Raw genomic sequence first — 115,343 nt, 5'->3', positions numbered from 1 at the left:
TCCACGGAGAAAAGCACACTCATGCCGGGGCGCAAGTTTTCAATTTTGGTCTTCGGGCGCAGGCGCACTTCGAAACTCTTGAGATCGAAACCGCCGCTTTCCTTGGAGCTACGCCAAGTGGCGTAATCACCCACCGAGGCAATGTAGCTGACTTCCATTTCCACATTCTGGTCGAGGGCCGGAATGTACATGTTGAAGGTCTTGCCCTTGGATACATTCTTGAGCAAGTCTTCGCGCAAATGGAATACCGCCCATGAATCGTTGAGATCGGTAATGGCGACCACAGGCATGCCAGAACCAACGACTTCGCCCTCTTCGACCAACTTCACGGAGACTTCGCCTGAGATGGGGGCGCGGATTTTCGTTTCTTCGAGGTAGGCGTCGACCTCGGCGTTGGCGCCCTTCGCTTGCATCACGAGGGCGTTTGCGGCAGCCTTGTCTTCGCTGCGGGCGCCGGCGAGGGCCTGTTCATACTGGGCCTTGGCGGCGTCGGCGGCAGACTGCGAAGCCTTCATCTGGGTTTCGGCTTCGTCGCGCTTCTGGAGCGGAAGCACGCCTTCGTTATAAAGCTTTTGCACACGATCGTAAGTATTCTTAGCAAGGTTTGCGGCATCCTGGGCACGCGAAGCCATCGCCTTGAGAGCCGTAATGTCTTCGGAGCGGGCGCCGTTCTTTGCCTTGTTCGCCTGAGCGCGGGCAGCGCCCAAAGCACCCTGGGCCTGAATCTTTTTCGCCTCGATTTCGGGGCTGCTAATGATGGCCACAATGGCATCCTTTTCAACCATGTCGCCTTCGCGGAAGAACAGCTGTTCCACGCGACCAGGGACCTTCCCCGCCACCAACACGCGGCGAGCTTCCATCTGACCCTGCAAATAGGCATCGCGGGGTTCCGTCGCAAACTTCTGCAACGTCACGATTCCAAGAACGATCAAGGCAATCAACGCCAAGATCACTAATGTTTTTCCGATTAATTTCAAGACGTTCATTATTTTTCTCCGTTTCTAAATTCAGTTTGCAGGAGCAGCAGGCGTTGCTGCTTCAGAAGCCTTGGCACTATCTGCCGGAACACTTGCCGAAATATTTGCCGGTTCTGCAGCGGGAGCAACAGCTGGTTCGACGGTCTTTGCAGAATCTGCCGACGCAGCACTCACGTCATTGCGAGCCGAAGGCGCGGCAATCTCTTCGCTAGCTTTAGCGGGTTCCTCAGCCATCGTTTCTTCCACAGGCTTCACATTCTTGAGCATCTCGCCCGCATTCGCCACTTCACCGCTGGCTTCCAAAAGTCCAAGCCATGCGACCACGGCATCGAAATGAGCCTTCAGGTCAGCCACCTGCAAACGAGAAAGGGCGAGTTCGGCATCCACCACATCCAAGCCTGTAGCAAGGCCTGCTTCGTAAGCGAGGGTCTGGCTGCGGTGGGCTTCTTCGGCCAATTCGCGAGTTTTCTTCAAACTTTCCAGGCGGCTCTTGGCATGTTCCATTTCACGCCAGCGTTTTTCCACCAGCAGGCCAATGTTATCCATGGTCTGCTCTTCCATGCTCGACAGCGAACGGTCAAGAGCCTTCGCGTTGCTTACCTTGGAGCGAGTCTCGCCGCCCTTGAACAAGTCCCACTGCATCTTGGCACCCACCGCCCAGTCGGGCTCCAAGAGCGTCAAGTCGCGAGTATAAAGTTCCTTGTAGGCAAAGAGCGCCACTGTCGGGAAATAATCGGCGCGGGCAGCGCTCACCGCATCCTGGCTGCGCTTACGCTCGGTACGCAACTGGCGCAGTCCCGGGTGCCTATCCATAGCCAGTTGCTTGAATTCTTCCATGCCGAAAGTCTGTTCCGGAGCCATCACCGGAGTGATAGCCGTAATGTTCGTGTCGGTATGCAACAAGCTTGCAAGTGCAAGTCGCGCCAGCGTCTGGTCGCGGTAAGAATCTTCCAATGCATTTTCCGCTTCGGCCAAGGCTACTTCGGCGCGCAGGCGTTCCGCCTTGCTAATCTGTCCACCTTCTTCAAGCTTCCTGGAACGGGCCAAATGTTCTTCCAAGTTCTTCTTGGTGCTTTCGCGAAGCACCGTCAATTCTTCAGCCAAGCGTAACGTAAAGTACTTGGTGGCCACATCCATGAGGATGGTGTTTTGCGCCATGTCGAAGGCAGCCTTCTTGGCGTTCACGTTTTCTTTGGCGGCATCGTAGGCAGAATAAATCTTAAGACCTGTAAAAATCGGCCAAATGGCAGTCAGGCGTGCATTAAAGAACACGTCGTCCTGCACCTTCATACGGAAATCGGCATCATCGATCTGCGACTGGGCCGCTTCGAGTTTCTGTTGCGTTTCCAGTGCATACTTGTCCGCATTCTGCTGGGCAATTTCTTGTGCGGTACCGCCCACTTTGTCAAGCGCAAAGGCACTCGCCCGTTCTGGAGTCATGCCTGCCGCAAGAGCACCATTGTATGCCTGTTCGTAACCGGCCTGCGCCTTATTGTAGGCATCGATGTATGCCTTGGAATACACCGCCGCAGGGCCAACCGTCGCAAGACCGCCTGCAAGACCGCTCATGGCCTGCTGAATTTCACCCAAGTCAATATAAATGGGGTCGTTAATCTTTGTAACACTGGCTGTCAACGACAACTGGGGCATAAAACGGGAACGGGCCTCGGTTCGTCCACTTTCGGCCATATCCACTTTTGCCCTTTCGGCCTTTATTTGCGAATTGTTCGTTTTCGCCATGGAAATCGCATCAGACAGCGAAATCGGCGCAGCAAAAACGGCAGCACTCGCTGCAATACCCAAAAACAAACTCTTTCTCATAGCATCATAAAAATAAATTTTTCCATACAAAAAAACCGCTCCAAAGGAGCGGTTTCCCTCATTTTTACAAAAAATGTATTATAAGGCGCTTACAAGCCGTTTATAAAACACTAACGGCCCGCAAGACAGCGTTTTTTACTTACCCGGAGTGGGTTCGCCAACAGTCCAAGCAGAGGCTTCGTAACCCATGGTCGTAACGTCCTTACGTTGCAAGCTGAATCCGAAACCATCGGCACGCTTGTAATCGACGCCTGCACCACGCCAGTTATCGCTATAGAGCGATGCATCGGACCAATCATAGAACCACTGGTCATTCAAAGGATTAGATGCGTCCTTGATCAAAGAGTAGGGTTTCTTGACAGCAATGGTTTCACCACGGTTCGAAAGCTTACCCTTATAGAACTTCACCAAGACATCGGCAGCAAGCTGATAACGGTTACGCAGCTTTGTCTCTCCAACGGCAGTCGAGAGCGATTCAGGGAAGAGCACCGCAAAACCACCCGCCGGAATAATATCAGTTGCCGCGAACTCGAAATTAATACCTTCAACCTTCCAGCCTCTGCTACCATTGCTAAGCGACTGGTACATGGTAATCGCTTCAGAAGAAGTGTTCTTGAGTTCCAGGAATTCCACGTCGTTCAAGTCTTCTTCATTGGGGTGATAATGAATTTCATTGATTACCACCGGACCAATGTAAAGAGCCGTATTGGGAGTACCCGGAGTAGCTTCCTTCAAGGCTCCCTGAGCGGTAGAACCATCACTCAAGTCCACCACGCCACTCGAAAGTTCACTAGAAGGCAAAAGCAAACTAGATTCATCACCTTCGGTTTCGCCATACAGATAATAAGAACCACCAATGGGGCTAACAATCAGTTCCTTCGTGACTCCAGCAGAATCAAAATCGGTCGCACCATCCAGCACGAGGTAGCCACCTGCAGGAACGGTACCGGCTTTAATCGTGAGTTTTTCTTTGCGGACCTTAGATTCAAAAGTCCAGCCTGTCACGTCCACTTCGGCAGAACCTGCATTATAGAGTTCCACCCAAGAAGCCTTACCCGTCTGATTCGGCATAATCTCGTTCAAGCGAATATTCGACGTCGTAAGCCATTCGTCATTGCCCACCCCCGGATTACCCTTAAGAATCTTGCTTGCGCCCCAAGAAGTCGCCTGGGCAGCGTTACCGCCCTTGTACACCAAGGTACGGCCCTTACCGTTTGCAAGAGACGGCCAAGGAGGTTCCATGCTGTAAGAGCAGCTCACGTCACCTTCGCCCATGACTTTCACGTCAATCACGTCGCCTTCGTTAGAAAGCTTTGCCACAGCGCCAGTAGCGGGATCATTAGCCCAGGGGCCATAGAGCCTTCCGGCATAATCCGGATACTCCTGCTTGAAGAGATCCATGTTGTTGGTCACGACAATATATTCGCCTTTCTTCAAGGGATCATTCGGGAAATCATAAGAAATAGCACCATCCAAACGCATGCCCGATGCCAACATACTGGGAATATCCGGGCCACTGGCAATGGTCACTTCAATCCATTCCAGTTCAGAACCTTCGGGGGCGTTGTACATGATTTCGGTAATGGCCATCTGGGTTACAGATTCATCGACCACAGAAGATGACGACGTATTTTTATTTCCGTTTTCGCCATTGCTGCTGGACGAACCAGTGGCGCCACCGGAAGAATTGGGGTCAGCCCCTTCTTCCGAAGAAGTCGGTGTATCCGGATTATCGGGCTCAGGTTCCGACGACGAGCTGCTGGAACAAGAAGTGGCAAGAACCATTGCAGTTACAGCCGAGCCAGCCAAAAGAATTTTTTTGATATCCATAAAGGTATCCTCGTAAAACGTACTTCTATTTTAATAATTTTCGCCAGCGCCAACAGCAAGCTTCGTCCAATAGGGAGCCTTAAAGCGACGCGGATTCTCGTAGACGCGCTTCCATTCGGCGGCGGCATTGCCAAACTTCGAAAAAGCCGCATGTTTCAGGTTCAAGAACTTGATCAGGTCGAACATCCAATAAGGCACCTGGGAGCAGGGGCACTTGAGCTCTAGAACGGCATCACATGCCGGCTGGAAAAATCTCGGAAGTCCCGTCGAATGCATGTAATGAGGATCCACCGTATAATCAAAACCGTTTTCTTCGCGGAATCGCATGCCAGTATCGATGGTCACTCGAGAATATTCTTCGCGAAGCCCAAACCAGGCGCGGCGCTTGTACTGGGTCAAAAGGCGCGGATGTGCATTATAGAGTTCCGTCTTGTACAAGAAATCCTTGACGTACATGCGGTCCTTTTCACCCTTGCACGGCCAGTCTTCAGGCTTCATGTTCCAAACTTCGCCCGGGTTAATGCCCTTGATAGTTCCACGGCTCTTGTAGCAAATATTCTTGATCTTGCGCTTGCATTCAAAGTGGAACGTTCCGTCTTGAGCCGGGTGTTCACCGTAGGTGCGGATGCGCATGTTAAAGCGATCCAATAGCTGTTTCTTTTTCCAGCCGAGGAACGTCCAGCTAGGCGAATCCAAGTAGAGGTTCGTGATCCAATAGAATCCGCCCGGGGTAATTTTAGAGTAATAGTCTTCTTCGCAGTACGGCGCAAGGAATTGGCCGATACGGTCCGCCCATTCCACAGGAATGTGGTACTTGAGTTCGAACCTTTCGAGAAGGCTAAATCCGCGGGCTTCGGCCATACTACTTGAGCCCCCCGACTAGGTGGTTCTGCACGCCTTCCTTGGAGAGCTGGCCTGCATACTGCAATACTTCAAGATAAAGATCGTAAATGTCCGTTTCGAGCTTGGCCGCATTCAGTTCGCTTTCGACAGCGGATTCGCGGGCACGCAGCAAAAGGAGCGGGTCAGAACCGGCGTCTTTAGCAAACTGTTCGAAGATATTGCCAGCCTTTACCTTGTCAGCAAAATCCTTCTGCACCTTCCACTGGGCAAGGAAACCATTAATCTGTTCCACAAGGCGGTTCACCTTCACGCTCACGTCGCGAGCCTTTTCCATATAGTCGCCTTCGGCATCAAGGTCTGCCACCTGGTTACGCAGGTCGTTATCCTTGTTGCTATCGAAGAACGGGAGCTTGATAGCCAGCGTCGCATAGAACTTGTCGCGAGTAAGGCGGCTGTCCCTGTCAGCCACTTCTTTCTGAATCGCGTAGGTATTGTCAAAGAGGCCGGTCTTTTCATCTTCGGCATTTTTCAGCCATTCCGCACAGGCGTCAGCATCGTAATACTCACCATTCTTCGTGCACAAATCAGAATAACCCATGTCCTTGTACTTTTTCATCAAGGATTCGATCTTCAAGGAGTAGCCGATACCGATGTGAGAAATGTAATCACGACGGCTAGCTACATCCTGCTTAGCGCGGGCCTTTTCGGAATCCATCTTGCCCTTAGCCATGGCAAGCTGCGGGAAGTTGTCACTCACGTCAACTCCATCTTTCAGCTGGGCTTCAATCTCTTCCATAGACGGAAGCCAGGTAGAATCCAACTCGATACTATCGAAATCGGGAATCCACACACGCAGCTTTCGTTCGGAATTCTGGAGGGAATTGGAATCGTTAATCAGCGCCGCACGGATGGAAGCTTCTTTTTCAAGAGCGGACATCAAGTCCTGCGGATTGAACGTAGCCGAGCCAGACTTGATATGCAGCACTTCGATACGGTCTGCGTTAATCTGGTAGAGTTCCTGATTCAACGCATTGATACGCTTGCGCATCAGATAATGGATGGCACGTTCGTAACGGTCATACAGAAGAACACCGCGGTCTTCAGCCAGCTGGGCGTTTGCATAAGCCATTTGCGCTTCGTAATGAGCACGATCGGCAGAGCCTTCGCCAAAAGCCTTCGGAGTCATGCGAAGTTCAAAATCGTGCTGGGCAAAGCTAAAGCCATCCAGTTTGTAACGCAGTTCAAGCTTGTCCCACAACTTAGTGCTGCGGGAAGTCGCAATATTGGCACGCTTCTTAGAGGCCTGGTAACGCACATCGTCATCAGCAGACTTGATGAGAGTCTCCCAAGTCAGAGGAGCAGCAATCAAAGGGGCTGCGACAAACAAAGATACAAGAGCAAATTTTTTCATAAATCAAATTATTCGGAGATGGTCACCATTTCGCCAAGAAGGAACGGGTTTTCGGCAGGAATCGTGATAATGACTTCACGACCGTGAATCGGCATTTCAGGCATCTTCCACATACGCATAGGGAATTCCACGATACGGCTGGAAAGACCAACCACCTTACCCTTGACCGGCTTACCCGTAGCACCCAGCGGCTTCACATTGACGGTTTCGCCAACATCCATGCGCTGGTACATTCTTTCGTGGATGTAACCGCGAACCAGCGTCGGAGACTTGTGAGTGAGAGTAACAATCGGAGCAAAGCTAGACACCTTTTCGCCGTCATGAACATTCACGGAACCCACGACCCAGCTTTCCTTGGCAATCTGGATCAATTCTTCCTGCTGCTTCTGGAGTTCTTCCAGTTCCTTCTTCAGGTTTTCCACTTCGCTCTTGCCGGCGTCCTTCTGCAAGCGGTTGCTGCTGCGCAAAAGCTTGATCTGTTCGTTGGCATTAGCGTTGGCAACAGCCAGTTCGTTCTTGAGGCTCTTGATCTGCATCGCCATGGCGTCGTTGCCATCGGCTTCAGAATTAGAATTCTTGAGGCTCTTGAGTCTGGAAGCGATTTCCTTGTTTTTCTTGTATTCCGTTTCAAGCCTGTTGATTTCGGACTTGAGGGTCAGCGTCTTTGTAGCAAGGTCAGCCTTGACAGCAGCCACCTTCTGGTCGATATCTGCGGCAGACAAGTTGCTGCGGCCTTCACTGGCATCCAGTTCACGAGTCACTTCGGCAATGCGAAGCGTCAAGTCCGGACGGTTGAGCTCCACAATTGTATCGCCCGCATTGATGGCCTGACCCGGCATCACATGCACCTTCACTACTTCGGTGGGGCTCGGCACGCTAATCGTCGTTTCAGCGGCTTCTGCAATACCCTGGAAGGTGGCAATCTTGCCCTGATACATGTAACCGAGGATAATGGCGATGATTACGCAAAGAATCCAGGCAAGGGAAAGCTTATGGCTGTATACGTAAGCAACACCGGCGTTACTCTTATGCGTGTTCCAAAAATTTTCGAGCATATCGCTAAGCTTGTTCATACCGTCTCCCTTACATTTCCGTCGTGGCGTCTTGCATCATGAACTGCACGTCCGAGATGCCTTCGATCTTCGAAAGTTCGCTCAGGATTTCAGCAGCGGGGTGAGTGGCGCGCAGGCGAATCTGGTAAGCCACATCGAGACGGGCACCGCCATCCACTTCGCGCATGGTAATCAAAATAAAGGTCTTGAGGCTGGACTTCATGATGTCTTCGATCTGGCCACGAACCTTGGGTTCGTTGGGCAAAGCAAAGCGGAGCATGCCATCAAAGAAATGCTTGGTACCGAGACCCGTACGGGAAAGGAGGAAGGCCACAGCGCTAAAGGCGATGGTTCCGCCCACGGCAGCACCCCAAGCATACACACCGCAACCGATACCGGCGCCCAGCGATGCGAACACGAACATAATGTCGCGGGGATCCTTAAAACTCGTTCTAAAGCGAACCACAGAAAGAGCACCCATCATACCCAAGCCGCGACCCACGTTATCACCGATAGCCTGCATCACAGTGGCAGCGACCACGGCACTCAGCACAATGGCCTGCACAAAGTTTCTGGAATACGACAAACCAAGGAAGGTCTTTTCGTAGGTCCAAGCAATCACCGAGGAAAGGATAAACGTGAGGATCAAGGTGTACGCCAACGTAATAAGAGTGGCATTGGCGGTGCCGGATTGGACGGCTAATAGATCGAGCATAGGGACTCCGTGGTTTACTTTTTCTTTTTCAGCCAAAATTTACTTTAATCACTCGCAAAATAGCGAATTTTTGTGTAAAAATGGATGAACAAAAACCAAACGTTCCTATAAAAATGGGGCAATTCGGGGGGAATCCACCCTATTTTTAACACCACATTGGAATAATAGCAAAAAAGGGGTAAAAATACACCTAAAAAGATTTTTGCATTCTAAAACAAGCGTGCAAATAGCGTGCAAATCACAGTAAAAATAATTTACTTTTAGCTGAATCTGCCAGCTCCAACACGACGTTTCCGGCCCCTTTCAGACACCAGGGCTTCGATCAAGAAAAGGAGTGCCGCAAGGCCCAGGAATATCTGGTAACGGTCCTGGTAATTTTCCATACGATCAGAGGCCTGTTCCTTTTTCTCGAGGCTCGCAATTTCAGAAAGCACCTTCTGCAATTGGAACTCACCGGGGCTTGCATAGAAATAAAGTCCACCGGTCACGCTTGCGATTTCTTGCAGAGTTCCATCTTCAAGACGGGTGGTCACAATGTTGCCCTGCATGTCCTTCTTGTATGCGACTTCGCCGTTCTTGGAAGGCACGGGAATAGGTACACCTTCGCGAGAGCCAATGCCGATGGTATAAATGCGGATTCCCATTTCGGCAGCTTCCTTAGCAGCGTTTACGGCGGCAGCTTCAAGTTCTTCGCCATCGCTCATCAAAATCATCACGGAGTACTGCCCGGCACTTCCAGAATTCTTGTAAAGGTCCATGCCCTTACGGATTGCCTTTTCGAGGTTTGTACCCGGCATGAGCCAGCCCGGAGTCAGTTCCTTTAGCATCATCTGCACGGTGCCATAATCAAGGGTCAGCGGCACCATCACCTGGGCTTCGCCCGAGAACGCCACAAGACCTACGCGGTCGCCTGAAAGCGATTCCAAAAAGGCCGAAATTTCATGACGGCTACGAGTCAAGCGGTTGGGCTTGATGTCTTCGGCAAGCATAGAAAGTGAAATATCCTGCAGCAGCACCAAATCGAGTCCACGGCGTTCGATATGTTCCATTTTACGGCCCCATTGCGGGCGAGCAAGAGCCACAAACAAGAAGGCAATCGCAAACAGCAGAATTGTCACCTTTGCAAGCCTACGCCAGGGCGATACCGACGTCGAAAGCTTGGGCAACATCGATAGCGAAACAAAGCGGGCTGCCAGCTTTTTGCGGCGGTGATAGGCATACACAAAAAGAAGCGCAAACAGAGGGAGCGTCAAAAGGCCCCACAAAAACATCGGTTCAGCAAATCGCATCTAAAGCCTCCAATTACGGGATGCGCACAAAGCGCGTATTCGCAAGCAACAATTCAAGCAAAATCAACAGGGCTCCCGCCAAAAGCCAGGGGTAGAACTTTTCGGCATAGCGGGCATAGGCCACCGTTTCGATTTCGGTCTTTTCCAGTTCGTCGATTTCGGAATAAATCTTTTCCAATTCTTCCTTGTTTTCGGCACGATAGAAACGGCCACCGGTCTTTTGAGCCACAGACCGAAGCACTCCTTCGTCGATTCCTTCTTCGGGAGTAATATCACGTTCGCCCCAAGAGATATCGCCCGTCCAGGGATTCTGCTGGAAGGCAAGAATCTTGCCATTCTTTTTACCCACGCCCACCGTGTAGACTTTAACGCCAAGGGACTGGGCCACATCGGCGGCGCGCATCGGCGGCACCACACTGGCGTTGTCGCGGCCATCGGTCAAGAGCACCACCACCTTGGATTTTGCTTCGGACTTTTGCAGGCGAGCCAAGGCATTCATCAGGCCATCGCCAATGGCCGTACGGCTATTCATAATGGAATCCCGGGCAAGATCATCGGTAGCCCTTAAAATTTCCAGCAAGGAGCCATAATCCAGCGTCAGCGGGCACTGGGTCACCGAACGGGAACCGAAAGCGGAAAGTCCGATTCGGTCGCTATGGCGTTTCTGGATAAAATCGGCAATCACCTGCTGGGCATAACCCAAACGGCTATACTTCCAATAATCGCCGGATTTTAGAATCCGTTCAGCATTCATCACACCCAGCTTTGCCTGTTCCATACGGGTAAGCATATCCAGCGTACCCATAGAACCCGAAACGTCCAGAGCCAGCATAATGTCGACGCCATCAGTAGAGGTATATTCCACTTCCATGGCGTTCTGCGGACGGGCAAGCGCCACCACAAAACAAGCGAGGGCGGTCAGACGCAACAGGGGCACAATATGGCGGAATTTGACACGGCGACTGGGAACAGCACGCTTGGCAATGGAAAGGGCCGGAAACTTGATGGTGCTCTTGCGGCGGTGTTCACGATAAATGTACCATCCAACCAAAACGGGAATCAAAAGTAAAAGCCAAAAGGCCTCGGGATTCTGAAAATGCAACGCACCAATATCCATAAAATCTCCGAAAAATCGCAAAAAATCTTTTTTCAACGGAGAATATACAAAAATGCGATGAGAGAAATCAAATTACGTCTTTCTGGGCAGTCACGTGAGGCAAAAACCGCTTCATAAGCGGGATAATACCAAGGTACAGCAGCATAGTCACCGCAAACACAAACGCCAAGGACACCGGACGCGGCCAATGCACATGGATATCCCGCAAAATCTTGATGATACTCCACTGCACCCACCCATGGGTTACCAAAATCATAATGGAATAGCGGCCAAAATAAGACACCAGAGGAATCTTGCCGATAGCTTTCGACAAGAACAGCACCGCCAAAGTACCTAAAAGCCCGCACAGGTAAACGCTCCAAATCGGGAGCCAATAGCGGTTGCTCACGTAGCTCACTGAATCGGGCGGAGCATTAAAGGTCAACAGGAACGACACTCCAAAACACAAAAGGGCGAAGGGAATATTCCAACGGTCCATGCGGTTCGGGGCCAGAATCGGGGTATAGCGATAGGCCACATGCCCAGCGCAAAAATAAGGGATAGATGCCAGGGACGACGCCCAGAATAGGGGTAGCTTAATGTTATAGCGGCCCAAGAAAAATCCCACCAGTCCAAGCGCAACCGAGAGCACCACCAGGGCTTTTGTCGTGTGCCGCGGAAACTTTTTGGCAGCCCATTTTTTCGTCACCAGGTACAACCCGTAGAACATCAAATTCGTCCAAAACAGGCTCAGCAAAAACCACACCGGAATATTCGGGAAGGACTGTTTCCATACAAAAGAAAACCACACGGCGGCACCGGGATTTGCACGCAAGTGAAAATAGTGCAGTATAAAGGGTAGCAAGCACGACAAGGTTACAAAAAAGAACGCGAAGGGTATCAGGAGCTTGTTGATTTTACGGCGACAGAAATCAAAGAATCCCGCGTATTCCTTAAAGAACAGTCCCGACAAAAAGAAATACAGGGGCATTCTAAATGCGGAAACCGTTTCTTTAAGTGGGTACGTTTCAAGGCCCCAGGTACTTACCACATGGTGCCACACTACCAGCATAATGCAGATGCCTTTGGCCAAATCCACAAAGGCATAGCGCGGCTTGGGTGCAACATTCACAGGTTCCATAAAATACCGTTACTGTTCCAAGAAATCAAAAATCCGTTTCTTGTAGTCGGGCAATTCATCGAACACGGCGTGCCCGCAATCTTCGTACATATAGAATTCACAGGGAATGCAGGCGTCCTTCAATTTTTCGGCAATCTTGACAGAAGCTTCCGGCGTGGTCACAAGATCCTTGCCTGCGCCAAGCACAAGCACCTGACTCCTGATTTTGCCAAGGTCATTGTAGGTGTCTACGTAATCGCAGGCATCTGCAAAAATGGCAAAACGATCCAGTTCTTCGTCCGAGATTTCTTTATACAAGGCCAGTAACGCCCTGCGGTAACGGGCTGCGAATTTTTCGCTAAAGCAGTCGTCAATAAAGCTATTTACTAGCGTCGTCGTTTCGCGGGCGCGAGCGAGGCGGGCCCAGTTACGGATTGTCTTGAGCTGTTGCGGCTCCGCCTTCGAAGTCGAAGAACCGAGTACCAATTTATTCACGATTTCAGGGTTACGAATTGCCATATACTGGGCAATCATGCCGCCCTGGGACAAGCCGTAAATGTCGGCCTTTTCTATACCCAAGGCCTTGAGGGCCGCCACCTGATCGTCGGCCATTTCGGTCAACGAATAACCGGGCTTGGCATCTTTTTTACGGTCAAAAAAATAGAGCGTATACTTTTCCTTAAAAATCTTGTAGGGACCTTCAAGCGAAGCTGCCGATTTCATGACGCTTTTTATGGAGAGGCCGGGAATCACAATCAATGGCTTGGGTCCTGAGCCAATGCGGGCATATTCCATTTCAAGGTCGCCCGCACAAACCGTATGTACAAGATTTTCGCTCATGTCCTAAATATATTAAAAGCTCATAGAACGGCCCACAAAAAAGTCCCGCATGGACTGCGGGACTTGAATTTTTCTAATAACAGCGACTTACGCGCATTAATTTCTGTGGAAGTCGTCTTCCACGCGGATGATATCGTCTTCACCGGTGTATTCGCCCACCTGCACTTCGACGATCACCAGCGGCAGCTTGCCTTCGTTCTGCAGACGGTGAACTTCGCCTACCGGGATGTAGGTGGATTCGTTGGGACGCACGTAGAACACGTTCTTGCCCACGGTCACCGTAGCGGTACCGCTCACCACCACCCAGTGTTCTGAGCGATGCAAATGTTTCTGCAGGCTGAGGCGCTTGCCCGGCTTCACCACGATACGCTTCATCTTGTAGCGTTCAGAAGATTCCAGCACGGAGTAAGTTCCCCACGGACGGCTCACGGTCTGCGGCACGTTAATGAGGTCAGAGCCACGTTCCTTCAGTTCTTCCACCACCTTCTTCACCTTCTGGCTGCTGCTAAGGGGTGCGACCAAGAGGGCATCCGGAGTATCCACGATAAGCATCTTGTCGAGGTCAATCGTCGCGATGGCGCGCTGGGAACCCATCACCAAGGAATTCTTGGAGTCCACGGCAATGTGGCGCGGGTTCACGTTGTTGCCGTTTTCGTCGTGGGGATATTCACCATAAAGGCTATCGAAGCTACCAAGGTCGCTCCAACCGATATCGCTGGGAACAACCTTCACCTTGTTGGACTTTTCCATGACGGCGTAGTCGATGGAGTTCGACGGAATGGCCATCATGTCGTCGCGATTGATACGGATGGGTTCGCCATCTTCAATCGGCGCATTGGAAAGGGCCTTTTTTGCAGCAGCGAGCATTTCCGGAGAATACTTGCCGAGTTCAGAAAGGAACGTCTTTGCCTTGAAGCAGAAAATGCCGCTGTTCCAGTAGAAGTTACCTGCCAACAGGTACTTTTCGGCAGTAGCGCGGTCGGGCTTTTCCACGAAACGCTTTACGCTGCCGCTGTTTTCGCCATCGGCTTCGATGTAGCCGTAGCCCGTTTCGGGACTGGTCGGCGTAATACCGAAGGTCACCAGGTTGCCGGCTTCGGCAAGTTCCTGGGCGCGGAGCAGCACCTTCTTGTACTCGTCTTTCTTGCGGATCACGTGATCCGAAGGAGATACCAGCACGATGGTTTCCGGGTTCATGGTAAGGCAAGCGAGAGCGATAGCCGGGGCGGTGTTACGACCCACCGGTTCCAGAAGGAACTTGCTACCGGTCATGCCTTCCATTTCAAGCTGATCCTTGGCCAAGAAGAACTGGTCGGCATTGCTCACGATAAACTGAGACTCGCAAACAGCGGAGTTTGTCACCACCGTCTTGCGGAAAAGGGACTGACCGTCAAAAAGCGGGGCAAACTGCTTGGGCATCAGGGATCGGCTCACAGGCCAAAGGCGCGTGCCCGAACCACCACAAAGAATTAAGTTAATCATTAATCCCATCCTCAACGATTACCAGAACAGTGATTTAGTAGTCGTATTATTATTGTTATTCGTACCAGTGCCAGTGCCGGTACCAGTATTTGTCTTGTCGTTACCCGTACTCTTATCGCTACTACTGCTGCTAGTACTCTTCGGCGTATAGTCATCCTTAACCACATGGACTTGATGAGCAGCCAAAGCGCCATAGTAGACGGCGTTCACCGACGGGAAGATCAAGCTCACGAGGCGGTTCCAAGTTGCGAGATCAGAAGCATCAACATAAACGATGTCGCGAGAATTCAACTTGAATCGATCAGCCATAGCCAAGGCCATTGCATTCTTCGCATTCAGCTGGAACACATCAATCTGGTTTTCAGAAGTATTGCGAATAACGTAAATTCCGCGAGCGGTAGCGTTCAAGGCCTGCAGGCCGCCAGCAGTAGCCAAAGCTTCGGCCAGGGTCAGATTGCCATTATAGATGTTGACAATACCAGGTCTACCCACTTCGCCCATCACATAGGCCTTCTGGTCTTTCTGGGTTTCAGTAAGAGCCGGCACCAAAATCTGGTCATCAGGCTTGATCATCAAACGTTCAAGAGGCAGATTTGCATTAAAGGCATTAAGGTAATTGATATTGTAAACCTTGTCGCCACGGCGAATCTGCATGGCAGAAGGGTCAGCCTTATCAGTAAAGCCGCCAGCATAGGCAATAGCGTCGGGCAAGGTCATCGGGTTTTCATTGAACGAAATAATGCCCGGTTTTTCAACAGCACCTGCCACAAAAGCCTTACGGCTATAGTAACCCGTCACGCGAACATCCACCTGCGGATCATTCAAGATCTTGTCAGAAAGACGCTTGGTAATTTCGGCACGAAGTTCCTGGGCCGTAAGACCTGCAGCCTGAAGTTCACCGGCATACGGGTAGAAGAGCTTACCATCGGTAGTCACCTTCTGACCAGCCGGCTGGTATTGCCCCATCGGAGAAGTCAATTCCGGGTGTTCCCACACCACCACCTGAACCATGTCTAGAGGTCCGATGCGGTATTCCAGTTCAGGCAAGGAATCCACCAACAGATCCTTCAAATCGCCGAATTCACTAGAATTGCTGTCGACAGAGGCCGTTACGGCGGAGCCCATATCACCAGCACCAATGTCATGGATACGCACAATCTTGCCGTTATATTCGGCTTCGTCACCCGGCACACTCATCTGCATCTGCGGTCCGAGAGCGCAACCGCTCAAAGCAGCGACGGCAACAAGTCCAAGACCCAAACTCATTTTCTTCATAAATTAACCCTTTTAGCCAGTCTATGCCTGGCCTTCGCTTTGTTTGATTTTTTCTACCCAGTACGGGGTCAGTTTAGAGATAAAATTCCACGCCAGCACGAAAGCATTTTCAGGACGGCGATACGGGTCGGGAACATCCACCCGCTGCGGTTCGCCATAACGGAAGACCTTACCTTCGAGCCACGGATAACGGTGCAACAAATCCATCTTGTGGCCGTTTTCCATCACCAGGATGAGGTCAGCCCACTTCAAAATATCCAGATTTATCTGGCGAGCGCGGTGTGCGCTCATGTCTACACCGTGTTCAAGAGCGATTTTTTGACTCAATTCATGGGCCGGGTGATCCACCAGGGCTCCAAGGCCGGCACTCATTACATCAAAACCTTCCCCCAGTTCCTTTTTCAAAAGGTATTCACCTGTGGGGCTACGGCATATATTACCAGTACATACAACGAGAATGTGTTTCATTGCTTTTAAATTAGAAAATTCTTACAATTCAAACGCAAAGCCAAGATCCTTAAGGGCAGGGTTCTTGGTATCCTTTTCCGAAAGCAACGGTTCAAAACCATTGCCCACCGGCCATTCAATGCCGATTTCGGGATCATTCCACATGAGGCCACCTTCGTCCTTGGGGTCGTAAAGGCGGGTGCACTTGTACACGAAAGTTGCAGTCTCGCTAAGGACCACGAAACCGTGGGCAAAGCCTTCGGGAATATAAAATTGCTTCTTATTTTCGGCAGAAAGCGTAACACCTTCCCACTTACCGAATGTAGGGCTACCCTTGCGCAGGTCTACGGCCACGTCAAAGACTTCGCCTTCGATGACGCGAACGAGCTTACCTTGCGGATTTTTCTTCTGGAAATGCAAACCGCGGAGCACACCCTTCTTAGAGCGGGATTCATTGTCCTGCACAAAGACCATGTCGAGGCCGGCAGCGTCAAATTCACCCTTGTTGTAGGTTTCCATAAAGTAGCCGCGCTGGTCGCCATAGACCGTCGGCTCAATAATCGTTACGCCTTCGATGGACGTCTTGATAAAGTTAAACTTACCCATTATCTATTCCCGTACATTTTTTCGTAATACTTCTCGTAGTCACCGCTGGTGATGTTGTCCAGCCATTCCTGGTTGTCCAAATACCAGCGCACCGTCTTCTCGATGCCTTCTTCGAACTGCAGGCTCGGTTCCCAGCCCAGTTCCTTCTGGAGCTTGGTGGAGTCAATGGCATAGCGGGCATCGTGGCCCAGGCGGTCGGTCACGTAAGTGATCAAGTTCATGTCTTCGCCTTCGGCGCGACCGAGGAGCTTGTCCACCGTCTTGATGACAACCTTAATGATGTCGATGTTCTTCCATTCGTTGAAGCCGCCGATGTTATAGGTTTCGGCAATCTTCCCATTATGGAAAATCACGTCAATAGCGCGGGCGTGATCTTCGACGAAAAGCCAGTCGCGGACGTTTTCGCCCTTGCCGTAAACCGGGAGCGGCTTCTTGTGGCGAATGTTGTTGATGAAGAGCGGAATCAGCTTTTCGGGGAACTGGTACGGACCGTAGTTGTTGCTGCAGTTCGTCACGATGGTCGGCATGCCGTAAGTGTCATGGAAGGCGCGAACGAAGTGGTCGGAACCGGCCTTGGATGCAGAATACGGAGAATGCGGCGTGTACTTCGTGGTCTCGTAGAAGAAGTCATCGCCGTAAGCCAAGTGATGTTCGGAGCTGGACGCCGTAGTGGTGAACGGAGGCGTAATGCCTTCCGGATGGTTCATCTTGAGGGCGCCATAAACTTCGTCGGTGGAAATATGGTAGAAGCGCTTGCCTTCGTACTTTTCGGGGAGGCTCTCCCAGTAGAGCTTGGCAGCCTGGAGCAGAGCCAGCGTACCCATGACGTTGGTCTTTGCGAAGGTGAACGGGTCCTTGATGGAACGGTCCACGTGGCTTTCGGCAGCCAGGTGAATGATGCCGTCCACCTGTTCGTCCTGCATGAGCTTGTAGAAAGCGTCAAAGTCGCAGATATCCATCTTCACGAATTTGTAGTTCGGCTTGTCTTCGATGTCCTTGAGGTTGGCAAGGTTACCCGCATAGGTCAGCTTATCCAGGTTGATAATCTTGTATTCAGGATACTTATTCACAAAAAGGCGTACCACGTGGCTTCCGATAAAGCCTGCGCCGCCAGTAATAACGATGGATCTTTTCATATTTTTCTCCGATTACGGGCTAATATAGCAATTAATCGTTTTTCCCCTAAGGAACATTTCTCTTTATGGTAGGTACGCTGGCAAGCAACTTCTGGGTGTATTCGTGCTGGGGGTTCGTCAAGACAACATCTGCTGCCCCCCGCTCCACAATACGGCCAAAATACATCACCAGCACATCGTCACTCAAGGCGCGAACGACCTGCATGTCGTGACTGATAAACACGATAGAAAGTCCAAATTCATTGCGCAGGTCATCCAGCAAATGCAAGATTTGCGCCTGCACCGAAACATCCAAGGCGCTGGTAACTTCGTCGCATAAAAGAATCTTGGGCTTGACCATCAAGCTGCGGGCAATGCAGAGTCTTTGCCGCTGGCCCCCCGAGAACTCGTGGGGGAACTTTTGGAGAGCCTCTTTCGGTAACGACACCCGCTCCAAAAGTTCTCTTGCACGCGCTTCCGCATCCGCAACCTTCACACCGCGTGCAAGCAGCGGCGCCGTCAAGATTTCAGCCACCGTCTGGCGGGGATTCAAGCTACTGAAGGGGTCCTGAAAAATCATCTGCACCAGGTCAGAAACCCGGCGCTCGCCTCCGGAATTCTTTCCGGCAATGCGTCCCTTTACAACGGGTTCGCCGAAAAGCTTGAATTCACCGGAATCCATGGGCACAAGTCCCACCAGAGACTTAACGAGAGTAGACTTACCACAGCCCGACTCCCCCACAATCGAAAGGATTTTTCCGGATTCAAGTACAAAAGAGACGTTCTCTACCGCTGTAAAATAGTTCTGGACCTTGCCCAAGACGCCACCGCGAATCGGGAACTTTACCGTAAGCCCCGAAACCTCCATTGCAGGTATGGATTCCTGAGCCATTCCTAAGCCTCAGCTTCCGTTTCACCGTCAAGGCCCGAAAGGGCTTCCTGCACGTTTTTTTCGGTAGCAAGCAAAATTTTGCGGCATTTACGCAAAAGTTCGGTAGCTTCCTGTACCGCACCGGCCAATTCGTCTATTTCCATCTCGGAATTGTCAATTCGCTCCAAGATGCCCTCTAAACGCTCCATTGCGGTTTTATATTCAAAATTTTCGGTACTCATATAAGTGAATATAGTTATCTTTAACGAAGTGAGTTCTATGAAGAAGACCAAGCGAAGTGTTTTGGACATTTGCCTTGCGCTTATGGCGGGGGGGCTCTTTTCTGCATGCCTCCACATTCCAAACGCCCCCGGCGACGATCCCAAGATTACCTCTGTCGAAGTCCTGGTAAAGCAATTCGACGAAACAAAGGAATCGCCCCTTAAAATCAATTCCGACGAAGACGCCGAACTGATTGCCCTAGTCAATCCCCACAAGTACAAGGACGATGTCAAATATTACTGGTACAAGGGCGACGATGTTCTGGGTGAGGGCATGACCTACGCCATCTCCACCGACGACATGGCATCTAGCAAGAAGATCAAGAAAAATATTCCCGACAAGCTGGTCATCAAAGACCGCGAAAAGAACAGCCTCGAGACCACGTTCCAGATCATTATCAACGTTCCTCCACAAATTTCGGCAGACACGAAACCGGCTGACGGCGACACCCTGTACGGCAATACCCACACCCCGTTCCAGTTTTCTTGGAAATCCTCCGACCGCGACGAAAACGGCCATTTGTCCCATATACTTGAAATTGACGGCATCCGGTACAACGTAGGCGAACTACAGCAGGTTTCCCAGTCCGGCTTTACCGAAGGCCGACACACCTACCGCATCCTGGTAGAAGATTCCTTGGGCGACAAGGATTCCATTCCCGAGCAGGAATTTTTTGTCATAGACACTTTGGGGGCTCCATGATTTTTCAAAATTCGAAACCGGCAGCCCTCCTTGGCATTCTCGTCCTTGCACTCCTTGCATGCACCAATTCCGACGATTACCTCTTCAACGACCAGGAAACCCAGGAAATAGAAATCTCCGCCGTCGTAACCAGATCCTTCGACAACGAAGCCAAGAAAACGAAGGCCGATACCATTCAGCCGGGCGACTCCCTCATATTCCTGACCACGGTATCCCCCTCCAAATCCATTCGAAACAAGCAATATTACTGGACCATAGACGGAGGAAACTTCGCCAGCGAGTATAGCTTTCAGAAAAGCATCAACGATCCCGGAATCCACAAGGTTGCATTCGTCTTCGTTGATTTTTTCGGAGACACCTTAAGCGACACCCTGACCATTACCGTTGCCACGCCCCCCATTATGGACACGGAGCATTTTATTCCGGCAACGGGAACCCAGAACTTGACACCGGATAGCACCATCCACTTTGCATGGAATTCCTACGACCCAGATTCCCTGTGGGACCTTTCATTCCGCTTTACGCTGCAGAACAGCGACAAGGACACCATCGTAGACACCTTGCTCCATAAGGCCTATTTCAAATACCGCAAAAAGCTTTCCCCATTGCAAAAATACACTTGGACCGTCAAGGCCTACAACGAATTCAACCAGAAGTCCAACGAAACCCTGACCGCCACTTTTTACACCAAGGGACACAAAGGGGAAAGCGCCGTTTCCGGAACCATCAAGACAAGTTCCAACCACAAGGAACAAGATTTCAGCATCATACTTCTAGATTCTCTACAAGAACCTCTCGACACGCTCCAGCTTTCCGGAAACCCTAGCGCAGACTTCAACATCCAGCCACTCGCCGAAGGCAAATACAGCTTGGTGTTTTTCGTAGACAACGCAAGCGATTTCCTATCTGAAACCATTCACTTCAAGCTAGATGCAAACCAGGTTTCCCAACTGGACACAATCACTCTTGTAGACGGGATCCTGCCCCGCATCCGGAGCGTTTCCGACAACGACTCCCTCGACATTTCGGATACGTTGCGATTTATCGTCTTTGACAAGGGTGGCCCCATTTCCACGTCCATGATTCAAGTTTCTTACGAGAACAGGAACCTTCAGGACCTAACGCTATTGAAGGACACCTTATACGTCCCTTTCAACAAGGAAGCTTCTGCACAAAACTGGACAACCAAGTTTATTACCGTTAGCGTGACCGACCCCAGCAACAACAGCTCCAAGCATATTTTCTACCTCCGTCCCAATGCAACCCTACCGGAGGTATTCAGTGAATAAGCTTTTATACATTCCGTTTTTAGCAGTCTCAATTGCCTTGACGGCCTGTGGCGATGACCACGTAATCAATCAGGACACGCCCACCCTCAAGCAGTATGTTTTCGCCGGCCCCGACGGTTTTAACGGAGACATTGCCAATTATTACGACCCCATCACCGAAATATACGTGGAGCAGGGTCAGACCATCAAGTTCTTTGCAGGCTACTCCGCCGGAGCACGCATTTACACCGACGAAACGTTGCAGCAAAACTATAATGGGCTTCTCTGGAAAATCGGCGAAAGCACTTACAACCTGAGTTCATTCCGCCATACATTCTCCACCCCCGGTGTATACGAAGGCTCCCTGGAAACCACCGACTATTTCAACGATACGTTGCGTACAACTTTTAAGATCTACGTGAATACGCCGAACAGCATCGCCCTCGAGCAGCCTTACAACGGCTACAACCAGGCAAGCCCTGACGACAACCAGGAACTCCTATTACAATGGAGCGTTTCTGGAATTGACCCCTGGGAAACCCCTCGGTGCCTGATTTACATGGCCTACGACCCCGAATCCGTTTGGGAATCTCCACTGGGTTACACGGACTGCAATTCGCCGGTCACACTTAAAGGATCTCTCATCCAGTCTTTTGATGCTATTACGCGGGAATACATTAGCGCCTACGACAGTTCCTTCACCCTGTACTGGGGCGCCAAGATGTTCACCAAGAGCCAAAGCGGACGAGAATACCGCGACTCTACAGAAATATTCCACTTCTCGACCCAGATTCTCGACGAGACGTCGACATTAAAAATTCCCCTGGTATACAACCGTTACAGGGACAATTCCATTTTGCAGACAGACATCTATCTAATTTCAAAAGATGGCGATACCCTGCAGACCCTTACCAACAGCTTGAGCTCCAACACCATTACGGCCAAGGTTGAGCCTCAAGTCGGCCTCAAGGTTCTTCTGAAAGAAACCTACCGCAAGGAATACGCCAGCGAAAGCCTTGTTGTCGACATTCCCGCCCATACGGTACTTACCACGGACACGATCGTTCTGAAAGACCAGACGCCTCCGCAGATTGCTTTCATCAGCGACCAGGTACTAAATTCCGACTCCATTGCCTTTTACATTTACGACGACGGTTCCGGCCTCAACGTTTCCAAGTTGACTGTCACCTTGGATTTCGACACCTTGAATTTCAACTACAACAACCCTACGCTGACTTTCTACAAAAACTGCTTTGGCACCTGCAGACTGTCCATTACAGGCGAAGACTATTCACAAAATAGTTTGCCAGAGGTTTATTGGACAATCCAGAATGTCCCCGGCTATCGGTTAATTTCGGGTCCTTATCCAATCGAGGGTATCTGACATGTTGCGCCTTGTAACGATAATCCTCCTTTGCGCAATGGCCTATGCATTTGCAGACCCCAAGGTTCTGCACGTGTCAACCATTCCCAGCAACGCCGACATTTACGTCGACGAGATTCGCCCCAACCACGCCAAGGCTCCGGCCTATATTTCTCCAGCAGTCATCGAAATTGCCGACGATTCCTTGGCAAGCGAAGTCCTGATATCCCTGTTCAATCCCGGTTTCATGGATACGACGCTTCGGGTAAGGTTGTCCCCCAAGGACACCTCCTACATCATTATTTCGCAGAGCCCCATTTCTGACGAAGACTTACTGGACAAGCAACAATCGGAGCTTTCGAAGCGCAAGCGGGCCAATTTCGGAAAGGGCCTTATGAAATTTTCACTTATACCCTTAGCCCTGGGCCTAGCCTCGGGAGCGGTCGCCTATTACGAAATCGAAAAGGCAAAAGACAGCAAAAAGACTCTGAAAAATTCCTCTATCGCTACAGACCGTTACCAACAGGAACTCGAAGACTTTAGGGATTACCGAGACAAGGCCAAAGTCGCCAAAGGCTTTAGCTACGCCGGAATCATTTCTGGAGCGGCACTATTTTCAATCGGTTTCATCTTATACTTCTAGGGCTTTATGAAAAAACTCATACTGACATTTGCACTCTTTTGGGTCAGCGCCGTTAGTGCCAGCGAAGGTATTCCGAGCCTTGTCGAATTGGTGACTGGCACCAAACAGGCAGCCCAGTTTTTGGGCGTCCAAAACGACACCGTAAGCCTTGGCGGAACCATCAAGGGAAAATTCACGGTTATCCGCATTCCGAAGAACCGGTTCAAGAGCATCGTAGACGAAAAGGGCAACGACCTTCTGAACGGCACAAGCGCCCCGGCAAAGGATACCATCGCACAGAATACTGTCCTGCAGGATTCCTCTGTCCAAGAAACGAATCAAGTCGAACAAGTGGCGGAACCTCACGAACCCACCTTCTTAGATTCGGTGGCCGGCAAGCACGTCTTTGTGGACTTCGAACGTCGCAATTCAGAATCTACTCTGGCAGAGCAACTGGAAAACCTGATTATCCGGTTACTTAAGGAATCCGGCACGCCCATTTGGTTTGTGAATCGCCAGAACTTCAACACCTGTACCGACGTAGCCTGCATCAAGGACTCCTTGAAGATTCACGGGGCTGCCTCTGCCTATATCGGACGCATTACCTCGGCAAGGACCCCGGACTCCATCGCAGTGCAAATGTCGCGCTACATCCTGGAAGATTCCACCAAGTCCGCCCCCAACACAGCACAGGTTAATTTATCCGCAATTCATGCCTTGACAGATGCCCTTTCCAAAGACAAGCTCCACCGTTTTGTTCTTCGTCTGCAAGGCGAAGCCATCCCTGCAGAAACATACAACAACAAGAGCTATGTACGCGTCGAAACCAACCCCGAAGGAGCAAACATTGTAACAAAGGGTAATGTCGACATCTGCAAAAGCCCCTGCACCTTTGTCCTTACCGACTCCACGAAAACCGATGTCTACGCTTACTGGGGCGTAGATCGCCAGCTATGGGGAGCCAAGTCCAGCGTCAAGCCCATTCCCGGGGACACCGCAAAAATTTCCTTGAAACTCAAGAGAGTCAAGCCGGAGCTCTTGATTCACACCAACCCCGAAGGAGCCTACATCTTTGCTGGTTCCGCCAAGGTTACTAAGAAAACCAAGCCCGTCGGAACATCACCCCGCAAATTCCAGATATACGACCCGGGCCTTTCTACGGTCCAGATCCGCATGGAAGGTTTCAAGGACACGACGCTTACCGTATTCGCCGCCCCCACCGAACTTACCGACGTAAACGTAAAGCTCACCCCCATTACCGACCAACGCGAACAACTCGCCCAACAGGAATGGCTCCGGGAACGCAAGAAGAACTTTATCGGCAAGACCCTAATAGGCTCTTCTATCGCCCCCATTCTCTTGGGAACGCTCATCATGTACCTCGGCACCATCGACTACGATGACGCCGACAGAATCAAGGAAGACCTAAACCGCCCCGCAGCCAGGGGTGAAAACTTCCAGGATCAGGCAGCCGAAAACAAGGACTTGATTGACAAAGGCGACAAGAAAATGATTGTCGGAGGGTCCCTATTGGGAGCCGGAATCATCCTATTGGGCGTCGGAATCGTTTTAAACTTCTAAAATCACCCGAAAATCGCACTAAAAAGCATATTTTATTTACACTTTATGTTCCACATTGCTAAAGAAAATTTAAATTTAGACTGATGCGTAAACTGTTACTTGTACTGACTTTATTGGCTGCAGCAACCCAAGCTGCAGATTTTGAACGAATCCACTGGCGAACCCAGCTCTATTTGCAAGGTGAGCCCGCCTTCCTGAATTTCAAGGCAGACAAAAATAAGACTCTGCTCGACGACGGTGTCGATGTGGACGTTCTTACCGTGCCGGTCTCGATCGGTTACCTGTGGTCGCCCTTGATCACCCCCTTCTGGAAGGCCGACATTCCGTTCACACTGTGGCTCGGTGCCGAAGTCAACTCCTTCCAGTTCGGAACGATTGAAGACAGCCCGAAGTACACCTTCACCGATGACGAAGGAAAGGAAAACAAGAAGAACCCGAAGGACGACGAGGAACTCTGGTTCCTTGCCTACGCACCGTCCCTCCTGGCCGGTTTCAGCTTCAACCTGGGTGGCGACTTCGACTTGCGCGTCTTGGGTGGCTACGGCTTCCAGTTCTTCACCTTCTACGATGACTTTGCCGGCAACACCAAGCAGCACACCGAAATGCTTCAGACGGGCTTTGTATCGGGCGCATTGGAATATCGCATTGGAGAATTGTTCCAGGACGTAGACTTCAAGATCGGTGTCAATGTCCGCAAGGAATTCCTGCCCTACGAAAAAGTCAAGGCTCGTGACGAAGATAAGGAAGGCAGCCCCTCGCCGTACTCCGGCCTCAAGTTCGACAAGATCGAATACAAGTGGCCCGTACGCGTCGGCCTCGAACTTTCTCTTGACTTCGGCCGCGAAAGCCGCCGCGACCGCCGCATGCGCTACAACCTGCATGACCGCGATGGCGTGCTCCGCAAGTACAGCGAAGTCAAGGACACGCTCAGCGACTGGGACTGCATGGCCATCGAACGTGACTACCGCTTCTACCTGGACGAAAACGGTGAGCTCCCCGACATGAGCGAAGCCTACACCCGTACACAGTTCGCAGACGTTCTTGAAAGCTTCCTCGCCTTCTGCCACCCGGCAGACCTGGCCACCAAGGAAAAGCTCTACGCCACCCTCGACAGCGGCAAGATCCAGCTCAAGGAATACCAGAGCGCCCAGGAAGATTCTCGTTTCGATCAGGTCATGGCAAGCAACGATCCCGAAATGCTGGAAATGTTCTTGCTGTACTACCCCGACTCTCCGCGTAGGGCCGAAGTGGAAGCCAAGCTCCGCGGTCTCGGCGAATACGACAAGTTCCGCGCCATCCAGGCACAGAACACCTTCAAGGCATACCTGACCTACTTGAACGACAATCCCAACGGAGCATTCCGCGACGAAGCCGAAACAGGAATCTTCGAACTGGTCAAGGCAGGCGGTCGTCTCAAGGATTATGAAATCTACCTGAAGCGCTTCCCGGACGGCAAGTACGTCGAAGAAGCCAAGGCCGCCATAAAGAAGGGTAATGTTTCTTCTGAAGAAACTTCGATCATCGAATACCAGACTGGCGAAAGCTACAGCGAACCGGAACAGCCGGCTGTAGAAGAACCCGCTGCTGAAGAAGTCGAAGAAGACGAAGAAGAAGTAAAGACTTCAAAGAACAAGAAAGCCAAGAAGGCCAACAAGAAGGCTAAGAAGGCCTCCAAGAAGCCGGCCAAGAAAGCCAAGAAGAAAAAGTAATCAGCAACCTTCCTAAGAATTTACGAACAGCATCCCCGGTAACCACCGGGGATTTTTTGTGCCATACCGGCAAATTCTATATTTAGCCCCATGAATAAAAAAATCTTTGTCCTTGCTCTCGTTACCTTGTTCGCAACCGTTGCCCTTGCAGAACCTGCAGTTGCCGACACCGTTTCGCAGGCCGCACCCGCTACAAAGTCCGCAGGCATTTACACTCAGATTATCGACTGGTATAACGCCCATTTGAACTATTGGTCTATCGCACTCTTGATGGCCATCGAAAGTTCCTTCATTCCCTTTCCCTCGGAACTGGTGGTGCCTCCTGCCGCCTACAAGGCCTTGCAGCCAGATTCAGGCTTGAGCATCGTACTCATCGTTATTGCCGCCAGCATGGGTGCCCTGGTAGGGGCCTACATCAACTACTTCTTGGCCAAGTTCCTGGGCCGCCCGATTGTCTACAAATTCGCCGACAGCCGTTTGGGACATTTCCTGCTGCTGGACGCAAGCAAGGTTCAAAAGGCCGAGGACTACTTCCGTGAACACGGCGCCATTTCGACTTTTGTCGGCCGGTTGATTACGGTTATCCGCCAGCTTATTTCGATTCCGGCAGGCATCGCCAACATGAAGCTTTTTCCGTTTACGCTTTACACCTTCTTGGGCGCCACCATCTGGAACTGCGTGCTGGCCGCCCTGGGCTACCTTGCTCACGGACAGAAGGACATCATCGAAAAGTACAATTCCGAGCTCGCCATCGCCTTGCTAGCCTTTGGCGCCCTATTTATCGGCTACATGGTCTGGAACGCCGTTAAGCCCCGCAAGAAATAAAATCCGAATTAAGTAGCCTCACGGATTTGGAATCACTAACGTGGTTCTTTTTGTAGGCATGAAAAAAGCTCCCTGAAGGGAGCTTTCCTTTACATCTGTTTAATTCAATTACTGTGCACCACAAGTAGCTGGACCATCCACAGTGACCGAGACTACTGCAGAACCGGAACAATCTTCCGGAGATAAGCTAACTACCGTATACCAGTCCTTTTTCATCGGCGTGCTGTTCACTGAACCTCCCACTGGGCCACTAACTCCATTGCAAAAGAAAGTTCTATTCATGCAAGCAAAGGCGATGACTACATTATAGGTTCCTTCACCCGGCAAGGAAATTTTTCCAGCATCCGTATTGTTCTTAATTACATACTCTACACCTTCGGTAACCTTAACGGCAGGACAGGCAACATCAATCACCGTATTGTCCGCATTGCCGACCTTCAATGTCGGAGCATAAGAAGCCGTTGCAGCCGTAAACGAATTGGTAAAGGTTACACCACCTTCAGTTCCATTCCAGTTATAGGTCAAAGGCGTGGATGCAGACGTACAGCCTGTCACAGACCAGGTAACATCCGGAGTCGTCATATAGTCAACCGAAGTTGCTTCCGTGGTGCACTTACACCCCGTAATCGGATCGCCATTCACCTGCAGCGGAGAACATTGAATCGTTTCGGTGCTTCCATCAGACATTGTTACAGTCAAAGATGCAGAGGCCTTGCCCGAATTGGCATAAGAAACCGCGACAGAAGTACTCGGAGTAGCATCAGTCGCAGGAGTTGCCCCGGCACCAAAATTCCAAGCATAGGTAGCCTTAGCAATGTCAATTGCCGTGTATCCAGAACTCATGTTGGGAGTGAACTTCCACTTAGCACTTGAACCCTTATCAATAGGGGTAGTCACAGGCGCGCACATACCGAGACCCGTTATTGGAACAAGCTCATCTTTCTTAGAAGAACTGGAAAAATCCACATCGATATAAACTACCGAAGAGGAACTCGGGGACGCTATATCGACCCCACTAGAAGAAGACTTTTTCGTAGAGCTAGAAGATTCCACGGTTTTCTTTTCGGGAATCCACTCCCCCTCTTCACAAGTATAAAGATTCTTTTCTTCCTTTACGTAGATTTCCTTGCCCTCGCGCTTAATGGAGCATTTAGGCAAGTCATCTTCAGTTTCCACGATATCGCTTTCAGCAGATTCTTCTACCCTCGATGACGAAGATTTTTCAGAAGATTTAGCCGAACTGGAGGAAGACTTTGAGGACTGTTTTTCACTAGAAACAGGAGTATCAGGATCGTCAGATTCCGATTCATCGTCTTCTGAAACCTGCTTGACATCATTGGAATTAATGACACTCTCGTCGCCGCAAGCCGTAAGAGTCAACAACGAAAGCGGCAGAGCCAGCAAAATACCACCGAAGAAAGGATGTTTCATAAAACCTCTAGCTAAAAATCTACACAACACAATTTATAATTTTCATTTACAATAATCAATGATCATTCTCACTATTACCGCGACGATTCCTATGGATACAAAAAAAGCTCCCCGAAGGGAGCTTTCATTAATGAATTTCAACAACTAGTTCCAACGAGCTTTACAAGAAACATCCGTACTAGCGTTCAAGTCAAAAGTACTCTTACAAAACTCAGCAGAAACCCCTTCACCAGCATAATATGAGCCAGTCAAAGTCGTTCCTGTACCAAGTTTAACAGTTAACGGACCGCCTGCAGTACATTCAAAACGACATTGTGTCAAAGAGGAGGGGCCCATAACAGTCACAGAATGTGTACCTTGAGGAATAGCAATTTCTCCAGCATCTCCGCTTTCCTTTATGGTATATTCCGGGCCTTCCGTAACCTTCACTGCCGGACAGGTGACATCGATGACCGTGTTATCGGAATTACCTACCTTCAACTTCGGTGCATACGAATCCGTGGCAGCACTAAACGAATTGGAGAAGGATTCAGAACCATCAGTTCCATTCCAATTATAGGCCAAAGGCATAGAAGCAGACGTACAACCCGTCACGGACCAGACAACATCAGGCGTTGCCGTATAGTCAACAGAGGTTGCTTCCGTGGTGCACTTGCAACCCGTAATCGGATCGCCATTCACCTGCAGCGGTTTACACTGAATCGTTTCGGAACCGCCACCAATAGTCACAGTCACAGATGCAGTGGCCGTACCCGAATTGCCGTAAGAAACCGCAGCAGACGTACTCGGAGTCCCATCAGTTGCAGGAGTTGCTCCGGCACCAAAATTCCAGGCATAGGTAGCCTTAGCAAAGTCAATTGCCGTGTATCCTGCATTCAGGTTGGGAGTAAACTTCCACTTAGTACTTCCCGTATTCTTGTCAATGGGGGTAGTCACTGGTTCGCACATACCGAGACCCGTAATAGGCACTTCTTCAGAAGAAGAAGACTGGTCTCCCAGAGGATCATCGTCCCTTCTCGTGATAGAAGAACTTGATGCATCAACAATATCGAACGGATTATTGTTCCTGACAGAAGAGGACGACTGCCCCGGGTTCGGTCCCGGATTGTTGCCGTTGTCATTCGAGCTCGGAGTCTCACCCGGGGTTTCGCCATTGAGCTCAGCAAAGTAGGGAGCGTATTCCATCTTGCAGAAATCATCCGCAAGACAATTGTCCAACCCTTCCTTTTTAAGGGCTTCTGCATCTGCCTCGCTCCCATACTGGTACTCGAGAGCCTCATCTTCAGTATTCCATTTGCTAATATTGCCTTCACCGCAAGCCCAGAAGGTTGCTCCGGCAACAACTGCTAACGAAATCCCAGCAACAAATTTCTTATTCATAATAAAACCTCTTTGGCTGAAAAATACATTATTCAAATTGAAAATGCTACAGCCGACCTAAAAATCGTGCTTAAAAGCACATATTTTTTGCATACAAAACAAGTTGCCAGCCGGCAAAGTAAACGGCAGTTTACAATGTGTTTAGACTCAACTTATATTGTATGGATTCCCGGCCACATGCGTGGCCGAATATGACATTTTAGCGGTTATTCTTCGTCTACCGATATCTTGCGCTGGCCGGTAATAAACTGGTGCACGTAGGGATTGCTGGTATTCTTGATTTCGTCAACCGTACCCACTTCGATAATACGGCCATTATACAGCATGGCAATTCGGTCAGCCACCTTGAAGGCGCTCACCATGTCATGAGTCACCACCACCGAGGTCACACCGAGCTTGCTCTGCATATCCAGAATCAAGTCGTTGATCACGTCGCTGGTAATGGGGTCCAGACCGGTAGTGGGTTCATCGTACAAAAGGATTTCAGGGTTCAAGGCAATGGCACGGGCAAGGGCCACACGCTTGCGCATACCGCCCGAAAGTTCAGAGGGCATCTTGGTACGGAATTCAGGCACCAGGTTGATCATCTTCAGCTTTTCGGTCACCACATCCTGAATTTCTTTTTCGCTCATTTCCGGATGATGTTCGCGCAAGGCAAAGGCGATATTTTCGCCGGTGTCCATGGAGTCAAAAAGAGCCCCCATCTGGAACAGCATACCCATCTTGCGGCGAATGGTATGGGTGTCAAAGAACTTGGGCGTACTGATTGTCACGCCATCCACCGTCACCTCGCCACCATCCGGTTGCAAAAGCCCAATCATGTGCTTCAGAATCACGGACTTGCCGCCACCGGACTTACCGATAATCACCATAGTCTCGCCACGGCGAATATCCAGGTTCACGTCGCAAAGAACGTCCTGCGGGCCAAAGGACTTCTTAAGCCCCTTAAGGCGAATAGCGATATCGTTTGGGTCTATTTTTACGTTAGGCATAGGCGAATGTGGAATGTGAAATGTGGAATTAAAAATTAGAAGAACAGTATAGCGTCCAGGACAAAGTCAGCGATCAAAATCATAAGGCAGCTGGAGACCACCACACTCATGGTAGCAATTCCCACGCCGCGGGCACCCGCCTTGGCATTGACGCCGTGGTAGTAACCCAACAAGAAAATCAAGGTTCCGAATACAAAAGACTTGAGCGTACCCGACCACAGATCCATGGAGTCGAACAGATACTGCATACCTGTCACGTAAGTGTAAGTCGTAATATCAAGGCCGAGCACACAAACAATCCAGCCACCGATAATACCCAAGGCGTTAGAGATAATGGTCAAGCAGGGCACCATGGTAAAGAAGGCCACAAAGCGCGGCATGGCCAAATAGCGGTAAGTATCGAGGCCCAGCACCGTGTAGGCAGCCAGTTCCTCTTTTTCTTTCATAGAGCCCAACTCCGCAGCAATAGCGGAACCCACTCGGCCCGAAAGCACAATGGCCGTAAGCAAGGGGCCAAGCTCAATCAGAATCATCTTACAGGCGGCAGTACCCACGAACTTATCGGCCACCAGGTTGTGGAATTCGAACTCGGCCTGCACCGTAGCCACCATGCCCGTAAAGATAGACGTCACGAACAACAGCGGGAGCGACGACACGCCAATAGAAATCATCTGCTTTACGATAAGCACCGGATTCTTGTGGATAAAGCGCAGCTGCTTAAGGGTATTCAACAAGATGCAAATGACTTCGCCAATAGCCGAAATACCGGTTACGAGAACCTCGCCAAACCAGATAAATGGGGCTAACAGTAACTGCATCTAAACTCCTTAATAACTTCCGAAATCGGTTGCGCCCATGTCGCCGGCATCGTCGTAGGCATAGGCTTCGCCGCCGCCTTCCCCTTCGGGAGCGGCATCGTAGAAAGTGGTGTATTCCGGAATGAAGGTCATGGGAATGTCCTTCACCGAACCGTTACGGTGCTTTGCCACAATCAGTTCTGCAGTATGCTTGTCTTCTTCGCGGTGAGTCTGCACGAACTTACGTTCCACGAACCACACCATGTCGGCGTCCTGTTCGATAGAGCCCGATTCACGCAAGTCCGAAAGCTGCGGGCGTTCGCGGCCCTTTTCTTCGACTTTACGGCTAAGCTGCGCGAGAGCAATCACCGGAATCTGCATTTCCTTGGCAAGAATCTTGAGGCCGCGGGAAATAGCACCGATGGCCACGGCGCGGTTTTCTTCCTTGCCCGTCTTCATGAGCTGCAGGTAGTCAATAATCAACAAGTCCAGCTTGCCCTTGCGCTTGAGCTGACGGGCCTTGCTCATGAGTTCCATAATGCCGAGGTCGGCGTTATCGTCTACGTAGAGCGGAGCCTTTTGAATGGGCGTCACGGCAGCAATCAGTTTTTTCTTTTCGTCGCTATTGAGGTAGCCGTTGCGGAGCTTGCTCTGGTCAATCTGGGCCTGCGAACAAAGCAGACGCTGGGCCAGCTGCACGCCATCCATTTCGAGGCTGAAGAATGCCACGTTCTGCTGGAAGTTGATGGCCGCATTCGCCGCAATGGTAAGTGCGAAAGACGTCTTACCCACACCGGGACGTGCCGCCAAAATAATCAAGTCGGACTTTTGCAGACCGTTGGTCAGTTCATCCAGTTCAGTAATACCTGTGCGAATGCCCGTGATGCCATCCTTGCGGTTATTCAGGCGTTCCAAAAGAGGATTCACAAAATCCTGGATGGGTTTCAAAGAATCACGAATCTGGTCGGTTGCAATGGCCATGATATCGCGTTCAGCCGACTGCAAAACTTCTTCAGGTGCTGCCGCCGGATCCATCGCATTCTTGATTACTGCAGACGAAGACTTGATCAGCTTGCGAAGAGTCGACTTCTTGCGCAAGATTTCAATATGCCAGTCCGCATTGGCCGAAGAAGCCACCGATTCCATGAGTTCGAACAGATATTCGCGACCGCCCACCAACTGGAGCTTGTTCATGGTCTCGAGTTCTGCAGCAAGCGTCACCAGGTCAATCGGAGTCACGTTACGGTTGAGCGAGCAAAGGGCAGTCCAGATGAGCTGATGCTTTTCCAAGTAGAAAAAGCTTTCATCCTTAATAATCATGATGGCGCTACCCATCACATCCGGATCGCGCAAAATACTTCCAAGCAGGCAACGTTCAGCATCCAGGTCCATGGGGACCTGGCGGCCTTCGTAAGAATTCTGTTGATTTTCAAAATCAGGCATCGTCGCCATCCATAATAATCTTAAGTTCTTTCAGTTTACGCCACAAAGTCGCGCGGCTAATTCCCAGGCGCTTGCAGACTTCAGTGCGGTTACCGTTGCACACGCTCAGGGCACGCAAGATGTGCCTGCGTTCCATTTCTTCGAGCGACAAAAGTTCACCATCCCCATCGCTTTCGGCGGCAGGTTTCTTTTCGGACTTACCACTTTCAAAAGAGATTCCCGGCAGTTCCACCGATTCCGCTTCGATTACCTGGGGCTCTGCATTATGTTCGCCCTTGATATGCGGAATCGCCATGGTCTGTTCCCGGGCGCAGTTCTGCACTTCTTCGGGCAAGTCTTCCAGACGAATTACCCCGCCTTCGGCCAGCACGGTGGCATGCTCGATAATGTTTTCCAGCTCGCGGATGTTGCCCGGATAAGAATACTTGGTCAGCGCATACAGGGCCGCCGGTTCAAGGTCTACAATGTCCTTGCCCTGGGCATCCTTGTTTTTCAAGATGAAATACTTGATCAGGTTCGGCAGCGCTGGCTTGCGTTCGCGGAGCGGCGGCAAAAGCAAGTGGAAGGTATTTAGGCGGTAGTAAAGGTCTTCGCGGAAACGACCTTCTTGCATGGCTTCCTGCAAGTCGCGATTCGTTGCAGCCAGAACGCGCACGTCCAAGTACTGCGGTTGGGTGTCGCCCACCCGTCTAATTTCATGGCTCTGCAAAAAGCGCAAAAGCTTGACCTGGGTGGCCGCAGAGAGCTCGCCCACTTCGTCCAAGAAGAGCGTTCCGCCATTGGCAGATTCAAACAGGCCCTTCTTGTCGGCGGTAGAACCGGTATAAGACCCCTTCTTGCTACCGAAGAGTTCACTTTCCACCAGGTTCTCGGGAATGGCACCGCAGTTTACCGCCACAAAAGGTTCGGCGGCACGCTTGCTATAGCGGTGAATCACGTTAGCCAGGAATTCCTTGCCCGAACCAGATTCGCCAGTAATAAGAACCGTACTGTTGGTAGGAGCCACCTTGTATACGGTCTTCAGAATCTTGCGCATCTCGGGAGTGTTCCCGAGAAGGCCGTCCAGCACCTGGGATTCCATGAGCTGGTTGTTGGACTTGTTTACAAGCTGGGCCCGCACCTTTTCCGCAGTCGATTCCAACTGAGAAATAGAAATAGGCTTTTTAAGGAACGTATTCGCACCGCGGGTAATAGCCGCCGCAGCGCCCTGCCAGTTGCGGTCATCGCAAAGCACAAAGATTTCGATGCCCGGGTGGCGCTCCTTCAAGAAGCTCACCATATCCATGTTGTCTTGCATCAAAAAGGGAACTTCGATAAACGCCAGGTCTATCGAATCCTTTTTGACGATGGGCATTAAATCACTCTCGCGGGTACAGGCGAACAAGGTCGTTCCTGCAACCGACCAAGAGTGCTGGATATCGTCGATAAATTTCTGATCTAAATCCGCGATCAGGATATTCATCGCGACCTACTTACGAATGGCTCTTGATGATTTCTTCGACCTTCGCACGAAGGGCTTGCAAGTCCACAGGCTTGTTGAAGGTTGCCGCGGCATCGAAGTGCTGGGCAGTCATCAGGTAGTCTTCGGCAGAGGTACGGCCACCACCGCTCACGGCGATAGTGCGGTCGCTCATGTTCAAGCGACGCAAGTCCAGAATGACTTCGTAACCATCCACATCCGGCATAATGATGTCGGTAATGATCACGTCATAGGTCTTGTTCTGGTAAAGAGTCTTGGCTTCTTTACCATTCTTTGCCGTTTCAACATTGTAGCCCTTGATTTCAAGAGCGGACTTGAGCATCAGATTGAACTGCTCATCGTCATCGATAATCAGGATAGTAGGCACTAGCCCTCCTTCGTTTCAGTTTCCATTGGCCAATATAGATAAAATGTAGTTCCTTCACCCAATGTTGTCTGCACTGTAAAATAGGCATTGCCCTCTTTTAACAGCCTTAAAGCCGAAGAAAGGCCCAATCCCAGGCCTTCACCAGGGGCCTTAGTGGTAAAGAACGGTGCAAAAATGCGTTCCAGAGTGCCAGAATCCATACCCGTACCCGTATCGGAGATTTCGAACTTGGCATAGTTACCCGCAGGTACCGGCGGAGCGTAAGGTGTCACCAGCTGGGTTTCCAGCGTTTCAGGGTACAGCTTGAAGGTCAGGGAACCGCCCGTCTGCTTCATGGCAAACAGGGCGTTGTTGGCCAGGTTACTGATAATGCGGTCAAGGGACGCCACAATACCGCGAACCTTGAGGCTCTTGTCCAGTTCTTCGCTGTGGACCTTGACGTTAGGCGGCAAGGTCAAGGAAATCTTGCGGACCACGTCCTCAATAATCATGTAGGGCGAGAACACAATGGCAGGGGTAGCCGCATTTGCATTGCCGCGGATAGCGTTCAGCAATTCGTTGAGAGAATCCTTTCCGCGCTGGGCGGCCTTCTTCGCTTCCGAAATAAAGGTGTAAACCTGCGACTGCTTGTCTTCGATAACCTCTTGTGCAATTTCCAAGAAGCCAAGCTGCGAGCCGAGAATATTGTTGTAGTCGTGGGCAAACGCACCGCAAATGGTACCCAGTTCTTCGAGGCGAGAATGGATGAACTTCTGTTCGCGCAACATGTTCCGTTCGTATTCGAGCCTGCGCTGCTCGGTCATGTCGACCTTGAGGCAAAGCGTCTTGTATGGAGCCTTGCCCTGCTGAATAATCGGGATATACATGTTGTCGAAGGTCTGCACCAGTTCGCCCAAACCCGTAAGGCGGTTCGCCTCGTCCTGGGAAATTTCCACGCCATCCTTGTCTTCGAAGGAGGTGTTGACCCTAACTTCGCCCTTTTCACGGGCTTCCTTTTCGTATATCGAAATGTCTTCGTTATTGTCGCGGGCACCTTCGCGGGAGCCACGCTTTGCAAGATCCAGCTGGTTCTGTTTCTGGTAAACGCCCAGCTCGCTCTTGTACCACACTCTAAAGGGGAGCGCGTTAATCAAGGTGTTCAGCACGTTTTCTTTTTCAGCCTTGATGGAAGCTTCCTTGTTCAATCGGTCCTGATAACGCACCAGGTCGTGGGTATATTCCACGTACTGTTCGTTCAGGGTCTTCAGGTTCTGTTGCAGCAACAGGGTCTTGGACTGGTCCGTAAAAAAGGCGATGTTGACCATTGTCAAAAGGGTCTGCCGGCACTTGAAGAAATAAATCTTCATCACGTGGGTTTCGCCGTTAATATTCATGCGGACATCGCTGTAAACCGATTCCCTGAAAAAATCCAGGTTCGGCGGCAAGACATTCTTAATGGACTTTCCGCACAAATTAATAGACGACTGACCTAAAAGCTTAGACGCACCGTGGTTCACCGCCTTGATTCGTCCAGCATCGTCGTAATAGATAACGCCGTCTTCGATCTTGGTAATCAGCTTCTGCAAAAACCAGGAGGCTCCCAAATCACGGAATCTGGCCGACGTATAATACTGGCCGCATAGCAAGGCCAGGAACAACGTCAGGAACTGGTGCCACACAAAGAACTGGAACCCTCCATGCCATGCTCCAAAATCCTTGATAACGGGAATCACAAAGTCAAACAGGACAGCAACGATCAGGCACAAGGTAAAGCTGCCGGCCATATAGGCCCCTGTATACTGCACCGTCAAGTCCAAAGAGTGAATAGTCCCGCGCAAAAGCTGGTAGATGATAATCAGGCAGGGGGGTAAAAAGAACAGCAGGTAGACAACGGTAAAGGTCTTGAAAATCGGAAGCCCATCAAAGGGATGGAAACCGAACAAGTCAAATTCAGGCACCACATTGGGACAAAAGACAAACACGCTGGTAAGTGCCAAAATGACAAAGGTTCCCACAAAGCCAGACATGGTCTTAAAAATCGTCCGGCGAGTGTACAGAACCAGTTCGCCCATGTCATAAACGGCAACACCCACGCGCACCCAGCATAAAGCCTGCAAGCCAAAAAGAAGCTGGCGGCCAATGTAGAGGTTCGACTCGTCAGGGGTCATGGGCCCACTGAAAAAGATGATGCCCAAAATGCTACAGGCGTTCCAGGCGATGTTTGCAAGCACCATGATGCGCAAGGGTTTCGGCAAACGGCGTGCCGTCATCTTGCGCTCTAGCAATACCGGGTAATAAAACGATACAATAAGGGCTAGTACCGAAAGCACCAAAAGGTATGGAGAATCGGAAAACAAGCTCTCAGACATTTTATTTTACCCGCTTGACACCAAATGTGGACGTTTTATCGTAGGAGTTCTTGTTGCTGAACTTATCCGCATTTTCAGAATTGGGGTTCGCAACGAACATCGTTTCCATTTGCAATTTATAAATATAAGCGCCCGTGGCAACAGCCCTACCCTTTTCAGACTGGATTCCGACCTGGGTATTGGCCCATTCCACGTAGAAAACAACCTTACCCGACGAAGAAAGGTACTCGGCGGAGGGCACAACGTATTTACCCGACACTCGGTTCACGAAGCTACCCAGGTTCGTGTAAATAGGCATATCGTAGTTGACCCGCAGGCTATCCCAGGCAGCAGGATCACCACCCGCAGAACCACGAGGCACGGTCATCTCAATTTTCCAGATAGCACCCTGAATGCTGGTAGTATCGATACCCTGGGCAATTACCTGACCGTCACGAATCAAGTCCAGCTTGCGGGTTACAGGGTTCAGCACGTACAGGCGCATATTATCCTGAGCCGGCACCTGAGTACGGAACTCGCCACCCGAACGAGCCACACCGCTTTGGGCAGCTTCGTTTTGCATGGTCACGACAAACTTGATCTTCGGATCGCCAGCACTCATAATCGGAATCCACGGAGCATTCGTTGACGGCATGTTGTCCAAGGCATCTCGCAGAGCGCTAAATTCCTTCGGTTGCAAGCGCACATAGTCGCCATCACTTACAGCAAGGGGACTCTTCTTGTCATAAAACGCGTTCATGCCCATCTTAGATGCCGAAATAGACAAAGTCCGGACAGAATGTTTGTAGATGGCCGTATCACTGTCAGAAATCTTTTCGCGATAGTACACCAACGAAGAATCCGTGACATTCACCGGTTCACTCAGGTCAAGATTAAGGAAATCAATCTCATCGGACCTAGACATGTCAACGGAGGCCGCCACAATCACAGGGCCCACCAAGTCTTGCCCTAATACCGAGTTCATTTCGTACGAAGCGCCGGCGCCCAAATGCTGGGCCACAAGGCCTGCACCCGAAACCAACATTCCCTTGAGCGTACCTTCGTAAGTACCTCCGGTAACGCCATAGCTAAAGGGCGAAGACAGGCTAATGGTTGCCGTCATGCCATCTGCTGCATAGACCGGAACAGATCCTGCCACCCAGAGGGTTTCGGGAATCTGAATGCCGAACACAAGGGAAAGGCTATCCGGGTAATGCTTCGGATCTATGGGACGTTCGTATTCAATGTAAATGTATTCGGCAGAGCCGTCTTCGTCCTTATCCGAGATAGAGGCATATGTCATAGGCACCGGCAGCAGCTTTAGCGTAATGGGAAGCTTGGGCTGGCCGCAAGTAGCAGAGACCTCGTTACCGCTCTTGTCCTTAATGACACCGTTTGCCAACAGCTGGGCAAACATGCCTTCGGTCACCACGGAATTGCCGTTTGCATCAAAATCCACCTCGAATTCCCACACGTTCATGGCATCATTGTATATCTGCGAGAACCTGACCGAGGGTTCATTCACCTTGGAAGTGCCATTCGTAGCGAACAGCTGCACCGGCCAATCGGTACCCGGAGCCGAAATCGGCTCACTAAACTGCATGTACACACGGTCGCTCTTCGCCGTATCTAGACGTTCCAGCACAGCCACCGCCAAAAGCGTCGGGGCGACACCGTCCTGGTAGAAGTCGGTATGGCTTTCGACCGAGCCGTTCACGTTGGAATACAGCGTAATGGAGCCGCTGGGGTCGGTATTGATAGAGGTATCCTTGATGTTGGCCTTTACCAACAGGTCCCTGCCACTAAGGCTAATGACATCGGTGGAGGTAATGGTGTCGGCACCATACACAAAGCTCACCGACTTAAAGGACTGCTTTTCCTGATACTCGTTCGAAAGAGTAATGCTGATGGCGTCAGGCACATTGTCGCAGTCCGTATCCACCATCTTGGCCACATCAATAATGGGCCAGGGCGGAAGTTCCTCGATATTCAGCTTTGCATAGGCCGCATCATAATCAAATTGAGTCGATGTCCCCGCCGCTTTCGCAAACAAGGTTGTCACCAGGACTTCTTCGGAACTGACATAGAATACGGCTTCGCCGTTCACCAACTGAATACTGGTGATAGGAATCGTTGCCGTCTTGGAACTCCAGAAATGAACGTTTCCAGAAGTCGTACCCAGTTCAAGAGAAAGACTTACCGTATCCAAAAGCTGGGCTAAAGAATCCAGCAGGTAAACATGGACTTCGACCCTCTTGGGGTTCGAAGGATCCGATGTCCGGTAAGTGGTGTAAGCGTTCTTGTCGAAAGCGAGGATCCGTTTTTCCAGCGGCGTAGTAATGGTATCGATTTCTACATTCGAACGAACCACGGCGCAAGCGCAATCGTACTGATTTTTGCCCGTATAGCCCGGCATGCCAGCCACATGATTGTGCCAGCTCACCCATTCCATGTAGTTGTTACCGTAAGCAAGGGTCGTATCTTTGCCAAAAATAAAGGAATCGGTACGGGTTCCGTTATCGTACACAAAACTCTGCGGTTTGCCGTTCATTTCCAGGTCATCCAGAATCCCGGTGGGCGTCACCTTGCTGGAACCTTCATAAGTGGTCTTGTAGTCTTCTTTTTCGATAGAATAGTACGGGCTCTTAAAGGGCTTTTCAAAATCGAGAGTAACCGTGCGGTGTACCTGAGGTCCGTTTTCCGGCGTATAGTCCGGGCCGTAGCCAAAGATATGCTTGCCATGGTAATAAACAGTCACGTAAGGGTCTCGGGTAAAGGCGGCCACTTTTTCTCCGTTCGCATCATATTCCAAGTCAGTCGTTTCGGACAACTTAAAGTACGGTCCGTTCTTGAGATTAATCCCTTCGAAGTATTCGGGATCATCACTAGCCGTATGAGGCCTAATCGACCACCCATTTTCAAAATCCTTAAATGTTCCCGATTCAAACTTAAGCTGGAAAATCATACGACCGGAAACAGTAAGCGTATCCTTAATCGTTATTGGCAAATAGTAGCTAGAGCCTTCCAATTGCGGGGTTCCATAGATAAGTCCGCCCTGCTTTATCGAAGTCATCTGGCCAGTGCCCTTCCAGTTCTGGCTCATATTAGCCCATTCAACGGTTTTAATATTGGGATTATCACCTAAATAAAGTCTTACTTCAAAATCATAGAAGTCCAGGGTGTCGCTATTCGTCAGCGTCACCCAGAATTCAAAGCAATCCTGCCAATTGGAACAATCGGCCTGGTAACTACTGGGCTTGATGAAGATGGCAAGATCCGCATAAGACGCTTCGTTTTCGGTAGTAAAGCTGTAGCCGGCACCACCATTGTCTTCTTCTGACATGCCCGAAGACACCGTAAAGTAATAAGTGGTTCCTGCCTTAAGATTCGTAAGAGTCACCTCGTGGAACAACACCGCCCCATCGCTTGACACCTGGGTTTCATTAAGCGCCGACATCGAGGTTCCGTAATTCACCACGCCATTGGAACGAATATCGGTCCACCAGTAAATCTTGGCACTACGGTTATCAACCTGGCAAATTGTCACACCGCTAATGTTGGGCTTCACATTGGTCATGGTAAATTGATACCATTGCCCATGATTGTCATCGGTAGAAATATTGCGTTTGGTATCCATTCCTTCCAAGAAGAAGTAGTAGGTCTTGCCCATTTCAAGACCTTCGAGCGTCACCTCGCCGCCCTTAGAGGCCGTTTCTTGCTGCACGGACTTGGCTCCCATCTTGTCGGGAGTCGTATTGTAGAACACCGTCACGAGTGCAACTTCATTGGCATCCCAGCTTACAATGGCAGAAGTTTCGGTAATCGGAGTTCCCTGAATGTTACTGAACAAGGGACCATCATAATCAGGCGGAAGCGACTGCGCCAAGCTCTGCGCCGGAAACAGGAACTGAGCCGAGAAATCAATACAGGTCTCGGTCGATGTATACTTTTCCCAGTCTTCAATCAAGGTCTTGTCTGGGGCACGTCCACCCATCAAGGCACCAATAGGGCACCTGTATTCATAGGGCATGGCACCGGCATTATAGCCATCGGGGTTTGCCGAACGGTTATGCGGATGCTGCGGGTTCTTGTCACCAGCACCCATCAAGAGCGAAATATCCCAAGGGTTTGCACCCAAAACATAGTACATATTGTCTAGAGCTACCTTCAGGTAACCTTCGTCTTTCGTCAACTCGTACAACAGGAACACAGCAACTGCAGACCCCATATTGTAGCGCATCACGCCCCAGTCGAAGCTTGTCCACACCAAGTTATATGGAGGGCCGACATGAAGGCTAGAAGATCCTTCGCGAGGTTCGGCATCGCCTGATCCCGGATAAAAAACAGCAACGGAGTCATAAAGTACCCCCCCCATTTCAATTCCACTTGAGTTGGTTTGAACTTGCTTACGGAAGGAAGCCATCACTCGCTTAGACAACATATCCCGTTCCTTTTGGGATATATTGAATTTTGTTTCATATTCAGGATCATTCAAAATCAATTTCTGCATAGCAAACAGGACATAGGCGAAAAGGTTCTGGTAGTCAGTGGCCCACGAGTTATTAAAACCGGATTCCATAGCCATCACCCCTCCCTCAAAGAAGGCCAAATCATACTTGGCATGGGCATTTGAATCCAAGTCCTTGTTTTTATATAAATCATAAGCATAGGACGTGTCTCCGGTGGCATACCAAAGCGATACTGCGGCAGCGGCGACATCGTCTTCGCAAAGGCCCATGCCAGAATAGTAGCCCTTTCCTTCAAATTCAGGATTCTTGTGGCGATAGGTCGTCGCCTTACCCTTTCTCGCACAACCATCAGAACCAGAATAATTTTTGTATGTCGGCATCACAATTTTCGAATAAATGGTCTTTGCCGCATTAAGAAGAGAATCTGCATAAACCGGATTATAAGGTTTGATACCAGCAGCCACATTCGCCAATGTCGCTGCATAGATACCAGCCACATTCGTACCAATTCCACTGATAACAAAACGATCCGGGCCGCCCTTCGTTCGCTTCTGTTTGTCTTGACGCTCAGGCAAATCCCAGTATTCATGATCATAATCACTCATGCCCACGGTATGGTACATATCGCCCTTTTCAATTAGGCCGTCTTCTACCGACGCATTATAGAGTTTCATAATGTAATCCGTACCGACTTTGGCTTCCCACAAAATATCCGGATAGCCATCCGGTATGGTATCGCCATAAGAATGGCCAAAGCGGTCTTCAGCCTTGTCCTGATATGTCAAGTAAACCAGGGAAAGCACATAAGAGGTATAGCCCACTGTTTCGGCGACTTTAAAGTGGTCACCGCAGTCATGCCAACCACCCGTCAAGTCCCGTCCAATTTCAGAGCCGTCTTTCAAATGGCACGGTGCATGGAAATGCGAATTGGTATTGCCGCAACGCTGAATGCCAAAGAACATCAGGGACTTTTCAAGAATTGAATTATATATAGACGGGTGAATATGGAATGTTGCCGAAGTATCGCTCCCTACTACCACAAAATATTCACCCGGCGAACTTGGAGAAAAGCCCGTAAAGTCCGCCCTATAAAGCGCTTCTTTTTCAGTACTGACAGAATCCAGATTTCCGAACGTATAAAGATTATCCAACGAATTAAAGGCACCCCTCACCCAAATGTTCGGTTTAATGACGCTGGGGGTAATCAAGCTTAAAGAACCACTCCAAGCCTCGGCACCGCTATTGGCGTCAATCAGCTTGAACTTGGTATCCGACGGATCTGCCACGTAGGCGTACTTGTAATGATCCGGCCTATAGCCAGCCTGGTTCACGCGAATGACTCGACGGTTATAGACATTCATCGAATCAAGATAGCGACGGCTATGCACCTTGTCGGTACGGTCAATGTCAGGCAATGCATCCGCCATGGCAAAGTCCACGGCAAGGAACATCAACAACAAAACTGATTTTAATACGTTCTTCATAATCTTACTTATCCTCCCACAAACAATTATAAAAAGAGAATGCGCCACCCCCTGGCACATTCCCTTTCCCATTTTTACTTCCTAGCTCTTCTGAAACCGAACGTCTTGGTAAACGTATCGTCTTCCTTGAACGTTTCAGTGCGGTCCCCTTCGTCAGGTTTCTGCGGCAAGTATTCGCTCTTCGCATCGGTCAGGAACTTCGCAATGTAAGGGCCAGTACCAATCTTCTTGCCTTTAGAGCTAACCGGATAATCCACAGGAGCACACCATTCCAGGTATACTGTCAAGACGCTACCCACAGAAATGTATTCCTGCATCTGCGATGACATAAAGGAATAGGTTGCCCTGTTCACGAAAGAGCCCATATTGTTAAAGGCATCCATTTCCAGATTCACCTTGTAGTCTCGCTTTGCCTCACCCAATTCAGTCTTGTCGAGCACATCGGGCAAAGCAATTTCGATCATGAACACCGGACCAGCATGGTGGTAATTTCTGATCGGAGCGCTAAATACATCGTGCAATTCGCTTTCACCTTCAGCCAACACAACCGTTTCACCCATTTTATCCAAAGTGGTCAAGCGGAAGTTGATATCTTCGCTAAGCGGAATGCCACCATAGTAAACGGAATCCGGGCTCCTGGACTTAGTCACGCCATCCACGGCCGTAATCGTAAACCGGATGTTCGACACAGAACCCGTTACCGGCACCCAAGGCGTTGCATATCCGGCGTACTGGCCAGCCTTATCCTTAAAGTAGCTCGTTTCGGAATCCGAAATCAGGCGCACCGAGTCCGCAATCCAGATGGCTTCATCGTATTTGTGCCTATAAGTCAGCTTAGCAGAAGTAGAATTCATGATATAATTGAGCGATACATTGGGATTCTGCTTGGGACTGAAGAACACTCCCGCCTTACCATCACGATTGCGTTCCACCACATAGGGGTGTTCCGGCATCGTATCCAGAGGTTCAGACATCGTAAGCGTCAAAATGTCCAGCGTACCATAAGTATCTTCCTTTGCATCAATATCCTGCCATATAGCGGTCAAAATGACAGGCGGGCACTTATCTACAACCGGATAGAACTTATCAAAGAATCCACCTTCGGGGCCCAGGCGCGGCGTTACGCGGCCATAAGAATCGTAAGGTCCTGTTGTCGATCCGTAGACAAAGGAATTTTCGGATGTAAACTTGATTATAATCACCGACACAGTATCGTCTACTGTGACTTCTACAATAGAAGAATCCGGGCCCAGCACATTTTCGGTATGCTGGCTATATTCATAGGTATGTTCCCATTCCGGCAGCAGGTTCCTAACTTCGCCATTCAGGCCCCATTCCACCACAAAGCTGTCCAGCATGTCCTTGGGACGGAGCTTCTTTTCGAATCGCAGATAGAGTTCATTGACATAGCCGTCACCTTCGAGGTCACGCATTTCGGCGAGGGTAACAGGCACCGGTCTCGGAGTTTCAACCACCTTGATCTGCGTACAAGCCTGAGTGGGATCCAACAAGTTGAGAGCCTTGTCGGCCACCATATTCGACTTGACCGTTACCGTCACGCCTTCCTTGACAATGTTGCCGTCGGTATTGCCAGAGATTGCATAGAGCCAGCTCTTGCCGTCGTTACTAGTTGTCGCCTTGCCCACCACGCTGATGGCAGCACCCGTGGCACCCATAATTTCCAGGGGCCAGACGCTCGGCGAATTCAGCATCACCGGTTCAGTAAAGGCAATCATCAAGGTATCCTGTTCGTACTGATGGTCAGGATTTTCAAGAATCGTCACGCTCAAGAGCTGCGGCAAGATACCATCGGTAATGGCCATCCTGCTGGCATTGGTTGCGCCTTCAGCCTTCATATACACCGTCGACATACCCGAGGGGGCCGCCGTCGCTTCGATTCCAAGCGTTGCAGGCAGGTCAATAACCACGTCGCTCTGGTCTTTAGCCTTCGCAGCGTCAACCTTAAGCGTAACCGTGTCAGCCATGCCAGGCAGGTACACACGAATACTGTCGAAGCTGTAATCGGCAATAAGCGTATTGCTAAAGGAAACCACCAACTTGTCGGCAATATTGTCGCAGTCGCTATCCTTGGCCAAGACCTTTGTCGGTTCAGGATACTTGGACTCAGAGAAGAAGCTCTGCTTCGAAACATCTTCTTCATCATCGGGGTCAATATAAACCACCTGGATCGTATCGCCCGCAAAGAACGAAATCTGGGTGCCGTTTCTTGCTCCAGGAGCCACGGACAAAGCCGTAATCGCGGCGGAGCTCTTGAAGCTGCCCGGATTCGAAGCGTCTTCCACCATCTTGACTTTCAAGGTATCGTTCTTTCTATTGTTAATCACCAGGACTTCAATCGGAGCCGAGGTACCGGCCTTATCCTTATCGTTCAAGTAAATGTAGAAGCGGGTATTCGCAGGATCAGCAGGAGACGCCACGGGGTTACCCTTTTCGTCCTTGATGGTAAGGCTAGATGCCGTAAGGTTACCGCGCGTAAACTGCACATAGTAGGTGCGGTTAATAAAGGCGCAGCCACCGTTTTCGGAACATTCTTCACATTCAGGGTCAGCACCCGCAAAGATGGTCAAGTCAATCTTGTTACTACCGATCTTCATCTTCACAGGGATATTGAGGGACCAAAGTCCGGTAGAGTCAATGACGCCACCGCCATCGGTCACGTTATAGTGTGCAATCACCTCGCTGTTATCCGAAATCAAGAAGATTTCGTTACCAATGCGGTCGACGTGAGCCTTGATTTCGTTACCATTAGCCCAAATGCGAGTAATGTAGCCTTGTTCAGAAATATGAGCATAGCCCTTCACATACACCGTGCTACTGGTCTGGTCAATCTGCACGTAAGAACCGTCAGACACATTGAACGGAGCATCCAAGGTCACATCCATTTTGTAATGAGCTCTCTTGGTAGTCATTTCCTGACGAGACGGGCTGTAGCCCCAAATGAACTCGTTCTTACGGTAAACCGTAATAAACTGATTTATCGGAATATCCGTATCGAAATCGCCATAGTCCTTGCCTTCGACCGGCATGCCATCGTAATCAGCTCCATCTACCAGGAATTCATGCGGAGCCCAAGACCAGTCGCCAGTATTTACGCCCAATTGTTTTTTCTGACGTTGGCGAAGCGTTTCACAATCTTTCCCATTATTGGTAATACCATAAGAGAAATCGAAATCAAGTCGGATTCTAGAAGCAGACTTCATTTCAGCAGGACCAAGAGGTACCGGGAAGTAGTAAGACTTCTTGCCTGTTGAGGCATCGTAGGTATCTTGCAAAGGTACCGGCTGGGCATTTCTCATAAGCATGCGGACCGTATTACCGACATCATTTCCATCTTTGTCAAGAAGCGGATGGTTAAAGCCGGATTCATCATATGCCTGTAGAATATCCGTATCCACAAGGAATGCGCAATTTTCAACCTCTTCGGGTGTAGCCGTGAAGTACAAGCGCAATTCAAGACTATCGAACGGTCTAGATTCATTATTGTAGATATTGAGGTCCAAGGCGTCGAGTCCATTATCCACATACTGATAAGCACGCACGCTAAAGTCGTACCACATCACCGGCGTCGTGAACTTGAGCATTTCACCCGTCTTGTCATCCACATTGGCAAACTGTCCATTGCTTTCGACCATGTAGTAGTAAGTTGTCTGTTCCTTAAGGCCGCCAATCCTCACGTAATGGAACTTGGTCGGAATGCCAGACACGTCTGCATTGCCGGAACCACTGTTAAAGGCATATTCAGAGGCATTCGTATGCGGAACAGTATCCCAATAAATCTTGGATTCGTATTCGCCGTTCGGTGTGTACCACATGACTTCGGCACTATCGCCAAACAGGTTACAGACGGTCACGTTGGTAATCTGGGCACTTTCTACCGAGTTGAGCGTAGTAAAGCTGAACGGAGTCTTGGTGCTATCGACCATGTACTTGAGCGTAATGTTTTCCGGATTATAGGCATTTGCACCAGACACATAGAAATAATAGGTGGTACCGTTCTGGAGTCCACGCAAGATAATTTCATGCTGTACTCCCGCCACATTACTATCGGGGACAACAGTTTCGTTCATCGCTGTTTCGCTAGTACCGTAATAAAGGTTCACCGTACCGCGATTAGAAAGCTTAACCATCACAATGGCAGAGTCCGTGCTTACATGGCGAATTTCCACGTTCACACCCGGAGCCACCGTACGGTCGAACTTTGCAGAGGCGAGCATACCCGAACTCACGAGAGTGGCGGCAGCGTCAATACAGGTTTCAGACTTATGATAGTCTTCCCAGCTCTTGTTGTCGGGAACAATGGAATTCGTCGTTCCCGGCACAACGCCACCATAAAGGGCTCCCACAGGCGGTTTATACGTGTAAGCAGCACCCGGCATATTCTTGCCTTCAGGGTTTGCCGCACGATGGTGGGGATGAGCATCGTTCTTGTCACCAATACCCAAGATGTACGACACATCCCACGGGTTCACGCCCAACAGGTAGTTCAACTGGTTAATAGCCAATTGGCGCATTTCATCGGCCTTCCAATCCACAGCACCCATATTCGGAAGTGTCAGATTCTGCTTTTCGATATCTTTTGCCACATCGGCATAGGCCAAGACTTCAAAGATATTGCCCGCCTGGTAACGGTTGTAAATCCAATCCTGGTCCGTCTGCATGGAATACCAAATCGGGTCATATTTCACTTCATTCATTTTCCAGCCGATTCCGTTCCAGCCAGTACTCTTGGGCAATACAATCGTCGCAGTACCCTTACTTACATCGCCCAAATTGAAAATCATATTCACGATACAGTCTTCAATCGCATTCAAGCGTTCGTCAGCAGTAAGCCCGTATTCGTTGATAGCCTTATTTTCGTCAGCGAGAATCAACTTGTAAAGTGCATAGGTGGCATAGGCATAAGAGTTTGCCCAACTGGTATTCTTGCCATTTTTCAAGAAGCCCTTGTCAGGCGACACGAACCAACCGCCCTTGAAATAACCAGGGCCATCCTGGTCAGGCAGCTGCTGACCGGTATACATATTGGGGTTGCGAATCATGTCATCGGCATATTCCTTTTCACCCGTCGCATAAAGGAGGGCTACAGAAGCCAAGGCCATGTCATCCACGAATTCGTTGTTACCGTTATAGGCGGGGCTAGACCATCCGGCAGCCTTCTTATTGTGCGTGAAGGTTTTTCCCTGGGCAAGGTCCTTGCCGAACTTATACATTTCCCTTGCGACCTTCAAGCAGCTATCAGCGAAGGGTTTGTCATATTCGGCATACATCTTGCTCATAATGGCAAGACCCGCAGCAGTCTCACCGCCAATATTCGCGCCGATTTCACCCAAGCGCACCGTTCTAGAAAGCGGGCCACCTCTGCGAAGTGCCGGGTCTCCCTTCTTGGGATCCAAAGGCAGCTTGTCCTGAGATTCCGGACGGCCCCACCAACCGTGGTCCGAACCAAAATCACCCACAGAAAGGGCCATGTCGTCAATAACACCCTTTGCACGTTTGTAAGCGCGCAATACAAAGTCGGCACCATGCTTCGCTTCGCGCAACATGTCCGGGATACCGTCGTTGCCGCCTTCTCCTTGGTTAAATTTGTAATGGTCTTCGTCGGCATCCGCATTGGTTGCAGCCATCACAGCCGCCACCATAAAGGCATACATCTGCGTCTGGGATTCCTTCAAATGGTCACCGCAGTCATAATAGCCACCTTCCAGAGTTCCTGCCAAAGACTGGTCAAAAGAATATACACCGGAATCAGAAGATGCGCCGCCATCCAAGGTATGGCTTGGATCGTGGAACCAGGAATCGCCATAGCCACTACGGTTAATGCCATAGAACTTCAGGGCGGCGTCCTTCACCATGGAATACACCTTATTGCTCACAATGAAGGTGCTCGAAATATCGTTGCCAACCTTGATACGCAAACGGGTTTCTGTAGGAACATTGCCCGGAATACGACCCACCTGGATAATGCCGGACTGGCCGGTAATGTCAACTTGGTAGCGTTTTTGGTCGTTGGTGGCAGCATTGGTACCAGCGATAATAGTCCAGTCAGAAGACGTCTGCTGACCGCTACTGGTAAATGAGCCCGTCACCTTCGGACTGAGGGATTTTCCATCGATATCCACCACTTCGAAAGTAGTTGCCGTACCCACGTAGTAGAACTGCTTTTCAGGATCACTTTCCAAATAACCGGCCTGGTTGATACGGATTGGCGACATGCGGTAGTTAATCGCATCCAAATAAGCCTGATTCAAGGTATCGGGAATAAGGGCATTCGGTACATAAGAGGCCGGAGTGCGGTTCTTAGGTACCATGTTGTGCTTTACAGTAACCGTCGTGTCGTAATGATCAAAGACAGTCGTATCCCAAGTCAGCGGATAGATTGGGCGAATCAGGTCGTAGGGAGTAGGTTGTTCCTGTTCGGCAGCAAACGCAACCGAAACAAGCACTGCCATGGTTAGTGCGGCAAACAGATTCTTTTTAACGGGCACAAAAGCCTCCTTTATAATACAACCAACACGGGTACTGCTGATACCCGTTTCAAAGATCCCAAATACACAAATCTAAAAATAGATTTATAAAGCCCAAAACGGACTATCTAAAAACAGAAAATGTTCCCTTTTTGCTCTCAAAAACGGCAAAAATCAATGATTTAAAGCACGCTATTTTACATAACATATTTTGGTAAGAAAAACGCCTAAATTGTTAACAGGAATTTACATAGATGAATAACCAAAAAAAAGAGCTGACGCCCGGAAGCATCAGCCCATAAAACCTATGGATTTTGAACCGCTAGATTAGTCCTTGCCGGTGAAGATAATCACGAGCACGGAAGCAACGAAGGCGGCAGACACGATCAGGAATTCCCAGGGGTTTTCCATGATGGTGGTCTTTGCAGAACCGGCAGAGCTGTTTTCGAGAGCAGCCTGTTCTTCGGCCTTGGCCTTAGCAGCAGCTTCGGCAGCCTTCTTTTCTTCTTCGGCCTTGGCGAGAGCAGCGCTATCGACCGGAGCTTCTTCAGCCTTGGCTTCGAGCACTTCGGCAGCGGCGGTGTCCTTGGCTGGTTCGGCAGCTACAGCGGCTTCGGCAGGAGCGGCAGCAGAGTCAGCCGGGGCTGCAGCGGCAGCTTCGGCAGGGGCAGCGGCTTCGGCAGGGGCAGCGGCTTCAGCAGGAGCGGCTTCGGCGGCAGGAGCAGCAGCGGCTTCGGCCTTCGGAGCTTCGGCAGCAGGCTGAGCAGCGGGAGCAGCAGCTTCAGCAGGGGCAGCAGCAGGAGCGGCTGCGGGGGCTTCGGCGGCAGGCTGTGCAGCAGGAGCAGCAGCGGCTTCAGCAGCAGGAGCGGCCTTTTCAGCCGGGGCAGCAGCCTTGGCATCCTTGGCGGCGGGGGCTGCGAAAACAACAGCAGAGGCAAGCATGGTTGCCAACATGAGAGTCTTGATCTTCATAGTATCCTCTTCAGTTTAAACTTTTACGGTGTAAAAAATAGTACATATTTAGGCCGTTCGCCAACTTTTTTATAAAAAAAGTACAAATTGTCCCCCTTTTTTGATATTTCATCGCCTTTTTGCGATATTCCTCACACTACCCCAAGCAAAAAGACTCCATTCAGTCGGAGACTTTTAGACTAAAGCCGCTAGAAATTTTAAATTACACGCATTAATTGAAGGTTCTCCGCCTTCGCGGGGAAGACTTAGTAGAACAATCAACCCAAGATTCTATATGGCATTCAAGTACGAAGCGACCGTGCAACACGGCAAAGACACTACCGAATACGTGAACCTCGGCAAGGACGGCATTTCCGTCGCCGAATTCGAAGGCAAGAAAATCCTGAAAGTGGCTCCCGAAGCCCTCACCAAGATTGCCCAGGCGGCATTCGAAGAAGTGAGCTTCAGACTCCGCCCGGCCCACACCCAGAAGGTCGCCAAAATCCTCCAGGACCCGGAGGCCAGCGACAACGACAAGTTCGTAGCCCTCACGCTCCTCAAGAATGCCTGCGTGGCCGCCAAGGGAATCCTCCCCTTCTGCCAGGACACCGGTACCGCCATTTGTATTTGCCACAAGGGCCAGCAAGTCTGGACCGGCTGCGATGACGCCGAAGCAATCTCCGAAGGTATCTACAACGCCTACACCGGCAAGAACCTTCGCTACAGCCAGATTGCCCCCCTTACCATGTACGAAGAAAAGAACACGGCTTGCAACCTTCCGGCCCAGATTGACATCCATGCCGAAGAAGGCGCCGACCTCAAGTTCCTGTTCGTGGCCAAGGGCGGTGGCTCTGCCAACAAGACTTACTACTGGCCCATGACCAAGGCACTCCTCAACCCCAAGTCCCTTGAAAAGTTTATTTCGGACAAGGTAAAGACTCTCGGTACTGCCGCATGCCCCCCGTACCACCTGGCCATCGTGATTGGCGGCACCTCCGCCGAAATGAATACCCACACCGTGAAGCTCGCTAGCTGCGGCTACCTCGATGATCTTCCGACCACCGGTTCCGAAGGCGGCCGTATGTTCCGCGACGTGGAAATGGAAGAAAAGGTTCTCCACATCTGCCAGAAGACGGGCATTGGCGCCCAGTTCGGCGGCAAGTACTTTGTGCATGACGTTCGCGTGATCCGCTGCCCGCGTCACGCTGCCAGCTGCCCGGTTTCTATCGGCGTCTCCTGCTCTGCAGACCGTAACATCAAGGCAAAGATCGACGAAAATGGTCTCTGGCTCGAAAAGATGGAACACCATCCGGAACAGTACCTGCCGAAGGGCGATGCCGTGAACATGGCTCCGGCTGTGGAAATTGATCTCGACCGCCCGATGAAGGAAGTTCTTGCCGAACTCACCAAGTACCCGGTCAAGACCCGCCTGAACTTGAAGGGCACCATGATTGTGGCCCGCGACATGGCTCACGCCAAGATCGCCGAAATCTTCGACAAGCAGGAAAAGGGCGAAGCCCTCACCGATATCGAAAAGACCGTGCTCGAAGTCGTAAGCAACCACCCGATTTACTACGCCGGCCCGGCCAAGACTCCGGAAGGCATGCCCACCGGAAGCTTCGGCCCCACGACCGCAGGCCGTATGGACCCCTACGTGATGCGCTTCCAGAGCAAGGGCACATCCATGATCATGGTGGCTAAGGGTAACCGCAGCCAGGATGTGACCGACGCTTGCCACAAGTACGGCGGTTTCTACCTGGGATCCATCGGTGGCCCGGCAGCAATCCTCGCCGAACAGAACATTCTCAGCAACGATATCGTCGCCTTCCCGGAACTGGGTATGGAAGCTATCCGCAAGATTACCATCAAGGACTTCCCCGCCTTCATTCTCGTGGATGACAAGGGCAACGACTTCTTCAAGGATCTGCTGTAATCCGATAGCCAAATACGGAGTCTCATAAGCCTTTGACATTTTTTCAAAGGCTTTTTTTATATCTATAGCCTTTTCCCAAGGGAAAAGGTTATTTTATTAATTGGAGAAATTTTTTCGAGAACTAGCCTATGCTGAACATTAACGAAATCAGTGACTACAGGGATCTGCTGAAGAATTACTATACCCAGCGCAAGCTGGACATGCCCCTGTATTCCTATAAGCTTATGGGGCAAAAGCTAGGGCTCGAAACGAGCCAGATTTTCCGCGTGCTGAACAAGGAATTGCACCTGCCGAACCACAGCATTCCCCTGGCAAAGACCCTGCTGGACTTGAAAGGGCGCAGTGGCGAAATTTTTGAAATCCTGGTAGCCGCCGCCAAGGCAAAATCCCAGGCGAAAAAAGAAAAACTCTACAAGATGGCCCTTTCGCTGCAAGACGTGGACTTGCGCAAGTTCAGCGCCAGCGAATACCTCTTCCTGAGCAAGTGGTGGATTCCCGTGGTGCGCGCCCTCATCGAGATGAACGGAGGACATGCCGAAGTTTCACGCCTGGCAAAGCAGATTTCGCCCGCGGTTTCTGAAGATCAGATTCGCGAAGCCATTACCGTACTGAAGGACTTGAAGCTGATTACGCCCCTGGCCTCGGAACGCTACGCAGCCACTACCGCCAACTTTACCTCGGCCGGTTCCGCCACAAAGACCGCCGCCATTCGCAGCTACCAGAACCAACTTTTGGCATTAGCGCAGAATGCCCTGATTGCAGTAGAACCCGCAAAGCGAAACATCTCTTCACTGCTGGTGGGTGTCGATGACGAATGTTTTGCCGACCTGAACGAGATGACCATTGAGTTCAGGCGCCAAGTACAAAAGAGAGTGGCCGAAGTGAAAGACGCGAACCGCGCCATGCAATTCGTATTCGCCTTTTACCCGGTGGCCGAAGTATCCAAGGACACGCAGACTAAAAAAGTGGGGGCCAAAAGATGAGACGATTGCTTTTATTCCTTGCTCCCCTCGCCTTCTGGGCCTGCTCCAACGAAAAAGATGTGGCCGGCATCAGCACTGTCGAAACAGAAAACGCCTTCCTGATTCAAGTCGTTCGGGAAGATTCCCTGCCTGCAGCAAACGTGGTGGCCCGCATGCGCTCCGTCGATTTCGTCCGGAGCGTTACCGAAAATTCCGTAGATTCAAAGACCGAATTCTTCAAAGAATTCACGACGGATTCCTTGGGTCAAATCCGCATCGATAGCCTCGCCGTAGATGTGGCGACACTTGAGATTGTCGACAAGGGCGAAGGCCTGTTCAAGAAGATTTCCGCCGAAGACGTTCAAGATGGAGACTCCATCCAGTACGTCATGGAAAAGACGGGAAGCCTGCGTGGCAAGGTTTACCTGCCCGACCATGTAGACTACGCCTGGGTTCAGGTATATGGCACCGACCGCTTGGTAAAAACCGACAGCGAAGGCTTTTACGAGATGGATTCCCTACCGCCATTCGATTATGAATTGCGCTACATCGTAGGCGACAGCATCGTAGAGAACACGGCAAAAGTCAGCACCGGCGAAGAAGCTTCTACCTACGCCTATACCTTCCAGCCTGATTCCGTCAAGATTCTAGATTTCGAATCGGCCAGCAAAGACCAGTTCATTGTCGACTTGGGCATTACGGTAGAAGGCTACATGGCCGCCACTGATACCGCCACCAAGACTGTTCCCGACATCAACGAAGACCTGGCAAAGTTTATTGACGAGGCAGGCGCCGATCGCAAAGGCAAGGCCCTGCACTGGGAATCATCAGCAAAATACGGCAAGTGGTCTTTCTTTGGAACCTGGATTTGCAAGGAAGAATCTCCCTGCGACTTGTCCGCCACGGACTCCATCGTATTCTACGCTCGCGGAACCGGCGTCATTTCTATTGCATTTGAAACTTTGGGCAGTTCCAATACCGAAGGCAAGACGCTCGCCTACGACACGCTGGATACAAGCGACAAATGGAAGCGGGTCAGCATAAAACCAGCGAACTTCAAGCCGCGAGACGACCTGTACGGAAACCTTGGCTGGGATGTCATCAGCAAGGCCGTGACGACAATTTCAATTGCCGCCTACGACAACACTGAATTCTGGATTGACGACATAGTTCTCTACGGAGTCAAACCCAGCGACTTTTTACGGTAAACCAACGTGTCTTTGCTTTTGCTTCTTGGGCTTGGGTTCTTCCGGGCCCTTTTCTGCTTCGGCCTTAGCGGCTTCGGCTAGCAGCATTTCTAACGACACGCGGGAGGCCTCCTGTTCGGCCTTCTTCTTGTTGCCGCCCTGTCCGCGGCCATAAACTTTTCCGTCTACGTGAACTTCGACGGTGAAAAGTTTCTGGTGTTCCGGACCAGATTCATCCACCACGATGTATTCCGGAACGGTGCGGAGCTTACCCTGCAAGTATTCCAAAAGTTCACTCTTGTGGTTGATAAAGTCTTCGGCAGAGATAATCTCCTGCACCCGCGGAAAGTGGAACTTATTCAGAATCGCGCGGACTTCTTCGAGGCCGCCATCCAGGTACACGGCTCCGAGCACAGCTTCGTAGGCGTCGGCCAAAATGCTTTCTTTACCGCGGCCGCCGAGTCTTTCTTCGGCCTTGCCCACCTTCACGTACTCGCTCAGGCTCCATTCCTTGGAAGACTGGGCGCAGGCGTGGCCCGATACGATGGCGCTCTTCCGCTTGGAAAGTTCGCCTTCCGGGTCATCGGGGTAAGTCCTGTAAAGGTATTCAGTGGTAAGCATGTTCAACACCGAGTCGCCCAGGAATTCCAGACGTTCGTTGTTACTTTCGTAGGGCAAGTCCGTTCCTGTCAAGAAGGAGCGGTGAACCAGGGCATGCGCCAGCAGTTCGGGGTCCTTGAACCGGTACCCGAGCTTCGCCTCAAGCCCGCCATCGGACTTCTGGCGAAACCAGAGTTTAAGCACTTTGTGTAGTAGTGTATTTTTTTCCATAGCGTCCTAAAAAAGAAAAGGGCAACCCTGTCCGGGCCACCCAATCCAGTTTCGTCTTCGAAGCTAGCTAATTAAGCCTTCTTTGCTTCGATGAAGGCGACCACGTCGGCAACCTTGGCGAACTTTTCAGCGTCGGAATCGAGGATTTCGACTTCAAATTCGTCTTCGAGAGCCATCACGAGTTCCACGCGGTCGAGGGAGTCGGCACCGAGGTCGTTACCGAATTCGGATTCGGGCTTCACGTCTTCAGCCTTAACGCCGAGCTTGTCAACGATAACAGCGGTGACCTTCTTGAAAATTTCTTCGTTCATTGTAATCTCCATTTGGATTGATTGTTTGAGTTCAAATTTAGTAAAAAACGCCTAGGCGTTCAACCCCCCATCAACGCCCAGAATCTGGCCGGTGATGTAGCAAGCGTCGTCAGATGCCAAAAATGCGACTGCATTGGCCACATCTTCGGGCTTACCGATGCGTCCCAGAGGAATCTGGGCGGCATATTTTTCCTTGGTGGCATCATCCATGGCAGCGGTCATATCGGTACCGATAAAACCGGGAGCAATGGCATTCACGGTAATGCCGCGAGAAGCGAATTCCATGGCATTGGACTTGGTCATGCCGATAATGCCAGCCTTGGCAGCGGCGTAGTTGGCCTGACCGGCCTGGCCGTGCAGGGCGTTAATGCTGGAAATGTTCACGATGCGGCCGGTACGCTTGCCCATCATGGTGCGGGCGACAGCGCGGGTGCAAAGGAACACGGAGCGCAGGTTGGTGGCGATGACGGCGTCGAAGTCTTCGTCCTTCATGCGCATCAGGAGACCATCGCGGGTAATACCGGCGTTATTCACCAGAATGTCCACCGTGCCCATGTCAGCAATAATCTGCTTGAACACGTTCTGCACAGTTTCGGAGTCGGCCACGTTGCAAGCATAGCTCTTGACCTGCACCCCAAGTTCGGCGGAAAGTTTGGCGGCCAAATCTTCCTTGACCGAGGTAGAGAGAATGGCAACGTCAGCACCTTCAGAAGCGAGCTTGGTTGCAATGGCAAGACCGATACCGCGAGAGGCGCCGGTGACAATTGCCTTTTTACCAGTAAGTTTACCCATAGTAGTTACCTGTGGTTAGTGTTAAAATTAACCCTTGAGAGCCTGGAAGGCTTCGATTGTTTCGACCGGAGTGACCTTCACGTCGCGGCTGATCTTGCGCATGAGGCCCATGAGCACCTTGCCGGAGCCCACTTCCACACCCTGGGTCACACCCAGAGACATGGCCTTGTTCATGCAGTCATTCCAACGGACCGGAGACACCAGCTGGCGCACCAGGAGGTCGGCAATTTCGGCACCCTTCGTGACCGGTTCGGCAATCACATTGGCGATGACCGGCTTTTCGACATCGTTAAACTTGGTCTTTGCAATGGCTTCGGCGAGACCGGCCTGAGCGAACTGCATGAGCGGGCTGTGGAAGGCACCGGACACGGCCAGCGGAATGGCCTTGATACCAGCGGCGCCGCAGTTTTCAACCAGCTTGTTCACGCCGGCGACAGCACCGGAAACCACGATCTGGCCCGGGCAGTTGATGTTGGCCGGAACCACGGTACCTGCGTCCTTCACGGCTTCGCAGAGTTCAAGAATTTTGGCTTCGTCCTGACCCATGATGGCAGCCATGGCACCCGGGTTCTTGGAACCGGCAGAAGCCATGAGTTCGCCACGGGTGCGCACCAGACGCAGGCCTTCTTCGAAGCTGAAACCGCCGGCGGCGTAGATAGCGGAGTATTCACCGAGAGAGTGACCAGCCACGTAGTCAAAGGCAAAGCCTTCGGACTTCAGGAGTTCCATGACCATAGCGGACACAGTAAAGAGAGCCGGCTGAGTATTGTCGGTGCTCTTCAGAACATCTTCGGGGCCTTCGGCCATGAGCTTGGACAGCGAGAAGCCGAGGATTTCGTCGGCCTGCTGCATGAGTTTCTTGGCGGGTTCAAAAGTAGAAGCAAGGGTCTGGCCCATGCCCACATACTGGGCACCCTGGCCAGGGAAAAGAAGAATCGTCTTAGACATTATAATCCTCTGCGGTAAACGCAAAAATTTTGTTCGCATGCTAATTTAGAAAATACAGCCCGTCATAAATGACGGGCTGCAGAAACCTGACGCGAAATCAGAATTATAATAAGTTTGAAACAAATTTTTAACAAACGGCCTTACCACGTCTGTCCGTGGTAGGTCCTGATTATCGCACCGGACTTCACCGTAACGGTACTACCCACAAAGCGGCCATAAATCGTCTTGCCAGCGGAACCAAGCTTCAGGGTTGCCTTCGGAGCAAACAGGACGCCGGCCCAATTGCTTGCAATTGTCAAGCCAGACGTATTTGACCCATGATAGACAACCTTGAAGTTCTTTGACAAATTCTTATACACTTCGCTACTACCAACCTTCAAAACCGGTTTCCAAACAAAACTGTTCTTCACATGGATTTCCGTCTTTTTGCTGGAATTGACAAAAACCACCGTAGACCCTTCTGCCAAAATAAGAGACTGCAGCTTGATAACGCCTGGCTGGATGTTCAGTTTGCCGTTGGGCTCCACCTGCAGGGACTTGAGGTTGGAACTCGGAGTCAGCGTATAGGTTTCGTTAGCCTCCACAACCTTGCTTGTCGATCCCGTAGTATAGGAATCCCAGGTGGAGTTGACTTCCCACGGCCAAAGATCTTCCGACATCGTAGCAGCCACACCCACAGAACCATTTCCTGCCACCTGATAACTCGGGGTAATCTTAGAACTAGAGAACAAGCTCAGGTTGGTAATTCTAGAATTACCACCCACAAGTACATTACCCTTTGAATACATGTTGGTCGTCAAATCCGTCTGATAAATCTTTGCCGCATAGGACGCAAGCTTACTTTCCGTCGCAAAGACGCATTTTTGCACATCTTGTGGACTATTGGTCATATTCCTACAGGAACTATTTTCTTCCAGCGTCAAGGCGTTGATTGCATAAATATCAAAATCACCGGGCACACCATTTTCCACATAGAGCGGACGATGTCCGCCATTCAGCAAGCCATCCACCGTACCATTGGCCTTTTCCGAAGCGTCGTTTTCCGCATTTTTTCCATTGTGATTAACATCTGCCCAGACCTCTTTTTGAACACCCAAAATAAAGCTATTGTCAGTTGCAGGAACTCCATGGCTCTGACTTGCATCATAGGGAGCGAAAACCGGCATTTCCAACAGCGTACGATTCAAGATTTCCACCTTATCTTCAATACCATCTCCATCAGAGTGCTTGGAATTTTTATTGGTTTTAAAACGATACATTTCATCAAAATCAACAATGCCATCATTGTCAGTATCCCTACGAACATCGTTGTCAGAATACCTCACATTGATTTTATTCTTATTGTACCACACGTACCCAATAATATCAACAGAGTTCAAAGTCCTCCACTGGAAAGAGCCGTCGTTGGTCGGGTTCAAGAGGCGAACCCACTTGACATTACGTGTAGTAATCGCATAGGCATCTATCAGCATCACGTGACCACTTTCAAAAATAATCGCCGGATAACCCTGATCAATATCATTAGTGATTCTTGTTTGAATACTTGTTTCACTGACGAATTCGTCATAATTGTTGTCAACATAAGCAATAACATCGGAGTCCGTCATCCCCAAAGCAAACCTGACGGCCTTTTCTATACGAGCCCCGCCATGTCCAGAAGAACCATCTGCCCAAAACGGAAAGTCCTTCACCGAACTTTGCCCATCCACATGGAAAACGTGATACTTGACTTCATCCTGGGTCAAGTAATGCTTAACATTCGGATCATTTGGATCGCTATTGGGATTAACCAGGCCCTCTTTTGCAGCAAAAAAACGGTTCAATTCAACAGCGGCAACCAGCCAGCATCGAGCAGCTTCTTCTTCCGTCATATACGGATCATTTACATGGCTCCTATCCCAACCGCGGTTGAGTGCATACCTTCCCCAGCCCGTAACAAGCATCTTTGTATCCTTACGAGCAGGTATTGGAGTTGCATTCAACAGCTTCTTTTTCTGCGAAACATACTGATATTCCTGGCCAATCGGCAGCGTATTTGCGTCCGCAGCCTTATAAAGAGCCTTCGGGCTATACTGTTCCGCCATGGTCGCCTTGGACAGTCCCGGCTGGACGTTCCATATCTTCGGAGCATTTACACCCTGGGCGTTGTTAAGCCTACGGCCCATAGCATCATAGCTATAGTTCACGGCTCCAGCACCGACATATGACAAAGCCAGCAAGCCAAAGGCCAACTTTGTGATTACAGATTTTTTCATATAACCTCTGCATGACCAATGATGTTAGGAAATCATTGTAAACAACGTTCAAACAACAAGTCTGAACATCAACATTGTTTAACACATTATTGATTGCATCACCTAACCGAGCATCTCTTTAGGAAGTCTTGCCCATCAAAAAGAACAAAAATTTCCTAGAGTATAATTTATTTAAAGTTCTAGACAATGTCACACGTACCACAACAAACAAATATTTCATTTATAAACAAATTTTAGTACAAATTACTTACAAACAACATTGTATTACACAAGAATACTTTCGTTAATACAATTCATTACAAAAAAAAAGAACCCGGCTAAAAAGCCGGGTTCCAAAATTTCGCACAAATTAGCGTTACTTTGCTTCGGAGGAATCGTCCTTGATTGCGAGCAAGCGTTCGTTCACATTCTTGGACACACCCTTTTCAGCGTACTTGGCGGCGACTTCGACAGCCTTCTCGATAGCGAGAGCGTCGGAGCGGCCGTGGGCGATAATGCCCGTACCGTTCAAGCCGAGGAGAAGAGCGCCACCCGTCATGCGGTAGTCCCACATTTCGTCGAAGCGGCGACCGTTCGGAGTGTCAATGACACCGAACATCTTCTTGTGCAGTTCGTAGAAGCCTTCGAGCATCTTCAGAACAACGTTACCCGTAAAGCCGGAAGTCACGACCACGTCGGCAACACCTTCGATGAGGGTTTCGCCTTCGATATTACCGATAAAGTTTACCGGAGCGGACTTGAGCAGCTGGTGTGCTTCCTGAAGCACAGCCGGGCCCTTGTGTTCTTCTTCGCCCATGTTCAAGAGACCGACCTTCGGATTCTTGTAACCGAAGTAGGTTTCGGCGAAAGCAGAACCGGCAATGGCGAAGTCTACCAAAGTAGCAGCACGTTCATCGACGTTTGCACCGGCATCGACCAAGATGATCGGGCGGTCGGCAGTCGGAATCACGCAACCGATAGGCGGACGGCTGAACTTGTCAGTCGTACGGCCAAGAAGCATAAGGCAGCTGGCCATCATGGCGCCGGAGTTACCTGCGCTCACGGAAGCATCTACCATACCCTTCTTCTGCAAGGCAACGCAGGTCACCAGGCCAGAGTGGGGCTTCTTCTTGAGGACTTCGACAGGGTGTTCATCCATGGCCACAGGATCCGGTGCATCGACCACAGAAATACCGTTGCCAGTATAACCAAGCTTAGCAAGCCCGGCCTTGACCTCGGCCTCCGGTCCGCACAAGACCACATGCAGGTTAGCATTCTTGTTGACGGCGTTAACAGCACCTTCAATCACTACAGCGGGGGCAAAATCGCCACCCAGCGCATCAAGAGCAACTTTAACCATGGACATCTCCTTACAACGAAAGAACCGTAATTAGGCTTCGGCGTCCTTCATATTGATCACTTCGACACCATTGTAGTAACCGCAAACCGGGCACACGCGGTGCGGGCGCTTCACGGAACCGCAATGATCGCAGGTAGCCATAGCGGGCACTTCCATCTTCCAGTGGGTGCGGCGCTTGTCACGACGGGCGGTCGAGGTTTTTCTTTTAGGTACTGCCATTTTTAACTCCTATTTTCCATTTTGCTCTTAAGAGCCTTGAGTTTGTCCCAACGAGGGTCGCTTAGAGGTTCCTCGTCGGCGGGTTTGTTTGATACAAAGATAAAATCTTCGTCAGGATTTTTCACGGGTGCTTGCGGTTCTTGTAGAATAACCAGCTGTCGGATGCACTCGGAAAGGTCCACGAAGTTCTGCCCCTGGGGAATTCGGTAGGCAAAGACGTCTACATCGTCTTCATCGAGTTCCTGTTGCGAAACCCCGGTGCGAGTGACTTCAGCCACGATTTCAGTCGAAAAGGGGCGGTCAAACGGTTCCAGGGTACGGGAGCAGGTCAGAGTTTGCACTCCGGAGATTGTACCAGTCACAAGACACTTGCTTTCGCCTTCGGGGCTTACCAGCACCTCGGCTACCAGATCGCCCTTGAGGTGCAGTTCGTCGAAGATTTCAGGGGCATCGGTACGGCACCAGACCACCCGGCGGTCTTCGGAATCAGTAAGTTTTTGTGCGATATCTAATCTCAAAGTAGCCCAAATTTAGTAAAAACGGGGTTTTAAGTCAACATCTACTTTTTCTTCTTTTTGCCCGGAGGAGTGGGCATAAAGGGGCTTGCGGCATCAGATTTCTTGGTGGCGGTAGTCAAGGTTTCCTGGCTGACCACCACGGAATCGCCTTCGCTAAGACCTTTGAGAATCTGAACATTCACGCCATCGCTGATGCCGATCTTGACGGGGCGAGGGGCAGCCTTGCCGTCAATACTTACCCACACGTGATTGCCCGAAAGCTTGGGACGCTGACCCTTCTTTTGACCGAAACCGCCCTTGCCCGGGGGGCCAAAGCCACCGGGACCGCCTGCGGGCGGGCCACCGGCACCCATGCCGGGGGGCGGGGGCGGGAAGTCGCCGTTTTCAGCCTTTTTCGCAAATTCCTTGAACTTGGTGCTGTCGCCGAACATGGGCGGGCGCGGAAAATCCTTGGGGTCGGCCATGGGAGTGCCTTCGGCAGGGCTGAACTTGAGGGCCTTCACCGGAATCGAGAGAGCATCCTTGACTTCCTGGGTCACGATGGTGCATGTGGCCGTCATGCCAGGGAGCAGTTTCTGGTCCGGGTTCTCGGCCGAAATCACTACGGTGTAAGTCACCACGTTGCTCGTGGTCGTCGGGCTCAGGCGAACTTCTTGCACCGTGCCGCTAAACTTTTCGTCTTGGTAGGCATCCACAGTGAATTCCACCCGCTGGCCGGCCTTCACCTGGCCAATGTCCGCTTCGTCCACATCCGCCATCACCTTCATCTGGCTTAAGTCTTTAGCGATTACAAACAACGTAGGAGTACTCATGGAGGCGGCCACCGTCTGGCCCACTTCTACGGCACGCTTCAGCACTACACCGCTAATGGGGCTCTTGATGGTGGCGTAGCTCAAGTTGAGTTTCGCCTGGTTCACCTCATTTTCGCTGCGTTCCACGGCCAGCTTGGCCGAATTCATGTTGTATTCGGCGGTTTCCAGTTCTACGGCGCTGGCAGAGTTGCTTTCGGAAAGCTTTTTCACACGGTTGTAGGTAGATTCTTTATAGTTATAATCAGCCTGGGCGCTCTTATAAGCGATTTCGGCCTGGGTAAGGGTGGCGCGAAGCTTGGACTTATCCAGTTCGGCAATCACCTGGCCCTTCTTGACCTTGGTGTTAAAGTCCACGTAAATCTTGCTGATATCCCCCGACACCTGGGTTCCCACTTCTACCTGGTCCACCGGTTCAAGGGTGCCGGTTGCAGAAATGGTGGTGGCAATCGTTGCCAGCGTGACCTTGGCACTTACCAGCGGACCGGCCGCCGTATCGGCCTTGGCATCAAAAAAGAAAGTCTTAACCCCCAAAGCAATGCCCGCAACCACAGCGAGCAAAACGACGAATTTCAGCAGTTTTTTCATACGACAGACCCAAAAATAAAAAGAATTATCAAAGTTTTCGCGTATTTAGGTGCCCGAAAGCGGGGTTTAGTTGCAGAATTTGTTGAAAATTATTTATATTTAAGGCGTATTAAACCAACCGTCTATTTATAGATAACAATAGGGAAAAAAATGAAAAAAGCGTTTTGGGGGCTTTCCATTTTGCCCATAGCTTTCATTTCTGGCTGTGGCGACGATTCATCTTCCTCTCCGGATTCTATCGCAATGCCCGATGGCGTTGTCAGAACTACCGAGAACCTCGGCACCTGCGACCGTTCCAACGAAGGCAAAAGTCTTCAGGTTATTGCTGAAGGCGCATACTTCCTGTGCACCGACGGCAAGTGGGTCAATAACGGCTGGTGGAAGGACCTGCCTACACCTTCTAGCAGCTCCATCTACGAAGAACTTTCTTCGTCTGCCAGAAGCTCCAGCTCCATAGATGACGAAGAAGAGGAAAGCTCTTCTTCTATAGCATCCAGTTCCAGCGTCGTAGACCTGTCCAGCTCCAGCGAAGAAGAAGACTTGAGTTCCTCCTCCGAAGATGAAGACCTGTCCAGCTCCAGCGAGGACGAAGAACTGAGCTCTTCCTCCGAAGAAGAAGATCTGTCCAGCTCTAGCGAAGACGAAGAAGAAAGCTCTTCCTCCGAAGAAGAGGAATTGTCCAGCTCTAGCGAAGACGAAGAAGAAAGCTCTTCCTCCGAAGAAGAAGAATTGTCCAGCTCCAGCGAAGAAGAAGAAAACTCTTCTTCTTCGGAACCTGACGATATTTAATTTTACTCGCCAATAAAAATTACCGCCGGTTGAACAGATGTGAGCCCGGCGGTTTTCTTTTTTTACAAAAAAAATCCTGGTTAAAAACCAGGATTTTTTGCTTTATAATTCCATCAAGCCTTAGTCTTCGACTTCAATATCGGCGGCGGGAATCTTGTAGGTAACAGACTTGGCTTCTTCGATGTTAGCTTCGACACCGTCCTCGCTGTAAGGCAGCACGATGAAGCTGACCTGCTTCACGGAAGAGGGGAAGTCATCCGGTTCGAAACGATAGTAGGTGTATGTCGAAGAAACAGTAGCATACTTCACGAAGTCCGGATTCACATCCGTCATGTAGTAGATGGTGTAACCGCCAATGTCACCCTTAGGAGCAGTCCAAGTCAGGCGCTGATAGTAGGTATAGTCCGGATCCTGTTCAATAGCCAAGTTCTTGACCTGGGCAGGAGCGTCACCGCTAGACTTGGCACCAACGCTGAAGGATGTCGAAACGGAGGATGCTGCGCCTTCGACAGAGTAAACAGTACCACGAACCGTGTAGCTAGTTTCGCTATTCCACTTGCCGGAGTACGGGGTAATCTTAATAGTACGCTTGTCGCTGCTCAGGGACACCGTAGAAAGCACCACAGAGCCGCTACCGTTGGTAACAGTCCAATGATCATTCGTGACAGAATCCTTCAAGAGCTCAGCTGCAAAAGTCATGGAGAAGTCGGAAGTTGCAGACATTTCTGCAGCGTTGTCCGAGACCTTCACGATAGAAGCAGAAAGCTTTTCGAGGTTGATGGTAGCAACGTTAATCTGGTCACCAGACCTGTAAGTTTCACCACCGACGGATTTCATATCACCACCGATGTACTTCTTGGAATTGATGGTTTCCTGTCCCACGTAGACAGCGATTTCGGTACCTTCGGGCAGGCTTTCGAAAGTATATTCGCCTTCGTCAGAAGTCTTGACGCTGATTTCAGACGGAACGAAATAGTTCGGGAGCTTTGCGTAAACGGTAACGCCCTTGGCGGCACCCACTTTGCCCTTGTCATCAGTGTAAAGGACGATACCCTTAGCAACGACACCAGCCTTGAACATGGGAACAGTTGCAACGACATCGCCTACGCGAGGAACGTCACCTTGGCCCTGTTCTGCAAGAGTGACCGTGGTCTGCACCGTAGCGTAGCCTTCCTTGGAGATCTGGAATGCATGGTCACCGAGAGCACTTCCTTCCCAAGTCGAATTTCCGAGATCATCGGAAATAACCGTCTCGTCATCTACGACAGAATAAACAGTCACGCTAGGCAGAGCGGCGCCAGAATGATTGTCAACAACTCTGATGGTAATAGTACCTTCAGCCTTGGCTTCATCGTTGATATTGGTTACAGTGCTATCGCATGCAGCAAGGAAAGCGCCGGATGCAAGAATCGAAATAATATGCTTGAGATGCATGTTTCCTCCATTAGTTAATATGTAAAATATAATAAAAAATCGGGCATTTTGTTATATTTTTTACAAAATGACACGTATAGCCAAAAAAGATGACAGCTCCGAAGTCCGCCGCATCACGTGGGTGGGTCTTGGCTGGAACGTTGTCTTATCTGTGGGCAAGTTTTTCGCCGGATATTTTGGCGGTTCCCAGGCCTTGATCGCAGACGCCATCCACAGTGCCTCGGACTTTACCACCGATATCGCCATTATTGTAGGGGCCCGTTTCTGGAACGCACCGCCCGACGCAGACCATCCTTACGGTCATCGTCGTTTCGAAACCCTGATTTCAGTCGGAATCGGCCTTGCAGTCTGTGCCGTGGGTCTCGGTCTCGGCTACAACGCCGTCGTGGCCCTCAAGAACGGGGAACAGTCACACCCGGAATGGATTGCCGCCATCATGGCGCTGGTTTCCATCATTATAAAAGAGGCCCTGTTCCGCTATACCCGGGCCAAGGGTCGCGCCATCCGCAGCGAGGCCGTAGAGGCCAACGCCTGGCACCACAGGAGCGACGCCTACAGTTCCATTCCGGTACTGGTGGCCGTGCTTTTCGGAATCATCGTTCCTGAACTATGGTTCGCAGACTCCGTAGGCGCCATTATCGTTTCGATTTTCATTTTGCATTCGGGCTTTGAAATCGCCTGGCCGGGCATTCACCGCGTGGCCGACGAAGGAGCTAGCGTCGAGGTTGCACAGAAGTTACGAGAAGTGGCCCTCAGCTGTCCGAACGTCATCAGCATCCACGGGTTCCGCACCCGTTACGTGGGCTCTGACTTGCACGTAGACTTGCATGTGGTGGTTCCCGCCGAAATGACTTTGCTTGCGGCCCATGACTTGGCCGAAGAAGTGGAACGCCGCATTATTGATGCCGGCGAAAATGTGGTCGATGCGCTGGTACACATCGACCCCTACGATCCGCAGAAAGATGAATCCAAAAATTAAGTAATGGATTGCTTCGGGGCGGTTCGCCCCTCGCAATGACGAAGAAGATTATTTCTTGAGCAGGAATCCTGCGATGGACTTTTCGCGGACGAAGGTCTTCTGGGCGGCGGCCTGCACGTCGGCAGCAGTCACCTTATTGAGCTGGTCAGCCCAGTTGAGGAAGATGCGGTAGTCACCGAACATTTCGTACCAAGCCAGCATGGTCGCCACGTTTTCCATATCGGTGAGGCTGCGTACCAAGCCAGCGTAGGCATGATTCTTCACCTTCTGGAAGTCGCGTTCGCTCACGGTTTCGGTCTTCAAGCGTTCCAGTTCTTCCCACACGATTTTTTCCACCTTCGCAGGGTCGGCATCCGGGCGCATGTTCACCGTCACGCCGAATTCAGACACATACTTGTTGGGTGAATTGGAAGCCTTCACACTCACGGCGAGCTTTTCTTCCTGAATCAGGCGCTTGTAAAGCCTGCCAGAACGGCCATTGAGCACGCCCTCGGCGATGTCCAAAGAATAAAGAATCTGGTCACCCACTTCGGGAGTCGTAAACACCAAGGTATAAAGATTCGGAGCATCCGGGCGCTTTACGGTCAGGCGCTTTTCGCCGGCCTGTTCGGGGTCGCGAATGGTCAGCGGCGGGAACGCCTCGCCCGTGGGAATGGGACCGAAGTACTTCTTCACCATTTCCATAGTAGCGGTAGTATCGATATCGCCCGCCAGCACCAGAATCGCATTGCGCGGCTTGTAATACTTGCGGTAATGTTCGTCGGCCATTTCGCGGGTCAAGTTCATAATGTCGCTGGGCCAGCCAATGGTCGGCACGCGATAGGGGAAGGCCTCGTAAATCATGGAATTCAGCGTTTCATAGAAACGGCCCGTAGGCTTGTCGTCGTAGCGCATGCGGCGTTCTTCGCGCACCACCATGCGTTCGGAATAGAATTCACGCAACACGGCATTCTGCATGCGGTCCGCTTCGAGCCACATGAACAGTTCCACCTTGTTCTTCGGGAGAGTCACGATGTAAGCGGTCATGAGGTCGCTGGTGAAAGCGTTCAAGCCCGTGCCGCCTGCAGCCTGGTAAGCGCTCCAAAGTTCGTCCTTCACAAAAATCTTGCGGTGTTCGTTCACCACGGAATCGTGTTCGGCAGTAAGCTTTTTCACCTTCGCGGTATCGCCAGCGAGAATCGCCGGGCGAATCAAGGCCTGCAGGCTATCTTGGGTCGCCATGAACTTGACATCGGCAATGCTATCCGAAATGCCCACCTTCTTGGTGCCCTTGAAAAGTTCATGTTCCAGAATGTGAGCGAGGCCGGACTTGCCCGGAACTTCGTGCACGGAGCCGGTCACATAAAACAGGCGGCAGCTCACCGTAGGAGCCTGCTTGTTCGGGTGCAGAAGCACCGTCAAACCATTAGGCAAAACTTCCTTGTGAACCACCAAGTTCACCTGTGCAAAAGATTGCTCCGTAAACAGGGAGGCAGCCAGGGCCATACCCCACGAAATTTTCTTGAGCCAATTCATTATGTCGACTGCTCCCCGCTACTTCTTTCTTTAGCGAACTTGACAATTTCTTCTGCGATTTCGTTTGCCTTCTGCATATCTTCATTGTAGATGGCATCGATTTTCTGGCAACCCAGTTCCAAAATGCGGCGAGCCAGCGCAGAATCTTTTTGACTGCGCAAGTCGCGAATGGCCAAGTCAATCAGCTTGACATCGGCCTGGGCCGGGTAGCCCTTCATAAAGTCGTAAAACAGCTTGATTTGTTCGTCGTACTGGGCATCGGTTTCAAGAGCCAGCAAAAACGGAATCACGCGCACGTTCAAAAGCTTGCCCAAATCGCCCACGAAGGTATTCAGCGTGAGCCCCTTCGGGAACAATTCCTCGGTATCGTTCTGCAGGTCTTCGGTATCCAGGAACTCGCCCGTCTCGATCTGTTCCAGAGCCTCGTTCAAGAAAGCCATCTCTTTCTTGCGGGCCTGTTCGCGGAAGCGTGCCTGGTAATAAATCGGCAGCGTCGTGAGGCAAAAGTGAGCCTGCCCCGCCCCGATAAATTCTCCGATGTAATAAATGTCGGCATCTTCAGCGAGAATATCTTCTTCGCGGGTAAAGTTGCCAATCTTTGCCGGAATCGGGATGACTTCCATGCTCGAAAGTTCGTGTAGGCGGTCGCGCATTTTTTCCACATCCATGTCGGGGGGCAAATCAACGCCTTCGGCTTCCATGGTTTCCAGCATATCGTTGATCTTGTCGTCCACGGCGCGGTCAATCGCCTTCTTGCTAGGCACGCGGGGCGAGAACATGCGAAAATCACCTTCCAAGGTCAAGAGTCCATTCTTGATCATATCGTCAAAGGGAGTACCGCTATCCCGCTCATCAGGGTTCGGCAAAATCTTCGCGTAGGCAATAATGCGTCCGCACAAATTCTCGTCGTTACCTTTTTTCTGCTCAATACCTAACATACAGCTTCCAATATAGAAAAAAAGAGGGGCAAGCCTGCCCCTCGTTCACACAGCGCAAGCGCGTTGTTCACTACCCCATCGAGCGGGGTTCCACCCCGCAACGCCCCGGTTATTTCACGCGGATAATCTGCTGGCGGAATATGGAACCATCGCCCCGTTGCAGCAAATACAAGCCCGGAGCAAGGTTCTCCGTTTCTAAAGTAGAACCTTCGCGCAGCAATTGTCCCGTCAGGGTAAACAGCCGTACGCGAGTAGTCATGGGCGTTATTTGCAGATGCGGTGTCACCAACCCGCGAACCGATGTGGTCTCGTCAGCCTTCACCAGCGTAAATTCCAGCTGATCCAAGTTCGGGCCATCGTTACCGCCAATCGTCGCAAAGGTAAAGTAGCCGGCGCCCTGAGACAACTTCGCAGTCATCGAAATCGTTTCCCATGTTGTCCAATTCTCCGTTGCTTCGAACGTAAGGGTTTCAGCCCCCTTGCAGCCATCAATTCCGCCAGGGCACACTCCCGGAGCAGCAGCTGCGAGACTGCGAGCCTTGCCGCTACCGTTGGCATAACGAATTTCAACCTTGTACTCGCCTGCAACATCGGCATAGATAGGCACCTGAATCATGCTCAAGTCACCTGCGCCAAAATTAACGAAGGCGGAACCCTTGAAGCCAGCGTTATTGCTTTCGGCGGCGGCATTGGTGATGATTCCATCTTCTGCCTGGAATACCGTGGTTCCCTTGGCAGTAAAACTCGGAATGAGTTCGATATCGCATTCTGCGATAATTTCGAGAGTCGCCTTACTTCCGTCGAGGCCGAGATCTGCAGTGCTCTTGCCGGTCTTGCCCTCAAAAATCCAGCCCGCGAAAGTCCAGCCTTCGTTGGGAACTGCAGTAATGATTGCCTTTTTGCCTTCGGCCACCTTATTGCTCGAAAGATTCGTTTCAACCTTGCCACCGATGGCATCGCCAATGGTTACTTTGTAATAAGTCACATTCGATTCAACTGTCATAACTTCGTTGGAATAGGCTCCGAGTCCGCCCATGCTATTGGCCGCACGCACCGTAATCTTGGAGCCTGGTGCAACATCATCGAGCGCAAAACTCGGCGTGACAACGTTCGCCTTGTACTTGCCATTTACAAATACCACCCAGGCACGGGCGTTATCGTCGTCAGCCCAGACAATCTCGCCACCATCCTGCTCAATTTTTGGAGCATTCACCTGAGCCGTCAACTTGGTCGGATCCCAGTTATCGCTACCCTTGAGCACATTCGAAAGTGTGTACTTGGCGGCATCGCTTGCATTCCACACCGTCTTGAGCGTAGTCGCCGTCGAACCATCCTTGCCACCATCAAAATACGTCTTGCGCTGGCTCGTGTTGATTGCGCCACCGCTACCATTCTTGCTGTTATATTCACCAAAGACCTGCGGTGCAGAATTCATATCGGGGCCCCAGCCTTCGGCTCTAGGTTCCGCCTGCATCTTCGTATTCAGGAAAACAGTCTTGGCATGTCCCCACGAACGCCCCAGGTAATAGTCCTTATTGTAGCTACTGACAATCGTCGCATTGTTGAAGACATAGCCCCAGTCGCCAGGGTTCTGTGAAGCCGTAATATAGCCGCTGCTTCGATTTACCACAAGCTTAGTTCCTTCGAAGAACACGTCGCCGCCACCACAGATAAAGTCGACAGTTCCGTCAATTTCGCCACCTTCCCAATAGGTGCGCCCCTTCTTGGTGTAGTAGGTATCCTGGCCACTCAACAAGCGCACATTCTTGTAGATATACTTGTCACCTTCGTTCTGTTGCAAGGCCACCTGGCGCGCCGCATTCGTCGAACTGACCGAACTCCTATTCTGCAGGGTAATATCCTGCATGTACATATTGTTGTTTTTAGGGAAATAGAGCGTTGCCGTGGTGCTGATGCCTTCGGTATCTGTCGTATTCCAAATAACAGTCTTGTCTACCGATTGCCCGACAATAGAGACATTCGATGCGGGAAAAGTCGTTTTGCCGTGTTCATCGCCAGTGAGCTTCGTGATTTCGTATTCACCATCGGGAACAAAAAGGACAAAGCGGTTGCTTGCGGATGCACCCGAAGCGCTCGCCGCAGCAATGGCAGCCTTGAAGTCACCGTCAACGCCAAGCACGAAGTCAATCTTCTTTTTTTCGACAGCGGAAGCAGTGATTGCGAGGCCCAGCGTCGCGCAAACAAGAACCTTATTCAACATATCACCTCAGCTTTCCATTTACATTAAACACTTTACCGTCAGCCTTCTTCAGGTAAACACCAGCGGAGGTGTTGCGGCCACCGAAGTCTACATAGTAGCGGTTGGTATTTTCCGGAGTTGCCTGCACCGCGCGCACGCCAATGACCGTCGTAGAATCTTCACCCAGGTCCTTTTCACCTGCGTACAAGTCAGCGTCCATCCATCCGATGTAATCGATGTTAGCCATGCCGTCTTTCGAGGTGCTCACAAACTTCAACTCGCTATAACCTTTTTCCAACGACACCGGAACAGTCTGCGTTTCCCAAGCGGTCCAGCTGCCGGTAGAGCCCATGCTCAAGCCCTCCACTAAAAGCGTATCGCCTATGTAAATATCGTAGCCGCGTGCACCAGAGCCACCGTTTGCAAAACGGACCGTCAGCGTGTACTCGCCCGCCTTTGCAGCAGTCACGCCATAAGTCACAAAAGAGCCGACGGCATTAGCCACATTCGCATAGCCCTCGCCCACAAAGCCCATATTCGTCGTTTCCTTGATGCCATCGATTTCTACAAAGTCTACGCCATCGATAAAGGTCTTGCAGGAATCGTTCCCACACATCGCCGACGGAGCCACGTAAGAACCAGCAGCCTTTTCAAGAGCCGTCAGGTAATCCTTTTCGACAGCAAGAATTGCAGAGCCGTAATCGCTTGCCCACTGGTACCCCGTGCGGCGTTCTTCGCTGATCCTGTTAAAATCCCGAGTCTTGGTGCTAATGCCTTCGCGGTCACAGAAGAAATAGTCGTCGCTATTGACTTCATAAAAACGGTACCAGAGCGACTTGCCGGCCTGTTCTTCGAAGATACCCTTCTTTTGCGAAAACACAAGTCCAGAAACCTTCGTTTTCTTGTACCAGGCAATAGCGGCTTTAACCGATTTTTGAATGGCTTCGGTCTGTTCGGGCTGATTCATCAGAACCCAGATTACGCCCACCGATTCCTTGCCCGACTTGGATTCCAGTTCATAAGCTCGAGCCGAACGCGGAGCGTAATTGGCCGTATCGTGCTGGGCGCACCACACCGTGGGTTGCCCGTTATTCACAATCTGCGCCTTGATCAGGTAATCAACCGCCTTGTCCACCGCCGTCTTCATCTTGGCGCGGGTCGCATCGTCAATTATATCGCTATCAAAGGGACTGACGGAGTTTGCAATATCCATCATCGCCACCAGCGCACGCACCATCGCATCGTCGTTGAGCGTGACATGGTCGTTATACGCATTACGCTTGGGCCACACCTGCGGGAGTCCACCCGAACGGCGCTGCATTGTCAAAAGGAAGTTGGCCGCCTTATTGAAGCTCGTCTTGAAAGTGTTCTTATAATTCGAATTGGTCGTCGCCTTGTACCGTACCGCCAAAAGGCGCATTTCTTGCACGGTCGCATTGTTGTCGATTGTCCCCACAAAGCCACCCGATGCAGCGGGCCAACCCGGAGACTTGTCGCCACCTGAATAGGGGTTCTTGTAGCTACTGGCCATGGATTTGAAAAAGCCGCCGTTGTCGATCTGCCAGGTGGTCATATTGTAGGTATACTGGTCAATATCCATTCCACTGGCCGCTTTCGTCAGCTCCGAATAACTGCGGTAATTGTCCAATCTCGATACAGCCAATTCAGGGGGAACATAGGCATCGGCAAAAACAAACGTCGAAGCCATCAACGGCGCGCCCAAAATACCGACCATCAGCGATCTAGTCCAAACACACATAGCATCCTCATTCTTGCGGAATTTACCCGCACATCCGTTTTCAAATCTACGTTATTTTCGCAAAAAGCGGTAATCCAGCAAGCTTATTTTTAGTCCACATTTATGCAAATAATAGCGTTATCAAAGAAAGAACGCTGAAAGTTTACAGAAATTAACGTCCACGTTTTCGTTTTTTAGGCACCGCCCTACAAATAGGATTTACGCGCTAATGACACGCCATGTATTATAGCTTTTATAAAAATTTATGAAAATTATAAAAACGCCAATTTTAAGCATAATTTTGAATATTCGTATTATAAAAAATACACCGCTTTATATAATTTTTATCTATTTTATGGGCATGAAACCGATTACCTCTTATCAGGATTATCGAAAGTACATGCAAGACTATTACGAAGAACGCAAGCGTAGTTCTTTATTTTCTTGGCGTGAATTTTCGCGATTGGCGGGTTTCAGTTCGCCCAACTACCTCAAGCTCGTCTGCGAAGGAAAAAGTCGAGTCAGCAAGAAAGGAGTCGAAGGAATTGCCGACGCCATGGAGCTGGAAGGTATCGACCGCGACTACTTTTGCGCAATGGTGCGTTTTGGAGACGCCAAGAAAGACGAAGAGAAAATGCAGGCATTCAACGAGATGCAAAAAATCGCGAAAGAAAATCGTCTGCGCGTTGTCGATGCCGAAGCGTTCCAGTATTTCAAATCGTGGGTGAATCCGGTGATGCGCGAACTTGCGCCAATCATGCCCGGCGCAAAGCCGTTGGAACTTGCGCGACAGTGCTACCCAGTAGTGAGCGCAGCAGATGTACGCTACGCCCTGGACTTTATGACGCATGCGGACTTCTTGAAAAAGGTGGGCGAAGACACTTACGAGCAAACCGAAAAGGTAGTGACAGGCTCTTCCGAAGCGATTCCCCTGGCACTACGTTCCATGAACCGACAAATGTCCAGATTTGCAACGTCTGCCATCGACGAGGTTCCGCCCAAAGAGCGCCATATCGCGGGCGTGACGCTAGGCTTATCCGAAACCACATACCAGTGGTTGGTCCAAAAAATAGAAACACTCCGGCAACAGGTGATCGCCATGGCCGCAAAAGAAAAAGAATACGATAAAGTCTATCGATTGAATTTGCAATTGTTTCCGCTGACCAAAGGGAAAGAGGCTTAATATGAAAAATCTATACAAAATAATTCTTGCAGGGATAGTCGCCATTTGCGTTTACTGTTCAAGCGACCCAAGTACAGCAGGAGCAACCACAGAACCGAGTTCCACACCGATAGCAAACTCCGATTCAACAGACATTGCAGACACATCATCGACAAATATGCCTATTTCCGTTCTAGTAAGGGCTGTAGAAACGTTGATTGACATTTCGCCATACTATCCACAAACATGCGACTACGATTCCCTTTCAAATTTGCCCGATACAATCTTTATGCAGTTTGTCCATTTACAATTCTCAGCAGACGCCATCCCCGGACCTAGACAAACTTACGTTAGCAGGGATCACCGCAACAAATGCACCGTTACGTCCTATCCAGAAAATGCCATTGTCACATTAAAAAATGAACTCAACCAAAGCACCTACAACACAGCTTCTAAGTTTATCCAAATTGAAGGCTTTCCCGTCATTATTAAGACAGCAGTAAGCCCGTCCGGCGACTATTGGGGATATGGAGTCAGTTGCCTTGAATATTTAGCACAGTTCAAGCAGTCCTGTGAAGAATCCAACGGCTATTTCAAAAATTTAGGATCCAACCTCTTTAACAACTATATGGACGCCGGATGCGATGTTGAACCAGCCTCTTTAGCATGTTCGATGCCTGCACCGAAAGGAATGGATGCAAATACCGCAATCGAAATATTCTTAGAAGAAGCCAAGAACGCCTGCATAGAAGATTCCCTAAGGTATGCCCCTTTTGACAACGAACAAGACACCATCATCACACGCTTTTCTGAAGGAGATACCCTTAAATAGATAGAGCAGTACGATAAATGAATAACAATGCAGCGCCGTGTATTTTTCTATTTTTGGCGTTGTATGAATACCAAGATTTACTATACCCTCACAGACGAGTCGCCGTTCTTGGCGACTCAATCCCTGCTCCCCATCGTTCGCGCTTTCGCGAAGACCGCCGATATCGATGTGGAAACCAAGAACATTTCCCTGCCGGGCCGCATTCTGGCAGCCTTCGGCAAGGCCAGCGATGACCTGGATTTTTTGGGCAAGCTGACGCTGGACCCCAGCGCAAACATCATCAAGCTTCCGAACATTTCTGCTTCGGTGCCGCAGCTCAAGGCCGCCATCGCCGAACTCCAGAAGAACGGTTTCGATGTGCCCGATTATCCGGACGCTCCGGCCAATGACGAAGAAAAGGCTATCCGCGCCAAGTACGACAAGGTGAAGGGTTCTGCCGTGAACCCGGTGCTTCGCCAGGGTAACTCCGACCGTCGCGCCCCCAAGGCTGTGAAGAACTACGCCCGCAACAATCCGCACAGCAACGGCGTGTGGAACGAATCGGTGAAGACGCACGTTTCCAGCATGGCTGCCAATGACTTCTACGGCAACGAAAAATCTATCACGCTCGCAAAGGCCGATACCTTCAAGATTGAATTTGTGGATGAAGCCGGCAACGCCACGGAACTCCGCGCCGCCAAGCCGCTCTTGGAAGGTGAAATTTTGGATGCTACGGTACTTCGCATGTCCGCCCTCGAAAAGTTCATCGCCGAACAGATGGCCGATGCCAAGGCAAAGGGAGTGCTGTTCTCGGTGCACCTGAAGGCCACCATGATGAAGGTCTCTGACCCGGTGCTCTTCGGCGCATTTGTGCGCGTGTTCTTCAAGGATGTTTTCGTAAAGTACGCCGACCTGTTCAAGGAACTTGGCATCGACGCCAACAACGGCCTCGGCGATTTGTACAAGCGTCTGGAAGGCAATGCTAAGGAAGCCGAAGTGAAGGCCGCCATTGACGCCGCCCTCGCTGCCGGCCCGGATTTGGCCATGGTAGATTCTGCCAAGGGTATCACCAACCTGCACGTGCCCAGCGACATCATCATCGACGCATCTATGCCTGCGATGATCCGCAACTCCGGCTGCATGTGGAACAAGGAAGGCAAACTGCAGGAAGTCAAGGCCTGCATCCCGGACCGTTGCTACGCCGGAATCTACGATGCCGCTATTGAATTCTGCAAGAAGAACGGCGCCTTCGACCCGAAGACCATGGGTACGGTGCCGAACGTAGGCCTCATGGCCCAAGGCGCCGAAGAATACGGCAGCCACGACAAGACTTTCATTGCCAAGGGCAAGGGCGTCATCCGCGCCGTGAATGCTAATGGCGAAGTGCTTTTGCAGCAAGACGTTGAAGCCGGCGACATCTACCGTATGTGCCAGGCGAAAGACGCCCCGATTCGCGACTGGGTGAAACTTGCCGTCACGCGCGCCCGCGTCAGCGACACCCCGGCCATCTTCTGGCTGGATCCGCAGCGCGCCCATGACCGCGAAATTCAGAAGAAGGTGGAAGTCTACCTGAAGGAACACGACCTGAACGGTCTTTCCATCAAGATTCTGAGCCCGCGCGACGCCATCGTAGAAACCATGACCCGCGCGAAGGCCGGCCTCGACACCATCAGCGTCACCGGCAACGTGATGCGCGACTACCTCACCGACCTTTTCCCGATTCTCGAAGTCGGAACCTCTGCCAAGATGCTCAGCATCGTGCCGCTCATGGCTGGCGGCGGCCTCTTCGAAACGGGTGCAGGCGGATCTGCCCCCAAACAGGTGCAACAGTTCCTCGCCGAAAACTACCTCCGCTGGGATTCCCTCGGCGAATACTTCGCGCTGGTGCCCGCCTTTGAACAAGTCGCCTCTACCACCGGCAACAAGAAGGCCAAGGTTCTCGCCGACACGCTGGACCTCGCCAACGGCAAGATTCTCGAATTCAACCGCACGCCAGCCCGCAAGATCGGTGAACTCGACAACCGAGGCTCTCACTTCTACCTGGCCATGTACTGGTCCGAAGCCCTGGCCGCCCAGAAGGATGACGCCGAACTTGCCGCCAAGTTCGCACCGGTCGCCAACGAGCTGAAATCGCAGGAAAGCGAAATCATCGCCGCCTACGCCAAGGAACAGGGACAGCCCGCCGACATCGGTGGCTATTACCTGCCGAAGGCAGAGCTGCTGAAGAAGTGGCTGCGCCCGGTTGAAGCATTCAACAAGGTGATTGATAGCATCTAGAGGCCTCAAGTAAAGACTCCGGGCTGCAGAGCCCGAGAAGATATTCAAACAAATAAGTTCGGTGCGATATTCGCACCGAATTTGTTTTTTGCCAACAAACAAATTAACGAATGCAGACAATGGCGGCTAGTTCAACCAGTCATTGCTCTATATATCTTGGCCAAAACGCCTCGATCTGGGGCCAGCAGTCCCCTCCCACTATTATATATATAGAACTAGACCCATTTAATTCCAGCTTGGAATAAAAATTTTTCAGTTTTTTTCTTAAAAAAATGTTTTTTTCCAAAAAAATTTGTATATATACTACATCAAAGTTTTAACTGAAATATGGCGATTTTGATTGGGAAACGATAGATTTTTGCAAACAAAGTAAAAATTCGTGACAAAAGTCAGACAATTTTTACACAAAAATACAAAAAATTTTGCAAAACTATTGCTTTTTTGAAAAAAATTGTTTATATTACAGACATAAACCGGTTGAACGCCCACTAACGGGCCTAAGACCAAACAAGTGTGTAACAAACAACAAGGAGTACACTATGAAAAAGCAAGGTTTTACCCTTATCGAATTGATGGTCGTGATCGTGATCATGGGCATCTTGGCCGCCGTCGCAGTACCGAAACTGTTCGGCATGATTGCTAAGTCCAAGGCTTCTGAAGTGGGCCCGGCCGCTGGCGAATACGTCAAGCTGCAGGACGCTTACATCTCCGAAACCGGTCTGTACATTGGTAAGTGGAATGCCATCGGTTATACGATGCAAAACGGGACGTCTTTCACATACACTGACAAGGTTACGGCAACCAATGGATCTAAGGCTATTCCGACCAGTGCTGAGGCAGCATGGGAAGCAGCAGCTGTTGTGGGCCTTAACGATTGTACGGCTGGTTCCACCTGGACTCTTTGGCTTAAAAAGAACGGTGATGCAAATGGTGTACAATGGGGCGCAGGTATCAAAAAGGGTTCTGCAGGCTCTGGTCCTAAGGACGCATCTGTTGAATGCACCGTGTTGACTCCGCAGTTCGGAAAGCTGGCTAACGGTCTCTAATAAACACATATTTTAATAGAAAAGACGCTCCTAATAGGGGCGTCTTTTTTATATCATAGATTTATAAATTAAGCCGACTGTCCAAAAAATTATTGTTGGCGATTAAGGTTCTTGACGTGAATAGTATGATTATGTATATTCGTAGAACTTTCAGTAAAAATACCTAAGCAAGCCTTTTAAAATGTCTTGTCCTTTGATTTCTATAATTGTTCCAGTTTATAATGCCGCACGGACTCTTGCTAAATGTGTTGATGGCTTGACTTCGCAGACGTTTAGAAATATAGAGATATTGCTAATTAATAATGGTTCTTCTGATGATAGCTGGTCAATGTGTCTGGATTTGGCTTCTAAGGATTCTCGTATTAAAGCGATAGACCATTCTGAAAAAGGAGTGTCTTCGGCGCGTAATCGAGGCATTCTGGAGGCTACCGGCGATTATGTGATGTTTGTGGATGCCGATGATTGGATTGATGACGACGTATGCGAAATTTTTGCCAATGAAAACCGTCTTCATAATTATGATCTTTTTTGCTTTTCCGCACAATATCATAAAACGAACAGAGCTTTAAAATCTTTTCTGTTTGCGGAGAACGCTCCTCTGTTTTCTAAAACGCAAAAAGAAGAGTTGCAAATAAAAGTCTTTACTCCTAACGCCCCTTGCTTTAATTACATAACTAACACTCGTTTTTTAGGAAGTGTGTGGGGAAAATTTTATAAAAGAGTTATTTTGATAAAGAACAACCTTCGTTTTTCAGTAGAGACAATTATTAGCGAAGACGTTCTATTTAACACACTGGCACTAGATTACTTTGACAGAATCGGCTATACAAGAGACTGCTTTTATCATTATATACAGCAAACTAATTCTGCGCAAAGTCACTATAGGCCAAATAGCGAAAAATATTTCGCCTTTTTAATTAAAGAAATCCAAATATGGCTACAAAGAACAAATAAAAATATGCTTTTCGCTGATTCAGCAAATTGTCTATTTGTTCATTACTTGTTTGGAATCTTGAAAGAAGATATTTTCCACAAAGACAACCCAAACCCTGTTATTGAAAAAAAACATCAGCTAGAAAAAGTGTTGTCTATGAAAGAATTTTTGAGTCCTTTAAACAATTTGAAAGAAAGCTATTTCGCGTTGTCCGAACGTATTTTAATATGGCTGTTGCGGGAAAAGCGAATTGGCCTTGTCGCTTTTTTGCTCAAATTCATTAGATAATGTCTGTTCATATTTATTATGTGATAGCCTGCTTGGTACTTGAAGTTTTATTTGTGATTGTTCACAGAAAATCTTCTAGCGCAAGGCAAATTTCCGGAATGTTTTTTATTCCATTTTTTTTGTATCTCTTTACATACCGTTATTCTATTTTACGCTTCTTGGACGATTTCCAGACTCTTGCTAATTCAACCATTAGCTTTATATTGACGCTCTTTCTTTGTTCATTGTCATTTGAGGTCAGAGAATATGAAAAAACAAAGGTGCGGTCTCTATTGTGGTTCTCTCTGTTTTCGTTTTTGTTGATTTTTCTTAGTCACGGAATTCCTTGGATGATAAAGGCTTTTCCGCTTGAGAATCCTGAGGCTGTCCTTTTTACGCTGCAACAGAATAATGTTGGGATAGAGGGCTTTGTTTGGGATATGATATGGCAGAACATTTTACGGCCATCGTTGCTCATTTATGTTCCAATATGTATTGTAATTACAATTCTTTCTTTGGTAGTACACTATTCTAAAAAAACATGGTGCTTTAAATTGTTTCAATATAGAGCGCGTTTGTACCCTGGTGTGAATTTATTGTATCCTTTAAAGCAATTATTTAAGGTGATGTTTACTTGTTCCTTAATAATCTTTTTGATAATTGCGCCCAAATTAATTTTCCCGTTAATAGACATTTGTAAGGTGTATATGGAACCTGATAAAAAACAAAATTCTCAATTATATCTAAGAGAATATGTTTTCCCCGATTCGGCTTCAATAGTATTTCCGCAAGAAAAGAAAAATCTGATTTATATTATGCTAGAATCAATGGAGGTGAATTTTAAAGACTATACTCCAGAAATTAATAGAATCACGCAAGAAAATATCTCTTTTAAACCTGGTGGAGTTGATGTCGTGATGACTGGCTGGACTATGGCCGCTCAGGTATCAAAGCTTTGCGGAATACCATTGGATTTGCCGCAAAGTATGGAAAATAGCGACTCTATTTATAGTTTCCTGCCCTATGTTAAATGCATTACGGATGTCCTTGATGAAAATGGTTATCATCAAATATATGTTCAAGGCTCCGATGGTTCATTTTCTTCTAAGAGAAATTTTTGGAATCAACACAAAGTGAAGGAATTTCACGACTACCCTTATTATAAAAAAGAAGGCGCAGTTCCCGACAAGAAAGAAATTTTTTGGGGTGTTACGGACAGGACTCTTTATGGACTAGTCCAAAAAGAGCTGGATGAACTGGGAAAAGATTCCTCTAAGCCGTTTGCTTTATATATGATGACTGTTGATACACATTTCCCAGAGGGATATATGTCGGATGGTTGTGCTGTTGCTGAATCAGAAACTTCTCAGTATCCGTCTGCGTTAAGATGTGCATCTAAACAAGTTGAGTCTTTTTTGAAATGGGCTGAAACACAAGATTGGTATAAAAATACGGTCATTGTTTTTATTGGAGACCATACCTGGAGTACATTTACGGGTTTATTGGGTTTAAATAAGGAGGCTCCTCTTTATTGGATTAACGTGTTCCTTAATACGCAGATTTCTTTGTTGGATGTTAATCGGAGTTTTTGCTCGTTTGATATGTTTCCGACTGTGCTGGAGGCCATGGGTGTAGAGATTACAGGACATCGATTGGGTTTAGGAACATCACTGTTTTCTAGCAAGAAAACGTTGCTAGAAAAAATGCCAAAATCCATGCTAGATTCTATATTGAAAGTGAAAAGTTTTCAGTATGATTATTTTTGGCATGGCGGATCATTTGTGGGAGAATAATTGATGAAAAATAAAATATTATCTTGCATCATATTGAATTACAACGATGCTCCTACAACGATAAATTTGGTGGAGCAGATAAAAGATTTTCCTCTTTTAGATTTTATTGTGGTTGTCGACAACTATTCGACAGACAATTCTTGGGGACTTTTGCAGAGTTGCAAGAGCAACAAAGTTCATTTAGTTAAATCGACTAGGAATGGAGGCTATGGCGCAGGAAACAATATTGGCCTGCGTTACTCTTCGGATGTTTTGAACGCTGATTACTCGATTGTAGCAAACCCTGATGTAATTTTTAGCGAAGACTGTATTCAAAAATTCCTCCAGACTTTTCAAAAAGATTCATCTGTGGCAGTTGTTTCGGCAAAACAATCTAACTCTGTGGACTGTGCTTGGAAAAATTGCAGTGTAATGCAACATGTGCTTGCAACAAGCATGTTCTTCGAGGTTCTGCTAAAGATCCGATCTTATCCGGCAAAATTTTTCAGAGAGAAGACGATTGTTCCTGTTTTTGCGGTTCCCGGATCTCTATTGATGGTTGACTTGAAGAAAATGTTTGAGCATGGCATGTATGATGAAGAATTCTTTCTTTATTACGAAGAATTTGTCTTGGCGCATAAATTTGCAGATGTCGGTTTGAAAACAATTTTACGACTCGATTGTTCGTATGTACACAATCATCATGTCAGTATTTCTAAAACATACAATCGATGGTCCCAGCAACATTCAATTCTTTTGAAAAGCGCAGAACTCTTTTTGAAGAAATACAAAAAAATTAATGCCTTGCAGATGACTATAGCTAAATTGTGGTTTGCATACACAAAATTGGAATTCAAATTATACGATTTTTACTGTTGGGTTCGTTCATCCCTTAATTCCAAAGAAAAGAATGCCGAAACAACGGTATAGGAATAGTTGCCAAATAGATTTCTTTGAAAATGTTATAACGTTGTAGTTCTTGATATAGAACCGAAGTGCTGACAATCTGTTTTTATTTTCAGAAAGATTGGTGTAAAATTCAAGTGCATCAGAAACAAGCTTCTGCTTATCTAGAGAGAGGTTTTCGTGATGTACCAAATTGTTCAGCAAGTTTAAGCTGTCTTGATAGAATCCTTTCCTGTCTTTTGAAAATCTATAGAGGTCCTTGATAGCATTCCAAATCGTAAATTTCTGGTACTCTGAAGCATTGTTGGAATGTCGCCTGTATTTTAAAACCACATTATCTATATACTTACTTTTTTCATTAAGGCCAGCAACAAGCGCAAACCAATAGTCATGATATTTGATATTGTCGGGAAAAGGTAGAGCCTGTTTGATCAATGAACCCCTAATTAACGAAGCTGTTCCTTGAATCACGTTTGAATACAACTCATGCTGAAAGAGTTCAGCTTCGTTTTTGGGCATTACGTGTATGGGCCAGTATTCTAAGAGTGTTTTATTTTGTGATATGCCATTCTCGTCTATAATCAGCGAGTTCGCGCCAATACAATCGTTATCGCCAATATTTTTATAGAGGACCTCTAAATGGTCCGGTTCCCAAATGTCATCTTGATCACAAAAGGCAATGAATTCACCTTTGCAAAGAGAAAGAATGTGCTCAAAATTTTTTTTGAATCCCAGGTTGATTACATTTTGACACACCTTAAAGCGCGCGTCTCTACTTGCGTATTCCTGTAGTATTTGTAACGTATTGTCCGTTGAACAGTCGTCGCACACGACAACTTCAAAATCAGTCACAGTTTGGCTTAGAATAGAATCCAACTGTTCTCGAAGAAACTTAGCGCCGTTATATGTAGCAAGGGCGATAGATATCATTTTAAATTATTCCAAATAAGTGCTTTGAGTCCATGCAGATAAATAGGAAAGAAAATATTTCTTTTAAATAAGAATAGTTCAAACTTAATCAAAGGAGCGATTTTTGTTTTATCACAGACTGCAATAGCATTTTGTATTTGGTTCGAACGAGCAATATCGCATAATTCGTGCATTCGTTTTGCGTAAGGAATGTTGTTTTCCTTATGCATATAGTATGTCGACCAACTTAGGAAAAAACACCTAAGGACTTCAAGGCTTATGTAAGAAGAAAACTCTTTTTGAATGTAGGGCGAAAAAAAAGGAATAAAGCGGACATACTCGTTATATGCGTTGTGTGTAAACTTTCTCGTTGCTGAGGAGGCGTGAATTCGATAATGGTATAAAAACTGATTGGTGTATGAAAATTCTTTACAGTGTTGATAACATTGAATATTGAATAGCCGATCCTCACTAAATTGAAGATCCGTTGAATATCTTATATCATTGTCTATTATGACATTTCTTTTTATAAGTTTGCATGCAACTAAAGGTATAGAAACATCTTTTATGGATTCGGTAAAAAGAGTTGCCCGTATTACATCATCTATGTTGCTTTTAGAAAAATGAGTGATTGAAAATGGAGAAAAGTTCCCGCGTTTTTCAATATTGTTTTCGTGGAGAATTGATTCGCAGAAAACGATGTCACTATTATTTTTTTTTGCAAAAGTATATGTTGAGTTACAGGTTCCTGGTTCAATCCAATCATCGGCATCTACAAAAGTTATGTATTCCCCTTGGGCTTTTTCAATACCATAATTTCTGGTTGCCGATACGCCGGCATGTTCACATTTGAAGAACTTAAATCTAGCATCTTTTGAAGAGTATTCTTCACAAATAGAGCTTTCCGTTTCTGGAGCACCATCCGACACCAGAATGAACTCGCATTCCTCCATATTTTGTGCAGCTAGGGAGTCTAAACAGCCGCGAAGATAAACAGGGGAAACCTTATAAATCGGAATAATGACAGACACCTTCATATGGAATACAAAACATAAAAGATTACGATAAAATTTAGACGATTTTAGCCCATTATTCTTTTCGAATTGTATAGGGAGATAACTTACGATATAACAAGTATACTTGTGGGCAAATAGCAAAGATATTCAGCATAATTTTTCTTATGCTCCACAAGTTGATTTCGTTGTAATGATGAACAAGTTCGCGGTATTTTTTAAGAATCCCTTTGGCGTTATTGAATCCTGGAATTGTTTTCCTTTGTTTTGACTGGTTGTAAGCAAAAAGTAAATCCCAACATAGGGGTTCGACGCATAAATTTGCAAGATAGCGTTCGTTGTTGTCCTTAAAGTATTGATAGCGCTCAACACGAGCATCAAGAACTCTTAAAGAGTTGCTTGTTACATTGGACATGATGCTTTGCGGTCTTTGAAGATAAAAATATAATTTTTCGTGCAAATAAGCGACGCTTGAAGACTTGTAAAGAATTTTGTATGTGGTATATTCGTCTTCGTGTATTTTACCAACAGGATATCTAATGGTGTTAAAAAGCGTTTTTTTGTACAATTTCCCGCATGCTATAACAAAATAAATTTCGTCATTGCTAAATAATCTTTTTACTGCTTCTTTATTGTCTAAAACTTCTATAGAATCAGCAGGATTATCGTTTTCATTTTTCTTATTTTCGTTGTTTAGAAAAACCTTTTGGAATTGTCCTATGGCTATGTCCACTTTTTTATTTTGAACATTGTATAATAATCTTTCTATATATTGGGGCGCAATCCAATCATCACTGTCAATGAAGGATATGTACTCACCTTTGCAAATGTCTAAACCGACGTTCCTTGCATCAGAAAGGCCTCCATTCTTTTTATGTATGACGACGATGCGTTTGTCTTTTGCTGCATATTCGTCGCATATTTGCGGACACTTGTCAGGAGAGCCGTCATCTACTAAGATTATTTCCAAATAGGAGTATGTCTGGTTTATGATGCTGTTCAAACATTTTCTAAGGTAGGACTCGACCTTGTAGATGGGAACAATTATGGAAACTAGGGGTGTAGACATGGTCTTTACTCCATAATAATATATAATTATTTGTGCGCAATTATAGAATTTCTCTGAAAAAAAGGTATATTACTTGAAATAAGTATGGAAGAAAAGAAAATCTCAATTGTTCTGCCGGTGTATAACGGCGCTGATTATTTGACAGAATCGATAGAAAGTGTAATCGCACAGACTTACGCGAATTGGGAACTTATCATAGTAAACGATTGCTCCACTGATGATTCGCTTACCATAGCTTCAAAATATGCATCCCAGGATGCTAGAATAAAAGTTTTCACTAATCCTCAAAATTTAAAATTGCCAAAAACATTAAATGCGGGTTTTGAGCATGCCACCGGGGTATATTACACATGGACGTCGGATGACAACAAATATAAACCTGATGCGTTGCGAGTCATGGTTGAAAACCTTGAAAAAAATCCCGATGCAATAATGGTTTATGCAAATTACACTTGCATTGATTCAAATGGGCGTGAAGCTGAATTGGCGAAGATGCTTGAACCGAAATATCTGTTTACTGGGAATGTAATCGGAGCATGCTTTTTGTATACTGCTGATGCAGCAAAAAAAGCTGGTGCTTACGATGCCGATTTGTTTCTTGCCGAAGATTACGACTATTGGATCAGGTTGTATAAAATTGGCAATATTTTACATATAGAAGATGATTTGTACTATTATCGCATACATGGGAAATCACTAACAGAAACAAAGAAAAAATATGTAGATGAGCAGACTTATAAGGTTCTAGACAAACATTTTCGATTTGCGTATACAAAATCAGTTGAAAATAGACTATGCAACGAGTTTTTCGACCATGTGTTAAATAGAGCTTCTGCGCATTATGATGAAACTCTTAAGATGTTGCTGTCGTTTAACAAGAAATATTGGTTTCACTTAAATCGAAAGAGAATGAAAATTCTCTGGGAACGGGTGAAAGTATTTATTTGGTATTCCCGTCTGTGGCAGATACAGAGAAGGTTAAGCGGAAAAGTGTAAATGGAACATTATACAACCCACATCAAAGCCAAAACGGGCTGGTTTGATATCAACTATCGGGAACTGTTCCAATACAGGGACCTTATCTGGCTTTTTTTTAAGAGGAACTACTCAACTCGGTATAAACAGACCATTCTCGGGCCGATGTGGCTCATTTTCAATCCGTTGATAACGGTTTCACTCTATGCCTTTATTTTTGGTAATTTGGCGGGGCTATCCGCAGAGGGTGTCCCTCAGTTCCTGTTCTATCTGTGCGGCAATGCACTGTGGGCGTTCTTTGCGACTTGCCTAACAGAGACTTCGCGTACATTTACGGCGAATGCGGCTATCATGGGCAAGGTCTATTTTCCGAGGCTTGTGATGCCCATATCATCGGTGCTGACAGGAATGCTTGATTTGCTGATCCAGCTAGCCATGCTTGTTGTCGCCTTAGTTGGGTATTGCATCGTCGGATATAATTTTGGAATAGGGACGTCGATTCTTCTTGTTCCTGTTCTGATATTGCAGGTCGGGCTTCTCGGGCTCGGCTGCGGCATCATCGTGGCATCGCTGACAACTAAGTACAGGGACCTAGTGATTCTAGTTAGCTTTGGCGTGCAGCTTTGGATGTATGCGACTCCTGTTGTTTACACGACTGGGATTATTCCGCAAAAATACTATGCGGCATACATGTTGAACCCCATGGCTCCGATTATCGAAGGTTTCAGAAGCGTCATTTTGGGGATCCCGACGGATGCTTGGCAATATTGGGGTATAAGTTGGATTACTACGATTGTCGTACTTTTCATTGGCGTTATATTGTTTAGCAAGATTGAAAAAACGTTTATGGATACGGTGTAATATGTCTGATACTGCAATCGAAATAAAAAATCTGCGAAAGCAGTATAGGCTCGGAGCCATAGGCGGGCAAACCCTGAACGCGGAGCTCCAATCCTGGTGGGCCCGAAAAAGGGGCAAAGAAGATCCGAATTTGAAAATAGGCCAGAACACGTCGCGTTATGGAGAATCTTTCTGGGCTTTAGACGGCATAGATCTGGAAATAAAGAAAGGCGAGGCCGTCGGCATCATCGGTGCAAATGGAGCGGGAAAGTCTACTCTACTCAAGATTTTGTCTAGGGTTACAGCACCAACTGAAGGCGACGTTTGGATTGATGGCAGAGTAGCCTCCATGTTGGAAGTTGGAACTGGTTTTCATGGGGAGCTTACTGGACGAGAAAACATCTACATGAATGGTGCCATTCTTGGCATGACCCGAAAAGAGGTGGATGCGAAGATAGAGTCCATCATAGACTTCTCTGAGTGTCGGCAATTTATTGACACTCCCGTGAAGCGTTATTCATCTGGCATGTATGTCAAGTTGGCCTTTGCTGTCGCCTCGCATCTTGATGCCGAGATTATGGTTATGGATGAGGTCCTTGCCGTTGGCGATATGAAATTTCAGAAGAAATGCCTTGGTAAAATGGGAGATGAAGCCAAAGGCGGCAAAACGGTCTTATATGTTAGCCACAATATGTCGACAATTAGAAAACTTTGTACGAGATGCCTTGTTCTACAAAGAGGGCGAATTGTTTTTGATGGAGATGTTGAAGAAGCCATAAACGTATATATGGATAGTGCGTCTGGAGAATTGCTGACGCATTATTGCTTTGAAGGACAAAAAAGATCTGTTCCTGAAAGAGGGCGCGAGTTATACTTGCATAGTTTTGATTTCCTAAACAAGAAAACAGCAAGATTCTCATCTCTAGAAACAATGAAATTCGGCTTTAGAGTGGAGTGTTTTAAAGATGTAGATAATATTCGAGTAAGGCTAGAAATTCGCACTACGGATGGGGCAAACGTCGGCATGTCTGAATCTGTAGATTTCTTCTGCATGAAAAAAGGCGAAATCTCGGATTTTGATCTTGAATACGACATATCTAATTTAGCAGAAGGCCATTACACATTGCGTCTTACACTATTTGAGTTAAATGATATGGGAATACATAGGGGTTTTGACGAGTCAACAGAAAAAATATATTTTGAAATTGTTGAGGATGAATCTAATAGAACAAATTGGCTTCCGCAGTATTGGGGCAGAATTAAGCTGCCAGCCTCCAAAATAATTGCTCAAAAGAGATTTTAAAATTATGAAAATAGGTGTAATGACACTTTCCGCTTCAGACAATTGCGGTTCTCTGCTGCAAGCCTATGCGTTAAAAACCGCTTTAGAAAAATATGGGCATGTAGAAGTAATAAATTTTTCGTCAAAAGAATCTCATGCTATATACGATTTACCACATTATAAAGGATTAAGGAAATTATTGTATAGAAAAAAATTGGAAGCTCTTTCAATAGCCTCCCAAGATTACAAAAATTTCAGGAAAGAATATATTGGAATCAAAGGGAAAGAGTATTTTATAGAAGATCTGAAAGATATATCCGATAAATATGATGTACTTGTTTCAGGAAGCGACCAAATTTGGAATGTTCAAATGGGGGATTATAGCGATGCTTTTTTTCTAGGCTGGTCAAAATCAAAAAAAATAGCTTATGCTCCAAGTTTGGGAGGGGCTCTTCTTAATCTTAGTAACAACTATATTTCCATAAAGGAATGGTTAAATGACTTTTCCTTTGTTTCTGTTCGTGAAGAAATTGGACGAGAATGCCTTGAGATCGTTACTGGACAAAATGTGCAAAAGGTTTTAGACCCAACGTTAATTATAGATGATGAGCGATGGCAACAACTGGTTGGAGAGCCGCTTGTTAAAGGAGATTATATTTTCTATTATTCTTGGGCATATTGCGATAAGTCAACATCTAAAATTGTATCCGAAGAGTCAAAACGATTACATTTACCCGTTTACGTGATTGATCCTAAAAAATGGATTTCTAGGAATCCTTCAAAATGGGGATTTAATCTGTATGGAAATTCAGGCCCTCTTGTTTTTTTGAATCTCATGAAATATGCAAAAAAAGTCTATGTAGAATCTTTTCATGGAATGGTTTTTGCATATATTTTCAAAAAAAATTATTGGTTGTTAGATACTCATGAAAAAAAGTCAGAGCTTGATTCTAGATTGATGGAATTTGTTAATCTATTGGGGGCACAAAACAGAATTTTAACAAAATATAACGTCAATGAAATTAATCAAGAAAATGTTATAGAATATGGTAATAACGACATATTAAAAGAACAGGTTGCTACATCATGGAAATATCTTGACATGGCTTTTGGCAAGGAGAAACAATGAAGTTCGCTTATTTAGTAATGGCGCACCATCGTTTTGATGTGTTGCAAGAGTTGATTAGTGATTTGGATGATCCGAGAAATGATATTTTTTTACATATTGACAAAAAAACAAAAGATGCGCCATTGGAAAAAATAAAAAAAAATGTAAAAAAAGCAAAATTGATTATTGTTGATTCAATGAACGTATACTGGGGCGATTCCACCCAAATTTCATGCGTTTTAAAATTGCTGAAATCCGCTTGTAAATTAGGGTATCATGATTATTATCATTTGATGGTTGGAGTTGAGTATCCTATAATAAGTCAAGATGACATACACAATTTTTTTCTCGTTCACAAAGGAAAAGAATTTATAGGCTACGATCGTGCTGATTTAAACTATTTGGATCGAATAAGGTATTACTATTTCTGGAATAAATATGCTCGTGCAAAAAACATTGTAAAAAAATGGCTTTTTTTAAAGGGAATTCAATTTGTTAGATTGCAAAAAAGGTTAGGAATCAACCGCATCAAGAACGACCCACTAGAATATAAAAAAGGGTACGCGAATTGGAGCATAACAGATGGTTTGGCAAGGTTCATTGTTGGCCAAGAAGATTTCATAAAAATAAGAATGGGAAGAACGCATTGCGCAGATGAAGTTTTTTTTCATACATTGGCATTTAATTCACCTTATGCAAAAAATATTTATGATTTCAACAATGAATACAAATCATGCATGCGGCTGACCACATGGAAGAATTCAAATAACAGGTTTGGATTAAATGATATAGATATGATACTTGATTCGGGAAAAATATTTGCAAGAAAAATCGATGGTCCTGACGCACTAGATTTAATAAACGCAATAAAAAATCGTCGAAGAAAGACAGATAAGATTCTATAATACTATCATTTATATAATTTCGAAGATATGAGGTGGTGATGAGATATGTCTTCTTAGATAATGCAAAATGGATTCTTACATTACTAATTGTATTGTATCACATACAATTAGTTGGAGACCATTCTTTTTATTCTAGTTTTATGTTTGTGAAAAATTTAGGAGACTGCGTAGTACCGGCCTTTTCAATAATTTCAGGATTTTTATTTTGGAGTACTGTAAGAACATTTTCCGACTTAAAGGAAAAATATAAAAGAAGAGTTTTTTCTCTTTTAGTTCCGTATCTATTATGGAATTTAATAAACACATTTCTCCTGAATTTGCAAAGCGGGAAAAACGGCTGCAGCTTGTTAGATTTGAATATATGGAATAATCTTGTAATGTGGAATTCGTCTCCGCATTTCTGGTATATTTTTATGTTGATGTTTTGGACGGTTCTATCCCCAATATTGTATTTTCTTTACTGTAGGAAAGCCGGGGTATTTCTTCTTTTTATTTTGTCTTTTGCATATCTGTTATATAAAGGTGAAACGATTTTACACTCACGTTTCATTTATATGATTTACACATGGGCTGGGTTGATTGGTTTTTATTATCCAGATTTGCTTAAGAAAATCCGAATAAGTAGAAAAAAAAAGAAAATTATTTTTACAGTATTGTTTCTCGTTGCGTATTTAGGTATCTACTTTGTATATTGTAATAAACCAATAGGAATGGAAATAAAAGTATGGCTTTATGGTATAAGAGCTGTTTTCCTTCTTTCGTTGTTAATCAATTTACCTTTGACGAAAATTGGTTCAAAGACTTGTTTTAGATATTCCTTTTGGATTTTTGCAATTCACTTTTGGCTTGATTATTTTTTTGGAGGATTTTTCTCTAGAATTATTTCTAATGCGCATTTATATCAATTAGTTACATGGTCGGTTGTGTCAACATTCGCTTTAGGATCTGGTTTTTTATTAAATAAAATATCTCCACAATTATTCAAACTATTTACAGGCAATAGAGAGGGAAAAACGTATGAACAATCATCAAAAAGCTTTAAATAATGATGAGTGGTCAAAACATTACAACATTAATAGTCTTAATAATGTTGTTAACGCCGTAGAGTCTTGTAAAGTTTCCGTGTGGTCAGAAGAATTAGTGAAAATATGCCCGATAGGAACCTCAACACTTGAAATTGGTTGTGGCTCTGGAGTAAGTTCTTTGTGGCTCGCAAAAAATGGAAGAAATGCTGCTGCACTTGATTATACGGAGTCTTCTGTTGAGTTGGTTAAAGCGGCTGCCGAGAGATTGGAATTGGCTAATATTGATGTTGTACGGGCTGATGCTACGAAAGATTTGCCTTTTGAAGAAAAACAGTTTGATTATATTTTTCAGGCGGGACTGTTAGAGCATTTTGAAACTGACGACCAGGTTAATCTGCTTCGTAATTGGGCTAAATATGGAAAGTACATGATTTCTATGATTCCGAACGCCTCGTCTATTCCTTATCGTGTTGGAAAACAAATGATGGAAAATGATGGAACATGGGAGTATGGACTTGAAATCCCGAAACATAGTTTCAAGGAAGAGTTTGTTAGAGCAGGTATAACTGTTGAACGAGAATACACAATCGGTTCAGAATGGGCCCAAAGATTTTTGCCTAAGAGGCATTATATTCGGAAGTTTTTTGCGAAACTTGAAAAAGACGGCTTTGATCTAGAAAATCTGATGCAAGGATATTTGTTGGTTACCATTGGCAAATGTGGCTGAGGAAAAAAAATGAAAGTTCTCGTAGTATTTGGTACAAGGCCCGAAGCCATAAAGATGTGTCCGCTAGTCTACAAGTTGAAAGAGGCTAAAGGCATCGAGTGCGTCGTTTGCCTCACCGGCCAGCACAAGGAAATGCTCCGGCAGGTCATGGACGCCTTCAACATCAAGGCGGATTTCAATCTCGAAATCATGAAAGACAGACAGACGCTCACCAGCATTACCACGACAATCCTAGAATCGATGGAACCCCTGCTCAAAGAAGTTAAGCCGGACATCGTCCTGGTGCACGGCGATACAACGACTTCATACGCGGCCGCACTTGCGGCCTTTTATCAGCAGATTCCTGTCGGCCATGTGGAGGCAGGGCTGCGCACGGGCAATATCTACTCGCCCTTCCCCGAAGAAATGAATCGCCTGATGACGGACCGGATTAGCACATATCACTTCGCCCCCACCGAGAAAAACAGGAACAATCTCTTGGCTGAGGGAATTGCGAAGAATCTCTTTGTAACCGGAAATACCGTCATAGACGCATTCCAGTACACAGTAGAAGACGATTATCAGTTCGCCTCCAAAAAGCTGCGTGACATTGATTTTAAAAGTTGCCGCGTAGTGACCGTAACTGCTCACCGTCGCGAAAACTTGGGAGAGCCGCTGCGCAATATTTGTCGCGCAATCAAGCGACTCGCGAACGAATATCCAGACGCAGCCTTCGTATATCCGGTCCATCTGAATCCGTTTGTTAGGGAAACGGTTTTTGACATTTTATCCGACGTTTCCAACGTTCATTTAATCGATCCGGTGGATGTTCTTGACATGCACAATCTCCTTGCCAGGAGCTTCATAGTCATGACGGACTCCGGCGGTCTCCAGGAAGAAGCCCCGCACTTCGGGAAACCGGTCCTGGTTCTCCGTACAGAAACTGAAAGGCCCGAGGCCGTCGAAGCGGGAACCGTCAAAGTCGTCGGCGTTGATGAAAACGCTATCTATAGCGCCGCAATGACCCTATTTGACGATTCGGGAGCGTATAGCGCCATGGCTCAAGCCGTAAACCCTTATGGCGACGGTAAGGCAAGCGAGAGAATTGTCGATGCTTTGATGGGTGTGTCAGCTACCCATTTTTATGGGGAAGCTTACAGATAAGTTTAATTACATATAACACGTTTATCACTTCTTTTTTTGAAGCAAATAGCTTTCATAAATCAAGTGATTAGCCATTTTATCAAATTCTTTATTGACGGAGTCTAGTCCAATGGTTTCTAGAAGCGTCTTTTTATCGCTAAACAAATCAGTTCCAAAACCGAGCCGACCGCCCTCAATGTCATAATTTATGGAACTGAGTATAGTTGGGAACATGTCGATGTCTGAAAATTTCCTTGGTTCTTCTAAAACAGGTAATTTTGAAGAATTGATAAAAATGTCAATCCATTTTCCATTCGGGAATCCGTTTATTAAACGAATTCCCGGAAAACGATGATCTCCAAAAATTACAATAGATGTATTTTGATAGAATGGTTTTGAATTAATTGAATTTAGGAAACAACCAAGTTCTCTGGAAACACAGCGCACTGAAGCTTTTAGGCGTTCGTCTTCATTTTGTTCGTCCTTAGCTTTTATGCAATCAGGATCGTAGATTCCACTGGGGGCGTGAGTATCTATGGTAAAGAATGTCAGTGAGAATGGTTCTGATATCGTATCAAGGATTTGCTTGGCAAATCTGAAAGCTTCTTTATCTTGAACGGTCTTGTATCCTTGCTTTCGTATAAGATCTGCAGTATCCAATTTCATCAATTCAATCAAATCGTCTGGTCCATAAACTTCGTTAATTTTTTGATCTGTTGCAAAAAATTGAAACTGCTTATAAAGGCCAGGGTTGCCTTGGAAGAATATCTGATGGTAGCCATTAGCATTTAAAATTTTATAAAGGCTTTTATAATGATGTAATATAGGTGTTTGGGTATAATTAATAATGTTTGGTATTCCCAAAGAACGGGAGTGCATAGAGGGAAATGTGGAGGCAGAACCTCTTGTGTCGATTCCACCGCCGATATGGTTTTTATTTCTTCCGAAGCTTAAATTATTTAGCGCAAGCTCAGTAATTTCGGGCATGAGATTTGTGTCTTGATTGCCACCATGCTTTTTGTCGGAGAACGTCGTTTCTAGTGATTCTAAATATATTAGAATCAGGTTTCTTTTTTTGTCGGGTGGTGAAATTTTGACGGAATCTGGATTTACATAATTTTCTACGAAGAACTTGGAATAGGCTGCGTTTTTTTCTGGTTCGTTATTAAGAATGTGAACGTAGTCCGATATGGGAATGTTATAGAATAGAAGAGCTATTGTAGCAGCGAAATATATTCCTATGGGAAAGATTCTTTTTCTTGTGTTGTTTAATGTAACATATAAGAAAATTGTTAAAACTACTGATATAGTAAGTGCATGGGGTATTGTTGATGTTAAATAGTATTTCACCATTGAATAGGCAAAATCATCAAATGGCTCTTGCAAGGTAAGGAAAACCGTATTTGCATCTCTAAGAGGAAATGTATTTAACGCCCAAACAATTCCTGCTCTTAAGTGGACTGCTAAAAAGAGCAAGATGGTCATAAACAGAATGTGAGAAGGCTTGAAATAATTCTGCTTATGAAAGATTTTTGTACGCCATTGAAAAACAACAAGAGCTAAAAATGAAAGCGCGAATATTGGAGAAAAAAAGAATGGGGTTATCTCAAAAAAATAATGTTCTATAATAAAGATAAGGCATACTCCTATTAGGAGCGCTTTTAGAGATAGTGTAATAATTTTTTTTAATTTTATCATTTACATTGCTTGGTTTGTATAATAATAGGAGAAGTCTGCATTTCTGGAGGAATTGACAAATTATTAATCACATACAATATTTCTTTATAATAGGGATTCTTGCCAACACACAGACAACTAAGAAACTCATAACAAACGTTAAGAATGTTCTAAACGGAATAGATAAGATTGGAGGAATATTTATTGAGAAAAGTCCAATTCTGTAAAAAACGCCATTGAAAAAGTCATGAACTAAATACATCCCAAAAGAATATTTCCCTAATAAGCAGACAAATCGTGTTGCCCTGTTAGAAGAATTTATTTTTGATCCGAAATCTTTAATATATAAAAAAATTGCTATCGCTTGTATTGCAACATTTGGGGTGAAATATCTATGCAAAATTTCGCTCGCTTGTCCGCACTTGTTACTTATCAAAGATGTTCCTACAAATTGAATGAAAAAGGAAATCACAGCAGTCAGGTACAGCGCGCGTCTCAATTTCTTGGACACATCATGTTTAGAAAGAAAGAATCCCAACACAAAATAACAGCAATAACCGGGCAATTCCTTTAAATTAAAAATGTATATATTCAAGCTTTTGTTTGCGCATAAAGTGAGCTCCTGTAGAAGAGGTAATGCACAACCAAGAAAAATAAACATTATAAATAAATATTGATAATGTTTTGTTTCTGCATGCTTTGTGAAAATGCGAATAAGCGGAACCGATATATATAATGCGATAATCAAGTATAAGAACCATAGATGATACCATGCTGGACCTAATATGAATTCTTCCAATGCTTCTATTATGGCCACACTTGCATCTGCATTTTCAAAATAAAGCCTTTTCGCAACATTTGATGTTTGGTATACAAAGCCCCAGAAAAACAGGGCCGCAAAAATTCTGAAAATATTCTTGCAATACAGTTTTTTTATAGGAATTTCCCTTTGGGGGTCTAAAAAGAACATGCCGCTAACCATTATAAAAACAGGAACGGCCCATCGCGTTAAACAATCTAAAGCATTGGCGACATGCCAATTGACGCTAGTAATTTCATAGTTGAAAAACCCATATGCACAGATATGCGTCATCATGACCGCAAAAACGGCCATGGTTCTAAGAATGTCTGGAAAGAGAATCCTTTCTTGTATTTGTAAGTTTGTGTTAGTTATCAATTTTCAAACTCGATTGAGGCGTACTTTTAGTCCCATATGAATGCACCGCCGCACTAGGTTGCTGGTTGCAGTGGCCAGAGGAACCACCAGGCGCGGGAAATACACTTTGCCGAACATATTGCATTTTCGACGAACGTTTTGTAAGTCAGGTTCAGACATTTCAAAAAACAGCTCCAAAAGCAGATGCCAGCAAGGTAGAATAGTGGTTGCGGCAGACCGTCAGTACTGATTTTGGCAATGTCACGCTCCACGAACATACGATAAAAATCGCAGTATTGCCATAGTTCGCCAAAGTCAACCGAGAGGAGGCTTGCTTTGGGCTTAATAACGGTGGTCCATTGTGTATCCATACGTTACAATATATATATTTCTTACATGCCTTTTAAACGTACATTTTTGTATTCGGTCGCAATCAACCTATTCTTTTTGGCACTTTGCCTTGTCTTTGGCGATATCAAATTTGGGGCTGTAGATGACTATTTTATGGCGGCGGTGTTGACCGGCGCCCACGGCACGGATTATAACCCGCATATGCTTTTTGTGAACGCTATTTACGGCTACGCCTTGTTACCGTTATACCATTTGTTCCCTAAAATGGGGTGGTACTACATTGGCGAAATGTTTGCTGTCTTTGTGTCTTTTACGGCGATTGGTTACGTGCTATTGCGTAAGTGTGGCAAACGTTGGGGACTTTTGCTGGCGACGCTTTTTACAGCCATGTTCGCTAGCGATTTTTACTTGGTAATCCAGTTTACCCAGTGCGCCTCTATTTTAAGCGCCGCAGGGATGCTCTTATTCACCCATGCTGTGGTGGATTGCCGCCCCCCTAAAGGGGCTCGCAATGACCCCGGATTAAGTCCGGGGCAGGCTCTAGTGTTGTCTATCGGAGTTGTTCTGCTGCTTTGGGGCTCTGTGATGCGGTGGCAGGCATTCTTGATGGGGATGCCATTCTTTTGCATAGGGTTGCTGTTTAATCTAAAACAATGTTGGAAGTTTAAGTGGGTTACGATGACCAGCCTTGCGATAATGTTCGCCGGTGCCTATGCCATGCACCATTTTGATGTGTCTTTGTATAAAAATGCGGAATACGCTCCTTATGTGGATGTTCAGGAACCACGAGCTTTTTTAGGTGAGGCCAATTACTTCAATCATAATGCTGCTTATGAAGATTTAGAAGAAATGGGTAAGTCTGGCATTGATTACCACATGCTTACCGAATGGATTTTCTATGATACCGAAACATTTGCTGCCGACAGCATGCGAGCAATAGTTGATGTGATTGGAGCTTACCGCGATAAGATAGAACATGGCGATATTCCACGTTTGTTGTTGAGTGCTCTGGGCCATTCGTTACAATCACCGTTGTTTTGGATGTGGTTCATTTTCTGCTTGCTAATTTGGGCTACCAACTGTCAAAATTTTTTGTATTTGTGGGCCAGCCTAGGGGTAATCTTGTATCTGATGTCCATACTGCTTGCAATGAGTCGACTGATATATTGTGTAGAAAGCGGTTTTTGGCTTTATGCGGCTGTGCTTGCAGTACCGTTATGGGGGCTATTCCATCATGATTTGCCGCGTAAGTTGGTAGTTGTAGCGGTAGCTGTGATTGCTTTTGCAAACGTATTTACTTACGCCACTAGCGGCAAGCTGGTTCGTGGACCGGGCTCTGGCGAACTCCGTACCCTAGCTATTGAAGATTCTACAGATTATAATCAGGTATTTGCCTATATTGACAGTCAGCCGGATAAGATGTTCTTGTTGAGCATGAACGCTTACATGCGGTTTAGCCATCACAAGAATCCGCCCTACTTAGCAGAACCCATTGGCAGCTACCGCCGTACAGTGTCTTTCGGTTATTGGACTCCTTACTTGCCGGAAATTACGCAAGCTCTTGCAGATTTCGGAATCACCAACCCCATTAAAGATGTTATTCGCGATAACGTAATCGTAATTAATGAGGGGCGGCTGTCTGACTTTTTGCAGCGCCATTACTACGATAGCGTTGCGGTGGATACCCTTAAAGAAATCGGTGAGATGACGTTCTTTAAGTACCGTTTAGTTCAAGTTGCGGATTCGGCGGCAAAGGAGGTGGAATAATGAAACTCCTTTACCCGTTAATAGCTAGCGCCCTGATTACCATTGTGCCCTTCTTGCTAACGTTTGAAAAGGGGCAAGACATTGTCCGTGGTCTTTTCGGTTACGAAGAATTTTGCTTGCTGATGCTTTTTGCATTAGTAAAAAGCAAAATTCGAGTAAGCTCGCTAACGTCATTGCGAGCGTTTTGTAAAAACGTGAAGCGATCTATTTTGATGTTATTACTTGTGGCTATTGCGGCAGCGATGGTGTTTGTCGCTTGGCTAGACGTGCAGAACTTGTTGGCCATTAAGGGCTGGGCTACGGGCTGGTATGGTGCGTTGCCTTTTGTAACTTGCGGCCTTGCCATGGCTATGATGTGGAAGGTCAAGCCCTTTAGTGCGAGCGCCATTTCGTTCATTCTGTTTGTGGCGTTGATTGCGCACTTGTTTGCCTACAACCATTATGCGGCGCAGCCGTTGGCTCAGTTCCCGGTGGTGGACTACATGAGTCGTACGGTCCCCAAACCGGTGGCTCGCGATAGTCTGCCGGAATCTTTTAAGGCGAAGTACTTTACTACCGATTCGGCGACCATTACCCGGGGCTTTATCGATTCTACCAAGACCAATGTGCTGGTACTTGTGGAAAGTTGGGGCATACCGCTAGATACGAATCGTTTTGCAAAACAGTTGCAGATTTTTGATGGGGTGGCAACGCAGGTGGGGGTGCACCACCGTATGTATAGCCGCACGCGAACTGCCGAGCGTGAAGACTTGATTTTCCAAGTGGCGCGAGATTCCGCAGGGCGTCGTGATACGGTGTTTTTGCCGCAGGTGTTGCGAGCCCAAGGCGTAAAAACGCAGTTTATTTACGGCGGCGATAGCTTGGTGCAAATGCGTAACAAGTACATTCGCAATGTAGGCTTTGACGAGGCTTTCTATGGAGCGCGTGCGGACCACGAATCGGCTGCGTTGCTTGATAGTTTGCTGATTGTACAGGATACTGCTTCGCGGTTTATCGCTTGGACAACGCTAGATACCAAGTTCCCGTTGCAAGGGTTCAAGGACCCCTACAGGATAGATGTTGCCGCAGTGGACTCCGCTTATACCGAACGCTTGACGGGTACGTTGCAACTGGTGGCAAACCTTGCGAAAAAACACCCGGATGTGCGCTTTATTGTGCAGGGCGACCACAACCCGATACTTTCTCCGTTAAAGTTCCAGGAGAAGTTCTACAAACGCTGGGTGCCGTTCGTTGTGTTGAATTAAACGCGTTCCCGCACCACGTATTGCGGCGATTGGTTGATGCTGATGTAAATGCGGCCCACGTATTCGCCAATGAGACCAAGCAGTAGCATAATCATGCCGCCCACAAAGAGCAGGGTGGCGAGCATGCTGGTGTATCCCACAGGAACTTCGGGGAACATGAGTTTCTTGTAAATCACGAAAAGGCCTGCGGCAAAACCAATCACAGCGCAGAATAGGCCGATAAAGGTGGCGGCGCGTAAGGGCTTCACGGAGAAGGCGGTAAAGCCGTTGATCCAAAGCCCGATGAGCCCTGCAATGGTGTAACCCGATTCACCTTCAAGGCGACGGCGGTGTTGCACTTCGACGTTGCCCAGGTTCTTGGTGGCACGGAAAACAAGGCCACTAATGTAGGCAAAGGGGTTGGGGTAGCGCACAATTTCATCGACAATGAGCTTGCGCATAATAAAGAAACTTGTGGTTTGCAGCGTCTTGGGTTGGCCGATGATAGTCTCGGCCATTTTCTTGTTGACCCAGGTGCCAAAGCGGCGGAACAGGTGCTGCCTGCAATGTTTGTAATAGCCGTAAACCACGTCGTAGCCTTCTTCCAGTTTGTCGACGAGTTTAAAGCTTTCGCTGGCGGGGGTCTGTCCGTCATCATCGAGACTAATAATGTAGTCGCCGGTGGCTTGGGCGTAGCCGGCCATTAGGGCGCTGTGCTGGCCGAAGTTTTTGGCGAGGCAAATTCCTTTAATGTGATTGTCGCTTGCGGCCAGTTGCTTAATGACTTGCCAAACTCCGTCGGGGCTGCAGTCGTTCACTAGAACGATTTCGTAGTCGGTGCCAGGGCGGGTCGCGATGGTATCGCGGATTTCTTGTACCACGGTGCCAATAGTATTTTCGCTACGGTAGCAGGGAATTACAAACGAGAGTTTCATAGGTTTTCCCACTTGTTGCTTTGAGCGGAACGTGCAGCGGCTTGCATCATGGCGAGGCCTTCCAGCGAGGCGCGAATACCACATACGTATTGGCTGGTAAAGCTACCGTTGGCAAAGTACTGGCCCAAGCAATCGGCAATGTCTTTGTAATAGTTGGCAAATGCTTCGATGAATCCGGCGGGGTGGCCGGCCTTAAAGCGGTTGTAACGCTGCTGGTTTGCGATTTTTACGTCGCCGGTGCGGTCTCGCAGGCTCACGTTGCCTCGCAGGTCGCAGGTCTTTAAAGTTTCGGGTTCCAGCTGGAACCATTCGGCGCTACCTTCGCTACCGTAAACGCGAATGCGCAGACCATTGCGGTTGCCGAGCGCTGTTTTGCTAAACCAAATTTGTGCGCGAACGTTGTTGGTGTATTGCGCCAATGCCCCCACGTTGTCCACAATTTGCGGGAAGAGTCCGAAGGTGGCTTGGTCGGCTACAATGCGTTCCGGTCGTTCGCCGGTCAAAAAGTAAATCATGTTGTGCAGGTGGCTGCCCAGGTCCAGCGAGATTTTCGGAATCACGGTGTCTTTCAGGCGCCAGCTCTGGGGCTTGGGCGGTTCGTTGTTGGTGCCCAGGCGCATAAAGCCTTCTTGCGGCATTTCCACTTGCACCTGCTGGATTTTGCCCAATTTGCCGTCGGCTATGAATTGCTTGAGTTCGCGAATCATGGGGTAGCCGGTGTAGTTGTAGGTCGTGCAGAAAAAGCCTTTGGTCTCGGCGACGACTTTGGCGATTTCTTCGCCTTCTTCAAAGCTGGTGGCGAGCGACTTTTCGCAAATCACGGGGAACCCGGCGCGCAGGGCGTCAATCACGATGTCTTTATGCAAATCGGTGGGGGCGAGCACTACGACGGCGTCGAGCTTGCCTTTTTCGGCTTCTAAAAGTTCGCGGTAGTTGGCGTAGGTGCGTTCTGCGGTAACGCCCCAAGTTTCGGAGGTTTTACGGTTGGTCTCGGCATGGGTGCTGAATGCTCCTGCCACTAATTCAAAATGCCCGTCCATCTGGCTTGCGGCTTTGTGGACTTCACCGATGGCAGAATTGATGCCACCGCCAATAAAGGCTATCTGATAAGGTTCCTTCTTCATGAAAAGGAATATAGGATAATTTTTACAAAAAGGGCGCTCGCAGCCTAAAAAATCGCAATTTTGGCCAGTTCGGGCATACGTGCGGTTTTGTCTTGCATCTCAGCGAGTGAGTCGAACTTAAAGAAGACAATGCCCGCTTTGTAAGTCAACTTGTCGGCGATGGTTTCGCCAGCCTTGTACCACAAGAATTTTTCGACAATGTTCCCTTGAATTTCAGGCGCGAAGGTGACGTCGCGAACGGTGCTTCCGTTTTCAATTTCGGGCCCAGCCATAATGCAGTGCCGCAGCCAGAAACCTTGGGTGGACACATCGGTGATTCCAGAAATATCTTCGCCAGTTTCAGCCATGATAATGAATTTCGGGTAGTCCACGCCGGTGGCGTACTTCACGAATTTGATGTACAAGTCTCCAGGAGGGCGGCGGCAAATTTCGATGATAACGGGTGTGCCGTCGGCTCGCTCAATGTACTGAATATGCAAAATACCGTCGACCAGGTTCAGCTCGCTGGCAATGCGTTCGCTATATTCGCGGAGTTTTGCAAGGCCTTCGACTGCGGTGGTGCTGGGCGTGTTTGCGCCACTCACCAAGTACTTGTTGACAAAGTATTGCTCGTTGTCCGAGAAGGCGAATGCCACTTTGCCTTTCACGAGCATGGCAGAAAATCCGTGGTTCGTGCCGATCACGAACTCTTCTACCACCACGTGGTCTTCGCGGGTGCGGCTGGTGGCATCTTTGTAGGCTGCGCGGGCTTCTTCTGCGTTTGCGGCACGGTGAATGCCTTTACCACCGGTAAGGTCCACCGGCTTGACGATAATCGGGAACGTCAGCGTAGAAATCGCGGTTTCGAATTCCTGCTCATTACGGACGGTAATTGCTCGCGGTGTCGGGATGCCGAGTCGTGTAGCAAGGGCGCGGTACTTATCCTTATGGTGAATTTCTAGGGAGGTGGCGAAACTGTCGTGCCCGGGGAGTCCCAGTTTTTCGCAAACATAAACGGTCGAAAGTAGGGCGAAGTCATTGCAGCCGGAACAAACGGCGCTTACGCCCTCGGCCCGCGCCAGTTCAAGCATGGCTTCTTTGTCGCTAAAGTCTGCAAATACATTCTTGTCGGCGTAGGGGTGGCCCAAGCCTTCGCGGGCGTTGCCTGTCGTAATCACGAACCAGCCCATTTCTTGGGCGGCTTTGATCAGCGGAATTTCGGCGTGGCTACCGCCGAGAAGTAATAATTTTTTTGGATTGCTTCGCTCCATTTCATTTCGCTCGCAATGACGTGTTTGGTCCTTTATCTTCCGAAGAATTCCTTCACCTTATTGCAGACAAAGTCTAAATCTTCGGACTTGAGTCCGTAGAACATGGGCAGTCGCAGTAGACGGTCGCTTTCGCGGGTGGTGTACACGTCTTCGCCATAGAATCGTCCAAAGCGTTTGCCAGCAGGTGCGTTATGGAGCGGCACGTAATGGAACACCGCCAGAATTTCGTTCTTGACCAAGTGCGCGATGAGTGCGGTGCGGGTCTTTAAATCGGCCACCTTCAAGTAGAACATGTGGGCGTTGTGCACGCATTCCGCCGGAATGTAGGGCAACTGCAAGTCACCCGCGTCGACCAGGCATTGCAGGCGTTCGCGGTAAGCATTCCAGCTGGCCATGCGGTTGTCGTAAATCTTTTGCGCGTTCTCTAGCTCGGCGTAAAGGTAAGCTGCATTCAATTCGCTGGGCAAATAGCTGGAGCCAAGTTCCACCCAAGTGTACTTGTCCACTTCGCCGCGGTGGAATTGCACACGGTTGGTGCCTTTCTCGCGAATGATTTCGGCGTGGTCGGCGAACTTTTTGTCTTTAATGAGGATTGCGCCGCCTTCGCCCATGCTGTAATTCTTGGTCTCGTGATAGCTGAAGCAACCGAAGTCGCCCAAAGCGCCAAGCGAGCGGCCCTTGTAGGTGGACATCATTCCCTGAGCGGCATCTTCGATCACAAAGAGTCCATGGCGTTTGGCTATCTCGTTGATGGTATCCATTTCGCAAGCCACGCCCGCGTAATGCACTGGAACTATCGCCTTGGTCTTTTCGGTAATGGCTGCCTCAACCAGCTTCTCGTCCAGATTCATTGTATCGGGGCGAATGTCCACGAACACGCACTTGGCTCCGCGCATGGCAAAAGCATCGGCGGTAGAAACAAACGTGAACGACGGCATAATGACTTCGTCGCCGGGCTGAATCCCGCAAAGCAATGCCGACATCTCCAGCGCATGGGTGCAACTGGTGGTCAACAGCGCTCGGGCGCAACCCGTTTTTGCCTGCAGCCAAGCATGGCATTTTTGGTTGAACTGTCCGTCACCGCAAATACGCCCGCTCTGCACGGCCTGCTTCACATAATCAATTTCTGGCCCCACAAACGGCGGCTGGTTGAAAGGAATTCTCATAACTTGCGTAAATATAAACAAAAAAGGCCTCTTTTTCGCCATTTTTATTCCAAATTGGAATAAGAAAAAAATCATATTATTGTTACAAATCACAGACCTATGTAAAGTTTTACTTTATATTTATAGTATTAATCCTCAAGAAGGGGAATCTTATGCTGACTAAGGTTTTAAATAGCGCAACCCGAAACAACCGAAAGGCTGGTTTTACTCTTGTAGAATTGATGGTGGTCATTATTATTGTCAACCTGCTTTCGGGCGTAGCCGTACCGAAACTCACTGATATGATCGAAAGAACGCGCCAAAGACTTGACGTGATGAAGTTGTATTATTTACGCGATGCACTGAACCGAGCCCTATACGAAGGCGAATACGACGATATAAACGAAGGCACATACGGTTCTTGCGGTAACGTCAGCAAAGCCCAGTTAGACTCTGGACTTAAATACGGTTTGGGATTATTCATTATTCAACGCAGTAGTTATATGCCTGCAAATTACCAAGGTGTGCACAGTTCCGCAAAAACCAACAACATGTGCGGTTTGCTGTTTTCGGGCGGTTTCTGGAGCGATGCTTTGAAAGACGCCGGATTCGGGGCCGTTGCGGACATCATTAAAGATAGAGCCAACGGCGACAAAATCAACACTAATTCAAAGACATATACCGCCCAAAAGAATGACATGAACAATTCTTGGTGGAGAACATACCCCACACAGCCCATATTCGTAAGCAACTATCTTAAGAATGACCCTACACAGGTTACCGCATCTAACGCCTCAATTGTATTATACGTCAAGTGGGCAGGCGGAAACCCCCAAAGCCATTCACTTGAAGTCTATTTTGCAACCGACAGCAAAAACGGAAAGGGGCTTGTCAGCAAGCAAGGGACATGTTTCTCCACACTGCCCTGTAGATAAAAAATTATATTTAAGGTATTGAACCTCAAGAAGGGGAAATCTAATGCTGACTAAGGTTTCAAAAAAAACAACCCGAAACCGTTGGAAAGGCGGTTTTACAATTATCGAGTTGATGGTAGTCATTATCATTATCAACCTGCTTTCGGGCGTAGCCGTACCACAACTCACAGACTATATCGAAAAATCAAGACAAAAAATTGACCTAATGAAACTTTATTACGTACGTGACGCTCTTGACAGAGCCTTGTACGAAGACGACGTACTTCGTCTAGACGAATCGACAAAATGCAGTGGTAGACAAAACAGCAAAGAGAACTTAAGCAAATGGTTAGCCTCCGAAGATGGTGTTACACTGTTCATTATGGAATTACATGATGAACTCCCCGCCAATTTTCAACCAGACAACAAAAATAGAATCACAGACAACCAGAACATGTGCGGCGTCCTTACTAGCGAAAGCTTTTGGAGCGACGCTCTTAGAGATGCTGGTTTCGACGCTATTGCCAACATTCTCATCGACAGACAAACCGGGAATTATAAAAAGGACAAAGGTTACACAGCCTACAAAGTAAAAATCAACAATCAAGACTGGTGGAGAACTTTCCCAACCAAACCTCTTTTTATCAGTAGAGCCCTGAATGGAGACCCCACCGCAGCTAAAACCGGAGTCGGCGGGCAAAACAGGTACAACTTTAAAATCAGATGGTCTAAAGGAAACCCAAAGTCCCATTCTCTTGAAGTTTTTTTCCAGTCCGCACAGGGCTCCGACAAAGGATACCCGTTCACAACACGCCAAGGAACCTGTTTCTCTACTGAAACTGGCCTCTGCAAATACTAGCCCTCTACCGCCCTTCTTGGTCGCCCTATAGAAATACGGGCGGCCTTTCTTTTTACTACTTTATACTCATTATGAGTGAAAACTGTCTTTTCTGCAAAATCATCAAGGGTGAAATCCCTTCCAAGAAAATCTACGAAGACGACGACGTGTTCGCCTTCTACGACATTGCTCCGCAGGCCCCAGTACATTTTCTGGTAGTGCCCAAGCGCCACATTTCGACCATCATGGACATGCAGCCGACCGACTGCGAGCTCGTGGGCAAGATGCTCTACCGCGCACAAATTATCGCAAAGGAACTCGGCATCGAAGAATCCGGCGCACGTTTCGTGTTCAACTGCAAGGCCGACGCTGGCCAGACGGTGTTCCATATCCACCTGCACGTGCTCGGCGGCCAAACCATGGGTTGGCCCCCGTTCCCGAATAAGTAACGAATGGATTGCTGCTCCTTCGAACCTAACTCTACTAAAGCAACAAGTTGCTTAGTATCGTATATCGCTACGCTCGCAATGACGTTTGCGTTGCACTAGCATTATGATAAAAACTAGAGCTATCGTGCTGCACCGGTATGCGTACAGCGACTCGAGCTTTATAGTGAAAGCGCTCACGGAAGAGTGTGGCGTGGTGAGTTTTATTATCAAGGGCGCCAAGCGCAAGGAATCCCCCTTCAAGGGGGCGCTCGACCCGTTGGCCCTTTCTGAGGTGGTGTTCCGGCAAAACCCGAATACCGAGCTGCAGTTCATTAAAGAGGCCTCGATTATCGACTGGCACGGCGAACTACGGAATTCCCTGTTGAACTTGGCAGTTGCGCAGGTGATGGCAGAGATCGTGTTGCGATATGCACCGCCGGCCACCCCAATTCCCGAAGAGTTCGCCCTCCTGGAGCAGGCCCTCAAGGAGTTCGACTCCCCTGCAGGCGCCACGGGAACAACAAGCGCCGAGTCGGTATTTTCTCGCTGGTTGCTGAACATTAGCGACTTGTGGGGTTACCACCTGGAACTTGGTGTGTGCAGTCGTTGCGAAAAGGTACTCACGGAACCTGCGGCAGACTTTTTCCCGGAATCGGGAGCGCTCATTTGCAAGCATTGCCAGGGCGTACAGAGCGCAAGGGCCCGCGCAGAGACTTTACAGGGGCTCTGGGAACTGAATTTAGCACAAAACAACCCCGAGCAGGCGTTACAAAAACTCACGGGGCGCGTTTTCGTGGAGAACGCTTTGCTATCTTATCTGCGCAATCACATCGGATTCCTGAAAGAAATCCATTCCCTTTCTTGGCTACAGGAGGTTCGTAAGTTATGCTCAGCCCAATCGACATAAAGAACAAGAAGCAAAAGGGCGAAAAAGTTTCGATGATTACGGCCTACGACTACGCTTTTGCCCAGATGGCAGAGGCGGCAGGCGTCGACCAGATTTTGGTAGGCGACAGTCTCGCAAACACCATGCTCGGCTACAAGAAGACGAGCGACATCGGCATGAACGAGATGCAGATTTTTGTGGCGGCAGTTTGCCGCGGAGCCCCCAACACCCACGTGGTGGCCGACATGCCCTACCTGAGCGACAAGGATCCGCAAACGGCTTATGATAACGCTAGGCGTTTCATGGACTTAGGTGCCGCTAGCATCAAGTTGGAAGGCACTCCCGAAGGCGTGATTGAATTTTTGCGCAGCCACGACATTCCGGTGTGCGCTCACCACGGACTTTTACCTCAGACGGCCGAAAACTTCAAGCAGAAGGGCCGCACCGAAGAAGAAGCGGCCGCCATCATCAAGGCAGCCAAGTTCACCGATGACCTGGGATGCTTCGAGATGGTGTTGGAACACATTCCCGAAGAGCTGGGCACCAAGATTACTGGTATGGTGAGTGCCGTAACCATCGGCATTGGCGGCGGAAAGTTCACCGACGGCCAGGTGCTCGTGATGCACGACGCCCTCGGCATGCACCAGCGCAAGAATCCCCCCTTCGCCACCAAGTTCGTCGACATGTTCAGCCTTGGTGTCGAAGGCTTCAAGAAGTATATAGAGAGTGTGCAAAGCGTAGGAAAGTAAGTCCTTAGCTCATTATTCTCCAAGTTAATCGCTCCTCACGCTCGCAATCACGCGAGCGTGTTTTCTTTTCAGCATCGTTCAAAAACGTCTTAACATTCCTAACGCATTGAGTAGCAAGCACTTCTTAAATTTCAGATAAATTAACAATAGAAATTGAAAAGTGAAAATCATCACTTCATAATCTTTTTTTTGTAAAAAAACAACTTTTTTTTAATTTTTTTTGAAAAAGGTGTTGATTATTTGTGAAAATAAGTTATTTTATACACAGCTAATTCACAACATAACCATAAGGAAGAAAAAAATGGCTACTAAGACTGTTAAGAAGGCTGCCGCTAAGAAGCCGGCCGCTGCTAAGAAACCCGCTGCCGCTAAGAAGCCGGCTGCTGCTAAGAAGCCCGCCGCTGCCAAGAAGCCGGCTGCTGCTAAGAAGCCCGCCGCTGCTAAGAAGCCGGCTGCTGCTAAGAAGCCCGCCGCCGCTAAGAAGCCGGCTGCTGCTAAGAAGCCCGCTGCCGCCAAGAAGCCGGCCGCTGCTAAGAAGCCGGTTGCTAAGAAGGCTGCAAAGAAGAAGTAATCTTCAAGATTCTCCTTTGTTGGCGAGCCTCGGATAACTCCGAGGCTCGTTTTCTATTTTTGGGTTATGATTTCCGAAAAAGACCTTGCCGAATTAGAAAAAATCCCCTACGAACAGCGCATCGAGCGCGTGGAAAAACTTTTAGAGGGCAAAACAGAACCCCGCGCCTTTGAACTGGGGCTGCTGTTGGCCTTGAAAATGGGGCAAGAACTCCGCGAAGGCAAAGAACTGGGTAGCGAATCGGGCGATCTGGTCGCCAGCTGGAATGGCAAGCACCCGGATTCTATTATAGAAGAAGCCATCGCCTTCGCAAAAGAATTTTTGATGAACCCGGCGAAACTCGCTGAAAAAATCAAAAACAACGTCATTGCGAGGAGCAACAGCGACGAGGCGAAAAATGGATAATAAATTGATTGCGACCGTCGATATCGGAAGCCACAGCTGCATTTTGCTCATTGCGGCATTCGAAGATGCACCCGCCGCTGAAGAAGGAGCCGCCCCGCGCAAGGTGCTGGTCCCAAAACTGCAGAAGGTGGAAGTCTGCCGCCTGGGTGAAGACATTTATGAACACGGCGCCATTACCGAGAAACGAATCAAGGAACTGGAAGATATCATGACCAAGTTCCGCATGGACTTGCATGCACTGGGCGCAAACCTCAAGGCCGCAGTGATGACCGAAGCCATGCGCAACGCCGAGAACCCGGACGAAGTGATTGCCGCTGTGGAAAAGGCGCTCTGGATTAAGCCACGAATCATCAGCGGCGAAGAAGAAGGCAAGCTCACCTACCGCTCCGTGAAGGAATGGCACGGCGAAGGCCTGGTGACCATCGACATTGGTGGAGGTTCCACGGAACTCAGCAACGGCGACAACACGTTCTCGATTCCGGTGGGCGCACTCAAGATGTTCAAGGCCATGGGCCCCATCCCCGGCCCGGAATACAAGAAGTTCGTGAAGGAAACCTTCAAGGAAGTGAGCTTCAAGGGCATGACCAAGAAGCCGGTGTACCTGATCGGTGGCACAGGCACGGCACTCGCCATGGTTTATCTGAACAAGCAACAGTTCGACTACAAGGCTATCGAAGGTTTGGAACTTTCCATTAGCGACCTGGATGCCGTGACCACGCGCATCTCCAACTTGTCCAAGGAACTCCGCGCCATGCTCCCCGGCCTTGAAAATGGCCGCCACGAAGTGATTATTTGCGGACTGTTCTGGCTGAAGTCATTGCTCGAAAAACTCCGCGTCGAAACATTTAAGATAAGTACAGCAGGCCTGAGGTTCGGTTTATTATATGAGAATCAATAAGTTTATTTCTCTCTGTGGTATTGCGAGCCGTCGTGCCGCCGACACCTTGATTGAAGAAGGTCGCGTGCAGGTGAACGGCGAAACAATTAAGGATCTCGGCCACCAGGTGGACGAGAACGCTGACAACGTCGTGGTCGACGGCAAGCCCGCTCGACTCCCCCGCAAGACGACAACCATCATGTTCCACAAGCCGGCCGGCTGCGTATGCACCAAAACCGACCCGCAGGGCCGCCGCACGGTGTACGATTACTTGCCACCCGCCTACCAAAGCTTAAAATACGTGGGACGTCTTGACTTGCAGAGCCGCGGACTGTTGCTGTTTACTGACGACGGTGAACTGTTGCATCGCCTGACACACCCCAGCTACGAAATTCCCCGTAGTTACTACGTGTGGACAGACCGCCCGCTGAGCGAGCACGCCGCACAAAAGCTGGTGGACGGCGTAGACATTCGTGAAGAAGGCGCCGAACAAGAAGAAATCGCATTCGCCACCGACATTTATTTAGAGAAGGGCTTCGCCGAACTCGTGCTGATCGAAGGCAAGAACCGCGAAATCCGTCGCATGATGCGCGCCGTGGGCTACGAGATTCGCGACCTGAAGCGCGTGAGCTACTGCAAGCTGACCTTGGGCGACTTGCCCGCCGGCGAATTCCGAGAACTCACCGCCGACGAACTCAACAAAGTCCGACAGGCGGTTCATGTCAAGTAGGACTCTTTACATCGGTGATGTACATGGTTGCGCCGACGAACTGGAGCGCATCGTAGATGCATTCGGTTTTGTGCGCGGCAAAGACACCCTGTACCAGACCGGCGACATCATCAACAAAGGCCCCGACATGTTGCGGGCTTTGAAGTTCGTGAAGGACAACGGAATCCTCACGGTGCGCGGCAATCACGAAGAGCACTTGATTCGTGCGCTGGAACTGCCCGAAAGCGGCTGGACCGAGAAACAGCGCGCCCGATTCGCGAAGCTCCCCATGGAAACCTGGCACGCCATCGCTGCGGAAGTAAGTACTTGGCCCCTGTGGCGAGATACCCCACATGCACTGCTGGTTCACGCCGGTTTGGAACCTGGCAAGGTCAAACTAGAGGACATGGATCCAGAAGTTATTTTATCCGTAAGATACTGGAATGACCGTCCATGGTTTGAACAAATTAACTGGAACAAGACAATCGTATTTGGACATTGGGCCAAGATGGGATTCGTGAACCGTCCCGGATTCATTGGGCTGGACGCGGGTTGCGTATACGGCAAAAAGCTGATGGCCTGGTGCCCCGAAGAAGATAAATTCTACGAAGTGCCCGCCGCCCGCGAATACACTCCGGTCAAAGACAAGGCAAAAACCGCCATTGACGCTCCCTGCATTGTGCCGGGCGACCAGTTGCCCGAAGCCAAGCAGCCCAAGACTTTCGAAGACATCAAGGCAAAAATTGCCAACGGCGATATCGCCCTTGCCGATGACAGCGAACACGCTAAAGAAATTCGCAAGGCATCGCCCAGTGTTGCAGCCGAGTGGGCCGGATACCCTTAAAAGTCGCAGTTTTTAACGCAGCGATTTTGTTCAAATTCCGCTTCGAGTACCATTACGCCCTTGTTGTAGCGGCGATACGGTCCCTGACGCAAACCATGTTCCAGCCTCATTTCTTCTTTGAGGCCGCCCAAGTCATCAAAAATTTTTGCCACACCATGTAGCTGCCCGCGCATGTACGGCAGCTTGCGCCGCAGACGTCCCTTGTCATCCCACTCTTCGGTCATGCCGTCGAGCACGCCGCCGCGGTAAACTTCTTTACTTTTCTTGACGCCGTTTTCAAAGTAGACTGTCGAAATTCCTTCTTCGATGCCATTCTTGTAGCCAATGGTCTGCCACACTTTTCCGTTTTCGAAATAGCTCCTGAACACGCCGTCGAGTTTGCCATTTTTATACGGGGCCTCGATAGCAATTTTCCCATTGGGATGGTAGCTGAAGGCCACACCCTCGCGAATATCAGAACCCTTCTGTACGGTATAGATACGAGACGGAGTATTATCTGCGTAAAATTCTTTTATCGTGTCAAGAACCGCTGTTTGAGCAAAACAGCACGAAATGCACAACATTGACAACGAAATTAACGTTTTCATCGGTTACAAATGTAGCTATATCGCGAATAATTATGTATTTTGCCATTGCTTATGCGCATTACTTTTTTAAATCCCCCATTTCATCCGATGTTCAGTCGCGAGTCCCGCAGTCCGTGCGTGACCAAGTCGTCTACCCTTTACTGGCCCATGTTTTTGAGCTACGCCGCCGGCACTGTCGAAGCCGACGGAAACGAAATCCAGCTCATCGATAGCCCGGCCATGGAACTGGACCTTGCGCAGACCTTGGAAGGTATCAAGAAGTTTGACCCCGAACTCGTGGTTTGCAGCACGAGTACTCCGAGTATTTTGAACGACCTGAAGGTGGTGCACGCCATCAAGGAAGCTCTCCCGAATACGAAAGTCGCCATCATGGGCACCCACGCCACCGCCGAACCGCTGGAATCCATGGAAATGGAACCCAGCCTGGACTTCGTGATTATTGGCGAAGCGGACTACACCGCAAGGAACCTCGCCCGCTACCTGCGCGGCGACATTGCCGACATTTCGAGTATCGCAGGCCTGGCTTTCCGCAAAGACGGCAAGGTGGACTTCCAGCCCGAAGGCCCGAAGATCGAAAACCTGGACGAAATCCCCTGGGTTTCCAAGGTTTACCGCAAGTACCTTTACAGCTGCTACAAGAAGTATTTCTACGGCGCCAACCTGAACCCGCTGATTGTGATTCTGTCGGGCCGCGGTTGCCCGAACCGCTGCAGCTACTGCGTGATTCCGCAGACGCTGAACGGCCACAAGTTCCGCCGCCGCTCCCCGAAGGACGTGGTGGACGAACTGCAGTACATCAAGGACAACTTTGATGACCTGGGTGAAGTATTCTTCGAAGACGATACCTTTACCGCAAGCCACGAACACGTTCGCGAAATCTGTAACCTGATTCTGGAACGCGGCCTCAAGATTACTTGGAGCTGCAACGCCCGCGCCGATGTGCCTCTCGACCTGCTCAAGCTCATGAAAAAGGCCGGCGGCCGCGAAATGTGTGTGGGCTTCGAAAGCGCCTCTCCTGTGGTTCTCGAAAACATCCACAAGGGTGTGAAGAACACAGACAAGGCAATCGAATTCACTAAGAACGCCCGCAAGGCAGGCCTGCTGGTGCACGGCTGCTTCATGGTAGGCAACCCGGGCGACACGCCAGAAACACTCCGCATGACGCTCGACTACGCCAAGAAGTTGAACCCGAATACGGCTCAGTTCTACCCCATCATGGCATACCCCGGCACCGAAGCCTACAAGGAAGCTCTCGCAAGTGGCGCCCTGCAGACAAAGGATTACAACCAGTGGCTCGACAAGGACGGGTTCCACCGCACAACAATCCAACGCGGCGAACTCACCAGCCAGGCACTTGTTGACTTCTGCGACAAGGCCCGCCGTGAATTCTACCTGCGTCCGAGCTACATTCTGCGTCAGGGAATCATGGCTATCAAGAACCCGCGCGAACGCTACCGCGTGATGCGTGGCTTCGGCACGCTTGTGAAGCACCTGTTCCGCAAGCACGGCCAGCTCGCTCCCGTGGCACGCCAGGCTCCGACAGTGAAGGAATAAAAGCACTAAAAGTGCAATCCGCCTATCAAAGCCGGAATGACAATTATGGAAAAAACCGCGACTAACAAGTCGCGGTTTTTGTTTTTACTTTGTATTCAGCCTACTTTACGTTCACTCGGCGCATGGCAATGCCAATCCTTACTACGTAAGAACCGGAACCCAGCGCAGGGACAACGGTCTCGGCAGACGTAATCTTGCCTTGCTGCACGATGCGACCCTGCAAATCCATAACCGCATAGGTCTTCTGTAATGCAGAAGCTGGTTCCTCCATTACAATCTTGAACTGGAAGGGGCCAACCATCTTGATGCGGAAAGAAGGCTCAGCAAACTCTTCATCGCCATCCTGGGATTTTTCTTCAGCGTCAATGGCGCTGCCTTCCTTGACCACGGGCACCCACGGCGAGGGCAAGCGAACCGTTTCGTTGTAGGCCGTCGGTGAATTCCAATGATAATCGGCATCGGCCTTGGCGCGCAAAGTATCCTTATTGCTCAACTTAACCAAATCAGTCCAGTACACCTTATCCAAATCGGCCATAAGACGCACATAATCGCCCGCCTGCGGGGCAAGCTTTTTGCTGTCGTAAACAAAGCGGACCTTGCCCAAGGTTCCATCGGTCGTAATGGAGGGATCCAGTTCGGATTCCACCTTTGTAGAGACAAAGCGATCTGCCTCGGACTTGATGCTGGTTGCAGAATTCAGGTAGAAGCCCAAAGAAGTCCGCTTCTTGGATTCCGTGCTCAATACCACCGGTTCAGAAAGCGTCAACACCAGACTATCGCGACCTGTAGGTTCACCCTTTGCATTTTTCATGCTGAACAGTTCGGCACGCAACGGCACAGGAGCAATTCGATCGGTCAAAGAGCCAACAAAGCTCTGCTTAACCGATTTGCCCTTATCACTGAATTCGGAATAGGCATAGACCTTACCCACTCCAGCCGTCTTCACATCCTTAGAAAGTGCAATACCGCCTACGGTCACAACATTGGAACAATAACCATCCTTCTTCGAAGAACAGTCAATATTATCGTTGCTCACCGAAATCAAGGCGTTACAATAAACCAGGTTGTCTTTGGCAGAGGTGGAGAATCCTTCTTCGTAGGGGTTATGCGCTTCGGCAGAGACAGAATCCCACAGTACACACACCTTGTTCGGCAAGGAATCCTTGTGAATGGCGCGATTGAAATAAATTGCCACAGAATCAGCAATACCATCCAGATACTCGTAATTCAAGCTAAAGTACGGTTCCGGAATCTTGTATTTCTGGGTAGGCATTGTTCCATGCACGTCAAACACATCAGCCATAACCGGGTAAGGAACCGGAGACTGGCGGAAATAAATAGGCGAATAGGTAGTCCCCACAGCATCGTTGTATTCCACAGCGATTGTCGCCGGATTATCGATATCAGGATCGGAATCGTAACGATAAGCCTTGAGCGAACGCACAGAAACCGTCGCAATGCCGTTTACAAAGGCAATAGTGTCGGAGACGAATTCAATTTTCGGAGAAGTCTCTATACCCTTGTGAATCTGGATGCCATCGCATTCCTGCTGACAGAAATAATACTTACCGTTCACATCGGGCTTAAGAATCGCCACATACAAATCATAAACAGAGCCAACCCAGCGTTCTTCGTAAGTGCCATCGGCACCGGGTTGTTGTCCCTTTTCTTGAACAGCTGTCGTCGGATCAGAAGTAGACACGAATGCCAACTTCGGCAAGTAATAGCTGATTGACATGGCGTTATCTCCGCCAGACACCTTTATTTTAAAAGTCTGAATCGGTTCCGTCAAATTTTTCATAGCGACAGTTGCATAGACAGTGTCGATACCAGATTCACCAATCATTCTCTTTTGACCGGAAGTCAACAGCTTGAGTTCCCCAGAATCATCCTTGTAGTACACGTCCATAACATCGCTGTATGAAAGGGTGTACACAATTCCCGAAACATCTTGCGGGAACACTTCCAGCGGATTGCCTGATTCAAGGGGTTCTTCTACGTTAGAAATGTAAACCGGAACCAATTCACCACCCAGAGCAGTTGTCTGCAAGGCAATCGTGTCAATGGTTTCGTCATTGGCATTCTTTACAAAAGCGTCTCGATAAACTACATCCACGGTGCCACTTGCTACACGGATAGTCGACAGTTTCTTAGACTTTCCGTCGATATT

96 protein-coding genes (2 of these 96 only partly in view) are annotated in these 115,343 nt (G+C 48.6%); 40 read left to right on the top strand and 56 right to left on the bottom strand.

The features are described from left to right. The 18 genes from ACJMNB_RS01725 to xseB form a co-directional block, all read right to left on the bottom strand. Positions 1-986, bottom strand: partial view of an HlyD family secretion protein gene (locus ACJMNB_RS01725; RefSeq protein ID WP_405338353.1) — the 5' portion only. Its footprint begins 13 nt before the window's first position; the window shows 986 of its 999 coding nt (coding positions 1-986); its start codon is at positions 984-986; its stop codon lies off the left edge, out of view. 21 nt (positions 987-1,007) lie between these two features. Then, positions 1,008-2,798, bottom strand: coding sequence for a TolC family protein (locus ACJMNB_RS01720; RefSeq protein ID WP_405338351.1), 1,791 nt, complete (start codon positions 2,796-2,798; stop codon positions 1,008-1,010). 135 nt (positions 2,799-2,933) lie between these two features. Further along, complete coding sequence (locus tag ACJMNB_RS01715) at positions 2,934-4,628, bottom strand: lamin tail domain-containing protein (protein ID WP_405338349.1); 1,695 nt, start codon at positions 4,626-4,628, stop codon at positions 2,934-2,936. A gap of 30 nt (positions 4,629-4,658) precedes the next feature. Beyond that, positions 4,659-5,489 carry a polyphosphate polymerase domain-containing protein gene (locus ACJMNB_RS01710; RefSeq protein WP_405338347.1) on the bottom strand — a complete coding sequence of 277 codons (831 nt, stop codon included), beginning with the start codon at positions 5,487-5,489 and terminating at the stop codon, positions 4,659-4,661. A 1-nt stretch (position 5,490) separates the two neighbouring features. After that, a complete protein-coding gene (locus ACJMNB_RS01705; RefSeq protein WP_405338345.1) occupies positions 5,491-6,882 on the bottom strand; it encodes a hypothetical protein in 1,392 nt (463 codons plus the stop codon). An 8-nt stretch (positions 6,883-6,890) separates the two neighbouring features. Beyond that, complete coding sequence (locus ACJMNB_RS01700) at positions 6,891-7,955, bottom strand: HlyD family secretion protein (protein ID WP_405338343.1); 1,065 nt, start codon at positions 7,953-7,955, stop codon at positions 6,891-6,893. Between the two features lie 10 nt (positions 7,956-7,965). After that, positions 7,966-8,649 (bottom strand): DUF4956 domain-containing protein, encoded by a 684-nt coding sequence (locus ACJMNB_RS01695; protein ID WP_405338341.1) that lies wholly within the window; start codon positions 8,647-8,649, stop codon positions 7,966-7,968. Positions 8,650-8,909: 260 nt separating this feature from the next. After that, on the bottom strand, positions 8,910-9,938 hold the full coding sequence (locus tag ACJMNB_RS01690) for a vWA domain-containing protein (protein ID WP_405338339.1): 1,029 nt from the start codon (positions 9,936-9,938) through the stop codon (positions 8,910-8,912). 13 nt (positions 9,939-9,951) lie between these two features. Then, complete coding sequence (locus ACJMNB_RS01685; RefSeq protein WP_405338337.1) at positions 9,952-11,055, bottom strand: vWA domain-containing protein; 1,104 nt, start codon at positions 11,053-11,055, stop codon at positions 9,952-9,954. Positions 11,056-11,122: 67 nt separating this feature from the next. Further along, positions 11,123-12,175: an acyltransferase family protein gene (locus ACJMNB_RS01680; protein WP_405338335.1), complete on the bottom strand. Its 1,053-nt coding sequence runs from the start codon at positions 12,173-12,175 to the stop codon at positions 11,123-11,125. A 9-nt stretch (positions 12,176-12,184) separates the two neighbouring features. Next, positions 12,185-12,994 carry an alpha/beta fold hydrolase gene (locus tag ACJMNB_RS01675; RefSeq protein WP_405338333.1) on the bottom strand — a complete coding sequence of 270 codons (810 nt, stop codon included), beginning with the start codon at positions 12,992-12,994 and terminating at the stop codon, positions 12,185-12,187. A gap of 96 nt (positions 12,995-13,090) precedes the next feature. After that, the gene (locus ACJMNB_RS01670) at positions 13,091-14,476 is read right to left on the bottom strand and encodes a mannose-1-phosphate guanylyltransferase/mannose-6-phosphate isomerase (protein WP_405338331.1); all 1,386 of its coding nucleotides are present in this window, start codon (positions 14,474-14,476) and stop codon (positions 13,091-13,093) included. 18 nt (positions 14,477-14,494) lie between these two features. After that, positions 14,495-15,751, bottom strand: a complete 1,257-nt coding sequence (locus ACJMNB_RS01665; protein ID WP_405338329.1) for a polysaccharide biosynthesis/export family protein — start codon at positions 15,749-15,751, stop codon at positions 14,495-14,497. 21 nt (positions 15,752-15,772) lie between these two features. After that, entirely contained in the window at positions 15,773-16,219 is a 447-nt protein-coding gene (locus tag ACJMNB_RS01660) for a low molecular weight protein-tyrosine-phosphatase (RefSeq protein ID WP_405338327.1), read from the bottom strand. A gap of 21 nt (positions 16,220-16,240) precedes the next feature. After that, positions 16,241-16,804 (bottom strand): dTDP-4-dehydrorhamnose 3,5-epimerase, encoded by a 564-nt coding sequence (gene rfbC / locus ACJMNB_RS01655; protein ID WP_405338325.1) that lies wholly within the window; start codon positions 16,802-16,804, stop codon positions 16,241-16,243. Next, positions 16,804-17,940, bottom strand: a complete 1,137-nt coding sequence (locus ACJMNB_RS01650; RefSeq protein WP_405338323.1) for a dTDP-glucose 4,6-dehydratase — start codon at positions 17,938-17,940, stop codon at positions 16,804-16,806. The genes rfbC and ACJMNB_RS01650 overlap by 1 nt, the downstream gene beginning before the upstream one ends. A 46-nt stretch (positions 17,941-17,986) precedes the next feature. Beyond that, complete coding sequence (locus ACJMNB_RS01645) at positions 17,987-18,811, bottom strand: ATP-binding cassette domain-containing protein (RefSeq protein WP_405338321.1); 825 nt, start codon at positions 18,809-18,811, stop codon at positions 17,987-17,989. 2 nt (positions 18,812-18,813) lie between these two features. Beyond that, complete coding sequence (gene xseB, locus ACJMNB_RS01640) at positions 18,814-19,032, bottom strand: exodeoxyribonuclease VII small subunit (RefSeq protein WP_405338319.1); 219 nt, start codon at positions 19,030-19,032, stop codon at positions 18,814-18,816. Between the two features lie 28 nt (positions 19,033-19,060). Between xseB and ACJMNB_RS01635 the strand changes: the two genes are divergently transcribed. The 7 genes from ACJMNB_RS01635 (at position 19,061) to ACJMNB_RS01605 (ending at position 27,142) form a co-directional block, all read left to right on the top strand. Next, positions 19,061-19,774, top strand: coding sequence for a hypothetical protein (locus ACJMNB_RS01635; protein WP_405338317.1), 714 nt, complete (start codon positions 19,061-19,063; stop codon positions 19,772-19,774). Beyond that, positions 19,771-21,063: a hypothetical protein gene (locus tag ACJMNB_RS01630; RefSeq protein ID WP_405338315.1), complete on the top strand. Its 1,293-nt coding sequence runs from the start codon at positions 19,771-19,773 to the stop codon at positions 21,061-21,063. Before ACJMNB_RS01635 ends, ACJMNB_RS01630 begins: the two co-directional genes overlap by 4 nt. Beyond that, positions 21,056-22,426: a hypothetical protein gene (locus ACJMNB_RS01625; protein WP_405338313.1), complete on the top strand. Its 1,371-nt coding sequence runs from the start codon at positions 21,056-21,058 to the stop codon at positions 22,424-22,426. Before ACJMNB_RS01630 ends, ACJMNB_RS01625 begins: the two co-directional genes overlap by 8 nt. Before the next feature lies 1 nt (position 22,427). Next, the gene (locus tag ACJMNB_RS01620; protein WP_405338311.1) at positions 22,428-23,048 is read left to right on the top strand and encodes a hypothetical protein; all 621 of its coding nucleotides are present in this window, start codon (positions 22,428-22,430) and stop codon (positions 23,046-23,048) included. Positions 23,049-23,054: 6 nt separating this feature from the next. After that, a complete protein-coding gene (locus ACJMNB_RS01615; RefSeq protein WP_405338309.1) occupies positions 23,055-24,608 on the top strand; it encodes a hypothetical protein in 1,554 nt (517 codons plus the stop codon). A gap of 83 nt (positions 24,609-24,691) precedes the next feature. Continuing rightward, complete coding sequence (locus ACJMNB_RS01610; protein ID WP_405338307.1) at positions 24,692-26,317, top strand: tetratricopeptide repeat protein; 1,626 nt, start codon at positions 24,692-24,694, stop codon at positions 26,315-26,317. 90 nt (positions 26,318-26,407) lie between these two features. Further along, complete coding sequence (locus ACJMNB_RS01605) at positions 26,408-27,142, top strand: DedA family protein (protein ID WP_405338305.1); 735 nt, start codon at positions 26,408-26,410, stop codon at positions 27,140-27,142. Positions 27,143-27,250: 108 nt separating this feature from the next. Here the strand turns inward: ACJMNB_RS01605 and ACJMNB_RS01600 are convergent, their stop codons facing one another. The 11 genes from ACJMNB_RS01600 to ACJMNB_RS01550 form a co-directional block, all read right to left on the bottom strand. Beyond that, positions 27,251-28,573, bottom strand: a complete 1,323-nt coding sequence (locus ACJMNB_RS01600) for a hypothetical protein (RefSeq protein WP_405338303.1) — start codon at positions 28,571-28,573, stop codon at positions 27,251-27,253. 144 nt (positions 28,574-28,717) lie between these two features. Further along, entirely contained in the window at positions 28,718-29,953 is a 1,236-nt protein-coding gene (locus ACJMNB_RS01595; protein ID WP_405338301.1) for a hypothetical protein, read from the bottom strand. Positions 29,954-30,159: 206 nt separating this feature from the next. Continuing rightward, positions 30,160-30,945: an ABC transporter ATP-binding protein gene (locus ACJMNB_RS01590; RefSeq protein WP_405338299.1), complete on the bottom strand. Its 786-nt coding sequence runs from the start codon at positions 30,943-30,945 to the stop codon at positions 30,160-30,162. A 35-nt stretch (positions 30,946-30,980) separates the two neighbouring features. Further along, positions 30,981-31,763 carry an MlaE family ABC transporter permease gene (locus tag ACJMNB_RS01585; RefSeq protein ID WP_405338297.1) on the bottom strand — a complete coding sequence of 261 codons (783 nt, stop codon included), beginning with the start codon at positions 31,761-31,763 and terminating at the stop codon, positions 30,981-30,983. Positions 31,764-31,772: 9 nt separating this feature from the next. Continuing rightward, positions 31,773-33,185 carry a replicative DNA helicase gene (dnaB, locus tag ACJMNB_RS01580; protein ID WP_405338295.1) on the bottom strand — a complete coding sequence of 471 codons (1,413 nt, stop codon included), beginning with the start codon at positions 33,183-33,185 and terminating at the stop codon, positions 31,773-31,775. After that, on the bottom strand, positions 33,178-34,647 hold the full coding sequence (locus ACJMNB_RS01575; RefSeq protein WP_405338293.1) for a sigma-54 dependent transcriptional regulator: 1,470 nt from the start codon (positions 34,645-34,647) through the stop codon (positions 33,178-33,180). The genes dnaB and ACJMNB_RS01575 overlap by 8 nt, the downstream gene beginning before the upstream one ends. Before the next feature lie 10 nt (positions 34,648-34,657). Continuing rightward, positions 34,658-35,032 (bottom strand): response regulator, encoded by a 375-nt coding sequence (locus tag ACJMNB_RS01570; protein ID WP_073056863.1) that lies wholly within the window; start codon positions 35,030-35,032, stop codon positions 34,658-34,660. Continuing rightward, positions 35,032-37,281 carry an ATP-binding protein gene (locus ACJMNB_RS01565; protein ID WP_405338290.1) on the bottom strand — a complete coding sequence of 750 codons (2,250 nt, stop codon included), beginning with the start codon at positions 37,279-37,281 and terminating at the stop codon, positions 35,032-35,034. Before ACJMNB_RS01565 ends, ACJMNB_RS01570 begins: the two co-directional genes overlap by 1 nt. Before the next feature lie 100 nt (positions 37,282-37,381). Further along, positions 37,382-43,312 carry a glycoside hydrolase family 9 protein gene (locus ACJMNB_RS01560; protein ID WP_405338288.1) on the bottom strand — a complete coding sequence of 1,977 codons (5,931 nt, stop codon included), beginning with the start codon at positions 43,310-43,312 and terminating at the stop codon, positions 37,382-37,384. 74 nt (positions 43,313-43,386) lie between these two features. Then, positions 43,387-49,818 carry a glycoside hydrolase family 9 protein gene (locus ACJMNB_RS01555; protein WP_405338286.1) on the bottom strand — a complete coding sequence of 2,144 codons (6,432 nt, stop codon included), beginning with the start codon at positions 49,816-49,818 and terminating at the stop codon, positions 43,387-43,389. 306 nt (positions 49,819-50,124) lie between these two features. Beyond that, positions 50,125-50,769, bottom strand: coding sequence for a hypothetical protein (locus tag ACJMNB_RS01550; protein ID WP_405338284.1), 645 nt, complete (start codon positions 50,767-50,769; stop codon positions 50,125-50,127). A 274-nt stretch (positions 50,770-51,043) separates the two neighbouring features. On the opposite strand from ACJMNB_RS01550, the gene ACJMNB_RS01545 reads away from it, so the two are divergent. From ACJMNB_RS01545 to ACJMNB_RS01535, 3 genes are all read left to right on the top strand, one after another. Beyond that, positions 51,044-52,681 (top strand): fumarate hydratase, encoded by a 1,638-nt coding sequence (locus ACJMNB_RS01545; RefSeq protein ID WP_405338282.1) that lies wholly within the window; start codon positions 51,044-51,046, stop codon positions 52,679-52,681. Between the two features lie 128 nt (positions 52,682-52,809). Beyond that, entirely contained in the window at positions 52,810-53,664 is an 855-nt protein-coding gene (locus ACJMNB_RS01540) for a DUF4423 domain-containing protein (RefSeq protein ID WP_405338280.1), read from the top strand. Beyond that, on the top strand, positions 53,661-54,851 hold the full coding sequence (locus ACJMNB_RS01535; protein WP_405338278.1) for a hypothetical protein: 1,191 nt from the start codon (positions 53,661-53,663) through the stop codon (positions 54,849-54,851). The genes ACJMNB_RS01540 and ACJMNB_RS01535 overlap by 4 nt, the downstream gene beginning before the upstream one ends. Here ACJMNB_RS01535 and rnc read toward each other — a convergent pair. The 9 genes from rnc to ACJMNB_RS01490 all read right to left on the bottom strand — a co-directional run bounded on the left by rnc (position 54,843) and on the right by ACJMNB_RS01490 (position 63,440). Further along, positions 54,843-55,661: a ribonuclease III gene (rnc, locus tag ACJMNB_RS01530; protein WP_405338276.1), complete on the bottom strand. Its 819-nt coding sequence runs from the start codon at positions 55,659-55,661 to the stop codon at positions 54,843-54,845. The genes ACJMNB_RS01535 and rnc overlap by 9 nt on opposite strands. Before the next feature lie 71 nt (positions 55,662-55,732). Further along, entirely contained in the window at positions 55,733-55,972 is a 240-nt protein-coding gene (gene acpP / locus ACJMNB_RS01525; RefSeq protein ID WP_072800986.1) for an acyl carrier protein, read from the bottom strand. Positions 55,973-56,023: 51 nt separating this feature from the next. After that, on the bottom strand, positions 56,024-56,764 hold the full coding sequence (fabG, locus tag ACJMNB_RS01520; protein WP_405338274.1) for a 3-oxoacyl-[acyl-carrier-protein] reductase: 741 nt from the start codon (positions 56,762-56,764) through the stop codon (positions 56,024-56,026). Positions 56,765-56,791: 27 nt separating this feature from the next. Then, positions 56,792-57,712 (bottom strand): ACP S-malonyltransferase, encoded by a 921-nt coding sequence (gene fabD / locus ACJMNB_RS01515; protein WP_405338272.1) that lies wholly within the window; start codon positions 57,710-57,712, stop codon positions 56,792-56,794. A 140-nt stretch (positions 57,713-57,852) separates the two neighbouring features. Beyond that, positions 57,853-59,967 (bottom strand): hypothetical protein, encoded by a 2,115-nt coding sequence (locus ACJMNB_RS01510; protein WP_405338270.1) that lies wholly within the window; start codon positions 59,965-59,967, stop codon positions 57,853-57,855. A 355-nt stretch (positions 59,968-60,322) separates the two neighbouring features. Continuing rightward, a complete protein-coding gene (gene plsX, locus ACJMNB_RS01505) occupies positions 60,323-61,306 on the bottom strand; it encodes a phosphate acyltransferase PlsX (protein WP_405338268.1) in 984 nt (327 codons plus the stop codon). 30 nt (positions 61,307-61,336) lie between these two features. Then, positions 61,337-61,525: a 50S ribosomal protein L32 gene (gene rpmF, locus ACJMNB_RS01500; RefSeq protein ID WP_072800982.1), complete on the bottom strand. Its 189-nt coding sequence runs from the start codon at positions 61,523-61,525 to the stop codon at positions 61,337-61,339. Positions 61,526-61,527: 2 nt separating this feature from the next. Next, entirely contained in the window at positions 61,528-62,043 is a 516-nt protein-coding gene (locus tag ACJMNB_RS01495; RefSeq protein ID WP_405338266.1) for a YceD family protein, read from the bottom strand. A gap of 41 nt (positions 62,044-62,084) precedes the next feature. Beyond that, positions 62,085-63,440, bottom strand: coding sequence for an efflux RND transporter periplasmic adaptor subunit (locus ACJMNB_RS01490; RefSeq protein ID WP_405338264.1), 1,356 nt, complete (start codon positions 63,438-63,440; stop codon positions 62,085-62,087). 150 nt (positions 63,441-63,590) lie between these two features. Between ACJMNB_RS01490 and ACJMNB_RS01485 the strand changes: the two genes are divergently transcribed. After that, the gene (locus tag ACJMNB_RS01485) at positions 63,591-64,229 is read left to right on the top strand and encodes a hypothetical protein (RefSeq protein ID WP_405338262.1); all 639 of its coding nucleotides are present in this window, start codon (positions 63,591-63,593) and stop codon (positions 64,227-64,229) included. 120 nt (positions 64,230-64,349) lie between these two features. Here ACJMNB_RS01485 and ACJMNB_RS01480 read toward each other — a convergent pair whose 3' ends face one another. Beyond that, complete coding sequence (locus ACJMNB_RS01480; RefSeq protein ID WP_405338260.1) at positions 64,350-65,663, bottom strand: hypothetical protein; 1,314 nt, start codon at positions 65,661-65,663, stop codon at positions 64,350-64,352. 67 nt (positions 65,664-65,730) lie between these two features. On the opposite strand from ACJMNB_RS01480, the gene ACJMNB_RS01475 reads away from it, so the two are divergent. Continuing rightward, entirely contained in the window at positions 65,731-66,642 is a 912-nt protein-coding gene (locus ACJMNB_RS01475; protein WP_405338258.1) for a cation diffusion facilitator family transporter, read from the top strand. A gap of 48 nt (positions 66,643-66,690) precedes the next feature. Here ACJMNB_RS01475 and ACJMNB_RS01470 read toward each other — a convergent pair whose 3' ends face one another. The 4 genes from ACJMNB_RS01470 to pelA form a co-directional block, all read right to left on the bottom strand. Next, on the bottom strand, positions 66,691-68,157 hold the full coding sequence (locus tag ACJMNB_RS01470; protein ID WP_405338256.1) for a M16 family metallopeptidase: 1,467 nt from the start codon (positions 68,155-68,157) through the stop codon (positions 66,691-66,693). Then, on the bottom strand, positions 68,157-69,095 hold the full coding sequence (locus tag ACJMNB_RS01465) for a hypothetical protein (protein ID WP_405338254.1): 939 nt from the start codon (positions 69,093-69,095) through the stop codon (positions 68,157-68,159). Before ACJMNB_RS01465 ends, ACJMNB_RS01470 begins: the two co-directional genes overlap by 1 nt. A gap of 109 nt (positions 69,096-69,204) precedes the next feature. Then, positions 69,205-71,316 carry a pectinesterase family protein gene (locus ACJMNB_RS01460; protein WP_405338252.1) on the bottom strand — a complete coding sequence of 704 codons (2,112 nt, stop codon included), beginning with the start codon at positions 71,314-71,316 and terminating at the stop codon, positions 69,205-69,207. Position 71,317: 1 nt separating this feature from the next. After that, positions 71,318-73,054 carry a pectate lyase gene (gene pelA / locus ACJMNB_RS01455; RefSeq protein WP_405338250.1) on the bottom strand — a complete coding sequence of 579 codons (1,737 nt, stop codon included), beginning with the start codon at positions 73,052-73,054 and terminating at the stop codon, positions 71,318-71,320. Positions 73,055-73,394: 340 nt separating this feature from the next. Here pelA and ACJMNB_RS01450 point away from each other — a divergent pair, with 340 nt between their 5' ends. After that, the gene (locus ACJMNB_RS01450; RefSeq protein WP_405338248.1) at positions 73,395-74,216 is read left to right on the top strand and encodes a TIGR02147 family protein; all 822 of its coding nucleotides are present in this window, start codon (positions 73,395-73,397) and stop codon (positions 74,214-74,216) included. A gap of 51 nt (positions 74,217-74,267) precedes the next feature. On the opposite strand, the gene ACJMNB_RS01445 is transcribed toward ACJMNB_RS01450, so the two are convergent. Further along, positions 74,268-74,420, bottom strand: coding sequence for a hypothetical protein (locus ACJMNB_RS01445; protein WP_405338246.1), 153 nt, complete (start codon positions 74,418-74,420; stop codon positions 74,268-74,270). A 46-nt stretch (positions 74,421-74,466) separates the two neighbouring features. Between ACJMNB_RS01445 and ACJMNB_RS01440 the strand changes: the two genes are divergently transcribed. The 6 genes from ACJMNB_RS01440 (at position 74,467) to ACJMNB_RS01415 (ending at position 82,232) form a co-directional block, all read left to right on the top strand. Further along, on the top strand, positions 74,467-75,027 hold the full coding sequence (locus ACJMNB_RS01440) for a hypothetical protein (protein ID WP_405338244.1): 561 nt from the start codon (positions 74,467-74,469) through the stop codon (positions 75,025-75,027). A gap of 63 nt (positions 75,028-75,090) precedes the next feature. After that, complete coding sequence (locus tag ACJMNB_RS01435) at positions 75,091-77,283, top strand: NADP-dependent isocitrate dehydrogenase (protein ID WP_405338242.1); 2,193 nt, start codon at positions 75,091-75,093, stop codon at positions 77,281-77,283. 539 nt (positions 77,284-77,822) lie between these two features. Further along, positions 77,823-78,329 carry a type IV pilin protein gene (locus tag ACJMNB_RS01430; protein WP_405338240.1) on the top strand — a complete coding sequence of 169 codons (507 nt, stop codon included), beginning with the start codon at positions 77,823-77,825 and terminating at the stop codon, positions 78,327-78,329. Positions 78,330-78,522: 193 nt separating this feature from the next. Beyond that, entirely contained in the window at positions 78,523-79,551 is a 1,029-nt protein-coding gene (locus tag ACJMNB_RS01425) for a glycosyltransferase family 2 protein (RefSeq protein WP_405338238.1), read from the top strand. Next, positions 79,551-81,323 (top strand): LTA synthase family protein, encoded by a 1,773-nt coding sequence (locus ACJMNB_RS01420; protein WP_405338236.1) that lies wholly within the window; start codon positions 79,551-79,553, stop codon positions 81,321-81,323. Before ACJMNB_RS01425 ends, ACJMNB_RS01420 begins: the two co-directional genes overlap by 1 nt. Before the next feature lie 33 nt (positions 81,324-81,356). Beyond that, on the top strand, positions 81,357-82,232 hold the full coding sequence (locus tag ACJMNB_RS01415) for a glycosyltransferase family 2 protein (RefSeq protein WP_405338234.1): 876 nt from the start codon (positions 81,357-81,359) through the stop codon (positions 82,230-82,232). Here the strand turns inward: ACJMNB_RS01415 and ACJMNB_RS01410 are convergent. Genes ACJMNB_RS01410 through ACJMNB_RS01400 form a run of 3 tightly spaced genes read right to left on the bottom strand, consistent with a single transcriptional unit; the run spans position 82,188 to position 85,199 of the window. After that, positions 82,188-83,138, bottom strand: coding sequence for a glycosyltransferase (locus tag ACJMNB_RS01410; protein WP_405338231.1), 951 nt, complete (start codon positions 83,136-83,138; stop codon positions 82,188-82,190). The genes ACJMNB_RS01415 and ACJMNB_RS01410 overlap by 45 nt on opposite strands. After that, entirely contained in the window at positions 83,135-84,148 is a 1,014-nt protein-coding gene (locus ACJMNB_RS01405) for a glycosyltransferase family 2 protein (protein ID WP_405338229.1), read from the bottom strand. Before ACJMNB_RS01405 ends, ACJMNB_RS01410 begins: the two co-directional genes overlap by 4 nt. Before the next feature lie 58 nt (positions 84,149-84,206). After that, positions 84,207-85,199 carry a glycosyltransferase family 2 protein gene (locus tag ACJMNB_RS01400; RefSeq protein WP_405338227.1) on the bottom strand — a complete coding sequence of 331 codons (993 nt, stop codon included), beginning with the start codon at positions 85,197-85,199 and terminating at the stop codon, positions 84,207-84,209. 84 nt (positions 85,200-85,283) lie between these two features. Here ACJMNB_RS01400 and ACJMNB_RS01395 point away from each other — a divergent pair, with 84 nt between their 5' ends. The 8 genes from ACJMNB_RS01395 to wecB are packed head-to-tail and all read left to right on the top strand — an operon-like array spanning position 85,284 to position 93,204. Further along, the gene (locus ACJMNB_RS01395; protein WP_405338225.1) at positions 85,284-86,195 is read left to right on the top strand and encodes a glycosyltransferase family 2 protein; all 912 of its coding nucleotides are present in this window, start codon (positions 85,284-85,286) and stop codon (positions 86,193-86,195) included. Then, complete coding sequence (locus ACJMNB_RS01390; RefSeq protein WP_405338223.1) at positions 86,196-87,035, top strand: ABC transporter permease; 840 nt, start codon at positions 86,196-86,198, stop codon at positions 87,033-87,035. Between the two features lies 1 nt (position 87,036). Continuing rightward, the gene (locus ACJMNB_RS01385; RefSeq protein ID WP_405338221.1) at positions 87,037-88,317 is read left to right on the top strand and encodes a polysaccharide ABC transporter ATP-binding protein; all 1,281 of its coding nucleotides are present in this window, start codon (positions 87,037-87,039) and stop codon (positions 88,315-88,317) included. A gap of 4 nt (positions 88,318-88,321) precedes the next feature. Beyond that, on the top strand, positions 88,322-89,425 hold the full coding sequence (locus ACJMNB_RS01380; protein ID WP_405338219.1) for a polysaccharide pyruvyl transferase family protein: 1,104 nt from the start codon (positions 88,322-88,324) through the stop codon (positions 89,423-89,425). Beyond that, positions 89,422-90,309, top strand: coding sequence for a beta-1,6-N-acetylglucosaminyltransferase (locus ACJMNB_RS01375; RefSeq protein WP_405338217.1), 888 nt, complete (start codon positions 89,422-89,424; stop codon positions 90,307-90,309). The genes ACJMNB_RS01380 and ACJMNB_RS01375 overlap by 4 nt, the downstream gene beginning before the upstream one ends. A gap of 38 nt (positions 90,310-90,347) precedes the next feature. After that, positions 90,348-91,355, top strand: coding sequence for an acyltransferase family protein (locus tag ACJMNB_RS01370; RefSeq protein ID WP_405338215.1), 1,008 nt, complete (start codon positions 90,348-90,350; stop codon positions 91,353-91,355). Then, positions 91,327-92,061: a class I SAM-dependent methyltransferase gene (locus tag ACJMNB_RS01365; protein WP_405338213.1), complete on the top strand. Its 735-nt coding sequence runs from the start codon at positions 91,327-91,329 to the stop codon at positions 92,059-92,061. Before ACJMNB_RS01370 ends, ACJMNB_RS01365 begins: the two co-directional genes overlap by 29 nt. A gap of 9 nt (positions 92,062-92,070) precedes the next feature. Beyond that, positions 92,071-93,204: a non-hydrolyzing UDP-N-acetylglucosamine 2-epimerase gene (wecB, locus tag ACJMNB_RS01360; RefSeq protein ID WP_405338211.1), complete on the top strand. Its 1,134-nt coding sequence runs from the start codon at positions 92,071-92,073 to the stop codon at positions 93,202-93,204. Between the two features lie 24 nt (positions 93,205-93,228). On the opposite strand, the gene ACJMNB_RS01355 is transcribed toward wecB, so the two are convergent. From ACJMNB_RS01355 to ACJMNB_RS01345, 3 genes are all read right to left on the bottom strand, one after another. Then, positions 93,229-94,668: an LTA synthase family protein gene (locus ACJMNB_RS01355; RefSeq protein ID WP_405338209.1), complete on the bottom strand. Its 1,440-nt coding sequence runs from the start codon at positions 94,666-94,668 to the stop codon at positions 93,229-93,231. A 280-nt stretch (positions 94,669-94,948) separates the two neighbouring features. Next, entirely contained in the window at positions 94,949-96,037 is a 1,089-nt protein-coding gene (locus ACJMNB_RS01350) for an acyltransferase (RefSeq protein WP_405338207.1), read from the bottom strand. A gap of 53 nt (positions 96,038-96,090) precedes the next feature. Beyond that, on the bottom strand, positions 96,091-96,387 hold the full coding sequence (locus ACJMNB_RS01345; protein WP_405338205.1) for a hypothetical protein: 297 nt from the start codon (positions 96,385-96,387) through the stop codon (positions 96,091-96,093). A 25-nt stretch (positions 96,388-96,412) separates the two neighbouring features. Here ACJMNB_RS01345 and ACJMNB_RS01340 point away from each other — a divergent pair, with 25 nt between their 5' ends. Both ACJMNB_RS01340 and ACJMNB_RS01335 read left to right on the top strand, forming a co-directional pair. Next, positions 96,413-98,134, top strand: coding sequence for a hypothetical protein (locus tag ACJMNB_RS01340; RefSeq protein ID WP_405338203.1), 1,722 nt, complete (start codon positions 96,413-96,415; stop codon positions 98,132-98,134). Next, positions 98,134-99,378: a hypothetical protein gene (locus ACJMNB_RS01335; protein WP_405338201.1), complete on the top strand. Its 1,245-nt coding sequence runs from the start codon at positions 98,134-98,136 to the stop codon at positions 99,376-99,378. The genes ACJMNB_RS01340 and ACJMNB_RS01335 overlap by 1 nt, the downstream gene beginning before the upstream one ends. Here the strand turns inward: ACJMNB_RS01335 and ACJMNB_RS01330 are convergent. The 4 genes from ACJMNB_RS01330 to rffA are packed head-to-tail and all read right to left on the bottom strand — an operon-like array spanning position 99,375 to position 103,832. Beyond that, positions 99,375-100,292, bottom strand: coding sequence for a glycosyltransferase family 2 protein (locus ACJMNB_RS01330; RefSeq protein WP_405338199.1), 918 nt, complete (start codon positions 100,290-100,292; stop codon positions 99,375-99,377). The genes ACJMNB_RS01335 and ACJMNB_RS01330 overlap by 4 nt on opposite strands. Further along, on the bottom strand, positions 100,289-101,416 hold the full coding sequence (locus ACJMNB_RS01325; protein ID WP_405338197.1) for a Gfo/Idh/MocA family protein: 1,128 nt from the start codon (positions 101,414-101,416) through the stop codon (positions 100,289-100,291). Before ACJMNB_RS01325 ends, ACJMNB_RS01330 begins: the two co-directional genes overlap by 4 nt. A 44-nt stretch (positions 101,417-101,460) precedes the next feature. Continuing rightward, positions 101,461-102,666, bottom strand: coding sequence for an acetyl-CoA carboxylase biotin carboxylase subunit family protein (locus tag ACJMNB_RS01320; protein WP_405338195.1), 1,206 nt, complete (start codon positions 102,664-102,666; stop codon positions 101,461-101,463). 32 nt (positions 102,667-102,698) lie between these two features. Continuing rightward, positions 102,699-103,832 (bottom strand): dTDP-4-amino-4,6-dideoxygalactose transaminase, encoded by a 1,134-nt coding sequence (gene rffA / locus ACJMNB_RS01315; RefSeq protein ID WP_405338193.1) that lies wholly within the window; start codon positions 103,830-103,832, stop codon positions 102,699-102,701. 152 nt (positions 103,833-103,984) lie between these two features. Here rffA and ACJMNB_RS01310 point away from each other — a divergent pair, with 152 nt between their 5' ends. The 10 genes from ACJMNB_RS01310 (at position 103,985) to ACJMNB_RS01265 (ending at position 111,032) form a co-directional block, all read left to right on the top strand. Beyond that, positions 103,985-104,746 (top strand): type II secretion system protein, encoded by a 762-nt coding sequence (locus tag ACJMNB_RS01310; protein WP_405338191.1) that lies wholly within the window; start codon positions 103,985-103,987, stop codon positions 104,744-104,746. Positions 104,747-104,789: 43 nt separating this feature from the next. Next, positions 104,790-105,584 (top strand): type IV pilin protein, encoded by a 795-nt coding sequence (locus ACJMNB_RS01305; protein ID WP_405338189.1) that lies wholly within the window; start codon positions 104,790-104,792, stop codon positions 105,582-105,584. A gap of 71 nt (positions 105,585-105,655) precedes the next feature. Continuing rightward, positions 105,656-106,012, top strand: coding sequence for a histidine triad nucleotide-binding protein (locus ACJMNB_RS01300; RefSeq protein ID WP_405338187.1), 357 nt, complete (start codon positions 105,656-105,658; stop codon positions 106,010-106,012). 103 nt (positions 106,013-106,115) lie between these two features. After that, complete coding sequence (recO, locus tag ACJMNB_RS01295; RefSeq protein WP_405338185.1) at positions 106,116-106,898, top strand: DNA repair protein RecO; 783 nt, start codon at positions 106,116-106,118, stop codon at positions 106,896-106,898. Next, entirely contained in the window at positions 106,877-107,626 is a 750-nt protein-coding gene (panB, locus tag ACJMNB_RS01290) for a 3-methyl-2-oxobutanoate hydroxymethyltransferase (RefSeq protein WP_405338183.1), read from the top strand. The genes recO and panB overlap by 22 nt, the downstream gene beginning before the upstream one ends. A gap of 301 nt (positions 107,627-107,927) precedes the next feature. Beyond that, positions 107,928-108,197, top strand: coding sequence for a hypothetical protein (locus ACJMNB_RS01285; protein WP_405338181.1), 270 nt, complete (start codon positions 107,928-107,930; stop codon positions 108,195-108,197). Positions 108,198-108,263: 66 nt separating this feature from the next. Continuing rightward, positions 108,264-108,602, top strand: a complete 339-nt coding sequence (locus ACJMNB_RS01280) for a hypothetical protein (protein WP_405338179.1) — start codon at positions 108,264-108,266, stop codon at positions 108,600-108,602. Further along, entirely contained in the window at positions 108,595-109,500 is a 906-nt protein-coding gene (locus ACJMNB_RS01275; RefSeq protein WP_405338177.1) for a phosphatase, read from the top strand. Before ACJMNB_RS01280 ends, ACJMNB_RS01275 begins: the two co-directional genes overlap by 8 nt. Beyond that, complete coding sequence (locus ACJMNB_RS01270; protein WP_405338175.1) at positions 109,487-110,209, top strand: pseudouridine synthase; 723 nt, start codon at positions 109,487-109,489, stop codon at positions 110,207-110,209. The genes ACJMNB_RS01275 and ACJMNB_RS01270 overlap by 14 nt, the downstream gene beginning before the upstream one ends. Further along, on the top strand, positions 110,199-111,032 hold the full coding sequence (locus ACJMNB_RS01265; RefSeq protein ID WP_405338173.1) for a metallophosphoesterase: 834 nt from the start codon (positions 110,199-110,201) through the stop codon (positions 111,030-111,032). The genes ACJMNB_RS01270 and ACJMNB_RS01265 overlap by 11 nt, the downstream gene beginning before the upstream one ends. Here the strand turns inward: ACJMNB_RS01265 and ACJMNB_RS01260 are convergent. After that, the gene (locus ACJMNB_RS01260) at positions 111,029-111,619 is read right to left on the bottom strand and encodes a toxin-antitoxin system YwqK family antitoxin (RefSeq protein ID WP_405338171.1); all 591 of its coding nucleotides are present in this window, start codon (positions 111,617-111,619) and stop codon (positions 111,029-111,031) included. The two genes, ACJMNB_RS01265 and ACJMNB_RS01260, sit on opposite strands and share 4 nt — an antisense overlap. An 87-nt stretch (positions 111,620-111,706) precedes the next feature. Between ACJMNB_RS01260 and ACJMNB_RS01255 the strand changes: the two genes are divergently transcribed. Next, positions 111,707-113,173, top strand: a complete 1,467-nt coding sequence (locus ACJMNB_RS01255) for a B12-binding domain-containing radical SAM protein (RefSeq protein WP_405338169.1) — start codon at positions 111,707-111,709, stop codon at positions 113,171-113,173. Between the two features lie 100 nt (positions 113,174-113,273). Here ACJMNB_RS01255 and ACJMNB_RS01250 read toward each other — a convergent pair whose 3' ends face one another. After that, positions 113,274-115,343: the 3' end of a fibro-slime domain-containing protein gene (locus ACJMNB_RS01250; protein WP_405338167.1), read on the bottom strand. The gene runs 2,214 nt beyond the window's last position; the window shows 2,070 of its 4,284 coding nt (coding positions 2,215-4,284); its start codon lies beyond the right edge, outside the window; its stop codon occupies positions 113,274-113,276.

It is taken from the genome of Fibrobacter sp. (assembly GCF_045131395.1).
Taxonomy (GTDB): Bacteria; Fibrobacterota; Fibrobacteria; order Fibrobacterales; family Fibrobacteraceae; genus Fibrobacter.
This window is presented reverse-complemented; position numbering and strand designations above follow the sequence as displayed.

Coding starts and splice junctions, on each gene's coding strand:
- ACJMNB_RS01535 (WP_405338278.1), top strand. CDS start 53,661: ATGAGACGATTGCTTTTATTCCTTGCTCCCCTCGCCTTCTGGGCCTGC.
- ACJMNB_RS01400 (WP_405338227.1), bottom strand. CDS start 85,199: ATGTCTACACCCCTAGTTTCCATAATTGTTCCCATCTACAAGGTCGAG.
- ACJMNB_RS01690 (WP_405338339.1), bottom strand. CDS start 9,938: ATGCGATTTGCTGAACCGATGTTTTTGTGGGGCCTTTTGACGCTCCCT.
- rnc (WP_405338276.1), bottom strand. CDS start 55,661: ATGGAAAAAAATACACTACTACACAAAGTGCTTAAACTCTGGTTTCGC.
- ACJMNB_RS01270 (WP_405338175.1), top strand. CDS start 109,487: ATGAGAATCAATAAGTTTATTTCTCTCTGTGGTATTGCGAGCCGTCGT.
- ACJMNB_RS01680 (WP_405338335.1), bottom strand. CDS start 12,175: ATGGAACCTGTGAATGTTGCACCCAAGCCGCGCTATGCCTTTGTGGAT.
- ACJMNB_RS01610 (WP_405338307.1), top strand. CDS start 24,692: ATGCGTAAACTGTTACTTGTACTGACTTTATTGGCTGCAGCAACCCAA.
- fabD (WP_405338272.1), bottom strand. CDS start 57,712: ATGTCTAAGACGATTCTTCTTTTCCCTGGCCAGGGTGCCCAGTATGTG.
- ACJMNB_RS01585 (WP_405338297.1), bottom strand. CDS start 31,763: ATGCAGTTACTGTTAGCCCCATTTATCTGGTTTGGCGAGGTTCTCGTA.
- ACJMNB_RS01430 (WP_405338240.1), top strand. CDS start 77,823: ATGAAAAAGCAAGGTTTTACCCTTATCGAATTGATGGTCGTGATCGTG.
- ACJMNB_RS01550 (WP_405338284.1), bottom strand. CDS start 50,769: ATGAAGATCAAGACTCTCATGTTGGCAACCATGCTTGCCTCTGCTGTT.
- acpP (WP_072800986.1), bottom strand. CDS start 55,972: ATGAACGAAGAAATTTTCAAGAAGGTCACCGCTGTTATCGTTGACAAG.
- ACJMNB_RS01575 (WP_405338293.1), bottom strand. CDS start 34,647: ATGAATATCCTGATCGCGGATTTAGATCAGAAATTTATCGACGATATC.
- ACJMNB_RS01645 (WP_405338321.1), bottom strand. CDS start 18,811: ATGGCTCAGGAATCCATACCTGCAATGGAGGTTTCGGGGCTTACGGTA.
- ACJMNB_RS01450 (WP_405338248.1), top strand. CDS start 73,395: ATGAAACCGATTACCTCTTATCAGGATTATCGAAAGTACATGCAAGAC.
- ACJMNB_RS01285 (WP_405338181.1), top strand. CDS start 107,928: ATGGCTACTAAGACTGTTAAGAAGGCTGCCGCTAAGAAGCCGGCCGCT.
- ACJMNB_RS01260 (WP_405338171.1), bottom strand. CDS start 111,619: ATGAAAACGTTAATTTCGTTGTCAATGTTGTGCATTTCGTGCTGTTTT.
- ACJMNB_RS01560 (WP_405338288.1), bottom strand. CDS start 43,312: ATGAAGAACGTATTAAAATCAGTTTTGTTGTTGATGTTCCTTGCCGTG.
- ACJMNB_RS01460 (WP_405338252.1), bottom strand. CDS start 71,316: ATGTTGAATAAGGTTCTTGTTTGCGCGACGCTGGGCCTCGCAATCACT.
- ACJMNB_RS01710 (WP_405338347.1), bottom strand. CDS start 5,489: ATGGCCGAAGCCCGCGGATTTAGCCTTCTCGAAAGGTTCGAACTCAAG.
- plsX (WP_405338268.1), bottom strand. CDS start 61,306: ATGGTTAAAGTTGCTCTTGATGCGCTGGGTGGCGATTTTGCCCCCGCT.
- ACJMNB_RS01685 (WP_405338337.1), bottom strand. CDS start 11,055: ATGGATATTGGTGCGTTGCATTTTCAGAATCCCGAGGCCTTTTGGCTT.
- recO (WP_405338185.1), top strand. CDS start 106,116: ATGATAAAAACTAGAGCTATCGTGCTGCACCGGTATGCGTACAGCGAC.
- ACJMNB_RS01420 (WP_405338236.1), top strand. CDS start 79,551: ATGTCTGTTCATATTTATTATGTGATAGCCTGCTTGGTACTTGAAGTT.
- ACJMNB_RS01470 (WP_405338256.1), bottom strand. CDS start 68,157: ATGAATTGGCTCAAGAAAATTTCGTGGGGTATGGCCCTGGCTGCCTCC.
- ACJMNB_RS01330 (WP_405338199.1), bottom strand. CDS start 100,292: ATGAAACTCTCGTTTGTAATTCCCTGCTACCGTAGCGAAAATACTATT.
- ACJMNB_RS01540 (WP_405338280.1), top strand. CDS start 52,810: ATGCTGAACATTAACGAAATCAGTGACTACAGGGATCTGCTGAAGAAT.
- rpmF (WP_072800982.1), bottom strand. CDS start 61,525: ATGGCAGTACCTAAAAGAAAAACCTCGACCGCCCGTCGTGACAAGCGC.
- ACJMNB_RS01365 (WP_405338213.1), top strand. CDS start 91,327: ATGAACAATCATCAAAAAGCTTTAAATAATGATGAGTGGTCAAAACAT.
- ACJMNB_RS01630 (WP_405338315.1), top strand. CDS start 19,771: ATGATTTTTCAAAATTCGAAACCGGCAGCCCTCCTTGGCATTCTCGTC.
- ACJMNB_RS01380 (WP_405338219.1), top strand. CDS start 88,322: ATGAAAATAGGTGTAATGACACTTTCCGCTTCAGACAATTGCGGTTCT.
- ACJMNB_RS01490 (WP_405338264.1), bottom strand. CDS start 63,440: ATGAAAAAACTGCTGAAATTCGTCGTTTTGCTCGCTGTGGTTGCGGGC.
- ACJMNB_RS01395 (WP_405338225.1), top strand. CDS start 85,284: ATGGAAGAAAAGAAAATCTCAATTGTTCTGCCGGTGTATAACGGCGCT.
- ACJMNB_RS01590 (WP_405338299.1), bottom strand. CDS start 30,945: ATGCCTAACGTAAAAATAGACCCAAACGATATCGCTATTCGCCTTAAG.
- fabG (WP_405338274.1), bottom strand. CDS start 56,764: ATGGGTAAACTTACTGGTAAAAAGGCAATTGTCACCGGCGCCTCTCGC.
- ACJMNB_RS01475 (WP_405338258.1), top strand. CDS start 65,731: ATGACACGTATAGCCAAAAAAGATGACAGCTCCGAAGTCCGCCGCATC.
- ACJMNB_RS01615 (WP_405338309.1), top strand. CDS start 23,055: ATGAAAAAACTCATACTGACATTTGCACTCTTTTGGGTCAGCGCCGTT.
- ACJMNB_RS01340 (WP_405338203.1), top strand. CDS start 96,413: ATGCCTTTTAAACGTACATTTTTGTATTCGGTCGCAATCAACCTATTC.
- ACJMNB_RS01605 (WP_405338305.1), top strand. CDS start 26,408: ATGAATAAAAAAATCTTTGTCCTTGCTCTCGTTACCTTGTTCGCAACC.
- ACJMNB_RS01695 (WP_405338341.1), bottom strand. CDS start 8,649: ATGCTCGATCTATTAGCCGTCCAATCCGGCACCGCCAATGCCACTCTT.
- wecB (WP_405338211.1), top strand. CDS start 92,071: ATGAAAGTTCTCGTAGTATTTGGTACAAGGCCCGAAGCCATAAAGATG.
- ACJMNB_RS01345 (WP_405338205.1), bottom strand. CDS start 96,387: ATGGATACACAATGGACCACCGTTATTAAGCCCAAAGCAAGCCTCCTC.
- ACJMNB_RS01280 (WP_405338179.1), top strand. CDS start 108,264: ATGATTTCCGAAAAAGACCTTGCCGAATTAGAAAAAATCCCCTACGAA.
- ACJMNB_RS01720 (WP_405338351.1), bottom strand. CDS start 2,798: ATGAGAAAGAGTTTGTTTTTGGGTATTGCAGCGAGTGCTGCCGTTTTT.
- dnaB (WP_405338295.1), bottom strand. CDS start 33,185: ATGCCTGATTTTGAAAATCAACAGAATTCTTACGAAGGCCGCCAGGTC.
- ACJMNB_RS01325 (WP_405338197.1), bottom strand. CDS start 101,416: ATGAAGAAGGAACCTTATCAGATAGCCTTTATTGGCGGTGGCATCAAT.
- ACJMNB_RS01305 (WP_405338189.1), top strand. CDS start 104,790: ATGCTGACTAAGGTTTCAAAAAAAACAACCCGAAACCGTTGGAAAGGC.
- ACJMNB_RS01510 (WP_405338270.1), bottom strand. CDS start 59,967: ATGAAAAAATCTGTAATCACAAAGTTGGCCTTTGGCTTGCTGGCTTTG.
- rfbC (WP_405338325.1), bottom strand. CDS start 16,804: ATGGGTAAGTTTAACTTTATCAAGACGTCCATCGAAGGCGTAACGATT.
- ACJMNB_RS01300 (WP_405338187.1), top strand. CDS start 105,656: ATGAGTGAAAACTGTCTTTTCTGCAAAATCATCAAGGGTGAAATCCCT.
- ACJMNB_RS01705 (WP_405338345.1), bottom strand. CDS start 6,882: ATGAAAAAATTTGCTCTTGTATCTTTGTTTGTCGCAGCCCCTTTGATT.
- ACJMNB_RS01435 (WP_405338242.1), top strand. CDS start 75,091: ATGAATACCAAGATTTACTATACCCTCACAGACGAGTCGCCGTTCTTG.
- panB (WP_405338183.1), top strand. CDS start 106,877: ATGCTCAGCCCAATCGACATAAAGAACAAGAAGCAAAAGGGCGAAAAA.
- ACJMNB_RS01485 (WP_405338262.1), top strand. CDS start 63,591: ATGAAAAAAGCGTTTTGGGGGCTTTCCATTTTGCCCATAGCTTTCATT.
- ACJMNB_RS01375 (WP_405338217.1), top strand. CDS start 89,422: ATGAAGTTCGCTTATTTAGTAATGGCGCACCATCGTTTTGATGTGTTG.
- ACJMNB_RS01370 (WP_405338215.1), top strand. CDS start 90,348: ATGAGATATGTCTTCTTAGATAATGCAAAATGGATTCTTACATTACTA.
- ACJMNB_RS01700 (WP_405338343.1), bottom strand. CDS start 7,955: ATGAACAAGCTTAGCGATATGCTCGAAAATTTTTGGAACACGCATAAG.
- ACJMNB_RS01445 (WP_405338246.1), bottom strand. CDS start 74,420: ATGTCAATCAACGTTTCTACAGCCCTTACTAGAACGGAAATAGGCATA.
- ACJMNB_RS01465 (WP_405338254.1), bottom strand. CDS start 69,095: ATGTTAGGTATTGAGCAGAAAAAAGGTAACGACGAGAATTTGTGCGGA.
- ACJMNB_RS01335 (WP_405338201.1), top strand. CDS start 98,134: ATGAAACTCCTTTACCCGTTAATAGCTAGCGCCCTGATTACCATTGTG.
- ACJMNB_RS01320 (WP_405338195.1), bottom strand. CDS start 102,666: ATGGAGCGAAGCAATCCAAAAAAATTATTACTTCTCGGCGGTAGCCAC.
- xseB (WP_405338319.1), bottom strand. CDS start 19,032: ATGAGTACCGAAAATTTTGAATATAAAACCGCAATGGAGCGTTTAGAG.
- ACJMNB_RS01390 (WP_405338223.1), top strand. CDS start 86,196: ATGGAACATTATACAACCCACATCAAAGCCAAAACGGGCTGGTTTGAT.
- ACJMNB_RS01255 (WP_405338169.1), top strand. CDS start 111,707: ATGTTCAGTCGCGAGTCCCGCAGTCCGTGCGTGACCAAGTCGTCTACC.
- ACJMNB_RS01545 (WP_405338282.1), top strand. CDS start 51,044: ATGGCATTCAAGTACGAAGCGACCGTGCAACACGGCAAAGACACTACC.
- ACJMNB_RS01410 (WP_405338231.1), bottom strand. CDS start 83,138: ATGATATCTATCGCCCTTGCTACATATAACGGCGCTAAGTTTCTTCGA.
- rffA (WP_405338193.1), bottom strand. CDS start 103,832: ATGAGAATTCCTTTCAACCAGCCGCCGTTTGTGGGGCCAGAAATTGAT.
- ACJMNB_RS01650 (WP_405338323.1), bottom strand. CDS start 17,940: ATGAAAAGATCCATCGTTATTACTGGCGGCGCAGGCTTTATCGGAAGC.
- ACJMNB_RS01310 (WP_405338191.1), top strand. CDS start 103,985: ATGCTGACTAAGGTTTTAAATAGCGCAACCCGAAACAACCGAAAGGCT.
- ACJMNB_RS01675 (WP_405338333.1), bottom strand. CDS start 12,994: ATGAGCGAAAATCTTGTACATACGGTTTGTGCGGGCGACCTTGAAATG.
- ACJMNB_RS01265 (WP_405338173.1), top strand. CDS start 110,199: ATGTCAAGTAGGACTCTTTACATCGGTGATGTACATGGTTGCGCCGAC.
- ACJMNB_RS01595 (WP_405338301.1), bottom strand. CDS start 29,953: ATGAATAAGAAATTTGTTGCTGGGATTTCGTTAGCAGTTGTTGCCGGA.
- ACJMNB_RS01385 (WP_405338221.1), top strand. CDS start 87,037: ATGTCTGATACTGCAATCGAAATAAAAAATCTGCGAAAGCAGTATAGG.
- ACJMNB_RS01275 (WP_405338177.1), top strand. CDS start 108,595: ATGGATAATAAATTGATTGCGACCGTCGATATCGGAAGCCACAGCTGC.
- ACJMNB_RS01715 (WP_405338349.1), bottom strand. CDS start 4,628: ATGGATATCAAAAAAATTCTTTTGGCTGGCTCGGCTGTAACTGCAATG.
- ACJMNB_RS01660 (WP_405338327.1), bottom strand. CDS start 16,219: ATGAAACACATTCTCGTTGTATGTACTGGTAATATATGCCGTAGCCCC.
- pelA (WP_405338250.1), bottom strand. CDS start 73,054: ATGTGTGTTTGGACTAGATCGCTGATGGTCGGTATTTTGGGCGCGCCG.
- ACJMNB_RS01565 (WP_405338290.1), bottom strand. CDS start 37,281: ATGACGGCACGCCGTTTGCCGAAACCCTTGCGCATCATGGTGCTTGCA.
- ACJMNB_RS01620 (WP_405338311.1), top strand. CDS start 22,428: ATGTTGCGCCTTGTAACGATAATCCTCCTTTGCGCAATGGCCTATGCA.
- ACJMNB_RS01355 (WP_405338209.1), bottom strand. CDS start 94,668: ATGACCATCTTGCTCTTTTTAGCAGTCCACTTAAGAGCAGGAATTGTT.
- ACJMNB_RS01600 (WP_405338303.1), bottom strand. CDS start 28,573: ATGAAACATCCTTTCTTCGGTGGTATTTTGCTGGCTCTGCCGCTTTCG.
- ACJMNB_RS01665 (WP_405338329.1), bottom strand. CDS start 15,751: ATGAAGAAAATGAGTTTGGGTCTTGGACTTGTTGCCGTCGCTGCTTTG.
- ACJMNB_RS01670 (WP_405338331.1), bottom strand. CDS start 14,476: ATGATTAACTTAATTCTTTGTGGTGGTTCGGGCACGCGCCTTTGGCCT.
- ACJMNB_RS01480 (WP_405338260.1), bottom strand. CDS start 65,663: ATGCATCTCAAGCATATTATTTCGATTCTTGCATCCGGCGCTTTCCTT.